Consider the following 115,343-nt stretch of genomic DNA (forward strand, 5'->3'; position numbering starts at 1 on the left):
AGCCGATACCCATACCAGCACTAAATAACATAGCAAACCATGTCATATAACTATAATCAGGTTCGTCATCATCTTTACCTAGACGAATAGAACCGTATTTCGAAACAATTAAAAAGATAGACACACCTAAAATAATAGAAACGGAAATAATATAAAACCAGCCAAACTTACTAACTAATGCAGTTTGAATTGCGGTTGTTACATTTCCTAAACTACCTTTTCCAATAATAGATTCGGGAATAATCCCCCAAATTGTAAATGCAATACATAATGTTAATGAAACGATGAATGTTTTTGTCAGTTTCCTCATCAAATCCCCCTTCGTAGGTTTCGCTTTTGTAAATAACATAAATTCCGATATGTAAAATCGGATAGAAAACTATAATTTTGCGGTGATTTTCTTACTTTCACCTTCACCAATTCGAATTCTTATGGACAGCCTTACCTTTCGTATAACCTTTTTACTCTGCAAGAGCTACAAGTTAGAAATACTGGTGTCAAATTGTGTGAGAAAAACGCGGATAGGAATGTATTTTCCTAAAAAAGGATGTGTTACATATGTAAAAAAGGGCAAATTTCTTCCTTGCAACCCTTTCGTTTTGTAACAATTATGCGGTTTTTTTGCTAGTATATAGCACGTGTTTATAGCTTCACAAACAAAATGTTTATGTTTATATAACTATATTACCCATAAAACGGTAAAATACTCAAGGAATGTAATCGTTTAGTAAACATCATGTAACATTCCTGTAATATTTTTATTTACGTCGAAAAAAACATGTTGTATTAAATATTTTGAATATAACTAGAAACCTATGAGTCATATAGAATGAAAAACGCTTTCCTATATTTTTTGTTATATTACAGGATATTAACGACTTATTACGAATGGTTTGTAATTGTGTGTTTTCCCCAAATCCGAAAAAATCTGTTGCTATAATGAGGACACGAAAACAAACGCAATGGAGGCTATCATGAAAAAATTAATTGGTATAGCAACAGCAGCAGTTTTTGGTCTTGGGATTTTCACATCATCTGCTAATGCAGAAACTGTTGTAACAACAGACGTACTAAACGTACGCGAAAACCCTACTACGGAATCAAAAGTTGTCGGTAAATTACTAAACGGTAATAAAATAGATGTACAAAATACAGAGAACGGATGGTCAAAAGTTACTTTAAACGGTAAAGACGCATTCGTAAGTGCAGAGTTCACAAAAAGCATCTACTACGTAACAGCTAACGTATTAAACGTACGTGCTGAAGCGAACACAAACTCAGAGGTTCTTGGAAAGTTGAAGAAAGACGATGTAATCGAAACAACGAACCAAGTACAAAATGAGTGGTTACAATTTGAATATAACGGGAAAACAGCTTATGTTCATGTTCCTTTCTTAACAGGTACAGCACCTGTAATTGAGAAACAAGAAACAACTGCTCCTGCTAAAGCTGAAGCACCAGCTAAGGCTCAAGCACCTGCAGCACAAGCAAAACCAGCTACTAAGCCTGCTGTAAAAGCTGCTGAAACTAACACACCTTCTGGTGGTCGTGAGTTAACAGTTGTAGCTACAGCATATACAGCTCACCCGAGCGAAAACGGTGGCACATATGGCGGCCGTGTATTAACTGCAATGGGTCATGATTTAACTGCGAATCCAAACATGAAAATGATCGCTGTTGATCCGAAAGTAATCCCATTAGGATCTAAAGTATGGGTAGAAGGTTACGGAGAAGCTATCGCTGGAGATACTGGTGGTGCAATTAAAGGTAACCGTATCGATATCTTACTTGGATCAGATAGCGCTGCTCAAAAATGGGGACGCAAAACTGTTAAAGTGAAAATTTTAAAATAACCAATGACTGCTAAATTACAAGCCGGTTCTCTTTATTGAGAGCTGGCTTTTATTTATTTATAATACATATAAGGAGGCTACGCCCATGAATGTACAAGCAAAAGTAGACTGGATTGGTACGCCAAAACCGTACATATATAAAGATGAAGTGACATATAACGCTACTTCTATTGATTTTTCACTCGCTGGCGATGATAACCGCTATAAGTTAATTGTGCTCAAGTCTGAAAACAATACACATTACAAAATTGTGCAATATGGAATAAAACCAGGCTCTCAAAAGCCATTTCCTATCGACATTCCATTTGAACAAAACATGTTACCAATTATAGAGCAAATATTACATGATCCATATGTACAAGCGATACTAAAGGAAACACACTCATAATTGTAAAAAAATATATCAACGATTTTTCAATTATATCTATCATAAATCGCAATATATCAACGATTTTTCGATTATATCTATCATAACTTACGATATATCAACGGTTCGACACGAAATATCGATTTAGCTACAAAAAAGAAGCTGTTCAAATATTGAACAGCTTCTCTCATATTAACGAGTTGGACCAGATACATCTTCTGATTTCAACGTATTATTTGCACCAAGAGAATGATACAACATCTTTCCATTTCCATTCACAGTTATAATATGTTCGTTATTAAAACTTTTGAACTTCACAGATCCATCACCGTAACGAATATGGTACTCTTCATATGTCGTTACTTTATATTTCGTAGCACTTTGACGCTCTACATTACGAACTTCCATCGTTAATAAGTCTTCTGTAATTCCTTTTTTGTGTAAATACTGTATATAATCACGGTCTTCCTTATACGATTTTCCGCTCTTATCATAATTATTTTCAATTAAACTAAAATCATTTAATGAAATTGCACGTACGTTATCATAAATATGATTTCTTACAAATTCGCCCACTGCTGAACTTGATGTTTCTTTCGGGAATTTTAAGTAATATGTGCTTTGGTCTCCAATTTTAACACTTTCAGATTTCATCACACCAAGATCAGTAGTTTTCTCTAAATGTACTTCTACTGTTTCATCTGTTGGTACAGGACCAAGTTTATAACTTCCATAATTTAATTTTCCACGTTTTTTCCCATTCACAAATACAGTTGCATCACTTTCATCAGAAGAAATGCTTACATACTTGCCTTCAAGCGATAAATCCACTTTCACCTTCTCGCTCTGTTCATCCGCTAAATCTACTTCTTTCTCTGTTTCTAATTCAGTAAGTTCTGTCTTCGCCGTTGCCTTTACAACATATGTACCTGGGAAGTATGGCCCCAACTCTTTCGAAGTTTTATCACTAGAAAGCTCTGCTTCTTTTTTGTCATTCACATATATTTCTGCATTTTTTGCAGTTGTACTAACGCTCATATAATAAGATTTCATGCTGAACTTATACTTTGGATATAAGAACCACTCTTTTCCCTCTTCTACTATTTCCCCGTCCTTAAATGAAGATTTATCTTTTGTTAACTTTTGATCTACTGTCTCTTTCTGTAAATAAGACAGTAATTGTTTGTTGTAAGAAGGATTCTCTTTTAAATAACGCATGTACGCTTTAAGATCCTCTGTCTTAATCTTTAAGCTTGAATCATTTGCTTTTACAAACTCATCAATTGCATTAATATCTTTCTTTTGGAATGCTTCAATCATTACATTTACTTGCTTTTCTTTTGAAAACTTATATGCTCCAAATTTATATGCCCCAAATAATAATGCAGCAATAATGGCAAAACCAATGATTAAAAATAAATTTTTCTTACTTTTCACTGGTTTTGTCTCGCTTTGTAATTCTGTATATGAAGCAGCAGTGTTATCAACGATTACTTCTACTTTACTCCCACACTCAGGACAAAAGTTCAAATGGTCTGCAACATTCTTTTTACATGTTCCACAAAACTTCAACGTGCTCTCCTCCTATTTTTTAGCTAATTTCATTCCAGCAAATGCCGCTACATATGTCACAATAAAACTAAACAAAATTAAATATGTAAATGAATTTTGCATAGATAGTACTGTTCCGCTTGTTCCAAATAAACTTGTTACAGTTCCTGAAACATTAATTTGGAACTTAGAAATCATATTCATTACAATCATCATAATTGTGTAAGAACCACTGCATACCGCTAATGTAATATATATATTGGCAGTCGGTAATTTAGCTAACTTTCTTCCCGCTCTAAACATAAAGAACAATGGAATAATAAGCAGTAATAAACCGTAATGGAATACGTTATTCACTTTATCAAATTCTGCAAGGCTTCCCTCATTTGCTCCTTTTGAAATCAATATCTCTCTAAGCTCTACGCCATTTACAGAGACGCCTGATATAAATGAAAACGATAGTGTGCTCTCATATGCATTTGATTTCTTACCAATTCTAGTAAATTCCTTACTAAGTGCTGGACTTGATACTTCTAACGGCGCAAAATGAGCCATACTCCATAATTGAGGTGTTAACTCTAATGCTAATAATGTACTTTCAGATTTTAAAGTTGTTATTTCTTTTAATGGTTCAATACCGTCTTCCTTACTTACTAACGCCATAATACAAACCGCTACTGCTGTTACTAAAAGTCCTTTTATCATAGCCGAAACACCGTAATAAACAGACGCTCCATATGGCATTAACTCTTGAAATGCTGCTGCCATATTATTTTTGCTTGTATGAGCAATAAATCCTAATAAGGTAAATAATGTCCCACATACAAAACCACTCAATAAACTCTTCATCGCTGAATAGCCAACCGTAATCTTACCTGCTTCTGAGAATGGGATTGCAAAAGATTGTGATGCTATAAAACTTATAATGAATAAAAAGACTCCATAAATAATACCAACTGTTGCTGCCATAAAGATTTGATCTTTAATCGTTTTCGCAACATGCTGTTTCCCTAACCAAATTCCTGTACCAGCGAAAATAATAAATGGAATGATTAATAATAATGTAAATGGAGTATGCCAAGATAAAGAAAATATCAATCCACTATCATCGTTAGCTGTAAAACCAAGTAAATGGTAACTTAACATCGTAGAAGTTGCACTCGAATAAAAACTTGGCAACATTTCTAATTCTTTCGCAAATTTGCTAAACATCTCACTTAACATAGAGGCAAATAATAAACTACCAATCCAACCAGCAATTAACATGAGAATACTTGCAACAGCCCCACCAATAAAACCTTTTTGTAAAACGGCTTTATCTGCTTTAAATTCAAATTTAGGAGCACCATCCATTGTAGGCAATTTTACAGTTTGTTCTTTTTTCTTCACAACAGATAAAGAATACCCACACTTTTGACAATATAAATTTTTTTGAGCATTTCCACTGCCACAACCTCTGCAGTATTTTGCAGTATCTTTTTCTAATGTTACTGCATCTATAGCTCCTGCAATCTCCATACTACCTTCATTTGGGCAATAATTTACTTCTTCACCATGTTGTTTTCCACATGTGCGACAATACATTTAATTCACTCCCCACTTTGCTTAATTCCACAAACTGGACAGTAAGTAGAGTTTTTATCGATATGCTCATTACATGAAATACAATTTACCGTTTCACCTTCATTTTCTACTGCTAACATCGGGTTAGGCTTTCCACACGAACCACAAAACTTATCATTTATTGATAAAGGTCCACCACATTCACATGTAGCTTTTTCCCCTTGTTGTTTTTGCAATTCAACAATGCGCTTTCTTGCTTGATAAATAGCTACATCAAATTCTTGAACTGGAGCAATCATTTCTTTTAAGCTCGCTTCATTTACTCCACTTCCTCTTAATTGAACATACACTTGCTGTCCAACCTCTAATAGAACCTCTGCTTTTTTCTGCATTTGCACTTGCATTCCCTTTTTCAATTGAGCAATTTCTTGTGCAACTTGCAACTTCATTTTCCCTTGTTCTATTCCTTCTTGTAACTTATTCATTCCACTACCTAACTTCGTCTGTAAATCTGACAAATCATTTCTCCTCCTATACATATATATTCATATATGAAATTAACATTTTATATATTACCATGATTTTCAAGTTATGTAATCCAAATTTCATTTTTTCTGTTTTGAGCATTTTTTGTTTATAATGGTAAAGGAAAGAAATATGTGTACGGAGGAATATTATGCTGCAACACTCAATTACGAAAGATGAAATTATGATGATTGCGAATGAGTTCGTTCAAGGACTAGATCCACAGCAAACAGCTGATCAGGAACATGTCGCTACAGCTCGGCACCTATATCGTAGTGGTGTTGTCTACAACGTTGACTTTGATGGTTATACACTATCAGGAACTGTAGATGCGGAAGGCAACGTATATAGCGTTCATATTCCGATTCGTAATGTCGCTGAAAGTTATTGTGATTGCTTCGCACCAACACAATGTGAGCATATGCTCGCTGTATTACTATCTGCAGCGTCTAGTTTCGGGCAAGTAGGAGATGTATTAACTTTATTTAAAAATAATACGAAACCTTCCCTTCCTCCTATTCGAACTGCAAGACAAGTATTGCAATCATCAGCTTTTGAAGAAACGGATTATAAAAGTTGGGAATCATATTTTGAAAAAGAATATGAATCATTTAAAAAAGAACAAGCTCGCCTTACTTATAAACAAATGTATTTTCTTATGAGTATCTTTACAGATTTCTATACGAAGCTTGAGCGGAAAGCTCCGCGCGTCATCGCCATACATGAATTATTCAGGTTACATGCAGCACTTTACTGCTTTCAAAAATTATTAGAAGAAATCCAGGCATTCGAAGCAAACAAAACGTATTCTTATCACCAACCTGTTAATGTCGTTCGCCTATTTGTAGACAAAGTGGAATCCATCGTTCGGGACTTACAATCAGAAGCGATTCCTTCAGAGTCTGAAATAATTTTGCAAGAAACAGCTCGTCTTGTTCATGAAGTATTCTTCTCTACCAACGCTTATACACAAGAGCGATTTTTCATTTATCGCCACATATGGAGTGAACTTTTAAACAATAAAGAGAAAATACAAGAGGAAGAAAAACGAATCGATACGAAAATCAATCCACTATCTAAAGCATTAGCGTCTTCTCACCTTCTCTTTTTAAATGAAGATGATCTACTAGCGATGGACTTACTAAAAAAACAGCCTGCTTCTGTTGTGAGTCTATACTTCTATTGGTTAGAAGAACTATTAAGTGCCATGCAGTGGGATCGTGCAAAAAACTGGCTTTCCTTTACGTATAAACAAGTAAAGAAAACGCTCCAAGATCACGAAAATACGATTTTTATAAAAGATATCGTTCGGCTATTTGTAATCATGTATGAAACATACGCAACACATACAAATGAACAAGCTGGTTTTGAAATGATTTTACAAGAACTATTACCGTATAGTTTCACAAACTATGAACAGTACGTACTCGCGAAAAAACAGTATCACACATGGGCAGAGCTTCATCTCTTATATGGGTTTGAAGCAATTGAACTGTTAAAAGAACCACTGAAAGATATTGAGAAAGAAGCACCAGAAGCAGCACTTCCTCTTTATCATCTTGCTGCTGTAGAGGCAATTGAAGAACGAAATCGTAAATCATATAGACGCGCAGTTCGTTACTTAAAGAAATTACGTACATTATATAAACGATTAAAACGCACCGATGAATGGGATGCTTTCATTATTCACATCGCCAATCTCCATTCACGTCTGCGTGCACTACAAGAGGAATTACGGAAAGGAAAATTAATCGATGATCAATCAAACTGAAGTAACAATTAGGCTCCAGCATGTTAGTCAAGGTTGGTTCCTTTGGGGAGAAGATGACAGCGGTACTCCATTATCCGTAACAAGTTGGAAACGAAATGCATTCACATGGCACTCCACTTCTTTCTACGGTACGTTTCTAAAAGAAGCAACCTTCGAAGGAAAACAAGGTGTGCTACTAACAAATGCACAAGCCTTTGAATACATTGCAAACAAACCGATGAATTCCTTTGCACATATTCAACTGAACGGCCCTATTACAGCACTTACAAAAGATGCAAATGAATTATGGGATGCCTTTACGAGTGGTAGCTTCGTACCAGATATGGAGCACTGGCCCAAACAACCATCTTGGAAAGTTCAAAATACGCCAATTGAAGATGACACATTAGCATCTCTTTTCTCAGCAGCAGTTAATGAAAGCATATTACAAGATAATCGCTCAAATGACGGCTGGGAAGATGCTAAAAGACTATATGAACATTACGACTTTACGAAAAGACAATTGGAAACAGCACTACATGAAGAAGATTGGCTTCGAAAAATTGGTTATATTGAAGATGATCTTCCGTTTACAATCGGACTAAGACTGCAAGAACCACAAGAAGAATTTGAAATGTGGAAACTTGAAACAATCGTGACACCAAAGCGCGGGGCGCATCGCATATATGTATATGAAAACATCGATTCCTTACCGAAAAGATGGCACGATTACGAAGAACGGATTACAGAAACACAAGAAGGTTTTAGTAAGCTCATACCGTGGTTAAAAGAAGGAGATACATTCCGAAATGAGCTCTTTGAAACAGAAGCTTGGAACTTCTTAACAGAAGCAAGCAATGAATTACTTGCAGCGGGCATTACAATTTTACTACCATCATGGTGGCAAAATTTAAAAGCAACAAAACCGAAATTACGTGTCCAGCTGAAGCAAAATACAGTACAAACACAATCGTTCTTCGGTATGAATACGCTCGTTAATTTTGACTGGCGAATTTCGACGAACGGCATTGATTTATCAGAAAGCGAATTTTTTGAACTCGTTGAACAAAACAAACGTCTATTTAATATAAACGGTCAATGGATGCGACTAGATCCAGCCTTTATCGAAGAAGTAAGGAAACTCATGAATCGTGCCGATAAATACGGATTAGAGATGAAAGATGTTTTGCAGCAACATTTATCAAATACGGCTGAAACAGAAATTGTAGAAGATGATAGTCCGTTTACTGATATTGAAATCGAACTAGATGGATATTATGAGGAACTATTCCAAAAGCTTCTTCATATTGGAGATATTCCAAAAGTAGATGTCCCTACTTCACTAAACGCAACACTTCGTCCGTATCAACAACACGGCATTGAATGGTTATTATATTTACGAAAGCTTGGATTTGGAGCATTGCTAGCTGACGATATGGGACTCGGGAAAAGTATTCAAACAATCTCTTACTTACTATATATAAAAGAAAACAATCTCAAAACAGGCCCTGCATTAATCGTAGCGCCGACATCTGTTCTTGGAAATTGGCAAAAAGAATTTGAGCGTTTCGCACCGAATTTACGTGTTCAATTACATTACGGAAGTAATAGAGATAAAGGCAATTCATTTGAAGATTTCCTTCAATCGGCAGATGTTGTATTAACATCTTATGCATTGGCTCAGCTCGATGAGGAAGAACTAACTTCATTATGCTGGGATGCTGTTATTTTGGATGAAGCACAAAATATTAAGAACCCACATACGAAACAGTCGAAAGCAGTACGAAACTTACAAGCAAATCACAAAATCGCTTTAACTGGTACGCCGATGGAAAATCGCCTCGCTGAACTTTGGTCCATTTTCGACTTTATTAATCATGGATATCTCGGAAGCTTAGGGCAATTCCAACGTCGCTTCGTCACACCGATTGAAAAAGATCGTGATGAAGGAAAAATCCAGCAAGTTCAACGGTTTATCTCACCATTTTTACTGCGCCGAACAAAGAAAGATCAAACAGTCGCATTAAATTTACCAGATAAACAAGAACAAAAAGCTTACTGTCCTCTTACTGGTGAACAAGCTTCCTTATATGAACAACTTGTTCAAGATACACTGCAAAATGTCGAAGGATTAAGTGGAATCGAAAGACGCGGCTTTATATTACTTATGCTGAACAAGCTAAAACAAATTTGTAATCATCCAGCTCTTTATTTAAAAGAAGAAGAGCCACAAAATGTCGTTGAACGCTCTATGAAAACAAAAACGTTAATGGAGCTCATCGAAAATATAAAAGATCAAAATGAAAGTTGCCTCATCTTCACTCAATATATCGGCATGGGGAACATGCTAAAACGTGTGCTAGAAGAAAAATTCGGCCAGCGTGTCCTCTTCTTAAACGGTAGTGTACCGAAAAAAGATCGCGACAAGATGATTGAGGAGTTCCAAAACGGAACGTATGACATTTTCATCTTATCCTTAAAAGCTGGCGGAACAGGATTAAACTTAACCGCTGCCAACCATGTCATTCACTACGATCGTTGGTGGAATCCGGCTGTGGAAAATCAAGCAACAGACCGCGCATATCGCATTGGTCAAAAACGATTTGTTCATGTTCACAAACTCATTACAACAGGAACATTAGAAGAAAAAATTGATGAAATGCTAGAAAGAAAACAATCTCTAAACAATGCGGTCATCACAAGCGATAGTTGGATGACTGAACTATCAACAGACGAACTAAAAGAATTACTTGGTGTATAAAGTGAAACTTGAATCAGGCCAGTTAAGTGGAGTTTTACTACCCGCAAAAAAAGCGCTAATCTCATTTGAGATTAGCGCTTTTTTCTATTCCAAAACCAATTACTTATTATAATCCCCGTTAATCCGCCGCACGTATCAAGCAATGAATCTTGCCACATTGGTGTACGGTCTCCCGTATACCATTGGTGAATTTCATCAAATGTTGCATAACCCGCAACGAAAAGAAGGGCATATATAAAACATCTTTTCCTCGAATGACCTGATCGATGAAAAGCGTAATAAATCAATGAACCTAGCATAAAGAACACCATAAAATGAGCACCTTTACGAAGGAAAAACTCAATAAATCCGCCTACACCTTTATTCGCAATACTAACAGGGGTTCCTCCACCATAATCAATAGATACCCATGAAAAATGCTCTTTCACAAATTCAACATTTACATATTGTTCAATATCTGAACGCATATCCTGCTTTTTATATGGTTGTGCCGAAGAATAGAAAATCAGCCCCATCCATAGTAATACAGGAATCCAAAATAACCATTTACGATTCATTATCCAGAATTCTCCTCTCTTAATCTTTTAAGGGTACCAAAAAAAAGAAAAAATTTCACGCCAAAACATGACATTTATACCCTATTTATAAAGTGAAAGGAGGTGATACACATGGCAATTGAAACAATCGTAATGGATTTAACTTTACGTCTTGTCTTAAACAACGGATTAGATAAGAACGGAAAAACAGTTTTCAAGAGCAAACAATTTAAACGTGTTAAAACAAATGCGAGCTTAGATCAAGTACACAACGTAGCTCATGCTCTAGCTTCCTTACAAGCATCACCACTTCACGCTGTACAACTTGTAAGCACATCAGATCTTTCTAAACTATAAAGTAAAACTCGGATCAGTGGGGATTTTATTCATCCCCGCTGATTATTAGCTCGCAATTTAACCGGCAGACCCAAATCCCGTAAATAGCGGGATAAACACAAAGGAGGGAATAACACATGCAAGTACTAGAGTTGATTTTCGCGAAAGAAGATGGAAAAACAGTCGTTTTTTCTATCGATACGCCCATCACACCAATCGATGCACAAGTCGTAAATCAAGTAATGGATACAATCCTTGCCTCATCTGTATTTTCATCCATTGATGAAAATACAAGAAAAAAGGGAGCTCGCCTTATAGAAAAAAATGTATCTGAAGTTCAAATTACTTTATAAAATAAAAAAGACGAATCTGCATCATTTTGCAGATTCGTCTTTTTTCTTCGGCATTTCAATCGGGATAAAAATCTTTGAAAAACCGACGCATACATACTTATAATGTTCTTCCCCTATATCAAACTCAGTCGTATATGTTGAGAAGAATATATAATCATTTCGCTTCGTATAATGATCAATTAATAACCCAACTTGTGGCTCAACATACTTTTTCGCTAACTTTTTACCGGCCGATGCCAAGTCGCCAAGGAGACCCTCTTCATTCTCTTTTTGAACTTCATCTAGCTTCTTACTCACATCATTACGCTTCATAAACTGCTTCGCTGCCCATTCTGTATATTCGCCCTTACTCGGATTACTGTTTGCTAAATATACTAGGAGAACGACAACTAAAGCCATAATAATATACTTTTTCTTCATACTATATCACCGCCTACTCTTTTCTATTTTCATATATATGTACAAGCGATGCAAATTAGAAAGACTATCACCTATTGATTGTAAACGAATAGACAAAATTTACAATACAAAACAAAATATTAACACTTAATTTACTTATTTTGTATATAATTATATTCGAAATATTAATTTCATAAGGGAGGACTTAAAATCATGAATGATGAAAATAACATTATTATTTCTAGTTCTACTATGATGCTTGTTCCATACAATCACCCTTATTATCGTACAAAACTTATCGACAGTAGCGGAAATGATCTTCGTTCCTGCCAAACCGCATTACAACTCATCAAAAAATCTTGCTTAACCCATATTCACTCTACTTATCAAGGCAGGCGCAATGCAGTCCAAACAAATTTTAGATTCAAACAAAACGTTCCAATTCCAATTAATCATCGGGAATACATTTGTGCTTTTCCAACAGAATCTCCTTCATCTCCAAGCTGTATATGGCTATTTTATAACCACATACATGATATAGAATTTTGCCCAAAGATTAAAAAGACTAAAATACACTTTTCAAATGGCACTACTACAACAATATCTATCAGTCCCCATAAATTGCAGCAACAATTATTAAAAGCTGGATACATACTATCTCGTATGAACATGCAAGATTCACTACACTTTAAAAACCCCTTGTTACATTTACTACATTAAACTAATAAGTAGAATGGAAAGCAATATCTCTTGCCTTCCATTCTTATATTAATATTTATCCTCTTACACTATCTCGCATTTTCTCAAGTGCTTGCCGATACATCCATCTTACTTGATAATATGTCATTTCCGTCTCTAAAGCGATTTCTCCCATCGTCTTCCCTACAAAAAAACGTTCAAAAATAATATACTTCTCCTTCTCATCTAACACGCTCATAAAATCCTTTACTCTTATTTCAACATCCTCAAAATGAAAGATATCCTCATACTCTCCTACACATACACACTTCTCCTGCACTGCGAACTCTTTCTTCAATCTCTCTAATATATAACCTCGCACCGTTACAACTGCATATGCAGGGAAATACCCCTTCTTTGCATCAAACCTTTCATACGCATGCCAAAGACCAATTAAACCACATTGATAATACTCTTCATAATCTTTACGAATACCTAATTTCTTTATTTGATTTACAATCATCCCTTCATACAAAACAACTGCTTCTTTAAAAGTCGCTGGCTTCACACAGTACCCGTTTCTAAAAGGTATACCTTTCTAGTATTCCGCGGTACCTTCACAATATAAAAATAAAGAAAAGATTTCACTGTGAGTAATTTCAAATACTACCGACGGAATTTGAAATTACAATAGATAGTATTTGAAATTTTGTTGGTGGTATTTGAAATAGGGGTAAAAATAAAAAAGGTGACTCCCTTGAAGAGTCACCTTTTTCTAAAAGAATAAATTATGCACCAAATTTTGGAGCTAGACCACTTAAACTAGTAAATCCAACTGAAAGAATAAAGAAAATAACAATTAAAATCGTTGCTTGTTTTTTACTTAGTCCAGCCGTAATATGTAATCCTAATCCCATTACAACTAATGCCCAAATATTGAAAACTTCGAATGATGAAGCAGCACCATGAGCAACTGTACCTGGCTCAAATAAAGTTGCTAAACTTGTATAAGAAGTTTCAATATCTCCACCAAGAATCATTCTAATAATAAAGTTCACAATTGCACCTAAAATTGAAATCGTATATGTGTAGACATAAATAGATAATAATTTCATGTATGAAGTATCATTACTCATAAACATCATAATCACTTTATAAATAGCTGCCGCAATGAAGAACCAAATCGCAGTACCAAATAGCCCTCCAACAATACCTGCTCCTATTCCGAAGTAACCAACAACTTTAGCCGTTTCAGCATCAGGCACCTCACTCATTACATCAGGATGATTCATTACTTGATACATGCTAATCCCTGCAATTACAGCTGTTAATATAATGAAAAGGAAAAATGCCCCCCAAACCGGACTTTTCGTCTTCATTCTCTCAAACTGCTCACCTGGAGAAGTAATCATTCCTAATAATGATGGCTTCTTCGCACCTACATCTTGCGTATTAATATTTGCTTCCATTATAACGCCTCCTTCTATTTATATAACCCGTTCTAACGGGCGGTTCACTTCCTCATATAGAGGCTACGAACCGCCCACTAGAACGGTAATTTGTAGTTCTACTACACTATTAATTACTCATAACGCAATGCTTCAATTGGATCTAATTTCGCAGCTTTATTTGCTGGAATTAATCCGAAAATAATACCGAGTGTCATCGAGAACAGTACGCCTCCAACGACAACTTCCCATGAAACGAGTGGCGGCCATTTTGCGAATGTAGAAACGATATATGCTCCGCCATACCCAAGACCAATTCCGATTAAACCACCTAGAAGTGTTAACATAACGGCTTCAATTAAAAACTGTAATAAAATTTTACTACGTGTTGCTCCAAGTGCTTTACGTATCCCAATTTCGCGTGTACGCTCCGTTACAGATACAAGCATAATATTCATAACACCAATACCACCAACGACTAATGAAATACCCGCGATACCACCAATGATCATCGTCATAATGTTAGTAACTTTAGAAACACCTTCTTGGAATTCTTTTAAATTCACCAATTCATATTTACCTGGAATATCGCTTGGTTTACGACTATTTAATACATCAACAGCTTTTTTCCCTGCCGTTTCTAAATTATCTACGTTTTTAGATTGAATGGCAATACTTTGAATTTCATCCGTTCCGTATAAAATAGGCCATAAAGTAAGAGGAATTAACATTTCCTCAGCCTCGAACCCCATAAATTCATTATCTGATTTATAGACACCAATAATTTGCATCGGTTGTCCTTTCATTTCAATAATTTTCCCTACTGGATTTTCATCTTTAAATAACGTCTCTTCTGATTTCGTACTAATCATAACAACGTTATTTCCTTGTGAAATATCAGATTCATTTAATGAACGACCTTTAACCACTTTCACTTTATTTACTTCAAAATATTCACTATCAAGTCCAATAACATTAATCATTGATTTTTTATCATTAATATCCATTGTTTCCATCGTATTATTCGTCGTAATAACATGAGAAACATCTTTAACTTGCTTTACTTCCATAATATCTTCTTCTGTTAATTTCGGTACTTGATGCCCCCCCATACTGAACTCATCATTAATATCCGGTTTAAATTGAATTGGCATAAGATTATTACCAGAACCAGCGATTTTCGACTTCAGCATCGCTTCCCCGCCTTGCCCAATTGCAACGACAGTAATAATCGAACCTACCCCAATAATAATACCGAGCATCGTAAGAGCTGAACGCAGTTTATGAGCTAAAATAGAAGACAGGGCAATTTTTATACTATCTAGTAAACTCATACCGCACACCTTCTATCTTCTGTAACTTTCCCGTCTCGCAGTACAATTCGGCGGGAAGAATACGCTGCTACTTCCTCTTCATGCGTAACCATAACAATTGTCGTACCTTCTGCATTAAGCTTCGTGAAAATATTCATAACTTGCTCACCAGACTTCGTATCAAGTGCACCAGTCGGTTCATCGGCCATAATGAACGTTGGATTATTCGCAATCGCTCTTGCAATCGCTACACGCTGCTTCTGTCCACCTGATAACTCATTTGGTAAATGATGCACGCGATCTGCCAATCCAACTTTACCTAACGCCTCCAAAGCACGCTTGCGACGCTCCGCTTTCTTCACGCCACCATATACGAGCGGAAGCTCAACATTTTCCACTGCGGAAAGACGAGGTAGTAAATTGAAATGCTGGAATACAAAGCCAATATATTCATTACGAATTAAAGCAAGCTTTGACTCGTCTGCTGTTAAGATATTCACGTCATTCAGCATATATTCGCCTTCTGTTGGACGATCTAAACAACCGATAATATTCATAAGCGTCGTCTTACCAGAACCAGACGGTCCCATAATCGAAACGAACTCACCGCTCTGAATTGTTAAACTAATACCATGCAAAATCGGCACCGCCAATTTTCCTTGATAATACGTTTTAGCAATATTATTTAACGTAATCATTTCTCTTTCACTTCCATTCCGTCATACACATCGTCGGAAGGATTTTTAACCACCTTTTGCCCCACTGTTACGCCTTCTACAACCTCTGTCCAATCTCCATCAGTAGAACCTTTTTTCACATTTTGTTTACGAAGCTTCCCTTTATCCTCAACATAAACAAATGCATCATCGCCTTTTGCTACAATGCTCTTACTTGGGACAGCAATCATCTTCTTATTCTCTAAGTTTACTTGCAGAGAAACGTGATAACCTGGAGATAAACCATCTTGACTATCAAGGCTAGCTTTATATGTATACTGAGACATATTTTGAGTTGCTTCACCCATGCCGCCAGCTTGCGCCATCTCTGCACTTGTTGGGAACTCACTTACCTCTGTAATCTTACCTGTCCACTTCTTCTTATTATTTGCTTTTGCAGTTACAGTGAATGTTTGATCCTTTTGGATTTGTGACTTTTGAAGCTCAGTTAACGTACCTTGAACTTGGAATGGATCTTTAGAAGCTACTTGTAAAAACGCTTTTCCTTGACCACCTAACGCTTGAGATGAACTTTGTGCCGCATCTTTATCTAACTTTTGAACAACACCAGCAAAATTGCTATAAATCGTAAGTTCTTTCTGCTTCTTACTTAACTCTTCTTTCTGCAACTTTCCTTTTTCTTTCTCAAGGTCAATTGTTTTTTGTCCTATCTCTAACTCGTTTACTTGCTCGTCCATCGGATCTGTTACTTCTTTCCCAGCTCCGCTATCTTTCGCCTTCTTAATTTCTTTCTTCAACGAATCAATCTTCTTTTTCCCTTGATCATAACGCATATCCGCCATCTTCTGATCAAGCTCAGCTTGCTTCATTTGAAGGTTAATCTCTTCATTATCATAAGAGAATAACTTCGTGCCTTTCTCTACCTCTTGCCCTTCTTTTACCTCAATATCTTTCACTTTCCCTTTGGCCGGATCTGCATAGAAGCTTTCAATATTACCAGGCTTCACCTGACCAGAAATTAACTTCGTATTATTCAGCTTACGCTCTGTCACTTTCTCAAAACTTACAGCATCAGCATTTGTTGATGCACCCTTCTTCTTACCTTGCATAACAAAAATATTAATTGCCGCTACAATAACAATTAGTGCAATAACCCCAATAATAATCCATTTCTTCTTCTTGTTTGGAGTACGAACCGTATTTGGTAACATATTACCGCTCCTTTTTTATAACTTAATAGTTTAATATAAAAATTGTATAAAACTTTCTGAAAATAAACTGTATATTATTACAATATTTTTACAAAGTTTTACACATCCATTTATATTGTAACAAAAATTCCAATGATTAGAAATATGACATTATATCTTTTAAGATAGATTTAAGGAAAGAAAAAAGAGCAATTTTAATTGAATGGAAGCCATTCTTTATTAACAAACTTCTTGCCAAAATGAATCATTAAAATCATTTTCCTAATTGCACCATCGCTATTTTGTCATATATATTTGACATTTCGTCTATTCAATTATAAAATGTCACATATAAATGACATTTCGGTACACGAGGTCTACAACCATCAATGGGAGGGTTATATTTGAATAACGTTAAACAATATCGAAAATCTGAAGGGCTATCGCAACTAGAGTTAGCTAAAAAAGTTAACGTGGCGAGACAGACAATAAATTTAATTGAAAACAATAAATATAATCCCTCTTTAGCCTTATGTATCGAATTAGCAAAAGCACTAAAAACAGATTTAAATAGTCTATTTTGGGAGGGAGATTAAATGATGAAAATTGAATGGAAAGAAAGAGTTTATAATAGTTTTGTTGGAACACTAAGTGAGAGAGATGAATACCAAAAACAAGAAATCAATAAAGAGTTATCTGTAGCTGGAATTGGTTTGTGGTGGTTAAATATGTTGGTAATGCTTATTATGTTACTTGTTGATACTATGAATCACACAATATCTATAGGGACAATATTCATTTTTCTATCTAATATGATTTATGCTAATTACTTAGCCTTTAAATTCAAGAAAAAAGGTTTAAGTGATACTGAATGTACAACAAAAGAAGAATATTTACAACACAAGAAAAAATTAAGAAAAGCTGGCTTAAAAGCAGGTGTGCTTTGGGGCTTTCAAATGTTTGTTTTTATGAATTATATCCTTCCCTATGTAGGTTCAGAGGAAATCTCTATTTCTTTATTTAAGGTTGTAATTTTCATCTGTGGCGGCGGATTTTTCGGTCTAACTATGTACGTAATTGGTTTATTAAACCTAAAAAAATTATATTAATTAACAAAAATCATTTATATATTAAACTGCAATTTTACATACTGTTTGTTTCTTCTAATATAAAAGCTATCCAATCACACACAATTGGATAGCTTTTCAAACAAAATATTACGCTACTTTAGGATCTTTTCTCTCATGTCCACGTTGAACAATAAATAAGAAGATTGTTGATAAAACCGCACCTGTTAGTAGTAAGATGAAACAACCATCCCAGCCAGAACTATCAACAATAACACCAATTGCTGCGTTAGCTACAAGACTTCCGCCTACATAACCGAATAGACCACACATACCAACTGTCGTACCTACTGCAAATTTCGGTACTAATTCCATCGCACTTAAACCGATTAAGAACTGTGGTACATAAATTAAACAACCGATAATAGAAACTGCAATACTTACAACAAGTACGCTAGTTGCTTGCCAATATATAAACGTACCAATAACAACTCCAACCATACTAATAATACATAATGGCATACGTTTTCCTTTAAATAATTTATCACTTAAAAAACCAACGATTAAGGAACTTGGAATTGCCATACCTTCAAAGATTGCATATGCCGCATGCGCTTCTGCTTTTGAAAATCCTTTAACTGTCGTTAAATAAAGTGGAACCCAGTTAATAACACCAAAACGAATTAAATAAACAAAAGCATTCGCAATACATAAGAACCATACAAATTTATTTTTCACTACATACTTCATTAAAATTTCTTTTGGTGACATCTTGTTAGCATTATCTGCTTTTTCAAGATTTTCATAGTCATTACGATACTCATCAATTGGAGGAAGACCTTCAGATTCTGGTGTATCCTTCGCATTGATCCAAACAAGAACTGCAATTACCATTGCGATAATCGCAGGGAAAATAAATACGCCGCCTTGCCAATGATTTTCACCGAAAATACCTACGCCAATTCCGACAAGTGGTGGTACAAGCATTCCACCAACGTTATGTGAAATATTCCAAAGACCTGTTTTCGTACCACGTTCTTTCTTCGAGAACCATTTCGTCATAACAATACTACAAGGTGGTGCTCCCATACCTTGTACAATACCGTTAACAACAAGTAATGTAACAATCATCCCAAATGATGATGCAAAGCCGAAACAAATATTTACAAGCCCTGATAAGAATAAACCGACTGCGATAAAGCGCTGGGCGAAAGCTTTATCCGATAAATTCCCCATAAAGAACTTACTAAATCCATAAACAATTGCCATTACTGAACCTAGTAGACCAATTTCAGCTGTACTAAAACCATATTCTTGTACTAAATACGTACTTGATAACGTAAAGTTACTACGAACTAAATAATAAGCAGCATATCCAACTGAAATCCCGATTAACACACGAATACGTAGTAATCGATATACACGATCGATCATATCCGCTGGCAATCTTTCAATTGCAGGTGCTGGCTTGAGCCATTTAAACATATATTTTCGTCTCCTTTTCTCACTTCAGAGAGAGACGCTGTCTATTCCATATCTCGATTATTCCGCTATTTGATATATTTTGGTTCGTCCTTCTAACCGGCTGTCCTTCTATTTCTTTCTCATTCTTCGCAAACATCGTTGGTACGCCAAACGACACCTTTTCTAAAATATGCCCCGCTTCTTCTGATAAACAATAATCAATAAATAAATCCGCAATAATACCACTCGGTGCACGTTTTAGTTTCGAAATCGCATTAACAGATAACCCTGTTTGCTCAGGTTCGTTACTTAAAATCGGAAAACCTTGTTTTTGAAGCATTCTCTGATCTCCCATAAAGTTGATGCCTATCATATATTCACCGCTCGCAACAAGTTCTGCTGGGATGTAACCATTCACTGTTACTTCTCCAACTTGTTCCGCCAGATTCTTCACATATTCCTTCGCTTCCTCTTCACCTAACGTATCAATAAGTGATTGGAAAAACGTATATGCTGTACCTGAAACATTTGGATCGGGCATGACAATCTTTCCCTTATATACTGGATTCAATAAATCTTTCCATCTTAACGGATACGAGAGACCGAGCGGCGCTATTTCCTCGTTCCACCGCTCTTTATTAATCGCAATTGCCAGCTTCTCCACTTCATAACCGTACCAATAACCATCTTTATCTTTAACAGTTTTTGAAATACGATTTGCATGTTGGCTTATCACAGGAATAGAAAGATTTTTTTGCTTCATCATTTGATGCGCATCTACTGTACCGCCAATAATAATATCCGCCTTCGGATTTCCAGCTTCTTCTTCCACTCTACGAAGAAGTTCTTCTGTTGAAAGACGAATAAATTCATACGTACATCCGCGCGGCTTACAAAATGATGAAAGTAACGCTTCACCAACTTCCTCACGAGCCGCTACATACGCAACAATATGACGATCATCCAAAATAGGGAGACCATTTTTACTATATTTAATAGAGGTTGTATCTCGAGAGCAACTAGACATCGCTCCTCCAATTACTAGCAAAAAGAAGAAAAAGGCTATCTTTCTCATGACGCATTCTCCTTTACGAATAACTCTGCTAGAGAGCTTTTCATATACATGACATTTCCGTTATTATCACCGAGATATTGCACAACAAAGTACGATGGATACACAGAAATCGTAAGAATATCTTCACGATCATTCTTTACACGCTTACCTGTTTTATAAGCTGTAATATAAGCAATCGGTTCATTCTGCGATTGTAATAACTTCTGAATTTCTCCGTAATCTGTAATTTGCTTTGCGTACCGAATAGAATCAAGTATGTGCGTAAGATTGATAGTACGTACCACATCACCTTGACGTACTACGACATCCTTTGCTGAAGCAAAGAAATCACTAATACGCTCTGGCGTGTAATACAGGCTTAATAAATACGTTTGAAGTGCTGAAATCATCGGATCCATGCCATTCTTTCCGTATACATTTTCCCCATACTGGAACAAGTCACCTACTGCAAAAGTACGCTTATGTCCATTCAAGTACGTTACTTCTCCAGTAAATACTTGTTCTTGGCTCTTAACGCCCTCAGGCTCTATTCGAATTCGGTCAAAGAATGAAACAATCGTATGCAAACGAACTTCATCCGTTACAACAATTTCTCCCCACTTTTCATGTCTTACTTTCACTTCAATTGGAAGAGATTCATTCACCCTTTGTAAAACGGCTTGTTTATCATTTACAATGTTGATTCGATTATAGATTTGCTTCTCCATAACATAAAACAAAACAAGAGAAACAATCATACAAATGACAAACATAAGAATTTGAAATGATAGCCTTTTCATTTCTGCCTACCTCCAAGATAAAAAAACGTTGTTTCGAAAATACCGCATAATTGTTTCATAAATGTATCATTTAACCGCTTTCAAGTTTTTTATGTCTTCCATCCTTCTCGGAAGCAAAAATGTAATGAATATTATAGTACCTATTTCTTCACTACTCTCAATCCGCATGCTTCCGCCCTGCTTACTCATAATCTCCTGACAAATATACAAACCATAACCATTCCCGTAACTAGAAGGAAGTGCCTTTCCTTTCGGAGACTCATTCCACTCCGCAAGCACCACTTCATCTATACCGATCCCATCATCATGAACAAAGACCTTCGCCTCATGCTCATTTACAATTACATTCATACGAATGTGCGAAGCATCACTATACTTAATTGCATTATCAAGCACATTTAAGAAAATTTGCTTCGTCTTATCAAAATCCGCAACAACATGTACATCCGTTAACTCATTTATCACTTCAATTTCAAACTGATTTAGGCGAGGTTTCACAATTGAAACTGCTTCCTCTGCCAATTCCTTTATGTTCACAACTGTAGGTGACACTTCAAACGTACTCGTTCCATATTTCGAGGACTTAAGCAATTCCTCTACAAGTGATAATAAACGCTCACTTTCCACAGCCACATAACGGAGACTTTCCTGTACATCTTCTTTCGATTGTAACTTCGGAATTAAATCAACATAACCGATAATTGCCGTTAGCGGTGTTTTTAGCTCATGCGTAATGCGGTCTAGGAAATCTTTCTGCTTCTCTTTCTCCTCCTGCAATTGCTTAATATGCAGCTCAATTCCATCGGCCATCGCGTTAAAAGATGCTGAAAGCTGGGCGATTTCCACGTACTCATTTAACTCAATCTTACTCTTATAATCACCATTCGCGAGCCTCTGTGCCATTTGTCTCAACTGATCAATTGGTTTATGAAGAGACTTCGCTAAACGAATCGCAAAGAAAATACCGGTAGCTACTAAACAAAGAGACGTCATTAAGAACGTCCAGCTCACATTTGTTAAAACTTCCTTCTCACCCGTTAACTCATTTATAAAACGAATACTTCCAATGACATCGTTTCCATAATAAACCGGGCTTGAAAACAAAAGAATGGGAGCGGGATCCGCCTCCTCGAAAACATAAGACTTCTTCCCCTTCAAGGAACTCTCAATGTCGATGTTACGGTGAAGCAATGCTCCTTTTTGTGTATCTGCAACAACATCGCCATTCTTCCCAATCATCTGCACACGGACATCCATACGCTTCGCTAAATACGACGCAATTAAAAGTGAATTCGGACCAAGCGTATCCACTTCTGCTTCCTTCTCTAAATAATTCATCGTATAAATTTGTGCTTCTACACTTAACTTTTCTAAAGAATCTGCTGCGTTATGATACATATTCTTTTCTAACGTAATATAAACAACTGCATATAAAAGAACAAAAATCGGAATTAACAGCCCAACTATTCCGAACACCATATTTCGCTTTAAAGACATACCATCACCACTTAACAATCCAGTTTATAGCCAACGCCATAAATTGTCTTAATATATTCTCCGCTCGTCCCAAGCTTCTTGCGAAGTCTCTGCACCATAATATCAACCGCTCTCGTATTTCCGATATACTCAAATCCCCATACTTTCTCAAGCAACTCATCCCTCATAAACACACGCTGCGGATTTGAAACAAATAACTGACATAAATTAAACTCTCGGTACGTTAACTGAATCTCTTGTCCACTCACATGTACCTTTCTTTCCTTAGGACAAATCACGATCTCTCCAGCCTCAATTACTTCATGACTTACAGCGGTCTCCGTCTTCTTTACACGCCGCGCCATATTCTTAACCCGAAGAATAAGCTCCGCATAATTAAACGGCTTCGTCACATAATCATCAGCACCAAGCTGCAAGCCAAGCAACTTATCATTCATCTGACTCTTTGCCGTTAACATCAGCACCGGAATATCCCTATCCCTCTCACGGAACAAACGAAGCAACTCATACCCATCCGTATCCGGAAGCATAACATCCAAAATCAATACATCCGGCCCTTCATTCCATCGCTCTAAAGCTTCTCTCCCATCAGCCGCTGCCAATACTTCATAACCTTCCATTTCCAACTGCATCCGAATCAAATTACGAATACTCGATTCATCATCAACCACAAGTATTTTCATCATTCTCCTCCTTCCACCACGTATTATAGTACAGTTTAGTATAGCAAAAATCCTATAAAAAAAGAGAGGGTATTGTCGAACATATTTTGTCGACGATACCCTCTCCCCTTTTATTATTTAGCTACAAAATAATCCGTTACATATTGTGCCCAAACTTCATGACCTTTAGCAGTTGGGAAACCAAACTCTTCTTTTAAATATGGTAGGATAGCCTTTGTTGATGCATCAGGCCATGCTCCCCAATGATCAATATATGTATAATTATTTTGCGTTGCAAATTGTTTTAATGCTTCAATCGCTTTCGGATAATTTTTCGCACCATACACTGGATTTGATGGTTGAATCATAATTGTAGCACCCTTTGCACTAGTAAAAAGTGCTTGAACGAACTTCTGTGTATTTGCGACAGAGTTTCCATTACCAGTTTTACCGTTATCAGTAATAAATGGTGGCTCAAATAAAATCACATCTGGATTCTCTTTCGCAATCTCTTTATCACGCTTATTCGCGATTAACTCTTCTGTGCTTTCACCCTTATATTCCTTTACAGTCACATTCCATAAACCTTTACCGTAAGCATTTTCTAAATTAGCCGTTAACTTAGCTGCCCAAGCACCTTTTTCAGATGAAGAAGCTTCATCACCAACAATAATAAGGTTTACTGCCTTTTTATCCTGGGCAGCTTTCTTTAACTTCTCTTTCACTGCATCTGGCAAGTTCTTCGCATATGCTTCGTTAAAAGATGACTTCGCATCTTGTTTTTTCTCTTCTTTTTTCTCTTCTTTCTTTGCTCCGCTATCTTTCACTTCAGCCTTTGTTTTCGTTACTTCACTCGTTTGTCCTGTTGCATTTGCAATCTTCTTATTCCAGTACAATTTACCGCTCACAATCGAAGCAACAAACAATACAAAAACAACAAGGACAAGTACTGCTTTCTTATTCATCGATTCACCTCATCTATTAATCTCACAATATATAATACTAATATAAATCCAAGCAAAAATAAACCCAACTCCTTCCAAAGGAGTTGGGTTATTACATATTATTTAGTCACTTCAAGATGTGCTCTTAACTTATTCGTTATATCTTGTTTCGCTGCATCCGGAACATAGTAATACCAAATACCATCAGCGGCTTTGTGGCCGTCGCCTGGGATTTGGATTTCTTCACTGTTTTGCATACAATCTTTATAGTTCTTTTGAATATCAAACATTTGGTCTTGTGTTAAACTTGTTTTAACGTTTTTCTCAATTGCTTTTAATACATCACCGTAACTTGCCAGAGAAGATACGCTTGCACCCTTCTTAATTACAGCCTGAATAACTTGACGTTGGCGCATTTGACGGCCAAAGTCACCGCGTGGATCCGCATAACGCATACGAGAATATACTAAAGCTTTTTTCCCATCTAAATGTAAATCCCCTTTTGGATAATCAAAACCGTCCATTTTAAAGCTCATATCGTTATTAATATCCACACCACCAACAGCATCTACAATATCCCTGAATCCTTCCATATTTACCTCAATATAATGATCAACTGGAATATCGAGGAAATTCTCGACTGTTTTCACTGCCATATCGATTCCGCCGAATGCATAGGCATGATTTATTTTATCTTTCTTGCCCTTTCCAACAATTTCTGTATAAGAATCACGCGGAATACTAATAATTTTCATTGAATTAGATTTAGGATTTAATGTAAATAACATTAGAGAATCTGAGCGACCTTGATCTTCCCCACGTTGATCGACACCCATTAATAAAATTGAAATAGGTTTTCTATCAGCAATATCTACCTTTCCATCCCTTTTATCTGATTTTTCACGGTCCAATGGTTTATGCACTGCATTTAATGTATTAGATACATTTGAATAAACAGTATATGCATAGATCCCTGTGCCAACTAGGATAACGCCTATAATACTTAAAGCCCAAAGAAATATTTTTTTCTTCAAGATATTCGCCTCTTCCTTTAAATGTATTTCCTATTTAATATAGTACTTAATGAGTTAAACCATCCACTAGTTTTTGATATTCTTCAATAATTTTTCTATTCATAATATTACTAGTAAACTTTTCTTCATATATATTCCTGCCCCGTTTTCCCATTTCTTTCAATTCTATTTTATCAAGGTTTAATAATATATCTACTAAATCATTGGGTTTTTCTAAATCAAATATGTATCCATTAACTTCTTGGTTAATCAATTCCGGTAATGCCCCCCTATTACTTACTATAACAGGTTTTCTATTTTTCATTGCTTCAATCGCAACCAAACCAAAACCCTCCCAACGTGAAGGCATTATAACCGCATCCATATCAGAATAATAACTATCTAATAATTTATTGTCGATCCAGCCTAAATTTATAACATTTTGAGGAAATTGAAATTCAGCCTGACTTACAACAGGTTCACCAATAATATATAATTTAATCTTTGGTAAATTATTATTTTTAAAAATATCTATTAAAATATCTAGACCTTTTTGCTTATCGAATCTTCCAACAAAGAGTAAATTTATACAATCTTTTTCTATTTCTAATGATACCCTTTTATCATTACTCCTATCAGAAATCCCATTATATATAATTGTAGATTTATTTTTAGGCAAATGATATTTAAGTGAGTTTGTGTACTCATCTAGAGAAATATTAACTATAGTATCGGTTTTAAGAGCTAACACTCTCTCTATTAAGGAGTATACTCTTTTTTTTAGCTGAGAGGTGTCCATTAAAAATGACCAGCCATGCGAACAATAAACAATTTTCACATTTTTTCTCTTAATAAAATAAAGTAATCTAACATATAGGCCCGCAAATGAACTATGCACGTGAATAATATCTGGTTTTATCAAATTTATATACGCATTAATTTCCTTTATAGCTTTTATTATATATTTTGGGCTCCTTTTATAAGAATAGCCGTATATATTCTCAGAATTAATATTCTTCAATTCCCCCGAGTGTAAATCCCCATAGAGTAAAAAAACGTCATCAATGTTTTCACACTGTTCTTGATATTCTATTACCTCCTGAAGATATGTAGCAATTCCTCCCTTTACATATTCAGCTATATGTAAAACTTTCATTTAATCCACTCCTAAAATTATTAAATCTAGAAGCTACTTTAAAACCCTTTCTTGTACACCCTCCATATAAAAGTTAGCAATATATAATTTATATACAAAGAATAGTAGTTTCAAACTAAACTTAGCTTCATTCTTTATAATACGCTTAAAAACAAAATTACAATTTTTAACTAAAAATTGTATACAATATTTTTTATACTTTGGAACAGTATCTCTAGCTTTTAATGGCTCTAAATATTTAAAGTTGCCAAAGAAGTTAATTATTTCGGGATGTTTTTCTAATAATATAGGCATATTATATTGGGCTAAATTTTTTATTCGTTTACAATATACTTTTAAACTTATCCTCTCATCAAAGTGATGTACATCCCCATCCTGCTCTATTAAACTAATCTCATAATCATTTTTAAATAATCTATAACCAAACTCGATATCTTCCGATCCCCAATACTTAAAATCTTCATCAAATCCTTGCGATTCTCTTAAATTTTCCATACGGATACTTAAATTAGCCGTAGTTACATATACAAATTCCAACTTTGTTGTATTTTCTCCATATCTTAATCTAATATTTTCTCTTTGTTCTCTAAATTGATCAAATGAATTATTAGATTTACTAGGGAAATAAATTGCCCCTATTCCTAATCCCTTCTTATTACTCATATGAAATTCAACATGTCTATTAATAAATTGATTGGTAATAGGTACACAATCTGAATCCAACATTATAACTAATTCATTTGAACTATTTTCAATTGCCTTATTTCTAGTCTTACTTCGACCGCTATTTTTATTATTGACAAATAATTTTATATTTTCGTAGTTATCAACAAACCCCTGAATTACACTAACACTTTCATCAGTAGATGCATCGTCAACTAAAATAATCTCATACTTATTTTTATCATAATCTTGCTCAATTAAAGAATTAAGCACTTGTCCAATTATACTCTCAGAATTAAAAACCGGTATCACAATACTTACAGATAACATTTAAGATATTCCACTCCTTTTGAAACTATACTAAGGCATACCATTTAAATGAGGTTTGTTATTTTGGTAATTCCAATCTATAAAAGCAAAGAATAACCAAATCTCATACTTAATTTCTAAATTTATAAAACTAAATACTGATATAAGAACAAAAATTAAGCAAAATCTCAGCATTTTATCATTTTTTGTTATTTGATTAGCCACTTTAGAAGAATAGAAGAAGTACAGTAAAGCTCCTATTCCCCCCTGTACTAACCAGTTAAAAAAGCTAGATTTAATAGCTAATCCTTTGGTTGTACCCGTTAATCTTTGCAATTCATCTAAATTAGGTGAAACATTAAATAGTGTAACAAATATCTCTCTTAATAATTCAATTATCCCCTGAATACTCTCTACTAATAAAACAATATAAACACCTGTACCCACACCAAAAGGGTTTGTAACAAATACTTTTATTGCTACCATAAATAAACCTAGTCTTGTAGAAACTGATGTATATTTCTCAATATCACTCATAAGAGAAGAATAAAAATCATCCTTTAAAATCATAAAAACTAAAGCGGTACAGCATAGTAACAAGAAGCTGAAAATAATATTTTTTACACTAATTCTAAATATATTAATAAAGTTAAATGCAAAAAAGATTAGACTTACTACAAAAACGATAAAAAAGCCTTTTGAACCAGTGAGGAATACATAAGCAAGTAATGAAATTATTATAGTTATCGTATACAATCTAACTTTAAAATTATTAAAAAGTTTTTTCGCTAAATATAAAGTAAGAATACTATATATAAGATAAATTGTTCCAGTCCAACTACTCTCCACTGTTAATAATCTAATTCTATAGTAGGGCTCATCTGATGAATGAAGCCACATCCACGCACTTGGCATACTAAAATACTCTAAGGCCATAATAATATTTAATATCATTAAATTAACAAAAAATGCTCTAAAAATAACCTTAGTCTTAATTATCGAAAACAACAAATAACAATGCCTATAAAAAAGAAATATTATTATGAAATACATTTGCCCTTTTACAAATTTCAAGAAAATGTCTTCATTTAAGTATACATATACCCCTTTTAAAGAGTATATAAAAACATATATAAGCCCAACACAAAATACATAGATAATATACATAAACAAATATTTTTGCAGTTTAGTTATATTTATTTTCTTACACTTAATATTTAATATTTCTCCTATAATAAAGAAAGGCAATAATAAAAAGATAGGGGAGCGACCTATCTCCCCTATCTTATTAACTAAGAAAAAATCCTGATACGTTACTAAAAATAATAGTAATGTTAGATATATAAAACTAAAAAATCTTAAGATCAACATAATCCCAGCCTTTTAAATAGAACTTATTTACACAACTTCTCAATGAATTCAGTGACCCTCTTACAATTTTCATCAGTGTATTTATTAAAATCTTGTAATTTTTTATATTCGTTATTCCTATTAAAATATTCTTGACTCAAAGCAAGTTTTAATAGTTCATCCCAATTATTAACTTTTGGATATTCAGAAAGTAAATCATCGTAATCATAATAAAAATCTTTAAAGTTTCTTTTATATTCATGATAATCAAAAGGCGCAAAAATTATATCCCTTTTTGTTAAATAAAAATCAAAGAATACACTCGAATAATCCGTTATTAAAATATCAGTAAATGTTAATAGTGGATATGGATCAGCCTCTTCGTAGACAACTATATTATCATATCCTATTAATTTATCTTTTATAATACCCAGTTCTATAAAATGTGGTTTGATAATTAATATGCTATTCTCCTGCCGCAATCGTTGATTAACCTTAAATGCATCAAACCCATAATCATCCAATAAATTGACTATATTTTTGTTAGTTCCATGTCTATGTGTAGGCAACCAACTAATCACTTTTTCATAATTGGATAATTCATGTAAAAAAACTTTATTATTTGTATACTTCTCGTTAAGTAACTCTGGATGTAATAATATATCATTTCTAGGTTGTCCTAAAGGTATAACCTTACTCTTTTCTAACTTAAATGCCGTACTAAAATTATTAATTAAACATTCCGCAGATACGACTATATAATCCGTTCGCATATAAAATAAATATGGAAAAATGAAATAAAATATTGATTTTAATCCATTTTTCAGAGGCGAATTCAATTCTGCATCTCTATCAAACCCTAATTTTTTCAATGGTGTTCCATGCCATAACTGAATTATTTCTTTTCCACCATGTAATGGTGGGAACATATCATTAATTTGATGTGATAAAATTAAATATTTAGCTCGTAATAAAATATATAGCCCCTTAAACGTATACAGATACAAAAAATTATTAGCATTCTTTTCCTTGCATAATTCCTTGTTTTTAGTCAACCAATAATATTGAAATTTAGGTTTATTTTGGTCAAGGTACAAGAATAGATATTTAGGATTATCTGCAAAATGCTTCCCTAGGGATCCGCCTATTACAACTAAATCCTTCTTTTTTGGAAAAATCATTGATAATAAATATATAGGAGATAGTAATATATATACTAACGTCAGTAGTTTAGTTTGCATGTTATACCCCAATTCTTTTACTTTTGTGATTTTTAAGTATTATTTTTCTAACTCCATAATACCTAATTGATAATATAACTAGCTGTGTTACTATTAAAATGCTTGCAACTACATAAATATTTCCTAACTGTATTAATAATAATAGTAATACAATATGAACTATTGATCCGGCTAATACACTATAATTGGGGTATGTAGAATTCCCAAATGCCGCCAATAATGGATAACCAATCAGCATGCTAGGAATAGAAATAAAACAACTTACTAACATAATATTAAATAATGTTACACTAACCTGATAATTTGCTCCGAAAATAACACCAATAGCTTGCTCACTAATTATGAAGGCCACTAAGCATCCTACAATACCTAGAATCATTACAATTTTAAATATTTTATTAAATAATTTTAAATCCCTAGTTTTTGCCATAAAAGGATAAATAGCATCCACTACTGTCGATATGATAATAGAAATAACATTAATTAATTTTTCTGCAATTGCATAATAACCAGCAGCTGTTTTCCCTAAAAAGATCCCTATCAAAAATGTATTTGTTGTCGTATAAAGACTTACTGATGCCCTTGATACAAAGAATTGAGCACTATCTTTCAATGCCAATATCAATTCATCTTTTTGGGGTAATTGAAGACGCATATTAAACTTCCTTAGTGCCACAGATATACCTAATACCCCCGAAATTATAAAGCCTATTGAATTTAGAATTGGAACAATATATAAATCCTCTGAATCCTTAACAAGGATAAAAGTACACAAAGTAAAAATTAATTTTGAAATAACATTTAATAAAGTAGAGTACTGCATTACCTCTAAACCTTGGAATAACCATAGCGGAAATAGTGCATTACCAATTACAATACCAAAGTTATATAGATAAACATACCAGTATTCACTAAAACTATGGTTTAACATTACTATGCTGACCAATATAACAAAAGAAATTATAACCAATATTAGCTTTATAATTAAAACCGAATTAAATATTTGCTTTAACTTCTCTGGATTTTCTCTGTTTATAGATACCTGTCTTGTTGCGGATAAATTAAAACCAAAATCCGTAAGAATAACAAAATATTGTATAAGAGACTGAGCAAATACAATTAGGCCAAAACCCTCTGGTTGTAGTACTCTACTTAAGTAAGGAAGACTAATTAATGGCAAAAGTAAATTAGCCATTTGCATTAAGAATAAGAAAATAAAATTCTTAGTTAATTTATTTTTCATATTTTACCATACTCTCGCATTATTAATTTATAGATTGTAATTCTACTTTGATTTTTGTAGTCGATACCCCTTCAGTCCTTGGTAAATACACAACTTCACAGTATTCTTTTAAAAAATCAAATTCGCCCTTCCAATCATCACCCATAACAAATGTATCTATATTATGATTCATTACATCTATTTTTTTCTGCTCCCAATTCTCTTCTGGTATTACTTCATCTACATATTTAATTGATTCCAGCATTAATCTTCTTTTATCATATGAGAAATAAGATTTCTTACCTTTTAACTCATTAAACTGATCTGTAGATATCGCTACAATTAGGTAATCCCCTAGCGCTTTTGCTCTTCTAAGTATATTTATATGCCCATAGTGCAATAAATCAAAGGTACCATAGGTAATCACTTTTCTTTTCATCTTTTAAACAAAACTCCTTTATTCCATAATTTTAAAAACTTGTTCTTACTAAAATAGCAATCTTTTAAAATGCATCTTTTGAACCTAATAAAACCTTTACAGTTCTTAACAAAATCTTAACATCAAAAATAAAATTTCTGTTTATAATATAATATAAGTCTAGTTCAACCATTTGTTTAAAACTTAAATTACTTCTTCCACTTACCTGCCATAAACCTGTACATCCAGGTGTTACCATAAGTCGTTGTTTATCATAAACAGTGTATTCTTTAACCTCTCGTAATAAAGGTGGTCTTGGGCCAACAAGGCTCATCTCTCCCTTTAATACATTAATAAGTTGCGGAAGCTCATCTATACTGGTTTTTCTTATAAATCCACCTATTTTTGTAATTCTTGGATCTTCTTTCATTTTAAACATTGCACCAGAGACTTCATTTTGACTTAATAAGTCTTTTAATTTTTCTTCTGCATTAACTACCATAGATCTAAATTTATACATCTGGAATTCTTGCCCGTCTTTACCTACTCTAACCTGTTTAAATATTATAGGGCCTTTAGGATCCTCAATCTTCATGATTATTGCTACAATACAAAAAATTGGAGCTAATATTATCAATCCTATAAGTGAACCAATAATATCCATAAATCTTTTAATTATTAAATATCCTCTTTTAGAATTTACTTGATCTGGATTGATTTCTTGAAATTTTTCTTCCACCAGATTTCCATTATATATTTTTGCCGAATCCAAGTCTCTTCACCTCGCCCTTATATATGTACATTCTCTTTCTTTATAATTTCATTCATATATTTAATTAATTCTATTTTTAATTCTTCATTTTGTAGTGCCATTTCAATCGTCGTCTTAATAAATCCAAACTTCTCCCCAACATCGTAACGCGTACCCTCAAAGTCATAAGCAAATACACGTTGAACTTCATTTAATCGTTGAATTGCATCTGTTAACTGAATTTCCCCACCAGCACCTGTCTGTTGATTTTCAAGAAACATAAAGATTTCTGGCGTTAATACGTAACGTCCCATAATCGCTAAATTTGACGGTGCAGTTCCTTGAGTTGGCTTCTCTACAAATTGACGTACTTGATAACGGCGATCGCTTTGTTCAATCGGATCGATAATACCATAACGATGTGTTTCTTTTTCTGGCACTGTTTGTACACCAATAACCGACGACTGTATACCTTCATATTGATCCATTAATTGACGCAAACATGGCGTTTCTGCTTGAACAATATCATCACCAAGTAATACTGCAAATGGTTCATTTCCAATAAACTTACGTGCACACCATACTGCGTGTCCCAGTCCTTTTGGTTCCTTTTGTCTTATGTAATGAATATTAATTTTTGAAGAAGCTTGTACTTTTTCTAGCATCTCATACTTCCCTTTTTCTAGTAAGCTTTGCTCTAATTCAAAGGAATGATCAAAATGATCTTCAATAGCACGTTTACCTTTTCCAGTAACAATAATAATATCTTCAATTCCTGATTCTATCGCTTCTTCTACTATGTATTGAATTGTCGGTTTATCAACGATAGGTAACATTTCTTTCGGCATTGCTTTCGTTGCTGGTAAAAACCTTGTCCCCAGTCCAGCAGCTGGAATAATTGCTTTCCTTACTTTTTTCAAATCTAGTACCCCCAAAAATAAATTATTATATCTATATGTAACAATAACAAAAACCCTACCTATAAAGTCATAGTTATAACTCCATAGGTAGAGTTTCTATTACAAATAAATTATGGGCATCTAACCCACCCTCACGTCATACTCCCGACGACAAGCGTCTAAGGTAGGTTCGAAATAAAAATTTCTACCCACAGCACGACCGAGTGCCCCCATTGATAACGGTTAGGAGACATCACCAATTTTTATTTAAAAAATACCGAACAATTTTTTACGACGAATGTGTTCTGGATCTTCTTTGTAAATTGCCTTCCCGCTAATTAATAAGTACGGATTTTCTTTCAAATCACTCATAACATTCATTCCGAATTCTTTCTCAATTAGTTCATAGCTTTCCGCTAAATGAAATCCTCTTGACGTTGTGTTATGTGCATCTGAAGCGACCATATGTGTTAAATTATGTTCTACAAGCTGTAGTGAGAATTTTTTAATTTTCTTGCCAAATTTCCCAAGCAAACTACCTGCTGTCACTTGTGTTAATACACCTTTATTTACAAGGTTATATAGCTTATCTGGCCGCTCGATTAACTCGGCATTACGTTCTGGATGAACAATAATTGGAATCATTCCCTTTACACGTAATTCGTATAATAATTGTTCGGCATAACGAGGTACATGATTCGATGGAAATTCAATGAATATATATTTATTTGTTTCATTTAAAGTAACGATTTTACCAGCTTCATAGTCTTCTAATAAATCGCCATATAACCTGACCTCTTGCCCAGGTAAAATAGTAAGTGGAATATTATGTTGTTGTAGTTCATCATTTAATTGTTTTACGTGATGAATAATTGAGGTACGTTCATTTACATATTTTCCATTTTGATGGTGCGGCGTTGCGACAATTGTATGTATTCCTTCTGAAACAGCTTTTTGTGCCATCGCTAAACTATCTGTTACTGTCTGTGCACCGTCATCAATACCAGGTAAAATGTGACAATGTAAATCTATCATTTGTTTCATCCTCCCTCTCTCCTATAAAGATCTTTTTTCCTTTGAATATGAGATATATCTCATATTCAAAGGAAAAAAGGAGATATGTTTTTACCATATCTCACTTTAAAATTAGTTTGCACCGTAGTAGTAGTATAGGCCTTGTTCACGTTCACGGTCGTTTAGAACGACGCCTAACAATTTACCTTTTGCAGACTCCAATAATCCTTTTGCTTTTACCGCTGTTTCTTTCTCTGTTGATTCACTACGAACAACAAGAATAGAAGCATCACATACATTTGCCATAATTTGTGCGTCGGTAACAGCTAAAATTGGTGGCATATCAAAAATAACTAGATCATACATGCTGTATGCTTGTCCAAGAAGCTCTTTCATTGATTTCGAACCTAACAATTCGGCCGGATTTGGTGGGATTGGGCCACAAGCTAAAAAGTGCAGATTGTCTACAGATGTCGTTTGTACACACTTCTCTAAACGTTCACTATGTGTTAATACGTTCGTTAATCCGAAAATATTATCTACTTGGAACATTTGATGCATTGCTGGTTTACGCATATCCGCATCAATTAATAATACTTTTTTTCCTTGTTGAGCAAACACAACTGCCATATTCGCTGTCGTTGTCGTTTTTCCTTCACTTGGGTTTGCAGACGTGACCATTAATGAATGTAAATTCGTATCAATAGCTGCAAATTCAATATTCGTTCGAATATTACGATATTGTTCTGAAATTGGTGATTTCGGTTGTTGATGAGCAATTAATTGACGGCGTTGACGATGATTCTTTTTCTTTTTAAATAAATTAAGAGCCAATTGTTTGTCCCCTCACTTTTCTTGATGATGGAGCGTGTGATTTCACGTTCATTGTTTCTTCATCCATACGAGCTACAATTCCTAATACCGGTAAGCCAAGTAAGTTTTCTACATCTTCTTCTTTTTTCACCGTGTTATCTAAGTATTCTAGTAAGAATGCAAGACCAACTGAAGCCATTAAACCAACAACGAAAGCAATTGCTACATTAAGCATAGGAGCTGGTTTAATCGGAGATTGATTTTCTGCAACTTCTGCTTTAGATAATACTGTTACGTTATCAACGCTCATAATTTTCGCAACTTCACCTTTGAACACATCTGCAGTCGCATTCGCAATATCACGAGCTATTTTAGGGTCTTTATCCTCAGCTGTTACAGAGATTACTTGCGAATCCTTTTCATTCGCAACATTAACTTTTTTCGTTAACTCTTGCGCTGTCATATTTAAATTTAATTTTTCATTCACTTGTTCTAAGATTACTGGACTTTTAATAATAACCTTATATGTATTCGTTAATTGAATATTTGATTGAATTTCCCCCAACTGAATTGCTGCACCCTCTTGCTTCTTCTGGTTAACAAGAATTTGCGTCGAAGATTGATAGATTGGTGTCATAAAGAAAAAGCTAATGATAGCACTTGCAATAGCTGTACCAAATGCGATTACGAGGATTATTGCTAAACGTTTTTTTAAGATATGAAATAACTCTTTTAGACTAATTGTTTCTTCCATAGGTTCCTCCAACTTTCTAAAATTTACACATAGGAAAAATTATAACATATAAATCTTACATTTTTTATTTTTAATAATTCAGTTCTATATTTGTTCACAAGAAACAAGTTTAATCTTACAAAATAATCTTAAATATGACAACACATTCCAATGATTTCCCAAAAATTTTATCATATCATGCTTTTTACACTGTATAACTTGATAAATAATTTTCAGAAAACAAAAAAAGCCAACAAAAATTTTGTTGGCTTTTTATATTTTAGTAATAACCATACTGCTCTTTTTCTTCTCTTTTATCGTTTAAAACGACTCCAAGTAGTTTGCCTGATGCTTTATCTAATATTTGTTTCGCTTTTACGATTTTATCTTTTTCCGTCTTTTCACTTCGTACAACGAGTACGATTCCATCACATTTATTCGCTAGTATTTGCGCATCCGTAACCGCAAGGACAGGTGGTGTGTCAATTAATATAATATCAAACATGTTATATGCTTCTAGCAACGCCTCGTCCATTGCCCGGCTCCCTAATAGTTCTGCTGGGTTTGGCGGGATTGGACCTGCTGCCATTAAGTATACGTTCTCTATATCTGTTTTTTGAATGCATTGCATAAGTTTTGCTTGTCCTGATAATAAGTTCGTTAACCCATTTGAACTATGAATGGCAAATAAGTTTTGTATCGTTGGCTTACGCAAGTCAGCTCCAATTAATAAAACTTTCTTTCCTTGTTGTCCGAAAACAACTGCTAAGTTTGCGATTGTTGTTGTTTTCCCATCACCTGGATCGGCTGAAGTAACAATAATAGAACGAACATGATTATCTACAGATGTAAACTCAATGTTTGTACGAATGTTGCGGTATTGTTCTGTAATACGCGATTTAGGCTCTTTATGTGTAATTAATTGTCGTAATGGTTTTCTTTTCTTTCTCCCGAACATATTCATAATCTCCTTTTGTGAAATGCGACATTTCCCTTTTCTCTCTTTTATGCTCGATTTCATACGTCTAATTAATATTTTTGCTGATTTCCCCATATCTCATCATAATCAATAACATTCTACTTTGTCTTACTTAAGTACCTTAACAATATGACAATGCCTTTATTTCTTTATTACCTTTATCACTTATCCTGTTTTCTAAATAAATAATAAAGTAAGTATATGGTAATTACCATCTATTTACAAGATATTTTCTGATTAGTTTGTATATTATCTTTTCATCGTTATATAGCAGTAAACAAAAAATCCCCTTGTCTTTTTCACAAGGAGATTTTTTAGTACTATCTATTCTTTTTTATCACCAATTGCAAATGTAATTTCTGCCTCACATGCAACTTCACCATCTACTGTTGCAATTGCTTTTCCTTTTCCAATTGGACCGCGTACGCGTGTCATTTCTACTTCTAGACGAAGCTGATCACCTGGGCGTACTTGTTTTTTGAAACGGCAATTGTCGATACCTGCAAAGAAAGCAAGTCTTCCGCGGTTTTCTTCTTTCTTTAATACTGCAACTGCTCCGACTTGTGCTAATGCTTCTACAATAAGTACACCAGGCATAACTGCATAGTCAGGGAAGTGTCCGTTAAAAAATTCTTCGTTTGCGGATACATTTTTAATCCCAACCGCTCTTTTGCCTTCATCTACTTCTAATATTTTATCAACAAGTAAAAATGGATAGCGGTGAGGAATGATTTCTTTAATTTGTTCTATATTTAGCATGTAACAATCGCCCCTTTTGTAATATTGGTCTTACCACTTGGACATATTGCTATTATCCCATTTTGTTTATTGTTTGTCATTACAAAGTAACATTTTATATTTAGCACAACTTCCTAAAAAAAATGCACACACTCTATTCCATTAAAATAGTTGCACATTTTTGCAACTGACACGGAGGTGGAAAAGAGTGTATGCCCAAATTAGGGAAAGGCAATATGTATTGAAACATTATTTGCCTTAATGTCGTATTCGACTCATTATATTATAAACGTTTTCAATTAAGGAAATATTAAATTTAACCATATATATGAATATTTTACCTGTTTCCTTCATATTTCTCTATTTTCCTTCCATTTTCGCAAAAAAACAAAATAAAAAAATATAAAAACAAAAAAAAGAACTAAGGCGTCAGCCTTAGTTCTTTCAAATTATCTCAAAGCACGCTTTGGTAATCTGTCGATATTCTCTAACATAATACCTGTACCAACCGCAACGCAGTGCATTGGGTTTTCAGCAATTAATACTGGTACTTTTAGTTCTTCTGCTAGAAGCATGTCGATACCGTGTAGTAAAGCTCCACCGCCTGTTAGAATAACACCGCGGTCGATGATATCTGCAGATAATTCTGGTGGTGTGCGCTCTAATACGCCTTTTGCAGCTTGTACAATAACAGCTGCATTTTCTTTTAATGCTTCTGTAATTTCTTCAGAGCATACTGTAATTGTACGTGGTAAGCCTGTTACCATGTCACGTCCGCGAATTTCAAGTTCTTCGCTACGTGCACCTGGGAATACTGTACCAACTTTAATTTTAATATCTTCTGAAGTACGTTCTCCGATTAATAGCTTATACTTACGTTTAATATAGTTTAAGATCTCCATATCAAACTTATCGCCAGCCATTTTGATAGAGGAAGAGGTAACAATATCACCCATAGATAGTACAGCGATATCTGTTGTACCTCCACCAATATCAACAACCATGTTACCGCTTGGTTGGAAGATTTCCATACCAGCACCCACTGCGGCTACTTTTGGTTCTTCTTCTAAAAATACTGTTTTACCACCTGAACGTTCAGCAGCTTCACGAATTGCTTTTTGTTCTACCGATGTAATATTTGTTGGACAACAAATTAAAATACGAGGTTTTGAAAAGAAGCTCTTTACGTCCAATTTGTTAATGAAATACTTTAACATTGCTTCTGTAATTTCGAAATCTGCGATTACACCATCTTTAAGTGGACGAATTGCTACAATATTACCAGGCGTACGTCCCACCATACTTCTCGCTTCTTCACCTACTGCTAATACTTTACCACTATTACGATCAATCGCCACAACAGATGGCTCATTTAATACAATACCCTTACCTTTAACATGAATTAATACGTTAGCCGTACCTAGGTCAATTCCGATATCTCGCGCAAACATTCCCGTTTTTTCCTCCTCGATATTCAAAATCAGGTTACACCCGAATTCTTTTCACCTAATTTCTGATTTTATCATAAATTTAACAGAAACGTAATATTCGCAAAAAGAATTCTTCTGAAAAATATTACCGAATGTGAACGGAATGTTTGCTACTGTAACATTATTGACGTACAGGCTTCTCTACATCTTCTTTTCTATACTTTTGTTTTGTTGCTTCTCCCCCTCTTAAATGACGAATAGACTTATGATAATCAAGAATTTCTTTCACTTCATTTGCGAGCTCTGGATTAATTTCTGGTAGACGTTCTGTTAAATCTTTATGGACTGTACTCTTTGATACCCCAAATTCCTTTGCAATGACACGCACTGTCTTTCTTGTCTCCACGATATACTTACCAATCTTGATAGTTCTCTCTTTGATGTAATCGTGCACACCACTCGCCTCCCTAATTTGGATGTGAGAAGGGTGAAATGAGCCTCGCTGCATACGACTAAGAAGTAAGTGTGAGTGCTGTTTGTAAGCGTTAAACATTCTTGGATTTATAATGAAATAATTCACGATTTCTCACCTCAAACACTCTCTTTGCTTTGGTTTATACCATTGTATTGCCCGCACTACTGATATATGCTACATGTTCACTATTTTTGCGGACTAAGTTAAGAAAAATTACGTTTTTTTGTGAGAAATACGTTAAAACTGACTATTATAGCGAAAAAAAATGACACCTTGTATAAAAGGTGTCATTCTTCTCGTTCCAATTCTTCTTCTAACAATTGATGGTGGGGAACCTCTTTCTTACCGGCAATGTAATAATATAAAGTGAATAAAACAAACAATAAAATAATAGCAGTCGACAGAACAAACAAAAATGACACAGTATCCCCTCCCTTTTGTAATATATATTCGAGAATCTCGTCATTTTTCCTTGTTATTGCAACTTTTTTCTCGAAATTGAGTATTTTTATATAGAAATAAAAAAATCAGCTCTCCTAGTGAGAACTGATTTTTTCACTTTCTTATTCTTGTGAAGAAGAATCGTTAGATGATTCTGTAGAACCATTTGTTGATTTTTCTTCTTTCTTCGGTTCTTCTTTTTTGTCACTAGTTGAACCGCTTGTTGACTTCTCTTCTTTTTGAGATTTGTCTTCTGTTTTACTTTCTGGTTTCGTGCTCGTTGACTTCTCTTCTTTTTGAGATTTGTCATCAGCTTTTTTACCAGAAGCATTCGTAGCCTTTGCAGCACCTGCATCAGCTTTAATTTCTGCTACTGATTTATTTAAGTAACGTTCAGGGTTCACAGCCACATTATCTTTACGTACTTCAAAGTGAACGTGAGAGCCTGCCTCTTTATTCATTGCACTTAGACCGGATGTTCCTAATACTTCACCTTGTGCAACTCTTGCACCTTTTTCTACTTTCACACTGCCTAAGCTTTGATAAGATACCGCTACACCATTTCCACTATCAACTGTTACAACATAACCAAGAAGTGAATCTTTTTCAGCTTTCGTTACTGTACCACTTAAAGCAGCAGCAACATTGAATTCTTTTCCATTCTTCGCAGCAATGTCAATTCCTTTGTTTGGGGAATATGTGTTGTTATAAAAAACAAGTGCTTTTTCTTGTTCCGCCTCAGTTGCTGCATCTTCATAGAATTTCTTCTGTACGACTACTTCCGCATTCGCGGCAGCTGGCATTTTCACTACTTCTGAAGATTTCGTTACTGGTACTGCTGGATCTTCCGATTGTGTATACGGTGTTGCTTGATCATGGTTCGGAGTCTTCTTCGGATTAGCTCCTTGGAACCATAGCGCAACCATTAAGATTACCGCTGCACAAGCAATGTATAGTGCCGGAAACACCCATCTTTTTTGAAATAAATGTACTACCTTTTGCGACTTTTTATTATTTCTTCCTCGCATTCCATCATCACCTCAGCAATCATTTTGAACAATATTCACGCATCCTATACAACGTATAACTAATTACTTTTCGACAAAATCTGTAAAAATATGTATGAGAATTGCAAAATTTCCGAGGAAATGATAGAAAAAAGAAAAAACTGAGCACTTTTGGCTCAGTTTTTAGTCTAATTGTTTCTTTTTGTACACAATAATACAAAGAATGATAAGGCATATAGTCCAAATTGTATTGTTTAAAATATGTTCTTGAATCGCAATAAACCCTTCTCCCTTTATAACTTTTTGCAATGCCTCCATAACATGATTTGTCGGAAGAAGATTAACTACTTTTATAATAAATTCATTCTTAACCATTTCTTGTAGCATCGGCCCCATTATGAATATTATAAAAATCGGAAGCCCCAATATAGATGTTTGTGCTATATTTTGGGATAGTAAGCCAACTATAGTACCTAAAACGACACATAACAATGTTCCTATTAAAATAATAATAACTAGCATACCAATATTTCCTTTAAAAGTATCTAAAATCACTAAACTAATAAAACTAGATGCTAGTACAAAAAATACAGTTAATACACTTTTCCCTAAAATAACTTCTATTGGACTTGCTGGAGACAACATCAATACTCGTAACGTGTGTTTTTCCTTCTCCTCTGCAATAATAATTGCTTGCACATAACTTCCCACCATGGTAATCGTCATTACAATAATAAAACCTGCAAAGAACTCTTTTATAGAATCCATATTACTATAGAATACAGCAAGTAGAATAGGCAATAGCGCCATTAATATAACTTGTGAGTTTTTACCTGCATCATTTATTTCTTTTCTTACAATAGCCGAAAACCGTTTCATTGAAAATGTCATTATAATCCCCTCCCAGTAACTTCAATAAAGATATCGCCTAAAGTTGGTTCGTGTGAATGAATGGATAGTAATTCTCCTTTGTTCATCCATTCTGAAATACGTTTTGCGCCTAATTCATCTTTTTGCACTACTTCTTTTTGCTTATCTTTTAATACGACCTCTATTTGATCCTTAGCGTATTGTAAGCGCAGGTTCTCTGGCGTATCCAGCGCTACAATTTCTCCGCCACACAGGAAGGCAACGCGGTTACAAAGCGTTTCTGCTTCGTCCATGTTGTGAGTCGTTAAGAAAATCGTCGTTCCTTCTTTATTTAAGTCTTTTAAGATTTTATGAATGTTTTGTACGTTTACTGGATCAAGTGCAGATGTTGGTTCGTCTAAGAAGAGGATATCTGGTTTATGAAGGATTGCTCTTGCTAGTGTGACGCGTTGCTTCATTCCCTTTGATAATTTTTTTACTGGTGTTTTTTTATCATCTAATAAATTCACTTGTGCTAGTACTTCATCGATTCGTTCTTTTTTGCAATCGTATAAGTCACAAAATAATAATAAGTTATCATAAATGCTAAGTCTTTCATATAAGCCGCTGTTATCTGTTAAAATACCAATTCGTTTGTAATCGATGCTACTTGGTCCTGTAATATCTTTCCCTAATACTCTTACCGTTCCAACACTATGAAGCAATTGAGAAGTTAAAATTTTTACTGTTGTCGTCTTACCAGATCCACTCGGTCCGAGGAATCCGAATATCTCTCCTTGCTTCACCTCAATATTTACATTTCCAAGTGCCGTTTTTCCGTCGAAACTTTTCATTACATCTTTCATTTCAATTGCCAATGTCATTTCTTCATCTCCTTTGTTTTTCTTCTTTATAGATGAAAGTCGCTTTAGCGCTTTTCGTTTGTTTGTTTCGCTTTTCTTGACTCAATCATATGAAAAACAAAGGGTAGGCGCATTAAAATACCGGTAAAAGGAGTATTTTTACCGGTGAATGAATCGCATGTTGAGCTTATTGGAGCACTTTTATAGTCCAATAACACCTTTTAATTCATCCATGCGTCCTTTTGAAAGTGGAATTGAACTTTTTCTTTCGTCATCCAAAATTAAACTGAAACTGTTACGAGTCCATGTAATCACTTCTCGTACTCTTTGTAAATTTACAAGGTAAGAGCGATGACATCTAAAGAAACCAAAACCTGTTAATCTCGCTTCTAGTTCACTTAATGTTAATGCACATACGAAATCGCCTTCACGAACGTGAATATGCGTTACTCCGTTTTGCGTTTCAATGAAATGGATTTCCATCGGATCAAGTAAAATGATTTTATCGTTTACTTTCGCAGGTATTCTTTCTAACTTCATTTGCGGAATCATTTGAATGACTTTTTCTTCACCGACTTCTTCCACTTCCTCTTGCTCAATTTCTATCTTTTTCACACCATCGTTGTTTAATATGTATACGTCCTCTGTTAACGAAAGGGCATCTGATAGAAATGATGACGTAATAAAGATTGCCTTTCCTTGCTCTTTCATTTTCATAATCGCTTTTCGAATAATAACCGTACTCTCTATATCGACATTTTGCTCCGGTTCTTCCAAAATGATTAAATCCGGATTATGAATCATCATTCGTCCAATATGAAGACGACGCTTCTCTGAAAATGATAGTTTTTCTATTTTAACGTTTAACTTATCTAAGAGACCGACATATTGTACAACTTCTTCCGTACTCATATTCGATTCATAAAGCCCCATAAAAAAATTAAAGTATTCCTTCACCTTCAAACGATCATATGCCTCGTCTTTCAAAAAACAAAAACCGATGCGGGAATAATTTTTCTTTCCAATTGCTTCCCCTTCAAACAGTACGTTGCCAGTTGAAGCTTCTTCTTCACCAATAATAATACGGTGTAACACTTTAGCTGTATGATTATTGCATTGCAAAACAATACATTGTCCTTTTTCAACCTTTAGCTCAATTTCCGGTAACTGGTTCGCCTTCCCTAACTGTTTCAACTCCAGTAGCGCCATTTCGTCTCCCCCAAATGTCTTTTTATCCTATTATATCAAACAATTAATGGAAAATTATTCTATTTTACATAAAAAAATAGGCGCCAGAGTTCTGACACCTATTTCTTCACCATCAGTTTTCCTTCATAATCATTCATCGTCTTTATTTCAACGCCTTTATAGTAATGAGCGACGATATCTGTATATTTCTTTCCTTCCGCTGCCATGCCGTTCGCCCCGTATTGACTCATACCAACACCGTGACCGAACCCTTTCGTCGTAACGATGATTTTATCTCCTTGTTGTTTCCACGTGAAATCAGAAGAACGTAAATCTAACTTTTCACGAACTTCTTTTCCTGTTAATGTTTTTCCTTGAAAAGCTACATCCTTTACGCGCTTTCCTTCCGTAAGGTCTTTAATATTTCCAACCTTCCCGTCTGCTAGCACTTTCACACCGAGACGTTTTTGAAAATCAGCTACTGTAAATGTTTGCTCGCTCGTAAACTTTGGAGAGGCTTGATCCCACGGACTATCTACACTTTTCAAGTACGGATAATCATTTCCCCAATAGTCAGCTGCATTTTCTGTTCGGCCATTACTCGTTGAAAAGAAGGATGCTGAAATTGGTTTTCCATCATACGTTAAAACTTGTCCTGCTGTTTTCGAAACGGCTTCTTCGATTTTCTTCAAATTATTTTCGTAGTTATTGCCCCATTGCTTCTTCAATTCATCTTTGCCTTTGTACACTTGATCTTTCACCGTATCTGTCACGTCCGCATTATTTTTCTTTCCTCCGCTTAGCATACGTTGTACTACAAATGTTCTCGCTGCTAATGCCTGTGCCTTTAGTGCCTCTATTTCAAAACTGGCATTCATCTCAGAAGCTACTACACCTGTCACATACTCCTCCACTGGTAATGTTTCTACCTTCTTCTGTTTTTCGCGATATACAGCAACTTGAACAGCTGTATCTGCTTTTCCTGGAGCTGGTATGCTTTCTATCGCTGGAGGAGTTTTAGAGGCCGTTTCTTCCCCTACTTTTGCTTTCGCAAATGGAATAACAAGGGCTGCAGGTACAATGATAACGAGCGCTATTAAGAGCGCTACTGTAATAAAAAGTGGCTTTGAAAATTTCATCCTATTTTCCCCCAATATAAAAGCTTTACTCCATTCATTCTTATGGAACAACTCTTTTTTTTAGAACATACTTAAGGGGAAGAGTATAAAACAGAAATTTTCTAAATATTTTTACTGGTACGTGCATAAGTATAGAATTTATTGACTATAACAGTAATAACCCAAAAAAATAGCCCCTATGTCAAAAGACATAGAGACTATTTCAATTAAGCGTGAAGATCAGAAACTTCTTGTTCTTTCACTTCTTCTACTTTTTCGTTTACACGTTCAATAGTTGCACCTAATGCAGCTAATTTCTTATGGAAGTTTACATAGCCACGGTCAAGATGTTTTAACTCAGTTACACGAGTATAACCTTCTGATACTAAACCAGCTAAGATTAATGCAGCTGCAGCACGTAAGTCAGTTGCTGCTACTTCAGCACCTTGTAAACTGTTTGGACCGTTCATAATAACAGAACGACCTTCAATTTTAATATCAGCATTCATACGACGGAATTCTTCAACGTGCATAAAGCGGTTTTCGAATACCGTTTCTGTAATCATGCTTGTTCCATCAGCTTGTAGTAATAATGCCATCATTTGTGATTGCATGTCTGTTGGGAAACCTGGGTGAGGCATAGTTTTAATATCAACCGCTTTTAACTTATCTGGGCCGATAACACGTACACCTTCGTTTTCCTCAATGATTTTAACACCCATTTCTTCCATTTTCGCTGTAATTGAGCGTAAATGTTCAGGTACAGCATTTTCAATTAAGATGTCTCCACCAGTAATTGCTGCTGCAACCATGAATGTTCCCGCTTCAATACGGTCAGGAATAATAGAGTGGTTTGCACCATATAATTTATCAACGCCTTCGATACGAATCGTTCCAGTTCCAGCTCCGCGTACTTTCGCGCCCATCGCATTTAAGAAGTTAGCTAAGTCAACGATTTCTGGTTCTTTCGCTGCGTTTTCAAGAATTGTTGTCCCTTTTGCTAATGTAGCTGCAGACATAATGTTTTCTGTCGCGCCTACGCTTGGGAAGTCTAAGTAGATTTTAGCTCCTTTTAGTTCTCCCTCAACATATGCCTCAACAAAACCGTTACCAACCTGTACTTTAGCTCCCATTGCTTCGAAGCCTTTTAAATGTTGGTCAATTGGACGTGAACCAATTGCACATCCACCAGGAAGTGCAATACGAGCACGACCATTACGTGCTAATAATGGTCCCATTACTTGAACAGATGCACGCATTTTACGTACATATTCAAATGGTGCTTCAATGTTTAGTTCTTTAGAAGAATCGATTGTTACTTGATTATTTTCAAATACGACTTCAGCATTTAAATGACGTAATACCTCATTAATTGTGTATACATCAGACAAAACTGGTACTTCAGATAGTACATTCTTTCCATCACTCGCTAATAGGGCTGCAGCGATTATAGGTAATACAGCATTTTTTGCGCCCTCAACACGCACTGTGCCGTTTAACCGCTTTCCGCCACGGACGATGATCTTTTCCAAATTATTCCCCTCCGTGTCCTTTTTTCAGTATCTATTCACTCAATACTCAGAAGTTATGATCGGTGTGCCAACCACAATTGTATCTTTGTTGTCTGTAGAACGTATTGCTATTTGCACATTTATTTTCTCTCTATTTGTTGAAAGAGCGTCATCCCACTTTTTATTGTATGCGGAGACTGACACAAATGCTCTTTCTTCTACTTGTTCGATCGCTCTTGCTGAAAGATCTTTCAAAACCTGATTGGTTTTATTTTGCAAAACACCTTCAATCTTATCATTCAGTACACCTTGAACACAAGTGTAAATTATAGGTTTTTCACTAAAAATTTTATTCATGTTTTGAACATACTTCGGGTCCCATTTCGCCCCACTTACTTCAAAGATAATGAAAGTGTTTTCTTTAGTATTTTCTTTACTCCAAGTTACTACTACTCGTTCTTCATAAGAAGAAAGCTTTTTATAGGATGTAGCTTTATATCCATCTGGAGATTGCTCTACTTCCCACTTTTGAATATTTGCCTTTTCCTTCACATCGTTTAACAACTTTTGAAACGTATGTATGTTAGAAATTGTTTTTGTTTCTCTCGCTAACCATGACCATTTTTCTACTTTAGCATCATTTTTCTCTAAAGCCTTGATCATGCTCTCCATTTTCTGTTCATCGCTTATCGGTTTCATCTCTCTATATCCAACCAAAAATAAAACAACACTAAGTGCAACAATAAGAATGGCTTTAAGCTTCAATTTCATCCCCTCCTATCCCCATTGTTAACGGAGATTTGAGGTTCTATACACTTACTTTACTAAATACGTTAAACTCTTCGAATAGCCTAAATAATCAAGGAAAAAGTTACTTACAGATGTCCCAATTGCAATTGTAATTAAGATGAGTAATACTCGCGTCTGCAGCACTTTTCCGGACTTCATTAAACGCTCAATGTGAATGCCTTGTAAGGCCCACCACGTAATGGTAATAAACAATAAATGCGAAACAATGGCAATCAGTGCTTGTTGCCCTAAAAGTTGTGCCAAAAAATCGACCCCTTTTTACTCAGCTACTACTTATGAAAGAATATAAAAACGATACCATAATAAGTAGGAGCTACACTTTTTCAAATGCACATAGACATCTTACATTTTACATCGTGATTTTCTTTCCAAAAACGTATATCTACATTACAAGTTAACACAAAATAAAAAGCGCAGAGTACTGACTCCACACCTTTTATTTTCACTATTGTACCACGTTCCCTAAGAAGAAGAAATCTTTCATTAATGGAAAATATTCATAAAAGAAATTGTACCCAATCATCGGCATAATCCCTAGTATTACAATCGAAATTGCACAAAGACTCATAACAACCTTTATATTTAACGGTAACCGTATCCTCTCTTCTGTCTCTCCTGTGCGGAAAAACATTTGTTGTAAAATACGGAAATAATATACGAATGAAACAACTGTCGTACCCATCATAATCGAAGCTAGTACGTAATGTGCTGGCTCTACATGAAGCGCGCCTAAAAAGATGTTAATCTTTCCAATGAATCCAGCCGTTCCTGGTATCCCAGCCAGCGATAAAATAAAGATTGTCATCATAATCGCTGCAAATGGTGACCTTTTATATAAACCTGTGAAAATCGTTATATTTTCCTCATCATTTTGTAAGATTAAGCCGTGGATGATAGCAAATGCACCTATATTCATAAGCATGTATGCCAGCATATAAAACCACATGCTATCCATCGTAAATGGTGATAATGCCACAAGTGGAACGAGTAAATACCCTGCATGAGCAATGCCCGAATAAGCAAATAAACGCTTTATATTGTATTGTTTTAACGCGACTACATTCCCAACAATCATCGTAATACTTGCTAACACCGCGATATATATACTCATATGCCCATATAAAGATTGCATATCTCCTTGTATTAATACACTTGCAAAAACCATAAGGAACAAACGAATAATGAGCAGGAACCCAGCAATTTTAGAAATCGTTCCAAGAAAAGCAGTAACTGGTGTAGCCGCTCCTTCATACACATCAGGTGCCCACATATGAAACGGCACTGTGGCAATTTTAAATGAGAGACCAACTAGCAATAAAAGAAATGCGAGAGCTAACAATAACTGAATACCACTAGCGAGTTCCCCAGTGAGTACCTTTTGCATATCTACAATGTTAGTTGAACCTGTAATACCGTATAAATAACTCATTCCGAAGAGCGTAATCGCCGTTCCAATTCCTCCGCTAATGACGTATTTCATTGCCGCTTCATTTGATGCACGGCTCTTTTTTCGTATTCCTACTAAAATATAAGAAGAAAGTGAAAGTAACTCCAAACCAACGAAAAGGGTAATGAAATCAACACTAGAAGCCATGAACATTGCACCAAGAAGTGCCATTAAAAATAAGTAATAATATTCACCCTTATCTTCAATTGGATTCTTCTTATCATCGCTCATTGCGGTGCATAAAATGAGAGCTGAGGCACCTAATAGCAATGTTTTAAACCCTTTTGAAAATCCATCTAACACAAACGATCCGTTTAAAATATCTCCAGCTGGTTCGCTATATAGCGTAATTAATGACACGATTGCTAATACGATAGCAGCAATCGCACCAAGAGCTACATATCTATGATTCAGCTTAAAAAACAAATCACATATGGAAAGGAGGATGGCGGCGCCGAGAATAATAAATTCTGGCACCATTAGATGCCACGATAAGCTAAGTAACGTATTCATATCCATCCTACTTCACCCCCAATGTTTTCAATGTATTTTGAAGCGGATCCCCTAGTAACTCTGGCATAACTCCAATTGCAATAATACAAAAGATAAGTAGTAAAACAGGGACATACTCCCATCCGTGTATATCAGATTTTGCTTCCCACTCTTTCTTTCCAAATGTCACTTGAAGTGTCGCCCTTAATACGTATACAGCGGTTAAAATGATGCCAATCACACCGACTGCAGCAATGACGGGCTCTCTTTGAAATAAACCGAGAAAGGCAAGAAATTCACTAACAAACCCAGACATCCCTGGTAATCCAAGCGAGGCCATTCCTCCTGCTAAAAAGAATCCGCTAAGTATCGGTACACTTTTCGCAAGTCCGCCTAGCACCGTAATATCCGAAGTTCCAAATCGTTGTTCTATAACACCCAGTAGGAAGAAGAGCAAGGCTGCAATTAAACCATGTGATACAACTTGGAATAACGCTCCTTGTGTACCAGGTGCATTAAGTGACGCAAATCCCATTAACACAATTCCCATATGCGAAATACTAGAGTAAGCCAGTACTTTCCTAAAGTCCGTTTGGATGAGCGCTAAAAAGGCACCGTATAATAAATTAATTACGCCTAATATCGCAATTAGTGTTGCAACATCGTGAAAATATTCCGGGAATAGCCCTTTCCCGAAGCGAATAATACCGTACGCTCCAATCTTCAGCAAAACACCCGCATGAAGCATAACTACAGCTGGATGCGCTTCTATGTGTACATTGACCATCCAGCGGTGCAACGGAAAAACAGGTAGTTTAATTGCAAAAGCAATCATTATGGCAATAAATACACTAAGCTGCAAACTACTTGGTATGACGAGTGCTCCCTCTGCACTTACGCTTCTTAATATCTCTTTCAGCTCCACAATATTTGTTGTACCTGTTTTCGCGAACAAAATTGAGAAAACAATGAGCAAAATAGCTGAGCCAATACCGTTATATATTAAATAACTATACGCAGCCTTTTCACTCGACAATTTTCCCCACTTTCCAATTAATAAGAACATTGGTGGCAACGTAATTTCAAAGAAGATAAAAAACAACATTAAGTTTTGAGCAGCAAAGACGCCGAGCATTCCTATTTCTAGCATGAGTAACAGCATATAAAATGCTTTTAAATTTCTTTTAATAGAAAAGGCTGCAATTGCTGCAAGCGTTGCTAGAAGAGCCGTCAGTACCATCATGACAAGCGACAAACCATCAATACCAAGCTCGTAATAAATAGAAAACCACCTTTTATCCACCGCTGTAAAATCGCCGAACTTAATCCATTTCACCTTTTCATCAAATAGTGACAAATTCTTTCCAGAAGCATATGTACAAGCGAGGACGATAGCAATTCCAAATGGAAGTGCCGTCCCAAATAAGCCAAGCGCCCGCACTGTACGCAATTCCTTTTTCGGTGTTAATACAAGCAATAAAATTCCTAAAAGCGGGGAAAAAATGAAGAACGTTAACAACAAATCATTCATCGTAAATCCCCTCCCGTATAGAGCAAAATAATGACGAGTACAGCGAGCGAAACCGCCGTTACAGTACCGTACACTTGTACATTCCCGTTTTGAAGTTTCGATCCAAGATTACTTGTGCCTTTAACTACACTTGAAATTAAAACTGCAATTCCTTCGACTACATACACTTCAAATAAGCGAAGCACATGAGCGATTCCTTTCGTAATAGGGATCACCGTCATGTTGTATAGTTCATCCACATAATATTTTTCTTTCAAAAGATTATAAAGAGATGTTTCCGTACCCCCAGCCCAATCTCTAGAAATTGATTTCTTGCCATATATGAAATATGCAAGAGCGATTCCCGCAAATGAAACGAGTGTCGCAACAATCATAATCCAAACTGGTCCATGCGCTTCTTCAACCTTAAACCCTACATCTTTCGTCAACCAATCTCCGAGAAACGTCCCAAACCATGGTGTATTTATATATCCTGCCACTACCGCAAGAACGCCGAGAACAATCATTGGATACGTCATAACGCGAGGCGATTCATGCACTTCTTCCTTCGTCTTCGTTTCTCCAGTAAAGACAAGAAAGTATAGGCGGAACATATAAAATGCTGTTAAAAACGCCGCAATTACCGCTAAAGTAAATAAAACGTAATTGCCATTCATCCACGTCGCCGCTAAAATTTCATCTTTGCTGAAAAAACCGGAAAGCAGCGGAACACCGCTAATGGCAAGGGTACCTATTAAAAATAGCGTACCAGTTACTTTCATCTTCTTCTGTAAACCGCCCATTTTATTAATGTTTTGCGTATGCACAGCATGAATTACACTTCCTGCCGCCAAAAATAATAGTGCTTTAAAAAAAGCGTGTGTCGTTAAATGGAATATACCAGCTACATAACCGGCAGAACCTAACGCGAGCATCATATACCCGAGCTGGCTAACTGTAGAATAAGCAAGCACCCTCTTTATATCTGTTTGCACAAGACCAATAGAGGCCGCAAAGATTGCAGTGAAAGCTCCAACGATTGCCACTGTCTGCATCGCCACTGTACTTGCTGAAAATAGAGGGAACATCGTCGCTACTAAATATACGCCAGCCGCGACCATCGTCGCCGCGTGAATAAGTGCCGAAACGGGTGTTGGCCCCTCCATTGCATCTGGCAACCACGTATGAAGCGGGAACTGACCTGATTTCCCCATCGCCCCGATAAAAATTAATATCGCTGTTATTGTAATCATGTAAGGAGGTAAATCCCCTGTATAAATCGCCCTAAATATTGCGTCATATTCAAAACTACCTGCGTACCAAAAAATTAAAATCATCCCGATAAATAAACCAACATCCCCAATACGGGTCATAATAAAAGCCTTTTTTGCAGCAGCCTTTGCTTCTTCTTTAAAGAAATAAAAACCGATAAGTAAAAATGAACCAAGACCAACTAATTCCCAAAATATATAAAGTTGTAATAAATTCGTTGATATAACAAGCCCTAACATCGCAAATGTAAAGAGTCCTAAATATGCGTAAAAGGTTGGTAATCGTTCATCACCTTTCATATAACCTTTCGAATACACATGTACAAGTAGACTCACAAGCGTCACGATAAATAACATTAAAGCTCCTAATGCAGTCACTTCAAAGCCAAATGATATATCCACATCTCCAGCTCTAAGCCACACCCACTTATGCTTCACGCTTGCTTCTGAAAATCTTTCTATTAACACAAGTACCGCAAGTATAAAGGAGAGAAAGACGAAAAAAATACTAAGTACGCTGCTTCCTTCTCTAATTTTCTTCCCGAATATAATAAGTAACAAAAACGAAACGAGTGGGAAAAGCGGTATGAGCCATGCATAATCGATCATTGTTTCCTTCCCCCTTTTTCGGTCACAATGCTATCCTTTAAGCGTATCCATTTCATCCACCTGAACTGTCGTACGATTACGATATAAAGCAATTAAAATGGCGAGTCCTACCGCCGCTTCCGCTGCCGCTACAGCCATCGTAAACAGTGAGAAAATTTGACCTGTTAAATTCGGAAATAAGCCTAATTTACTAAACGCCACTAAGTTTAAATTGGCAGCATTCAGCATTAATTCGATACAAACTAATACGATTACTGTATTCCGCTTTGTTAAAGCTCCAAATAGACCGATGCAAAACAAAATAATCGCAAGTGTTAAATATGCAGAAGCTGGAACGCTACTCATTGGAATCCTCCTCTTTCTCATCCTTTTTCGCAAGTACAATCGCGCCAACGAGTGCTACAAGTAAAATAACTGAAGTTAGTTCAAATGGGATAATATATTTTGAATAGAGAAGCGTACCGATTTGAAGTGTGTTGTTTTCATGGAGAGGTAAACTTCCTTGTGTGCTTTCATTTGCAAAATCAACATTATTAACAGCGAAATACATAACCGCTCCAAATGCTACAACTGCAAAGAAGATAATCCATTTTCGAAGAGTAAGACGCGATTCATTTTCCGCGTTATGTTTCGTTAACATAATGCCGAAAATCATAATAATTGTGATTGCACCAGAGTAAAGTAAAATTTGTGCAACGCCTATAAATTCAGCTGATAAAAGAAAATACAAACCTGCAATGCTGAGAAATGTCAGAACGAGAGCTAGCATCATGTGCATAACTTTCGTTAAGTTCAACATAAGAACACCGCCGATAATTGCAGACAAGGATAGTATAAAGAATGCTACAAACTCGCCATTCATGCCTTGTTCTCCTTCCTGACGTTTTCGTCGTTTTCGTCAAGCCACTGCAAATTTTTAAATAAGTCATCACGTGAATATTCCGCGAGTTCAAAGTTATTTGTCATGACAATTGCCTCTGTCGGACAAACTTCTGTACATAAATCACAAAGAATACAAATTTCAAAATTAATATCATACGTGTCGATAATTTTTCCTTTTTTCGTAGGATCCGGATGTTTCTTTCCTGTTAACTGAATACAGTCTGTCGGACAAATGTTAGAGCACTGATTACAAACAATACATTTCTCCGGATAAAATTTTTGAATTCCACGAAAACGGTCTGGCAACGGCAACGGTTGATTTGGATAATCATACGTTACCTTCTTCTTGCTCAAATTACTTAATGTATATTTTAATCCTTTAAATAGTCCTTTCATCTCTTACTGGCACCCCCCTCATAGATTAGAAGAATAACTCCTTAATCAATGCCGTTAAGAAAATATTTGCAAGTGCAATCGGCAATAATACTTTCCAGCCAAACTCCATTAACTGGTCACCTCTTATACGCGGGAACGTAACGCGGAACCAAATTAATAGAAAGACTACACTGCTAAATTTCAAAGCAAACCATACGGCACCTGGGATAAATCCAAGAAACATGACTGGATTCCATCCGCCTAAAAAGAGCACTGTAATTAACGATGCCATCCCGAAGAAATATACGTACTCTGAAAGCATGAAAAACGCCCAGCGAAAACCTGAGTATTCCGTATGATATCCAGAAACAAGTTCTGACTCCGCTTCTGGCAAATCGAATGGCGTTCTATTTAACTCTGCAACTGCTGCGATTAAGAAAACGACGAAGCCAATTGGCTGTACGAAAATGTACCAAACCTTCTCCTGCGCCGCTACAATCTCATTTAAATTCAGACTACCAGCTAGCAAAACGATACCAATTACACTCATTACGAGCGGAATCTCATAAGAAATCATTTGCGCCGCCGCACGCATCCCTCCTAAAAGGGAATATTTATTATTCGATGCCCATCCTCCAGTTACAACACCTATCGTCGTAATACCGGAAACAGCAATATAATAAAGTAGCCCGACTCCAATATCTGCAAATTGAAATTTATCAGTGAACGGGATAACTGCAAGCACCATAAATGCTGGTGCAAATGCAATGACAGGCGCTAATATAAACAGCGGTTTATCTGCTGCTTTTGGAATACTATCTTCTTTCAATAATAGTTTTAAAACATCAGCTACCGTTTGCAGTAAACCGAATCGGCCTCCAACCTGGTTTGGTCCAATCCGCCCTTGCATAAACCCCATCACTTTCCGTTCTGCCAAAATTCCATATGTAACGAAGCCAAGGACTGCAAATAGCAGAAGTACCGCTAATCCGAAAAAAATGAAGAAATTCTTCCAGCTTGAAGGTGATTGTAAGAGCGTCTCAATCATTAGCCATCAACCTCCCCAAGTACAATATCAACTCCACCTAAAATCGTAATTAAATTAGCGATGTTTTCACCTTTCAATAACTTCGGTAAAATTTGCAAGTTATAAAAAGATGGCCTACGAAACTTCAAACGGTACGGCTCTTTCTTTCCGTCACTAGCGATATAACACCCAATCTCTCCGCGCGGCGATTCGATACGTACGAACGCTTCTCCCTTAGGTGCCTTAATAATTTTCGGTACTTTTGCCAGCACAGCTCCATCTTTCGGGAACTGCTGAACCGCCTGCTCAACAATCTTTAAAGACTCCTCGATTTCTTGCATTCGGCAAACGTAGCGATCCCAAGCATCTCCCACGCTTCCAACAGGAATATCAAAATCAAAACGATCATAAATCGAATACGGCTCATCTTTGCGAAGATCCCAGTTTACTCCAGTGCACCGCAAATTTGCTCCGCTTAAAGAATACGAGATCGCTTCTTCCGCGCTATATATACCAACGCCTTTCACACGATTTAAGAAAATCTCATTACCGCTAACAAGATCATGATAACCTGCCAGTTGCTCTCTCATATACGGAACAAACTCTTCCACCTTTTCAATCCAACCATCTGGCGCATCCCACTTCACACCGCCAACTCTCATATAGTTAAAAGTAAGCCGTGCCCCGCATAATTCATTTAATAAATTTATAATCATCTCTCGTTCACGAAACGCGTACAAAAACGGGCTGACCGCTCCTATATCAAGAAGATTCGTCCCCCACCAAACGAGATGGCTCGCAATTCTTCCTAGCTCCATCGCAAGTACTCGCAAGTATTCGGCACGCTCTGGAATTTCAAGCCCCATCATCGTCTCTACAGCATGGCAAATGACGTAATTATTCGTCATAGCTGATAAATAGTCCATTCGATCTGTATAAGGGATAATTTGCGTATACTGTAAGCTCTCAGCGATCTTTTCGGTCCCGCGATGCAAATACCCAATAACAGGTGTAGCTTCTTTAATAAGTTCCCCGTCAATCTTAATTACGAGCCTGAACACACCATGTGTACTCGGATGCTGAGGTCCTACATTCAAAAGCATCTCTTCCGTACGGATCATAGCTACACCTCCACATCATACGGTTCATAGTCTTTTCTAAGCGGATAGCCTACCCAATCCTCTGGCATTAAAATACGCGTTAAATTCGGATGCCCTTTAAATACAATGCCGAGCAAATCGTATGCTTCTCGCTCCGGCCAGTCGGCCCCTTTCCAAAGCGCTGTCACAGATTCGACTTGCGGCGCTTCCCGGTCTATCTTTACCTTCACCGCTACCGATTGTTTCTTACTATATGAAAACAAATGAACATACACTTCCATATGTGTCACAAAATCCGTCGCATGTAGCTCTGACATATAATCAAAAGCAAGTCCCTCATGGAATCGCAGTAACTCCATCACTTCATAATACTTTTCGGGATCCACCACAAGAGTTGGCACATCCTTTGACAGTTTATTAATGTAGGAATCTACTAATGCACCCTCTCCTAACTTCTCCCTAATAGCCTCAACATACTGATTTAAATACGGCTGATTTACGGACGGTTCTTCCTGCTTCGGCTCATCCTCTTTCTTACCTTCAGCCCCCTTTGTCTTCGCTCTTGCAGCCGCTGCTGCTTTCGCTTTTGCCGCTACAATTGCCTTTGCCTTTTCATCTCCCGAATCCCCATCACCTTGCGAGGCTTTCTGCTTCGCCAATGCTGCCGCTTTTGCCTTGGCCGCTGCCACCGCCTTCGCCTTGGCCTTCGCTTTTTCTTCTTCCATTACTTCTTCTATTCCTTCTCTTTTCTGCTTCGCTAACGCTGCCGCTTTTGCTTTTGCAGCTGCTGCTGCCTTCGCCTTGGCTTTCGCTTTTTCTTCTTCCGTTACTTCTTCTGTTCCTTCTCTTTTTTGCTTCGCTAACGCTGCCGCTTTTGCTTTTGCAGCTGCTGCTGCCTTCGCCTTGGCTTTCGCTTTTTCTTCTTCCGTTACTTCTTCTGTTCCTTCTCTTTTCTGCTTCGCTAACGCTGCCGCTTTTGCTTTTGCAGCTGCTGCTGCCTTCGCCTTGGCTTTCGCTTTTTCTTCTTCCGTTACTTCTTCTGTTCCTTCTCTTTTTTGCTTCGCTAACGCTGCCGCTTTTGCTTTTGCAGCAGCTGCTGCACGCCGTTTTGCTTCTTCTATAGTAATATCATCGTTTTTTGGTAGCGCTTTCTCTTTTTCTTGATCTTCTTCCTCAAGCTTACTTATTTCCGCCTCGTGTTTCGCTACAAGGCGTTTTCTCGCTTCTTCTTTTGCACGCCTAGCTGCTTCTTTTTTCAACTCCTCTAAATCTTTATTTGGATTACTCATTTATTCGTCACCTGCTTCCCGGTCTTTGCTTCGTAACGAATTTTTTCTTTTAATTTATTAATTCCATAAATTAAAGCAGCTGGATTTGGGGGACAACCAGGAATATACACATCAACTGGTACGATTTGGTCTACACCTTTCACAACAGCATATGAATTTACATACGGACCACCTGCTGTCGCACAAGATCCCATCGCAATAACCCATTTCGGTTCGGGCATTTGATCATATAAGCGCCGAACAATAGGAGCCATCTTCTTCGTTACCGTTCCCGATACAATCATGACGTCCGATTGCCTTGGTGAAGTTCGAAAAAATGACCCAAATCGATCTAAATCATAATGTGATGAGCCTACCCCCATCATTTCAATTGCACAGCACGCCAGTCCGAATGTCATCGGCCATAAAGAGTTGCTCCTCGCCCATCCTTTCAACTGTTCCAATGTAGAAAAAAAGATATTTCGTTCTAATTCTGCTCGCTCATTTGGATGTAATTCCTCAAAATTTATAACCATTGTAACACCTTCTTTTTCCAAGCATACGCTAATCCAACTAGCAACATTACAACAAAGATGAGCATTTCAATTAATGCAAATAAACCTAGCTTGTCATACGCAACAGCCCAAGGATATAAAAATAAAGTTTCTACATCAAAGATCACAAACAATAAAGCGAAAATATAATAACGCGCATGAAACCGAATATTTGCATCATGAAAAGGCTCAATTCCACTCTCATACGTCGTCGCCTTTGCTGCACTTGGTTTATTTGGGCGCAGCATCCTTCCTAATGTAAGAGCCACTACCGGCAGCAATATACCTAATAGCAAGAAAATCAAAACGATCATATAACTATTTTCATATACACTTGCCATTGTGAAACCCTCCCCCCTAAATTAAGAACAAGTTCACATAGTAAACAATATGTCCTAGTTGCAGTAATTATTATTTTTAAATTTTTCTAAATAACGCAACTATTCTAATCATTATAGCAAACTTCAAATTCCTATGTCGATATGTTGGGAGGCAGAAACAAGAATTATTAAAATCTATCTTTACAACTTGCTATAATTGTGCAAAATAAATATAAAACTTATATATGCTTTTCAAGAAACCGTAGGTGATATAAATGAAAAAACAAACACATGTAAGTATTCTTATAAGCATTGTATTGCTGTCCATAACGATTCACTACGTAGCGATGCCTTTTCTATATGAATACTCATTTCCTTTTCAGCTATTAATCGGAATGAGTACCCTATTAATTGATATTATCGCTTGTAGTTATATACTTTATTTTTCAAACATGAAAGAAGGGCTATCTCGTTTATTTTGGATCATATTATCTGTTGGAGCTCTCTCTTATTTTATCGGTGATATAGTCGTTGCCTATCAGCGTTTAATTGTAAAAGACTTCTATACGTTCGTTGATCCATCTGACTTTTTTTACTTACTTTTTTTAGTTAGTTTTACGTTTGCCTTTCTATACGAAATCATTTATAACCGAGATTTATTAGAAAAACTTTTTATGCTATGTGATATTTGTATTATCGTTACAGCCCAATTTACTTTAAGTTACTACTTACTTATTGAACGAACTATTCACATCTTTACAACATCCTATATCGACATATTTGTTCAACTTACCTATCCAATGGCTGATTTACTCTTTCTCTTAATAGGAATCAACCTTTTATTCAAACCACTATCCTTATTACCTAAAAAGGTCGGTGCACTTCTTGGCAGTGCTTTAATTTTATATGCTACTACAGATGCGATTTATGCTTATATAAAATACTTCATACCAGAGTATTCTATGTTTACAGTTACTCCTTTCTATCAAGTAACCTTAGTGTTAGTAGCAATCGCCTGTATTCTCCATACAAAAGAGCCTGAAAAACAAGAACAAGTACTACTAACACCTAAAATTGGTGAATCAATCCGATTATCATTACCGTATATTTCGGTAGTAATGCTTATTGTTTTTATATTAGTTGAATACGTTTTTGCGCCTATTATAGTAATCGGACTTATAATAACTTTCTCTTTCGTTCTCATACGTCATAGCTTAGTTCGAAAACAAAATAAAATATTATTGTTTGCTCAAATGCAATTCAACTCAGAACTCGAGAAACAAATTAAACTACGTACAGAAGATTTAGTAGAACAGAAAAATGAACTCTATCATAATCAACAAATGTTTAAATCTTTATACGAGCATCATCCAGATCCAATCTTCACATTAGATTTGTACGGTAATTTTCTCAAAGTAAATAACGCTGGCACTACTTTACTCGGTTATCAAACGAATGAATTATTAAACCAGCCTTACTATTCACTCATATACGAAGAAGATTTAGAAGAAATGATTAACGCCTTTCATCGCGTGAAAAAGGGGTATTCTATCTCTTTAGAAATACGGGCTTACCATAAAAGCAGAGATATTTACTACTTGCACGTTACCGCCGTACCGATCTTTTTAAAGGAGAAAATTTCTGGGGTTTATTTAATGATTAAAGATATTACAGAAAGCAAACAACAACAAGAACAAATTAATTTCCTAGCATACCATGATACTTTAACAGAGCTTGCAAATCGACGTGCATTTCATCAACATTTAGAACAGGCAATTGCGCGAGCAAAAATATCGAAAAAGCCTTTTGCTGTTATGTTTCTCGACCTAGACCGTTTTAAAGTTATTAATGATACCCTCGGTCATCGAGTAGGAGACCTATTGCTCATCGCAGTAGCAAAAAGGCTCGAAAGAATAGCAACATCAAATATGAAACTCGCGCGGCTAGCTGGGGATGAGTTCACAATCCTTATCGAGAATTACAAAAAAAAGCCAGATGTCCAAAAAATAGCTGATAGGATTGTAACGGCCATGAATGAGCCATTTGAAATCGAAAATCAACATTTACAAATCTCACCGAGCATCGGAATTGCAATATATCCTGAAGCAGGTGAAGATGCGCTATCCATTTTGCAGCATGCTGATATGGCCATGTACGAAGCAAAGAATAAAGGAAAAAACGGTAGCTCTCTTTACACGAAAGAACTATATAAAAAAATGGAACGAAAAGCTCGAATTGAAAAAGATTTGCCAATCGCTTTAGTAAACAAAGAATTTTATCTCGTTTATCAACCACAAATTGATACGACAACAAATAAAATTATCGGCGCTGAAGCTTTAATACGTTGGAAACACCCACTATTAGGTGACATTTCACCATGTGAGTTTATTCCAATTGTAGAAGAGACGCCACAAGTAGTCCCACTTGGACATTGGGTATTACAAGAAGCTTGTCTCCAATTAAAAATATGGCATACCTTTGGCTACCAAAATTTAAAAATAAGTGTTAATCTATCCGCAAAAGAGTTCCGGCAAGATCAATTAATTGAAAGCATTTCACAAATATTAAACGACGTGCAAGTCGATCCAAAATATGTAACACTTGAGTTAACAGAAAGAATTGCAATGGTTGACGAGAAAGAAACGTTATTAAGACTGAAGCAATTAAAAGAATACGGTATCCAAACTTCCATTGATGACTTCGGTACTGGATACTCTTCTCTTGCTTATTTATCAATTTTTCCAATCGACACATTAAAAGTACCGAGAGAATTTACACAATTAGCTGATCATCGTCCTGAAGAACGAGCCATCGTTTCTACAATACTTTCCCTCGCGAATACTTTAAATCTTTCAGTCGTCGCCGAAGGAATTGAAACCGAAAAACAACTTAAGTTTCTGCAAAAACATAACTGTAAATATATGCAAGGTTACTATTTCAGTAAACCACTTACTAGCAATCAGTTTATAAAGTTTCTACAAAAAACCCCCAGTATGAACAAATAATTCATACCGGGGGTTTTTTAGTGCTAAATATTTTTCTCATAATATTCTTCTGCAATCTCTTCGTAAAAAGCTGCAGATGTCGTATAGAAATATGGAATTAACCATAAGAATCCAATCCCTAACGTAATACAACTTAATATAAACCAGCCAATAAAACTTAAACATAAAATGAAATACTCCATCTTATGTCCATCCATCATACGACGACTTTCTGTAATAGCTTGGTTCAGTGAATACTCAGGATGATCGTTTATAATAAAGTATGTCATCGCATAAGAAAATGATTTAATAATACCTGGAATAATGAACAATAACGTCCATAAGAAAAGATAAAGATTTACTAATAAATATAATAAAAATGATTTTAGAAATCTCTTTCCCTCTGAAAACCAAATGAATACATTACCAATACTAGCTTGCTTTTCACGAAGGATATTTAAACCAAGGTAATATCCACCTAAAGTTAACGGTCCAGTAACAAAAAATGTAAGAATATTCGTTGAAAGTGAACCATTTATTTTTTGCCAACCGAAAATCAAAGAAAATCCCCAATCAACACTAAAACTAAAAGCCGTGATAAGAATTGAAATGAGTAGTGTAGCTCCAACAGCTAATCCCCATTTTCCTTCTAATGAATCTAGTGCTTCTCCTTTTAAATCACTAATCATGCGTAGCCTCGCCTCCTATACACAATAATTCTATTAGTATAGCATGTTCCTATTGAAATTCACCTTTTGAAATATAGCGATAAAAGTGTGCTGTCGTCGTACTCATATACGGACTAAGCCAAAGAAATCCTATTCCAAAAGTAAGAAGCGCTAAAATAGCCCATCCTATGAAGCTCAGCCATAAAAGAAACAAATCTAACTTATGACCCTTCATAAGATTCTTACTTTCCTTTATCGCCTGCGAAACACTATATTCTGGATTTTCAATCATCACATAGTACGTCAGTGCATAAGAAAAATACATCACAATCATACCAACGATTGAAATAGCTAGTAGTACACAGATAGCAATAGCAAACGACGCATTTCCTTCTTCACCAAAAAATGCAAATAAGGCTACTAACAATATCGGAATCCATGTACCTGTATATAATAAAATTGCAAGCATTGCCCATATTGTTTTCATCATTCTTTTAAAGCCACGAAATCCTTCGAATAAGTAATCTACTTTAGCATCTTCTCGTTTACTAATCTGTAAAAATACATTTGTATAACCGTATGATGTAATCCCATAGGATGCACTACTCAAAATTATCATAATGCAATAAAAAATCCCGAATGTAACACTTGCTCCATTTGATATTGTTTGCCCTTCAAGTGAACCTACTAAACCAGCAAATAAGAGAAATATAATAATTCCTGGAATTAATAGTATAAGCATTGCAGCCATCGAAACAACATAACTTAAAATAAAATATAAAATTGTTGATCCAACACCTAGTCCCCATTTTCCCTTTAAAGAGTACAATGCTTCTCGCTTCATTTCACCAATCATTGATTCATCCCCTTTATGAAATATAAATTGTTGTACACTTCTACTTATACAAGCATCAATATAATTATACCAGTTTTGTAAAATTATCCATAAAATACACAAAAAAATCCGTAAAGGCAAAGCCCTTACGGATTTTTTTACTTCATATCGGAAACGTTCAAACGGTTCACAGCACGTTGTAATGCCATTTCTGCACGTTTAAAGTCAACATGTGCTTGTTTATCTTGCAGACGTTGCTCAGCGCGACGCTTCGCTTCATTTGCACGATGGATATCGATATGGTTTGCTTCTTCAGCAGATGATGATAATACAGTCACTTTATCTGGACGAACTTCGATAAAGCCACCGCTTACTGCTACATAATCAGTGTGTCCACCATTTTTCAGACGAACTGCACTAATTTTTAATGGTGCAACAGTTGGAATGTGACCTGGTAAAATCCCCATTTCCCCACTCTCTGCTTTTACACTTACCATTTCTACTTCTTTTTCGTAAACCGGTCCATCAGGAGTTACAATACTGACTGGAAATGTCTTCATACTTCGTCCCTCCTAAGGCCTTACGCCATCATTTTCTTCGCGTTTTCAATAACTTCTTCAATGCCACCTACTAAGCGGAATGCATCTTCTGGAAGGTCATCATATTTTCCTTCTAGAATTTCTTTGAAACCACTAACTGTATTCTTTACAGGTACGTAAGAACCTTTTTGACCTGTAAACTGCTCAGCTACGTGGAAGTTTTGAGATAAGAAGAATTGAATACGACGAGCACGATGTACAACTAACTTATCTTCTTCAGATAACTCATCCATACCTAAGATAGCGATGATATCTTGAAGTTCTTTATAACGTTGTAAAGTTTGCTGTACTTGACGAGCTACTTCATAATGTTCTTCTCCTACGATTTCTGGAGAAAGTGCACGAGATGTAGATGCTAATGGATCTACGGCTGGGTAAATACCCATTTGCGTTAAACGACGCTCTAAGTTTGTTGTTGCATCTAAGTGAGCGAACGTTGTAGCTGGTGCTGGGTCAGTATAGTCATCGGCTGGTACATATACCGCTTGGATAGACGTGATAGACCCTTTATTTGTAGATGTAATACGCTCTTGTAATTGACCCATTTCTGTTGCAAGTGTTGGTTGGTAACCTACCGCAGATGGCATACGACCAAGAAGGGCAGATACTTCAGAACCCGCTTGCGTGAAACGGAAGATGTTATCGATGAACAGAAGTACGTCTTGTCCTTGCTCATCACGGAAATGCTCAGCCATTGTTAAACCTGTTAATGCAACACGTTGACGTGCTCCAGGTGGCTCGTTCATTTGTCCAAATACCATCGCAGTTTTCTTGATTACGCCAGAATCGCTCATTTCGTGGTATAAGTCATTACCCTCACGAGTACGCTCACCTACACCAGCGAATACAGAGATACCACCGTGCTCTTGTGCGATGTTGTTAATTAATTCCTGAATTAATACTGTTTTACCTACGCCGGCACCACCGAATAGGCCGATCTTACCACCCTTAATGTAAGGAGCAAGTAAGTCTACTACTTTAATACCAGTTTCAAGAATTTCTACTTTAGTAGATAATTCTTCGAATGCAGGTGCTTGACGGTGAATTGGATCACGATGTACATCTGCAGGAACCTCACCATCTAAGTCAATTGCATCACCTAATACGTTAAATACGCGACCAAGTGTTACATCACCAACTGGTACAGAGATTGGTTTACCAGTATCTTCTACTTCTGTGCCACGAACAAGTCCATCTGTGGAAGACATTGCAACTGTACGAACTGTATCATCACCTAAATGAAGTGCAACTTCAAATGTTAAGTTAATACTTCCGTTTTCGTTGCTTTGTTTTACCGTAAGGGCGTTGTAGATTTCTGGTAGCTTTCCGCCATCAAACTTAACGTCTACAACCGGACCCATGATTTGCGTAACGCGCCCTTTATTCATCGGGTTCCCTCCTAGCTTTCTTTTAATTAGCCAACTTTCTACGAGCAGCTAGCTTTTAATTTTTTATTGGTTTATAGCTTACGCGACTCTTTTGACAGAGCCGCTTCCGCTTTTTATTGAATCTAGTTCCAGCGGTTAGAATGTTCGGTGGCTTCGCTTTTTCCTACGAGGCACAAATCGCCTCTACGTCAAAAGCTCCATCCCCCTCTCATTCTGAACGAACCGCTTCCGCCTTTTAATACTATTCTAACGCTGCTGCTCCACCAACGATTTCCGTAATTTCTTGCGTAATCGCTGCCTGACGCGCACGGTTGAATGAAAGTGTAAGTGAATCGATAACTTCCATTGCGTTGTCTGTAGCACTCTTCATTGCTGTCATACGCGCTGCGTGTTCACTTGCTTTACCGTCTAGTAATGCACCGTACACTAAGCTTTCTGCGTATTGTGGCAATAGTACTTTTAAAATTTCTTCTTCAGAAGGTTCGAATTCATAAGCTGTCGTCGGTTTGTCAGACGCCACATCAGTAAGCGGTAAAATTTTATTTTCCGTTACCTCTTGTGAAATTTTACTTACGTAATGGTTGTAGTAAATGTACAGCTCATCATAAGCACCATCTGCGAACATCGCAATTGCTCGAGAAGCAAGGTCTTTAATATCAGTAAATGATGGATGGTCAGATAATCCAACTACTTCATCAATAATGTTAAAGCCGCGACGTTTTAAATAATCACGTCCTAGTCGTCCAAGCACAATAATAGAATATTGGTTTGAATCCATATTATGACGTTCACGAATTACGTTACTTACTGTACGTAATACGTTACTGTTATAACCACCTGCTAGTCCGCGATCAGATGTAATAACGATGTATCCTGTACGCTTTACAGGACGCGCATTTAGCATTGGATGATTAATCCCTTTGCTTCCTTGCGCAATGCTCGCTACTACTTCTTGAATCTTTTCCATATACGGAACGAAAGATTTAGCATTTTGCTCTGCACGGTTTAACTTAGATGCAGATACCATCTCCATCGCTTTCGTAATTTGACTCGTTTTCTTTGTCGAGTTAATCTTCGCTTTTATATCGCGTAAAGATGCCACAGGTTTTCACCACCTTTTTTCCGGAAGTTGGCACGATTAGTAAGAATCCTCTTCCTAATCTACGTTGCAAGATATTCTTGCTCATGATTGAAGGAAAAGAATAGGTGCACCTACTCTTTTCCTTTACATAACCGTCAGCAATCTCAGAGCCCGAGATGCCTTTTATATATACTATCTAGCTCCAGCGGCTTGAATGCTCGGTGGCTTCACTTCTTCCTACGAGGCAAACACCGCCTCTTCGTCAGAAGCTCCATTCCCCTCACATTCAGAACGAGCCGCTTCCGCTTTTATTATTCAGAAGCTACAAATACTTTTTTAAATCCATTGATTGCTGCTGCAAATTTGTCGTCATCCGCAAGTTTCTTAGTTGTGCGGATTTCTTCTAATAAGTCAGTCGCATTAGAATCTAACCAAGCATGGAATTCTTCTTCGAAACGAGTGATATCTACTACTGGGATATCATCTAGGAATCCACGTGTTAAAGCGTAAAGAATGATAACTTGTTTCTCTACACGTAATGGTTTGTGTAATCCTTGTTTTAATACCTCAACAGTACGAGCACCACGGTTTAATTTCGCTTGAGTTGCTTTATCAAGGTCAGAACCGAACTGAGCGAACGCTTCTAACTCACGGTAAGATGCAAGGTCAAGACGAAGTGTACCTGATACTTTACTCATTGCTTTAATCTGAGCAGATCCACCTACACGAGATACAGAAGTACCCGCATCGATCGCTGGACGTACGCCAGAGAAGAATAGGTCAGATTGTAAGAAGATTTGTCCATCCGTAATAGAAATTACGTTTGTTGGGATGTATGCTGATACGTCCCCTGCTTGTGTTTCGATGAAAGGTAGTGCAGTTAAAGAACCGCCGCCTTTTGCATCACTTAATTTTGCTGCACGCTCTAATAAGCGAGAATGTAAGTAGAATACATCCCCTGGGTAAGCTTCACGACCTGGAGGACGACGTAATAGTAATGACAGCTCACGGTAAGCCGCTGCTTGTTTTGATAAGTCATCATATACTACTAATACGTGTTTACCATTGTACATGAACTCTTCACCCATTGTTACACCAGCGTAAGGAGCTAGGTATAATAATGGAGCTGGTTGAGAAGCAGATGCAGTTACAACGATTGTGTACTCTAATGCACCGTGCTTACGTAGTGTTTCTACTACGTTACGTACAGTTGATTCTTTTTGTCCAATTGCTACATAGATACAAATCATATCTTCATCTTTTTGGTTAATGATTGTATCAAGTGCAACTGCTGTTTTACCAGTTTGACGGTCACCGATGATTAACTCACGTTGACCACGGCCAATTGGTACAAGAGCGTCGATCGCTTTAATACCTGTTTGAAGTGGTTCATGAACAGATTTACGATCCATTACACCTGGCGCTGGACTTTCGATTGGACGAGTGTTTGTTGTATTGATTGGGCCTAAACCATCAACTGGTTGACCTAATGGGTTTACAACACGACCAATTAGTTCTTTTCCTACTGGTACTTGCATGATGCGACCAGTACGACGAACTTCGTCACCTTCACGGATTTCTGTGTAAGGTCCTAAAATGATAATACCTACGTTGTTTTCCTCTAAATTTTGTGCTAGCCCCATAACGCCGTTAGAGAACTCTACAAGTTCACCAGCCATAACGTTATCAAGACCATGAGCACGTGCGATACCGTCACCAACTTGGATAACTGTACCAACATCACTAACTTCGATTTCAGACTGATAGTTCTCGATTTGTTGCTTTATCAGTGCGCTAATTTCTTCAGCTCTGATGCTCATGTGCTTCACCCCTATCTATTCTTCATTAATTCACGCTGAATACGTGCTAATTTTCCTTGTAAACTTCCATCATAAATGCGATTTCCAATACGTACTTTAATGCCGCCTAGTAAATCTTCATCTACAACATTTTTCACGCGAATTGCATCTTTTCCTGTTCTCTTCGCAAATGCTTCTGCAATGTTAAGCTTCTCTTCTTCTGATAGAAGACGAGTAGAATATACAGTTGCGTCCGCTACGTTACGTTCTTCATTAGCAAGAACAACATATTCATCTGCAATTTCAGGTAAGATATCAATGCGTTTGTTATCAATTAAAATATATAACGTATTTAAAATAGATTCAGAAACAGATCCGAATACGTTTGCAAGAAACGTTTTCTTTTGTTCCTTTGAAATGTTCGGTTGCGTTAAAAAGCTATGTAGTTCTCCGTTCTTTACATAAACGTTTTGTACAAGGCGTAATTCCTCTTCAAACATTTCTAATACGTGTTTTTCTTTAGCAATTTTAAAAAGAGCGACAGCATAACGTTTTGCTACAATCCCATTGCTCATCGCGCTTCTCCTACTTCTTTAATATAATCGCGAATTAACTTCACTTGATCTTCTTCTTTTAATTCTTTTTCAATTACTTTAGAAGCAATTTGAACAGATAAAGAAGCAACTTGTTCTTGTAAAGCAGCAATTGCTTGCTCTTTTTCGCGTTGAATTTCTTGTACAGCAGATGCTTTAATTGATTCTGCTTCTTCTTTCGCAGCAGCAACAATAACATCTTTTTGATCTACAGCTTGCTTTTTCGCTCTTTCGATTAACTCTTGTGCTTCAACACGTGATTGTTTTAACATTTCACGTTGTTCTTCTACTAACTTCTTCGCCTCAGCATTACTTCTTTCTGCAGCGTCGATTTCATTAGTAACATGCTCTTCACGTTCTTTCATAATTCCCATTAAAGGACCCCACGCAAATTTGCGTAGCATTACTAATAGAAGTAAGAAAATGAACAATGTATAAGCAATCGTTCCAAATGGAATGGCAGCACCTAATAATAAAGTTGGCACAAGGATTCACTCCCTTCAAAATATCTAAATTGATCATATGAAAAAAAAAGACATACGTTTCATTCATAAAGCAATGGCGAAGAAAGTTCGGAAAAACACTCTTCGCCATCTATGTAAGGGGAGTCTCCCTTATTTGTTCATTACGATGAAAGCAATAACTACACCGATGATTGGAAGTGCCTCAACTAAAGCAACCCCGATGAACATAATTGTTTGAAGTGCGCCTTTTAGTTCTGGTTGACGAGCAACACCTTCGATTGTACGTGATACGATAAGACCGTTACCAATACCTGCACCTAATGCTGATAAACCAATTGCAATTGCAGCTGCGATTACACCTAAACTCATTTAATTTGTCCTCCTTTGTATTATAAAAAAATAAATTTTTTCTTACTTAAATTATATTAATGGTCATGGCTTACTTTATGAGCCATATAAACCATCGTTAACATTACGAAAATAAATGCCTGGATTGAACCAACGAATACACTGAATCCCATCCACGCTAACATAGGTACAAGTGCACCTAATGCGCCAAGGAATGATGCTCCGCCCAACTTAGCAAGTAATCCTAATAATATCTCACCTGCATAAATGTTACCAAATAAACGAAGACCTAACGTTAATGTGTTAGCAAACTCCTCAATAACCTTTAATGGGAATAAGAATTTCATAGGTTGGAAATAACCTTTTACGTACTCTTTCGTACCCTTCATCTTAATTCCATAATAATGGGTGAGGGTAACTACCATCACGGCTAATGTTAATGTAACTGCTGGATCAGACGTTGGTGATCTCCACCATGCAATATGTTCGCCAGCTTCAGTTGCTGAATACATGAATGGTAAACCAAGGAAGTTCGATACGATGATAAACATGATAAGCGTAACGCCAAGCGTTAAGAAACGTCCACCGGTTTTCCAGTCCATCGTACTATTGATAATCCCTTTCACGAAGTCAAACACCCATTCCATGAAGTTTTGCATCCCGGTTGGGCGAAGAGCTAAGCTGCGAGTTCCGATAACAGCGATTAAGAAAACAATAACTGCTGCTACAGTAACCATCATAACTGATGACAAATCGAACGTTAAACCTAGAAATTCAACTAATTTACCGTGTTCCACTAGTAATTCACCTCTCTTCCCTGCTCTTATACTCTAAATAAAGAAAATCTATGATCATGACAAGGTATCCTGTCAGCAATCCTACACCTAGGCCCCACATCGCGATTAACTCTTGATATTTGGCTGCAAATAAAATTAATAACCCAATCGTGGCGAATCTTGAATATGTACTTACCGCTGTTGCCTTGAACTTCACGTTTTCTCCATTTGTTACGCGATCTAGCAGCTTGTCTGTTCTACGTGCAATGATGCGCAAACTAAGAAAACTGAAAATCGTCCCGATAATCAGTCCAAGAAATACATCCTTGTAAGAGGTAAATCCCCATCCTAGCACTAGAAGCGCAAGCAAGTAGTACATATATTTCTTTTGTCTTTGGACAAGTCCATGTACGTCTATCATCATTGCTCTCCCGAATAGTAATGTCGAATGAGTCGAATCATTGCGTATACCCCTGTTCCTAGTCCGAGTAATAACCCTATAATAAGAAACAACGGAAACGTTCCAACCTTATTATCAATCCACTGCCCACCAAAGATTCCAACAAGAATAGAACCGACTAATTGAGCAAGAATACCTGACATTAAAGCATAAGCTTTTATATGGCTGCGATCGTTTTTTTGCAAGGATTCATCCCTCCAATATGTAACCCTCATTCACGATGTGTTAATAATAACTCATTTTTTTGCATAAATCCTATACAAAACAAAAAGTTTACATTTTCGTCACGGAATAGATGTAATTTTGTCACTGAAAGCCCTACCATCTATCCCCGTTGTTAGCATACAATAGGGTATTAACAGTGTCAACGAGAAATCGTAAAAAATCTAAAAATTTGAGTATTAGGCATTTCCTCCCAAAAATGAAAACGTTCCCCTTCTAAATACTGGTTACATATATGCAATTTCTAACAGTTTTCTCTTTATAATAGAAGGAAATGTTCACAAGTTTGTCACTATTATATTTTCGAGATATAACGCTTTTCTTCCATAATATAGTGTTCCTCAGACGTAAGACTTCTATATTATATGTGAGGTGTATGCAACTTATGTTGTATATACGATGTATATTTATCCTCTCCCCCTCCCCTACTTGCTTACAACAAAAAAGACGAGCTGGGGAATCTCCCCTGCTCGTCAGTTGTCTTACTTCGTTCCGAATAAACGGTCACCAGCATCACCAAGACCTGGTACTACATATCCGTGGTCATTTAATTTCTCATCTAATGCTGCTACATAAATATCAACATCAGGATGTTCTTCTTGTACTACTTTTACCCCTTCTGGAGCTGCAACGATACACATTAATTTAATTTGTTTCGCACCGCGCTTTTTCAGAGAGTTAATTGCTTCAGCCGCAGAACCACCTGTTGCTAGCATCGGATCTAGTACGATAAAGTCACGCTCTTCTACATCCGTTGGAAGTTTCACATAGTATTCTACCGGTTGCAATGTTTTAGGGTCACGGTATAAACCAACGTGTCCTACTTTTGCTGCTGGAATTAATTTCAGAATTCCATCAACCATTCCTAAACCTGCACGTAAAATCGGAATTAAACCAAGTTTTTTACCAGCGATCACTTTTGTTGTCGCTTTGCTTACAGGTGTTTCAATTTCAATGTCCTTAAGTGGAAGGTCGCGAGTAATTTCGAAAGCCATTAAACTTGCTACTTCGTCCACTAATTCACGAAAATCTTTCGTACCTGTATTCTTATCGCGAATATATGTAATCTTATGTTGAATTAACGGGTGATCAAATACATACAGTTTTCCCATGTGAATCTCTCCTTTAGATGATATTCATGCGTTTGCACGCTTTTTTACACTATTTACGATTGTAAAGAAAACGCTACTAATATTCAAGGGCAAATTTGGCAAAATCATGATTTTACGATGAATCTATCTAGTATCTTTACCAATTATGGGAGCTGTATCCTTCATTATATCGCCAAAATTTATTCATCATTTGTATACATACTTTAAAAATAATATATGTCCACAAAAAAGACCGCCAAAACAATTAAGTCTCGGCAGTCTTCTTCAATCTATTATAGATTTGGATACATTGTGAATTTGCTAGTTAACGCTTCTACACGCTTACGTACTTCTTCTAATGCAACTTCATTTTCATGATTTTTTAATGTATAAGCAATAAGTGACGCAATTTCATCCATTTCTTCTAAACCGAAACCACGAGATGTTACAGCTGCTGTACCGATACGTACACCACTTGTTACAAATGGGCTTGCTGTTTCAAATGGAATTGTATTTTTGTTCACTGTAATACCAACTTCATCTAATACGTGCTCTGCTACTTTACCTGTGATTTCTAAGTTACGAACATCAATCAAGATTAAGTGATTGTCTGTTCCGCCAGAAACAAGTGTAAGTCCTTCTTTTTGAAGACCTTCAGCTAAGCGGTTCGCATTGTTAATGATATTTTGTGCATATGTTTTGAAATCATCTTGAAGTGCTTCACCAAATGCAACAGCTTTTGCAGCGATTACGTGCATAAGTGGACCACCTTGAATACCAGGGAAGATTGATTTATCAATTTGTTTTGCAAATTGCTCTTCACATAAAATCATACCACCACGCGGACCACGTAACGTTTTATGTGTTGTCGTTGTAACGAAATGTGCATGTGGTACTGGATTTGGGTGTAAACCAGCAGCTACTAAACCAGCGATATGTGCCATATCAACCATTAAATAAGCGCCCACTTCATCTGCAATCTCACGGAATCGCTTGAAATCGATAACACGAGGGTATGCACTTGCACCTGCAACGATTAATTTTGGTTTATGTTCTTTCGCTTTTGCTAATACATCATCGTAATTAATACGGTGAGAGTCAGCATCCACGCCATATTCTACGAAATTATATTGTACTCCACTGAAGTTAACAGGGCTTCCGTGTGTTAAGTGACCACCATGAGATAAGTTCATACCAAGTACTGTATCGCCTTGCTCTAAAATCGTAAAGTATACTGCCATGTTCGCTTGTGCACCAGAGTGTGGTTGAACATTTACGTGCTCTGCGCCGAAAATTTCTTTCACGCGATCACGTGCGATATCTTCTACTACGTCTACGTGTTCACAGCCACCATAGTAACGTTTTCCAGGATATCCTTCAGCATACTTATTCGTTAAAACAGAACCTTGTGCCTCCATTACTGCTTCACTTACGAAGTTTTCCGAAGCAATTAACTCAATCTTTGAACGCTGTCTTCCTAGTTCTGCCTCAATTGCAGCAAATACCTTTTCATCTTGACGTTTTAAATGATCCACCAAAATCCCCCTTTTCTGAACGAATTACATCGATTCCCAACAGTTTTTTCTTATTTATTCAGAAAAAACGAAAATTCAGGTTGTAATTCTTTCGAACCTTCATGTTTTCAACTACATTCTAACATGACTTTCTATATCATAAAAGAAAAAAAAGACCGAAAATCGGTCTTTTCTTTCTTCTATTATAAAGTCAGACAACATACCTTTTATCTTATGATAAACAGTTACTATATGACTTCCTAATTTCTCATATTTAACGGCAAGTGGTAGTCTCTTCCACTGCCGCATAGACAGCACGCGCTCCACCAATTAGTTTTCCACGTGTTTTGGCCATCGTTACATGCGCACTTCCAATTGCCTTCACACTTGTACGAACCGGAACAGCTACATGCTTTAAATGCATACCGATAAATGTATCACCAATATCCATTCCTGCATCAGCTTTAATAAACTCAACTACTACCGGATCTTTCAAATTGTGATACGCGTATGTCCCCAATGCACCACCTGCTGATCTAACAGGCGTAACTGTTACAATTTCAAATTGATATTTTATCGCTACTTCTCTCTCAACTACTAAAGCACGGTTTAAATGCTCACAACATTGAAACGCTAATTCAATACCTGTTTGCTCTTGAAATTGTTTTAACTCAGAGAAAATCGCCTCTGCTACTTCCATCGTTCCTGATGTTCCAATTCTTTCGCCTAGCACTTCGCTCGTGCTACAACCCACTACAAAAATTTGACCGCTTTGTAATGAAGCTTGTTCTTGGAAATCAGAAAGCGACATTTGTAGCTGTTCTCTTACCTTTACGATTTCTGTCATTACGCCTCTTCCTTTCACAGGTTGGTTCACCAAATTATATTTCACACTACTGATAGTTAGAATCTATTACTTTGTTTCGTATGTTTTAATTTTTCCTACGCGGTTTTCGTGACGACCACCTTCATAGTCAGTTGTTAACCAGATTTTCGCGATATCACGCGCTAGACCAGCACCAATTACACGCTCGCCCATCGCTAGCATGTTAGTGTCATTATGCTCTCTCGTTGCTTTCGCGCTGAAAGTATCATGAACTAACGCACAACGGATACCATTTACTTTGTTTGCTGCGATTGACATACCAATGCCTGTCCCACAAACTAAAATACCACGATCTACTTCACCATTCGCTACCATTTCAGCTGCTGGAAACGCAAAGTCAGGGTAATCAACAGAACCAGCTTCACATTCACAACCTAAATCAATATATTCAATATTTAACTCTTCTAATAAACTTACAAGTTCTTTGCGGATATTCATACCGCCGTGATCAGATGCTATTACTACTTTCATTTTTACCCCTCCAAATTTTCAATCAATTATCTTCATTTCACACTCGCTACCTCACATAGGAAGAAGTGATCTCCAATATCGTATTATACACGAAACATCAACCTACTGAATGTTTTTTCAGTAAAGTTTGTACAAGTTTTTCCATCTCATCTAACGTTTCTTTATAAATAGAAAGCGAGCCTCCAAATGGATCTGAAATGTCCTTGCCTATACCTTCAGTTAATCCATATAACGTATTTAATTTCTTTTCAACGCTCGGATAATGCCCAAGTACAATTTGCTTATGGTTTTCTGTCATCGTTACGACAATATCAGCCCAATCAAGCAAAGTTTCATTTACTTGCTGCGCCGCATGATCAATTAAAATTCCTTTTTCAGCTAAAGCTTCCTTCGCATGTACCGATGCATCGCTCCCAGGATAGGCGAAAACACCAGCAGATTGCACTTCAAACTTATCTCCTCCGTGATGACGAAGCAACGCCTCAGCCATTGGACTACGACATGTATTGCCAGTACAAACAAATAACACTCGTTTCATTCAAACCCACCCCTATATTCGATTTCTTACCATTCATCATAACTTACATTAGAATAGAACAAAAGAAATGTGAATATACAAAAGGCGCATTTCTCTTATATTTTTTCTAAGAAAAATGCGCCTTATCCACATATATGTGAAACCCTATTTCCAAGTGCCTAGAGTATTTTAACATACATGCTGAACATGCAACAAAAATAAGGAATCCATTTCATACGAAACGGATTCCTCTTATATTGCACTTATTTCATTGTAACTTTCATTACTTCTGTTGAACCTTTTGTAGCTGCTACGCCTACAGTTGTCTTAATAGACTCAGCTGCATCTGTGTTTGTAATAACAATTGGAGTAATTGTGCTTTTCGCTTTTTCACGGATTAATTCTAAGTCGAATGAGATTAATTTATCTCCAGCTTTTACAGCTTGGCCTTCAGAAACGTGAGCTTCGAATCCTTCGCCTTCCATTTTTACAGTTTCTAATCCAACGTGGATTAAAATTTCTGTACCGTTTTTCGCTTTAATTCCAATAGCATGTTTTGTGTGGAATAATTGTACGATTTCACCATCAACTGGAGATACAACTACACCTTCAGTAGGATCGATTGCAACACCGTCACCCATCATACGACCAGCAAATACTGGATCTGGTACTTCTTCAATATTTTTCACTGCTCCAGTTAATGGAGCTACGATTGTTTCTTCATTTGTTTTTGAACCAAGACCGAATAATTTTTTAAACATAGGATAGTCCTCCTTATAATTTACCTAAAAGTTTATAGGGCAATCCCTAGTAAAGCTCGGGATACATGTAAGACTTCATACTTCGAATATTATACTGTAAAAACGCTTTCGAAATAAATTACGTCATTACTAATAGACTCTTATTGTAGCGCTTCACAAAATTCCAGTCAATTCTGATTGTCTGAATAACAATTAGAAGTTAACTTCTATTTATATTTTCTCTTTTTTTGCCCAACTTGTCTAGAGGTCTTTACTACATTTTATTTTTTGTTGTTAATTTGTAAAATTTAATTCAAACTTTTTTCAAAATCCACTTGACTAAAGTAAGTAACTATTTTATTATTACTTACGTAAGGTAAGTTAATAACTTTTAGGAGGTTTTTAAAAATGATGGATTTCGGTCTACTTATTATTCGTCTTATTATAGGAATTACATTCATGGGTCATGGTGCTCAAAAATTATTTGGTTGGTTCGGCGGTTACGGTTTAAAAGGAACAGGTGGCTGGATGGAGTCAATCGGTTTACGTCCTGGTGTATTTATGGCATTTATGGCTGGCGCAACTGAATTACTAGGTGGTTTCTTATTTGCATCAGGTATTTTCATTGTAGTTGGTTCATTATTTATCGTTGGAACAATGTTAATGGCTATCTTCACTGTTCACGGAAAAAATGGTTACTGGGTAACACAAAACGGATATGAATATAACTTAATGTTAATCGCTGTCGCTGTTGGTGTAGCTTTAATCGGACCTGGGGCATACGTTTTACTTTAATTTTTATCTCAAATTTGAGATTCTTGAAAAAAGAACTTACTTCATTACAATTGAAGTAAGTTCTTTTTATGAAACAAAATATTATTTCCAGCAGGATTTTCTCATCGTTATCTTGTAAACAAACAATAAGTATTCATATTTAGAAAGGGGATTACAAGCATGTTATCCATTAATCCAAATGAACAAACTGAAAAAGATAATTACAAATTACTTACTGGAAGTATCATCCCTCGTCCTGTCGCATTCGTTACTTCTGTAACAAAAGAAGGCGTACTAAACGGAGCACCATATAGTTATTTCAATATTGTCGCTGCTAATCCACCACTTATCTCAGTATCTGTACAACGAAAAGCCGGAGAAAGAAAGGACACTTCCCGAAACGCAATTGAAAAAGGAGAATTTGTCGTACATATTTCTGACGAATCATATGTAGCAGCAATTAACGAAACAGCAGCTAACCTCCCGCCAAATGAAAGTGAAATTGAACTAGCAAAACTAACCCCAATCGAAAGTGAAGTCATCTCTGTTCCAGGTGTAAAAGAAGCAAATATTCGAATGGAATGCGTATTAGAACGTGCAATTCCACTTGGCGGAACGGAAGACTCACCAGCTTGTGATCTACTAATTGGACGCGTCGTTCGTTTCCACGTTGCCGAACATCTATATGAAAAAGGGCGCATTCACGCCGAAGGACTCAAACCAATAAGCCGCCTAGCAGGACACAACTATGCAAAATTAGGAGAACAATTTGAATTGGTTAGGCCAGTTTAAAAGTGGAAGTGGCCCGTTTAGCTCTGACCAGCTAAGGTTCTCTCGCACAAAAGGTGCTTTTTACCTTTCGTGCGGGAGGTTCTTAGATGCGAAGAGCTGGCCACTGGAACTGGATAATATCTAAAAGCGGAAGCGGCTCGTTCAGAATCGCAGGGCATTGGAGCTCTCGACCTTGAAGCGCTTTTTGCTTCATGCGAGAGAGCGAAATGACCGGAGATTCTAGCCGCTGAAGCTGGATAATATCTAAAAGTGGAAGTGGCCCATTTAGCTCTGACCAGCTAAGGTTCTCTCGCACAAAAGGTGCTTTTTACCTTTCGTGCGGGAGGTTCTTAGATGCGAAGAGCTGGCCACTGGAACTGGATAATATCTAAAAGCGGAAGCGGCTCGCTCAGAATGAGAGGGGGATGGAGCTTCTGACGTAGAGGCGCTTTTTGCCTCGCAGGAAGACGCGAAGCCACCGACCATTCTAGCCGCTGGAGCTGGATATCATCTAAAAGCGGAAGCGGCTCGCTCAGAATGAGAGGGGGATGGAGCTTCTGACGTAGAGGCGCTTTTTGCCTCGCAGGAAGACGCGAAGCCACCGACCATTCTAGCCGTTGGAACTGGATATATTTAAAAGCAAGGCGGCTAGATGCCTCCCATCACTCAAATATAAAATCCCCTGCTTTTTAGCAGGGGATTTTCTCATTGTAATTCTTCCTTCTTTTCCTCTAAAGTAGGCATTTTCTCTTTTTTCGGCTTCCCTAGCTTAATTACGAAGAAGTATAGGGAAAGCAATGTAATAAGAAAAACAATTAAAAACGGGTACGGAGAGTAAAAGGCACGCGCCGCCTCAGTCTTTCCCGCAACAAATTTCAATGACTCAATATCTAAAAACTCAGCAAACATTTGTACACCGAGCATACTAAACCAAAAAACAAAAAAACTAATAATAATACCAAAAACTTGCTTCAATCTCGTCATTCATCTCATCCTTTCTATATCTGTAATTTTTAGCGCAATAAATATAGTACAAACAAAATATTCACAGAAAGGAACTATCTCACCATTCACGAATTAACTTAATCCAACCTAACATCGAAATTTGCAAAATAATACCCCAAATTATAAGTTTTCTTAGCCATCGAGGATAGAAGGTTAAAAATTTAACATACCATTCCAATAGCTTGTTCATAATTCCCTCCTACATAAAATTATATAGGAAAAAGGATATATAATCCAAACCCAACCAAAATGATACCACCTACTATCTCACCATATGTACCGAGCATATCTTTCGCATGTCTCCCAATTAATAAACCCATCCACGCTAATAACATGCTAACAAATCCAAAAAGTAAAATCGTAATAATTGTTTGTGCTCCATAAATACCAAGACTAAGTCCTACTGAGAAACTATCTATACTGACGCCAAATGCAAATACGAATAAACTAATTCCAATAGGGGCTGTTCTAGTCTCTTCATTTTGTAAAATGCTCGAATATACGATATAAAACCCTAGTCCGATTAATAAAATAGCACCCGCAAAATGTGCGATATCTCCATACTTCTCTGATAAAAAACGACCTAGTACCATTCCTATAAACGGCATAATAATATGAAATATCCCTATCGTCATACCAATATACAGGATTTGTCTTAACTTTAGGGGTATCATCCCCATACCAAGACTAACCGAGAACGCATCCATCCCTAAGGCGAATGCCATAATTATTAAAGGTATTAGCTGTTCAAACGTCATTCATGCCCCTCCTTGGACGTGCTACTTCACAATATGCTTATCCAAGGAGAAATATTCTGTTTGCTAATCTTACCTTATCATTCAATAATAATATGATGTCCTGCCGCTTTTGTTAAACGATTCATAATTGCATTCCCTATTCCTTCATTAGGGAATGACTCACTAAAAATAACATCCACTTCACTTGCATCAAATGTTCTAAGTACATCATATAATTTAGTCGCAACACTAGCTAAGTCACTTCTAACACCACAAGATAATATAACATCTGCACTATATACATGCTGATACTCTTCTGTCGTTAATACGCCTACTTTAAATCCTTCTTCCTTTTTCTCATCCACAAGATGCTGAATAAACTCACGTGAACCCTCAACAATACTAAGTGGTGCTTTCGGCGCATAATGTGTGTATTTCATTCCAGGCGATTTCGGTTTTTCCTTCTCATCCTTTAAAGCTGGATCTAAAGAAACCGTACCTATCACCGCTTCTAATTGTTCTTTCGTAATCCCACCTGGACGTAATATTGTTGGAACCGCGCTTGTACAATCAATTACAGTTGATTCAACGCCTACTCCAGTTGCACCACCATCAACAATACCTGCAATCTTCCCATTCAAATCTTCATATACGTGAGAAGCTAATGTTGGACTTGGACGCCCTGAACGATTCGCACTTGGTGCTGCAACAGGTACATTCGCCTCTTCAATAAGAGCAAGTGCAATTGGATGATCAGGCATTCTTACTCCAACCGTATTAAGTCCTGCCGTCACCTTCTCTGAAATCCCTTCTTTTCTCGGCAAAATAATTGTTAATGGTCCTGGCCAAAAATGCGCCATTAACTTCTCTGCAACTGGTGGAATTTCTTTCACAATCCCATCTAACTGAGATTTTGTACCTATGTGGACAATGAGTGGATTATCACTCGGTCTTCCTTTCGCTTCGAAAATTTTCGCGATTGCTTCATCATCCATCGCGTTTGCCCCTAACCCATATACTGTTTCCGTAGGGAAAGCAACCGCCTCATTTTCTCGTAATAATTTTGCTGCTTCTTGTAACTGTGGATAATATTTTTTTCTTTCCACAACATTATCCACAACCCACATATTTGTATGCATTTTTTTCCACGTCCTTTTCTACCCTTAAATACTTGTATATTTTTAGTTTACTATGAGATTTATCCAAAAGACAAACAAGGTTTATCCACAAAATGTGGATAAACCTAATTAATCCGTGGATAACTTTGTGAATAGCTGACAATTTAGTATTATTGCATTCTGCTCTTTTATATTTTTACAAAAATGTTCTAGCTGTTGAATTCCCTCTGGAACCTCATCCTTTTCTATAGTAAAAAAGTCAAAAAACTGAAAGATCGGTACAGATTGTGGATGATTTGTTAGTAAGTACAATTGTTGAACACTTTTTTCTTTCATATACTGCAAAAACATTTCAAAAAAATATAAGAAAGTCTGTTTATCCACATGAGGTGTGAATAAACAAGAACGAATAAGCACATCTTCCCCACTTTGTTCATAACCAATTACAGCTCGTATTTCTTCCGCTTCTTCCAAAATCATAAATTGTGCGTACAACTCATTTATTTTATCATCTTTTTTATTAGCTTGTCCGAAAAAAGAATGTAATCTTTCCACATCTGCTTTCGTAGCAAAATACACTTTCTTCATAATAAATCCCTCCTCATTTTTATATATGAAGAGGGATTTATTAATAGTACTATTTAGAGAATAAAGATGTAAAAGCCTCTACAATAAACAATTTAACTTCTGGCTTTTCTTCTTCCTCTTCTACTTTTACATACTCATTTTGTTTTTCTTGTTTTTTCTCCACAGGTTTCTCCACTTTTTCCACAGTTTTTATTTCTTCTTTACTTACAGGCTGCTCTTCGACTTTTGTTTCATTTTTTACTACTTTCTTTTCAGAAGCTGTTACTTTTTTTACTACTTCCTGCTTTACAGCTTTCGTTTCTTTTACCTTATCTACTTTCTTCTCTTCTTTATCTATTACTTCCTCATCTAGTTGTTTCACCTGCTCCTCTTCAGGAGATTCCGCCTTCACAACGTGCTCTTCTTTTCTTACAGCTGTCCCGCTCGAAAAATCTAAGAAACACATTGGTGGAAATAATACACACCACCAGTTCGCCCCTTCACCTTCTCCAATTGTGATTAATACTGCTTCATATTCTCCTGCTGGATAAATAAAATTCCCATATACCTTTGTAGGAAACTTTACATTCTTACTAAATTTCACTTGAAATGAATCTTTACTTCCTTCTCTTTTTAACGTATTTTCCACCGTTTCCTCGATTTCTGGAATATGACTTTGAATTACTTTGCGTGCCTCTTCAAATGAAGTTAAATCCGCTACCCATCCATCAATTTGTGCTTTTACTTCATCACGCACTTTACGCTTTAATGCCTGGTCTTTATCTGAATCACTATTTGCTAAAATTCTTAATCGAACGGCCTCTTTCGGAATAACTGAAGGCCCTTTCGCATCAGCTTTCATATATCCAAACTGCACAAGTAACTGTGCACCAATTAATAGTATAAGAAGATAAGCAATAACTTGTTTTTTCATTTCCTCCACCGTCCCTTCTACAAACAGTGTGGACAGACTTTCATCTTTCTAAACTATTAAATTCAAAATCTATATGAATTTTTCCACAAAAAAATAGAGTAAGGTGTGAACCTTACTCCATCTCTGCAAATACCATACGATCTTTTCCGTTAATATCGAAAACAACCTCAACATGAGCATGTGGAAAAGCTTGTTGTAACAATCTTTTTACATCCTCACCTTGTCCTACTCCAATTTCAAACGCCACAATCGCTTTCTTCTGCAACACATTCGGCAATTCTTCCATAAAACGGCGATAGAAATCTAATCCGTCTTCACCACCAACAAGTGCTCTCTTCGGCTCATGCTCTTTCACAACAGGAGAAAGACCACGCCAATCCTCTTCCGGTATATATGGAGGATTTGAAACAACAACATCTAGCTTTTGACCCGTTTTATGAAATGGTGACAATAAATCACCGTAATAGAACGTTACTTCTGCACCTAAAGCTTTTGCATTTTCTTTTGCAACTTCAATCGACTCTTGTGCAATATCTACTGTATAAACATGAAGATTTTCATTTTCTAAAGCAAGCGTAATAGAAATCGCTCCACTACCTGTACCTATATCTGCTACATGTAGTTTCTCATCACCAAAATGGCGCTCGATTCTTTCTAATACTCCCACTATAAGCTCTTCTGTTTCCGGTCTTGGTATTAATACTTCTTCATTCACAAAGAAAGACCGTCCATAAAACATTTCATAACCAATCATATATTGAATAGGAATACCTTCTACATGCTTGTGGATAAACTCCGTAAAGCTTTTCTCTTGATCCTCAGTTATTTCTTCACGCATATTCATAAGTAATCCTGTTCTGTTCACCTTTAATACATGACAAAGGACAATTTCTCCCGCATTTTCATCTCGTCCATTTTCCTGTAAAAAAGAAGAAGCCCATTTCAGGGCTTCATAGACACGCATTACTCAGCTGCCTCCATCTTTTGAGCCTGATCTTCCATCACTAAGGCATTGATGAAATCATCTAACTTACCTTGTAAGATTTGATCTAGCTTTTGAATCGTTAAACCGATTCGATGGTCTGTAACACGGTTTTGCGGGAAGTTATACGTACGAATACGCTCTGAACGATCTCCCGTACCAACAGCTTGTTTACGGTTTTGATCATACTCAGCTTGCGCTTCTTGTCTAAACTTATCATAAACACGTGCGCGTAATACTTTCATCGCTTTTTCTTTATTCTTGATCTGTGATTTCTCATCCTGACAAGATACAACTACACCAGTCGGTAAATGCGTTAAACGCACCGCTGACATCGTTGTATTAACGCTCTGTCCACCAGGTCCACTAGAAGCGAATGTATCAACACGAACATCTTTCTCATGAATATCAATTTCTACTTCTTCTGCCTCTGGTAATACAGCTACAGTTGCTGTAGATGTATGAATACGTCCACCAGATTCCGTTTCAGGAACACGTTGTACACGGTGAGCACCATTCTCGAATTTCAGCTTCGCGAAAGCACCTTTACCATTAATCATAAAGATAATCTCTTTATATCCACCTAACTCTGTATAGCTAGCCTCAATAATCTCCGTTTTCCAGCCCTGTACCTCAGCGTAACGGCTATACATACGGTATAAGTCACCAGCAAATAAAGCTGCCTCATCTCCACCAGCAGCTCCACGAACCTCAACGATAACGTTCTTATCATCATTAGGGTCTTTTGGAACAAGTAAAATTTTCAGACGCTCTGATAATGTTTTATCTTGTGATTCTAACTCAGAAACTTCTTCTTTTACCATTTCACGCATTTCTGCGTCTAACTTATCTTCTAACATTGCTTTCGCATCTTTTAATTGCTCACGAACATCCTTATACTCACGATACACCTCTACCGTTTCCTGTATATCAGACTGTTCCTTTGAATATTCACGAAGCTTATTTGAATCACTAATAATCGCTGGATCACTTAACAATTCATTTAACTTCTCATAACGATTTTCTACAGCTTGCAAACGATCTAACACATCATTCACCTCTACATCCTAGTATCTAATACAAATAGTATATGGTACTTACTCAAAAAAACGCAAATTATATTTAAAAGTGGCGGTGGCTCTTTCAGCTCTGACCAGCTAAGGTTCTTTCGACCTAAAGGTGCTTTTTACCTTTCGGGCGGAAGGTTCTTAGATGCGAAGAGCTAGCCACCAGAACTAGATATATTTAAAAGCGTAAGCGGCTCACACCGCTCATTCTCTCTATTTTGAAAAAAACCCGCCTTGCGCAGCGAGTTTTACTTATCTTTGTTTGCAGGTACTGCATGACAATGACGACAACGCGGTTCATACGATTCTGAAGCTCCAACTAAAATAATTGGATCATCAAATGCCGCTGGTTCTCCATCAATTAATCGTTGTGTACGACTTGCTGGAGATCCACATACAGAACATACTGCTTGTAGTTTTGTCACATGTTCAGCAATCGCCATCAGCTGAGGAACTTGTCCAAATGGTAGACCACGGAAATCTTGGTCTAAACCAGCTACAATGACACGATAGCCACGATTTGCCAATACTTGCACCACTTCCACAATGTCCCCATCAAAAAATTGCACCTCATCGATTGCAATAACATCCAGCTCTTCTGTAATATGTTCAAATATATCCTTTGAAGCTGAAACAGGAACTGCTTTTACCTTTAATCCGTTATGTGATACTACATCTTCTTCACTATATCGATTATCAATACATGGTTTAAATACAATTGCATGTTGTTTTGCAAATTGCGTACGGCGCACACGGCGGATTAGCTCTTCTGACTTGCCAGAAAACATACTACCGCAAATCACTTCAATCCAGCCATTTTGATTTATTAAGTACATGAAGCTCTCCTTTCATCTACTTTTCAGTTAAAAGTAGGGTAAAGGTATAATATTTTCGCAAAAAAAACAGACAAGCGAATACATACACTTGCCTGTTTTATGTTTTTATTACTTAAGACCGTATTTCTTATTGAAGCGGTCAACGCGTCCGTCTGCAGTAGCAAACTTCTGACGTCCAGTGTAGAATGGGTGAGAATCAGAACTGATCTCAACTTTTAGTAATGGATAAGTGTTACCATCTTCCCACTCAACAGTTTCGTTAGATCCTTTAGTAGATCCGCTTAAGAATTTGAAGCCTGTGTTTGTGTCCATGAATACAACTTTCTTGTAATCTGGGTGAATTCCTGCTTTCATTCTTTTCATCTCCTTCCGCCCTGAATCATTTTCGAAACAGAGTTTTTCATCTTCAGCTGCATACACAACTATATTGATGAAACACATATGATGAAATTATAACAAGGCTAACTTCATTTTGCAACTACCTGTTTTTGTCTTTTTAATTTTAAAAGCGCAAGCGGCTCGTTCAGAATGGGAGGGGGATGGAGCTTCTGACGTAGAGGCGCTTTTTGCCTCGTAGGAAGACGCGAAGCCACCGACCATTCTAGCCGCTGGAGCTGGATATTAAATTTAAAGTGGAGGTGGCTCGCTCAGCTCTGACCAGCTAAGGTTCTTTCGCCCTAAAGGTGCTTTTTACCTTTCGGGCGGAAGGTTCTTAGATGCGAAGAGCTAGCCACCGGAACTGGATATCATTTAAAAGCAGAAGCGGCTCGTTCAAAATCGCAGGGCATTGGAACTCTCGACCTTGAAGCGCTTTTTGCTTCGAGCGAGAGAGTGAAATGACCGGAGATTCTAGCCGCTGGAGCTCGATATTATCTTAAAAGTGGGGGTGGCTCGCTCAGCTCTGACCAGTTAAGGTTCTCTCCCTTATCTCTCTCTTTAATATCACCTAAACAGCATAAAAAACTCGCTTACTATAAAATAAGCGAGTCCTGATTTTTCCCTTTACTTAGTTGTTACATACCTTTTTGAGTCTGCAACAATGTTTTGTAAAAACTCTTCATTTGTCTTAGTTTGACGAAGCTTACGTAAGAAACTTTCAACGAAGTCTGGTGTATCACGCATTGTTTTACGAATGCCCCATAACTTGTCTAAATGTTCTTTTGGAATTAATAGATCTTCTTTACGTGTACCAGAACGGCGAATATCGATCGCCGGGAAGATACGACGTTCAGCTAATGAACGATCTAAGTGAAGTTCCATATTTCCAGTTCCTTTAAATTCCTCGTAAATAACATCGTCCATACGGGATCCTGTATCAACAAGGGCTGTTGCTAAAATTGTTAAGCTACCGCCTTCTTCAATATTACGCGCAGCTCCAAAGAAACGCTTCGGTCTATGGAAGGCAGCTGGATCGATACCACCTGATAATGTTCTACCACTTGGTGGAATAACGAGGTTGTAAGCTCGAGCTAAACGGGTAATACTATCCATTAAAATGATAACATCTTTCTTGTGCTCTACAAGACGCATCGCACGTTCTAACACAAGCTCAGCTACTTTAATATGATTTTCTGGTACTTCATCAAAAGTAGAACTTACAACATCTCCTTTAACAGAACGTTCAATGTCTGTTACTTCCTCTGGACGCTCATCAATTAAAAGTACAATTAATTCTGCTTCCGGATGATTTGTTGTAACACTATGCGCGATTTCTTTTAATAGACTTGTTTTACCAGCCTTTGGAGGCGCAACAATTAAACCACGTTGTCCAAATCCAACTGGTGCGATTAAATCCATGATGCGTGTCGGTAACTTTTTCGGTTCCGTTTCCAATTTCATTTGGCGATCTGGGTATAATGGTGTTAATGCAGGGAAATGCACACGCTCTTTTGCTGAATCTGGATCATCTCCGTTTACAGCTTCAACTTGTAATAACCCAAAATAGCGTTCATTTTCTTTCGGAGGTCGTACTTTACCAGAAACCTTGTCTCCATTACGTAAATCGAAACGACGAATTTGCGAAGCTGAGATATAAATATCTTCTGAGCTTGGAGAATAGTTGATAGGACGTAGGAATCCAAATCCTTCTGATTGAATAATTTCTAATACGCCTTCCATGAAAAAGAAACCTTCTTTTTCTGCTCGAGCTTTCAAAATGGAAAAAATTAACTCTTTTTTCGTTAACTTGCTATAATACGAAATCTTAAATTCTTTCGCAAGCTCGTATAACTCTTTTAATTTCATGTTTTCTAATGCTGCAATTGACAAATTCATTCAGACACCACACTTTAACGTTATTCTCTTTTTTCATGGGTAAAGGGAAAAAATACGGAAGGCAAATAATTAATAATGAAAGGCAATAAGTTCAAGTAGGGTAATATTCACTATTGTAACCCTTTTATCTAGTTTTAATCAATACGTTGGAACACAAATACAAGAAGCGAAGACAAGAAAATTTGTCTTCGCTTCTTATTTAATTTAGTTCCAGCTCCGATAGTTAGAAAAGTCGACCATTTTAACCTTTCTGAGCGAGCCGCTTGCACTTTTTATTTAATCCAGCTCCGGTGTCTAGAAGGGTCAGTCATTTCACCCCTTCCTGCGAGGCACAAAACGCCTCTTCGTCAGGAGTTCCAATGCCTTCCCCTTCTGAGCAAGCCACCTCCGCTTTTTACTTAATCCAGCTTCAGCAGCTAGAATGGTCGGTGGCTTCACTTCTTCCTGCGAGGCAAAAAGCGCCTCTTCGTCAGAAGCTCCATCCCCCTCCCATTCTGAACAAGCTGCTTACGCTTTTTACTTAATCCAGTTCCAGCGGCTAGAATCTCCGGTCATTTCACTCTCTCACTCGAAGCAAAGAGCGCTTCAAGGTCGAGAGCTCCAATGCCCTGCGATTCTGAACGAGCCGCTTGCACTTTTTATTTAATAACTAAGTTCGGTTTTTTATTTAAGCTATGACGACCATCTACGAAGCGAACTGTGCCTGATTTTGCGCGCATAACAAGGGATTGCGTTGTTCCTACGCTACCTTTAAATTGAACACCGCGTAATAGTTCTCCATCTGTTACGCCTGTTGCTGCAAAGATTGCATCGTCACCTTTTACTAAGTCCTCCATACGAAGGATACGATTAATGTCTTCTATGCCCATTTTTTTACAACGTGCTAATTCAGCTTCGTTTTGTGGCAATAGTTTTCCGTGAATTTCTCCACCTAAACATTTTAAAGCAACTGCTGCTAATACACCTTCAGGTGCTCCACCAGATCCAAATAAAATATCTACACCTGTACGATCAAACGCTGTATTAATCGCTCCAGCTACATCTCCATCATTAATCAATTTAATGCGAGCACCAGCTTTACGAATTTCTTCGATAATTTCTTGATGACGTGGACGATTTAAAACTGTCGCTACAACATCTTCAATATCTTTATTTTTCGCTTTCGCAACTGCACGTAAGTTATCAATAATAGGCGCATCAATATCGACCGCCCCAACTGCTTCCGGGCCAACCGCGATTTTATCCATGTACATGTCAGGGGCATGTAACAAATTACCGTGGTCTGCAATTGCAATAACAGCAAGAGCATTCCAGCCACCAGCTGCTACGATGTTTGTCCCTTCTAAAGGATCAACCGCAACGTCTACACGTGGTCCATATCCTGTACCCAATTTCTCTCCGATATATAGCATTGGTGCTTCATCCATCTCACCTTCACCAATTACAACTGTACCCTTCATCGGAATTGTATCAAATACATCACGCATAGCTGATGTTGCTGCACCGTCTGCCTCATCCTTTTTCCCGCGCCCCATCCAACGCGCTGATGATAAAGCTGCAGCCTCTGTTACACGTACTAACTCCATAGATAAACTTCTTTCCACGATAATCCCTCTCCTTTAAGTCTTTATATTTCTGCCGTATTTTGTGAACCGTGTTTTTCTATAAAGTGTACTTCCGCAAGTAGTGATGCTTCGCTTCCCCCTTGCGGAAGTATCACTTATGCGTTCTTCATTTCTTCAATTTCTTGCTTTGTCATTTGTTCTCGCCAAATGTTTGCTCCAAGCCCTTTAAGCTTGTCCACTATATTCTCATAACCTCGATCAATATGCTCAAGTCCTGTTACTTCTGTAATTCCATCTGCCATTAAACCTGCAATAACAAGTGCCGCTCCTGCTCGTAAATCACTCGCCTTCACTTTTGCACCTTGCAGTAACACAGGACCAGTTACAATTGCCGAACGACCCTCTACTTTAATTTGAGCATTCATACGACGTAATTCATCAATGTGTTTGAAACGGGCACCGTAAATTGTATCTGTTACAACTCCCGTCCCGTGCGCCTTTGTTAAAAGCGTCGTAAACGGCTGTTGTAAATCCGTTGGAAAACCTGGATATACAAGCGTTTTGATATCAACTACTTTTAACTTTCTATTACCGTTCACCGTAATTTGATCATCGTTCGTTTCAACTTGAACACCAGCTTCTCTTAGCTTTGCAGTAACTGATTCTAAATGCTGAGGAATAACATTATCAACCGTTACTTCTCCTCCTGATGCAGCTCCTAGAATCATATACGTACCAGCTTCAATACGATCTGGGATGATAGTATGGTGACAACCATGTAAAGAGTCCACACCATCTATTCGGATTACATCTGTACCAGCACCTTTAATACGTGCCCCCATGCTTGTTAACAATGTAGCTACATCAATAATCTCGGGCTCTTTCGCTGCATTTTCAATAACAGTTCTACCTTTTGCTCGTACAGCTGCTAGCATAATATTAATCGTAGCTCCTACACTAACAACATCTAAATAAATACGTGCCCCGCGTAGCTCATCTGCTCTTAAATAGATGGCACCTTGTTCATTCGTAACATGTGCACCTAGCGCTTCAAACCCTTTAATATGCTGATCAATCGGCCTCGGTCCTAAATGACATCCACCCGGAAGCCCAATAACAGCTTTTTTAAAACGGCCAAGCATTGCACCCATTAAATAATAAGAAGCGCGCAATTTTTTCACTTTTCCATTTGGCAAAGGCATTGCAACCATGTTAGAAGGATCGACTACCATCTCCTCCTCCTGTCCATAAGTTACTTTCCCTCCAATTTCCTCTAGTAAGTCTCCTAACATTTTCACGTCCGAAATATTAGGGACACCACCAATAGTTACTGGAGTATCTGCTAAAATTGTCGCTGGAATTAATGCAACGGCACTGTTCTTTGCACCACTTACTCGAATTGTTCCATTTAAAGCTCTTCCGCCTTCAATTAGCAATTTTTCCATATTGAGCTCCCTTCTTGTGAATGTATTTACTTTCTATCTTTTTATAGAAAGCTCCCCTTAAGAATCTCAATTACTCTTTCCATCCCAAAACTCAATAAATAGGAAACCATTATCTTCATTTCTCCTGTAGCACGAATAGATAAAGATCAACTATTCATCGAATTCACTTTATCAATTTAGATACGTTATCACATTTATTAATAGGACTATGCACATTATTTTCTATTTAAAAACAAAAATGATAAAATCTTTAGACTTGTTCACGCTTTCATTATACAACGAAAGGAAACCGTCTAAAAGACTAGACGGTTTCCAAAACGGAATTTTATTCTTACGCTTTACCGTTAGAACCGAATTCGCGAATTTTACCAATAACAGTTGCTTTGATAGCGTCGCGGCCAGGTCCGATAAATTTACGAGGATCGTAAACTTCTTGGTCTTTGTTTAATACTTCACGAACAGCTTTTGTAAACTCGATTTGGTTCTCAGTGTTTACGTTGATTTTTGAAGTACCTAAAGAGATAGCTTTTTCGATATCAGCAGTTGGGATACCAGTACCACCATGTAATACTAAAGGTACGCCAGTGAAGTCACGAACTTGTTCCATTTCAGCGAATCCTAAGTTAGGCTCACCTTTGTAAGGACCGTGTACAGAACCTAAAGCTGGAGCTAGGCAATCGATACCTGTTGCTTCAACAAGGTGCTTACACTCTGCTGGGTCAGCGTAAATTACGCCTTCAGCGATTACGTCGTCTTCTTGTCCGCCAACTGTTCCAAGCTCAGCTTCAACAGATACGTTACGAGCGTGTGCGTATTCTACTACTTGTTTAGTAGTTTCAACGTTTTCTTCGAATGGGTGGTGAGAAGCGTCGATCATTACAGATGTGAAACCTGCATCGATTGCTTCTTTACATTTTTCGAAGCTTGAACCATGATCAAGGTGAATCGCTACAGGAACAGTGATGTTCATTTCTTCGATTAAAGCTTTAACCATAGCTACAACTGTTTTGAAACCAGTCATATGACGAGCTGCACCCTCAGATACACCTAGGATTACAGGAGATTTTTCTTCTTCCGCAGCAGCTAAGATAGCTTGAGTCCACTCTAAGTTGTTCATGTTGAATTGACCAACTGCGTATTTTCCTTCTAGTGCTTTGTTTAGCATTTCTTTCATAGAAACTAAAGGCATGGTGAATCCTCCTAAAAAACGTTTTTTGTATCCGATAAGTTCTTATCGCTGGTAGTATGACCAGAATAAGGTAAAATATGTATATATACATACCGGACTTTTTTCTACACTCAATAGGATAACAACTTGTACTCAAAAACTCAACCGTATTCACCTGCACAATAGTCCATGTAAACGCTTTTTTCCATATTTTTTATAAAAAATTCATTTTTACGCCTCTACAGCGAGCTCATTTCTCACAGCTTGACGAATTTCATCAATATCAAATGGTTTAGCAAAATGCATTAAAGCACCTAAATCTTTTGCTTCTTGGATCATATCAAGCTCTCCATAAGCAGTCATTAAAATTACTTTAATACTCTCATCAATTTCTTTTACATGCTTTAAAATCTCTATACCATCCATGCCTGGAATTTTCATATCTAACACTACTAAATCTGGATTATCTTTTTTCACGATATCTAAAGCTTGAAATCCATTTGCTGCTTGGAATGTCTGATAACCTTCTTTTTGGAACACTTCATGTAATAACACACGAATCCCATATTGATCATCAACGATTAAAATTTTACCTTCCATAATTCCCAACCTTTCTGTGTAAGTACAAGATTTAAAGCTTCTTATATCTTAACGATTTATTTTCGCTATTCTTTGGCAAATTCCTTCCTATTCTTTCTTATTTTACCGTTTCCTATTTTGTTATGCTACCCTACGATTTCACCTTTCTAAAAAAATAAACTATAATGAAAGCCGGCAAACACGTACGAAGGGAGTAACATTATGTTAAAAATTTTTTCAACTCAATTAAGTGGTTATTTCTCCAGAGTTTCTCAAAAAGAAGAAATGAATATAGAAGATAGCGCTCGTTTACTTGCTCAAGCACTAGTTGGCGATGGTTTCATTTATTTACATGGTACAAATGAAATGGAGGGCGTTGTTGCCGAGGCACTATTCGGTGCTGAACCAATGAAGCAAGCAAAACGCTTATTTGAAAATGGTAAAGAAGCAGAAGTAACCTCTGCGGATCGTGTACTTCTTATTAGCCGTTTTTCAACAGATGAAGCGGTTGTAGAAATTGCAAAAAAACTACAAGAAGAGGGACACTCTATTGTCGGCATTTCTGCTCTTCAAGAAGGTACGGAATCACTCGAACGATATACAGACGTACATATTGATACAAAACTGTTAAAAGGTCTCATTCCAGATGATGAAGGTAATCGCTACGGATTCCCAAGTTTAATAGTAGCTTTATTTGCTTATCACGGAATCAAATTCACAATCGATGAAATGTTAAATGAATATTAAAAAAAGCGCCTTATTTCAGGCGCCTTTTTTATTACTTGCTCTCTTTATTCGTAATAGAAGCTCTTACGAAGTCATGGAACAATGGTTGTGGACGGTTTGGACGAGAAACAAGTTCTGGGTGGAACTGTGCTGCCACGAACCAAGGATGGTCTTTTAATTCAATGATTTCAACTAGACGGCCGTCTGGGCTTGTACCAGAGAATACAAATCCTTCTTTTTCCATATCCGGACGGAACTGGTTGTTGAACTCATAACGATGACGATGACGCTCATATACAACCGGCTCATTATAAGCATTGTAAGCATTGGTTTCTTCAGCAAGCTTACATGGGTATAGACCAAGACGAAGTGTACCACCTAGGTCCTCTACATCTTTTTGTTCTGGTAATAAGTCGATGATTGCATATGGTGTGTCAGGGTTGATTTCAGAAGAGTTAGCACCTTCTAAACCTAATACATTACGTGCGAATTCGATTGATGCAAGTTGCATACCTAAGCAAATTCCTAAGAATGGAACTTTGTTTTCACGAGCATATTGAATCGCAACGATTTTACCTTCTACACCACGATCGCCGAAGCCACCTGGTACAAGGATACCATCTGTATCGCCAACTAATTCTTTTACGTTTTCTGCTGTTACGTGCTCAGCATTTACCCATTTTACTTCTACATCTGTGTCGAATGAGTAACCAGCATGACGAAGTGCTTCTACAACAGAAATATAAGCATCTTGAAGTTCTACATATTTACCAACAAGAGCGATTTTTGTTTTCTTAGAAAGATTACGCACTTTGTTAACTAGCGCAGTCCACTCTGTCATATCTGCAGCTGGATTGTCTAATTTTAAGTGGTCACAAACGATTTGGTCCATGTTTTGTTCTTGAAGAGATAATGGAACCGCATATAAAGTATCTGCATCGCGAGCTTCGATAACTGCTTTTGTATCAATGTCACAGAATAATGCAAGCTTGTCTTTCATATCTTGAGAAACAGGCATTTCTGTACGAACAACGATAATGTTTGGCTGAATACCTAAGCTACGAAGTTCTTTAACACTATGTTGTGTTGGTTTTGTCTTCATTTCACCCGCTGCTTTTAAGTACGGGATTAACGTACAGTGAATGTACATTACATTGTCACGACCGATGTCGCTCTTAATTTGACGGATTGCTTCTAAGAATGGTAGAGACTCGATATCACCAACTGTTCCACCGATTTCTGTAATAACAACATCCGCATTTGTTTCACGGCCAGAACGATATACGCGCTCTTTAATTTCGTTAGTAATGTGAGGAATAACTTGAACTGTTCCTCCTAAATATTCACCGCGACGCTCTTTTTGAAGAACTGAAGAGTAAATTTTACCTGTTGTTACGTTGCTGTATTTGTTTAAGTTAATGTCGATGAAACGCTCATAGTGACCAAGGTCTAAGTCAGTTTCTGCGCCATCATCTGTTACGAATACCTCACCGTGTTGATATGGGCTCATAGTCCCTGGGTCTACGTTAATGTATGGATCAAACTTTTGAATCGTTACGTTTAAACCACGATTTTTTAAAAGTCTTCCAAGAGATGCTGCTGTAATACCTTTTCCTAAAGACGATACTACACCGCCTGTTACAAAAATATACTTAGTCATGAAAAAGCTCCCTTCTATTTTGCTGTTATATAATCACCGTTGCAAAGCGCAACGTATGTAGATAACACTGTATCCATCTTATTGTTAGACTCTTTTTATTTTCTAAACAAAAAACAAAAAAGAAAATTGCTCCCCTCATCACAAAAAGTAATAAGTAGGGAGCAATTTTCTTTTATATTTACACTTTAAAAGTATTATCGTCCTTTTTTAAAGAGCCCAAAAATGATTCTACATGGACGATAATGAAAAGTCAAGAACTACAGTTCTTCCTCTTCTTCTTCTTCAGTTTCATCATACTCAAGTTCTTCTTCAGCGAAGTCGTCGTCATCTTCGTCTAAATCATCAAGATCGTCGTCATCTCCGTCTTCTTCTTCAAGAACTTTGTCCAAATCTTCTACATCGTCTTCTTCTTCAATTACGTCTGCATCGTCGAAGTCATCTTCGTCTTCTTCAATGTAGTCGTCAAAACCGTCTTCTTCAACTTTACGTTTCTTCTTCGGTTTTGGTTGAGGCAAGATTTCTTCATCAATTTGCTCATATGGGTACCAGCTGCGTAGTCCCCAACGATTTTCTCCTAAATTAATGAAACGTCCATCGATGTTTAAGTCTGTATAAAATTGTGCGATTTTCGCATTAACTTGCTCTTGAGATAGTCCCAGCACTTGAGCGATTTCTTGAACCAACTCGTTGAATGTCGTTGCTTGTTTTTTATCCCCTAAAACGCTATGTACAACTTCAATCATTGAACATTCTTTTAGCTCTTCTGGTGAATATTGCTTAAAATCCACTTATGCGGCACTTCCTTTCATCAAATATAACCTTATATATAACGGCCTGCTTAAAAAAATCCATACTATTCATTATAAACAAAAGTCGCACAAATATGCTACAAAAAAAACGGGAAACTTTTATAGGGTAGTAAAATTATAATTTGTCTGTTCCTTATTTCGGAAGCATATGGGCCCCTTGCAATACATACCTAATTTGCATTTCTGTATATTCTTCGAGCGTATACAGTTTTTGCAGCGCCCAGCGTCTAAATCCCCACATCTGTCCTTGTATAAAAATATTATGCGCAAGAAGCTGTATTTCTTTTTTATTTAATGTAAATGTTCCATTTTCCGTACACTGTTCTAAAATATTCTCGAACATTCCTACCATTTGAAACTCCTTTTCTAATACATACGGAAGTGATTCTTTCGGTAAAAAGCGTACCTCTTGATACATTATCAATACTTCCTCCTGTAATTCGTCCATCACTTTAAAGTAATTCGTTATTGCTATCTTTAAACTTTCTATACTCCCTTTTTCTGTACACACTACTTCCTCTAATCTTTCTTTTACATGTTCATATATACTATCACAAACTAAATATAAAACATCATCTTTGGTACGAATGTACTCATAAAGTGTCCCTATACTAAACCCAGCCGCTTTTGCAATCTCTCTCGTTGTTGTACGCGGAAATCCTTTTTGTTTAAACAGTTGCACCGCACCTTTAATCATTTGTTCACGTCTTAACGCAACTAATTTTTCATCTTTCACCGATGCATGCACATTATGTTTAACCATTCCCTTCACCTCTCTATTATTTTTTGGAAGGAAAAAGCGTAGGAAAATACCTACGCTTTCGTTCCTACTTCGTTAACATACGAGAAATTACAAGCCTCTGAATCTCTTGTGTTCCTTCATATATTTGTGTAATCTTTGCATCTCGCATATAACGCTCTACTGGATAATCTTTCGTATAACCGTAACCACCAAATACTTGCACCGCTTCAGTCGTCACCTTCATCGCTGTATCTCCTGCAAATACTTTTGACATCGCTGATTCTTTTCCATACGGAAGCCCTTCTGATTCAAGCCAAGCCGCTTGATATGTTAAGAGGCGTGCCGCTTCTACATCTGTTGCCATATCCGCAAGTTTAAAGCCAATCCCTTGCTGCGCCGCAATTGGTTTTCCAAATTGATGGCGCTCCCTTGCATATTCTACAGAAGCATCTAAAGCCCCTTGTGCAATACCAACAGCTTGCGCCGCAATACCGTTACGACCTCCATCTAATGTTTGCATCGCAACTTTAAACCCTTGCCCCTCTTCTCCAAGTAGATTCTCTACAGGAATACGGCAATCTTCAAACATAATTTCAGTCGTTGGTGAAGAGCGAATCCCTAGCTTGCTCTCCTTCTTCCCAACTGAAAATCCCGGTGTATCACTTTCTACAATAAATGCACTCGTACCGCGCTGCTTCGATTCAGGATCAGTTAGCGCAAAAACAACATAAATATCAGCAATACCGCCATTTGTAATGAAAATTTTTGATCCATTTAAAATATAATGATCGCCATCTCTCTTTGCGATTGTCTTCATTCCACCAGCATCCGATCCAGATCCTGGCTCCGTTAAGCCATATGCACCAATTTTCTTCCCTTCAGCCATCGGTCGTAAAAACTTTTGCTTTTGCTCTTCCGTCCCAAATTTAAAAATTGGCCATCCCGCAAGTGAAGTATGCGCGGACAGTGTTACACCTGTTGAAGCACAAACGCGAGATAATTCTTCAATAGCGATTACGTACGCTAAGTAATCGCTTCCAATTCCGCCGTACTCTTCAGGCCATGGAATACCAGTTAAACCAAGCTCTGCCATTTGATCAAATAACTCTCGATCAAATCTCTCTTCTTCATCACGCTCAGCTGCTGTTGGTGCCACTTCATTTTTAGCAAAATCTCGAACCATTTTTCTTATCATTTCATGTTCTTCTGATAATTTAAAATGCATCTCCGTCTCCCCCTCGCCCTTTTATAAAGCACGGCTAATAACAAGTTTCTGTATTTCACTTGTTCCTTCATATATTTGCGTGATTTTCGCATCACGGAAAAATCGTTCTACTGGATAGTCTTTCGTATAACCGTAACCACCAAATACTTGCACCGCCTCAATCGCGACTTCAACCGCTGTCTTAGAAGCAAATAATTTCGCAATAGATGCTTCTTTACCGCATGGTAATCCTTGTGCCCTAAGAGATGCCGCTCTATATACGAGTAACCTTGCTGCCTCGACACTTGTTGCCATATCTGCAAGCTTGAAGCCAATTCCTTGCTGCGCCGCAATGGGCTTCCCGAATTGCTCCCTTTCTTTTGCATAATCAATTGCACAGCCAAGCGCCGCTTCAGCAATTCCTAACGCCTGCGCACCGATTCCAATTCGCCCAACATCTAAATTCGCCATCGCCACCTTGAATCCTTGTCCTTCTTCCCCAAGTAAATTCTCAGCTGGCACTTTCATATCTTCAAAAGTAAGTTGTACTGTACGAGAACCGAGAAGTCCCATCTTATGTTCATCTTTTCCAATGATTAAACCAGATGTATCTTTCTCTACTATAAATGCAGAAATACCACTTTTTCCTGCCTCTGGATTTGTAGAAGCGAATACAATGTATGTACTTGCTTCACCACCATTTGTAATAAACACTTTCGATCCATTAATAATATAATGATCACCTTTTTTCACAGCTCTTGATTTCAAACTCCCTGCATCTGATCCTGCATTTGGCTCTGTTAAAGCAAATGCACCTAAATATTCCCCTGTTGCAAGTTTAGAAACATATTTTTTCTTCTGTTCTTCTGTTCCGAAATATAAAATCGGATTCATTCCAACTGACGTATGTACAGCTAAAATTACACCAACTGTTGCACTTACCTTTGAGATTTCCTCAATTGCTAGAATGTAAGAAATAAAGTCCATTTCTGCCCCGCCGTATTTTGCAGGCGCTGGAATACCCATTAATCCAAGCTCACCCATCTTTTGCAAAATCTCTTTCGGGAACACCCCTTGTTCCATACTAGGAACAAAGGGGGCTATTTCCTTCTGTGCAAAATCCCGAACCATTTTCCTCATCATTTGCTGCTCTTCATTAAAACGAAAGTTCATATATTCCGCCTCCATTTGCTATATATCCTTTAAATAATTTGGTAAGACCACTATGTTGTAACAAAGGGGGCATTTATTCGTAAACGTAGAATCCACGACCTGTTTTACGCCCTAACCATCCTGCATTCACATACTTACGTAATAATGGACATGGGCGATATTTACTATCTCCTAATCCTTCATGCAACACTTCCATAATGTATAAACACGTATCTAAACCGATAAAATCAGCGAGTGTCAAAGGCCCCATCGGATGGTTCATACCAAGCTTCATGACTTCATCAATTGCTTCTTTCGTCGCTACACCTTCATATAACGTATAAATTGCTTCGTTAATCATCGGTAGTAAAATGCGGTTTGATACAAAACCTGGGAAATCATTCACTTCAACTGGTACTTTCCCAATTTTTTTCGTAATATCTTCAATTGCTTCATATACCGCATCATCGGTAGCCAAACCACGAATAATCTCAACAAGCTTCATAACTGGAACTGGATTCATAAAGTGCATACCGATTACTTTTTCCGGACGCTTCGTTACCGCTGCAATTTCTGTAATTGGCAGAGATGACGTATTCGTCGCTAAAATTGCGTGTTCTGGAGCAATTTCATCTAGATTCGCAAAGATTTTCTTTTTAATATCCATTTTCTCAACAGCTGCTTCAATAATAAGATCCGCTTCTTTCACACAATCTAAATCAAGCGTTACTGTAAGACGATTTAATGTCGCTTCCTTCTCTTCTTCCTTCATGCGTCCTTTTTCTACTTGGCGGGCTAAGTTTTTCGTAATGATAGCCAATCCTCTATCTAATTGCTCTTGCTTTAAATCTTGTACCTTCACGTCATATCCTGCCATTGCACATACTTGTGCAATTCCTGACCCCATTTGCCCTGCACCAATTACAACAATGTTTTGTACACCCATTTTTTCTTCCCCCTTAATTGTTAATAAATTTTATACCCTCGAACTTTAATTAGTGAACTTCAATCATCACTGCGTCCCCTTGACCGCCACCGCTACAAATCGAAGCAATTCCAATTCCGCCGCCGCGCTGCTTAAGTGCATGGATTAGTGTAACGATAATGCGCGCTCCGCTTGCTCCAATTGGATGTCCCATCGCTACCGCGCCGCCATTTACATTCAATTTTTCCGGATCAATTCCTGCGATTTCTGTACTTGCAATTGCTACCGCTGCAAATGCTTCATTAATCTCGAATAAATCGATGTCTTCAATTTTCTTGCCTGTTTTTTCAAGCAATGCGTTAATTGCATAACCTGGCGTTCTTGGGAAATCTTTAGATTCCACTGCAATTGCTGTATGCGCCAAAATTGTCGCTAATGGCTTTCTTCCTTCTTGCTTCGCTCTGTCTTCGCTCATTAATACAAGTGCGGCACCACCATCATTTAGTCCCGGGGCATTACCAGCTGTCACCGTCGCTGTCTTATCAAATACAGGTTTTAACTTTGCTAACTTTTCAATCGTTGTATCTTCACGTGGCGCCTCATCCTTTGCAACGACAATAGGATCGCCTTTTCTTTGCGGAATCGTTACTGGCACGATTTCCTCTTCAAAACGCCCTTCTTTATGCGCTGAAACCGCACGCTGATGGCTACGATATGCCCATTCATCTTGCGCTTCGCGAGAAATTCCATCTTCCTTCGCAACTTCTCCACCATAAACACCCATGTGTGTACCTGAAAATGCGCATGTTAAACCGTCAGCAACGTTTAAATCAACAACTTCGTTGTTACCCATTCTGTATCCCCATCTTGCTCCGCGTAAAATGTAAGGACTGTTACTCATCGACTCCATACCGCCGGCTACAATCAGTGATTGATCGCCAGTACGAATAATCTGATCCGCTAACGTAACCGCACGAAGTCCTGATGCACAAACTTTATTCACTGTTTCCGTCTGCACTTCCCAAGGGATTCCAGCAGCCCTCGCAGCTTGGCGCGATGGAATTTGCCCCTGTCCACCTTGAATAACCGTTCCAAATATAACTTCTTCAACATCACTAGCCGCAACATTTGCTCTTTCCAGCGCTGCTTTAATTGCAATTCCTCCAAGTTCCGTCGCTTTTACATCTTTTAAAGATCCTCCAAATTTTCCAACTGGTGTTCTTGCAGCACTTAAAATAACTGTTTTACTCATGTTTCTTTCCCCCATTTCATTTTTTAACACTGAGCGCTCGCTCGGTATCCCTACGTTGAGAAGAGGTGCAATCATTGCACCTCTTTCTAAAGTTGTATACATTCTTACAAATTACATCGCTTCTTTTTTCTGTCCGATAACAGATCGTTCTAAAATCTCTGTCACATCAAGAGTTTGAACCTTCTCTTCTACCTCTTTCGCTTTCGTTCCATCACTGATCATCGTTAAGCAATATGGACAACCTGTACCGATAATGGATGGCTGTACAGCTAATGCTTGTTCTGTACGAGCAACGTTAATACGTGAACCTGTTGTTTCTTCCATCCACATTAAGCCACCACCTGCGCCACAGCACATTCCCGTTTCACGGTTACGTGCCATTTCTACAAGATTCACTCCAGGAATCGCTTTCAAAATGTCACGTGGCGCTTCATACACTTCGTTGTATCTTCCTAAATAACAGGAATCATGGTACGTAACTGTTTCTTCAATAGCGTGAACAGGCTTTAAGCGCCCTTCTTTCACCCACTGAGCTAACAATTCTGTATGATGATAGACTTCTGCTTGCAAGCCAAAGTCCGGATACTCATTTTTAAATGTGTTATAAGCATGAGGATCAATCGTAACGATTTTCTTCACTCCTGCCTTTTCAAATTCTTCGATATTCTTTGTCGCCATCTCTTGGAATACAAATTCATTTCCAAGGCGGCGTGGTGTATCTCCAGAATTCTTTTCTTTATTACCGAGAATTGCGAATGAAATGCCTGCTTCGTTCATTAACTTCGCAAACGATATCGCAATCTTCTGACTACGATTGTCGTATGATCCCATTGAACCAACCCAGAATAAATACTCGAATTCCTCCCCAGCTTTTGATTTTTCTTTTACAGTTGGAACTGTTACTTCGTCATCACCTTGGCGCCATGTTTCACGCTCTTTACGGTTCAGCCCCCACGGATTTCCTTGACGCTCGATATTTGTCATCGCGCGTTGTGCTTCCGCGTCCATTTTCCCTTCAGTTAAGACGAGATATCGACGTAAATCAATAATTTTATCAACATGCTCATTCATAACTGGGCATTGATCTTCACAGTTACGACACGTTGTACATGCCCAAATCTCTTCTTCTGTAATAACATCTCCGATTAAACTCGGATCGTAAGCGAGCGTTGTAGACGCTGATTCTTGTTGTCCTTTTCCAGCTGCCATCATCGCTAACTGATTTCCTTGTGTATTATTGAAGGCAACTACTGGAACCCACGGTGCTTTTGATGTTACCGCAGCTCCTTTATCAGTTAAATGATCGCGAAGTTTTAAAATTAAGTCCATCGGCGATAACATTTTTCCTGTTCCTGTTGCCGGACACATATTTGTACAACGGCCACACTCTACACAAGCGTATAAGTCAATAAGTTGATTTTGTCTAAAGTCTTCAATTTTACCAACACCAAATGTTTCTTGCGTTTCATCTTCAAAATCAATCTTTTCAAGCTTCCCTGGGTTTGAAAGACGACCGAAGAATACATTAGCTGGTCCTGCAATTAAATGCGCATGTTTTGATTGTGGAACATACACTAAAAACGTTAACAAAATTAGTAAATGCACCCACCAAGAAAAATAGAACACTGAAATGGCTACGGTTTCATTTACCCCGCTAAAAACGTAAGCGATTGCAGAAGCAATTGGTTCACTCCATGAAAGCTCCTCGCCATGCCATATAAGTCCCATACCGTTACCAAGTAGCACAGAAATCATTAAACCACCGATAAAGATAAGAACAAGACCTGATTTGAAGTTACGTTTTAAACGAACAAGCTTTTCTACATAACGTCTATGAAAAGCCCAAAATACTGCAATTAAAATAACAAGTGTGACAATTTCCTGGAAGAATGTAAATGCAGGGTATAGTGGTCCAAGTGGAAGATGTGATCCTGGTGCGAGTCCTTTCCAAACGAAGTCAATTGCTCCAAATTGGACAAGAATAAATCCGTAAAAGAACATAACGTGAATGATGCCGCTTTTCTTATCTTTCAGCAGCTTTTTCTGACCGAAAACATTGACCTTAAGGAGATCCCAACGCTCTTTAAAACGACGGTCAAACTCAATTTTTTTTCCTAATTGTATGTAGGCCATTCTCGTCCGTATAAGATATACAAACAAATATCCTGCATAAGCAATAACAGCAATGGCAGCCAGCCAATTAATAATCAGTAAGCTATTCATTTTTATGCTACCCCTCTCTTTGTAAGCCCTCTTTCTTTTTGAATCTTCAAAAATATATAATTTTCTGAATTATATCCCCTATCCCCATTATATAATGAGTGAGCATTCAGTCAACAGTTTTTTGTTATAGAACAACACATTTTTTCATAAAGCTGTTTATTTCGGTGAAACTATAAAGTGAAACTTTAATCAGTAGGGGCGGTTCTTCCCCCGCTGATTATTAGTTGAACCAATCGGGCTTTTACGGGCAGTTGATTTCCAAACTAACTTCTACTTATTCAACAGTTTTTGAGGTGTGAGGCTTACTGCCCTTTAAAGCGGGATAAAGTGCAACTTTCATCAATGCAACATACTATCCTCTGATGAACTTTATAATAACAACCGTGCTACCCGTATCATTTGTAACACACTGAAGGTGAAAAGAATGCGAAGGAGGGAATTCACTGATGCTCTACTTATCTCTTTTGTTAATATCCGTTGCTCTTTGGATTACAATTGACCTTTCATACGGGAGACTTCTTCATTTAAAACGGGTAAGCTCTCGCACTTTCCCTTTACGTCAAAGTGATTTTCGCCTTTATACATACGGGAAAGATTTATATGACGCTTTATTTACTGACATAAAACAAGCACAGCACCACATTCATATTTTATTCTTCATTGTAAAAACCGATAAAATCAGTCGTGAATTTTTAAAATTGTTGATTGATAAGGCTCAGGAAGGAATTGAAGTACGACTTTTACTTGATCGATTTGGCAGCCATTCTTTATCAAACGAAGCTATTCGCTCCCTGCAAAAACATGGTGTATCTTTTTCATTTTGTCATAAGGTAAAATTTCCTCTTCCTTTCTTTTCTGCCAATCAAAGAAATCATAGAAAAATTACAGTGATTGATGGGAAAACCGGCTATATCGGGGGATTTAATATTGGCGAAGAGTATCTAGGGCATAATGAACACTTAGGATTATGGCGAGACTATCATTTACGTCTTACAGGAGAAGGGGTTCAAGATTTACAAAAGCAATTTTTGCATGATTGGTTTGATGATACGAAACAGAATTTATTGGATGCTTCTCTTTATTTTCCAAAACAACAACCAGGTACCATCCTGCATCAATTTATTCCGACTGATGGTGCTTATTTACAGCATACTTTTTTACATTTAATTAACGGAGCAAAAAAAGAAATCTGTATCGGTACGCCATATTTCATTCCTGGAAAAAAAATTATGAATGCCTTATTAAAAGCAAGAGAAAGAGGGGTTCAAATCACAATTCTTGTTCCAGAAAAAGCTGATCACCCTCTCGTTCGGGAAGCAAAATTCCCGTACTGCCGAAAATTAATACAGGCTGGTTGCAATATTTATGCATTTCAACAAGGGTTTTTTCACGCCAAAATTATTATAGTGGACGATGATATTTGTGATATTGGAACGGCAAACTTTGATATGAGAAGTTTATATATTAATCATGAAATAAACTGCCTGTTATATAATAAACATTTCATTCAAACAGTAAAAAATAAATTTCATGAAGATCTAGAGAATGCATCCGTACTTTCCTATAGCGATGTAAACCCGCCTTCTCTTATCGATAGAGGAAAGGAATGGATTGGAACAATGCTTGCTTTCTTTTTATAGGAAAGACAATGAATAAAAGAGGTGTATCTCATATGATTATACGGTTTGGATATGTCTCACATGCAATGGCACTCTGGGACTGTTCTCCTGCCAAAACAATGACGTTCACAAGCTTTAAGAAACTTAGCAAGCAAGAACGAGAAGACAAACTGTACCATGTTATAAGGCAAAATTTAGAGCACACAATACGTATCCTTCATTACAATATAGCACATGAAATCCCACTATATCGCCTATCGTCTTCCATCGTCCCACTTGCAACACATCCCGAAGTCGAGTTTGACTATATTGGGTTATTCACACCACTTTGGCATAAAATAGGGGCTTTAATTAAAGAACACAATTTACGAATAAGTTTTCATCCAAATCAATTTACGCTATTTACAAGCGACAAGCCACATATTACTACTAACGCTATTACGGATATGACTTACCATTATAAAATATTGGATGCTATAGGCATTGCAGATTCTTCTTACATTAATATTCATGTAGGTGGAGCCTATGGAAATAAAGAAAAGGCAATTGAGCGCTTCCATGAAAACATAAAAAAACTTCCTACACATATAAAAAAACAAATGACTCTTGAAAATGATGATAAAACCTATACAACCGCTGAAACTTTATCAATTTGCCAAAAAGAAAATATTCCATTTGTATTTGATTATCATCATCATATGGCCAACCTTTGCGAGGAACCACTAGAAGAGTTGCTTCCTGCAATTTTTGAAACTTGGTCACATACAAATATCTCTCCTAAAGTTCACATTTCCTCCCCGAGATCGGAAAAAGAATTTAGGGCTCATGCTGAATATATCGATTTAGAGTTTATTAAGCCTTTCTTACACATTGCAAAAAAAAATAATCATAATTTCGATATTATGATTGAAAGTAAACAAAAAGACTTAGCACTATTCCAATTAATAGATGAACTTTCTGCTATAAGAGGAATTAAAAGAATAAGTGGTGCAATGTTACAGTGGTAAATTGTAACTTTGCACCATTTTTTCAAAAAAGTAATTTTTATAGTAAAAAATATTCTATTTTATATGCTATTATTTAAATTAGCATTTTCTCCCCGAGATTCAACTTTATTGAAACGGAGTCATAATATGATTAATCAAAAAAAGTATATACAATCTGTCATAATATACATATTTATATTTGCTCTTTGGATATTCCTTATACCAAGTGAGTCGAATATAAAAGAAATCGGGATTCTTTTCTTATTCTGTTTCGCTGCACTTTTTTCTTGCTATTGCTTATGTAAAGCGATTAGAAAAATGACGCCTGGTGATAAATTATTTTGGATTTTATTATTATGTACTTGTCTATGCGGGTTAGCTATGGAGATAACTTTATTTCTTCCTTCACTTTCTATTCATAAGCAAGTTATATTCTCATATAAAGCATTACCTTTTTTTATCATACAATATGTTTTACTCTTTGTTGGATTTGCTATAAAGTTTATAAAAATTTACTCTATTAAGGGTCTTGCTCAATTTTCATTCGATAGCATATTTATTGTTATTATGAACATTTATTTCACTTTAACTTTTATCTTGGACCTTTCAAGCTTCCGTATGCTAACAAAGGAAACTTGGATTTTAATTGGCTATTTTATTGCACAATCATTAGTAATTTACGCCGTTATTAGTCTATATAGAAGAGAACAATATTCTTCTAGTAGAATCGCATTAATTATCGGTTTCACTATTATACTCGTATACGGTTACATTCATCTGTTTCAATTAAATTTTGGGATGAAAACTTCTCCTGAATTTAATTATTTAATACACACTGCTTCTATTTTATTAATTGGACTTTCTTCCATACTATATATCTTGGATAAACCAATGCAACATGAAACGAAAGCAAAATATTATCGATTCGATTATGTACGTTTTATACTACCTTATTTTAGTATAATTATTACTTTTTCCTTTATTATCATTCAACCTTGGGATGATAAATTTATGTTAATTGGTCTCGTATTATCACTTATTTTGTTATTCTTGCGGCAACTTTACATGTGGAAAGATAATCAAGCACTAATCCTTACATACGAACAGTTGACTACACAACTAGAGGACGAAGTTGAAGAAGGTGCATTTGCATTATCAAAAAGTGAACAACGCTATAAATCTTTATTCGAAGATCATCCCGATGCCGTTTTCTCTTTAAATATGAATGGCATTTTTCAACAATCTAATAAGGCTTGCGAAAGCTTATTTACTGCCTATTATTGCGAAGTGGCAAGCTATTCTCTGGTACACTTCATTGATTCAAAAGACCACGAACTACTAAAGAAGGCTTTACAAATTACAAAGGAAGGTAGGCCACAAACGTTAGAAGTTCGTACAAAAGAACAAGAAGACTATTATTATTATCTTCATATTACACTTATCCCTACTTTTATAAACAAAGAAGTGGTCGGAATGTTTGGGATAGCGCGTGATATTACCACTTTATACGAAAAACAAAAACAAGTAGAGCATTTAGCCTTTCACGATGCACTTACTGGATTACCAAATCGCCGAAAGTTCGAAAAAGATTTAAAAGCCATTTTAAATACAGCTCAAACTAACGCAAATGATGTCGCCGTCATATTCCTTGATTTAGATCGATTTAAAAAAATTAACGATAGACTTGGTCATGACGTCGGAGATTTATTATTAATTGAAGTAGCAAAAAGATTACGCGGTTGCTTGCGTTCAAAAGATATCGTCGCTCGCCAAGGTGGAGATGAGTTTACAATTCTATTACCAGAAATGTACTCAGAAAAAAGTGCAATTTTTATAGCTGAACAGATTTTAACTATTTTAAACAAACCATTCTTCATTCAAGGCGAAGAACTCTCTATTACACCAAGTATCGGAATTGCGATGTACCCTGATTATGGAACTGATGTAAATGAATTAATGAAAAATGCTGATATGGCTATGTACCGTGCGAAAGCAAATGGAAAAAACAGATTTGTTTTCTTCTCAAAAGAAATGAGTATCGCTCAAAATGAAATTCAATTCTTAGAAGGTGAACTTTCAAAAGCATTACAACAAAATGAATTTTTCCTTGAATACCAACCACAAGTAAGCACAAAAACAAAACAAATTATCGGTTTTGAAGCATTAATACGTTGGAAGCATCCAAAACTCGGTATCGTATCTCCTGCCCAATTTATCCCTCTAGCAGAGGAAACTGGTTTTATTATTGAACTTGGCAATTGGATTTTACGTACTGCCTGTTTAGAGGCAAAAAGATGGCATAATCAAGGTTTTTCTCACTTAAAAGTTGGTGTAAATTTATCTGTTGTTCAATTTAACCATGCAGATTTAATCCCAACTATTTCAAAGGTGTTGGAAGAAACAGAACTAAAACCAGAAGCACTAGATATTGAAATTACGGAAAGCATCGCGATTAATCAAAATCAATCTGTAGTTGCAAAACTAGAACAACTTCAAAATCTCGGTATTCAAATTTCAATCGACGACTTTGGAACTGGTTATAGTTCTTTAGCTTATTTAACAAAATATCCAATCAACACATTAAAAATCGCTCGAGAGTTTATTTGTGGAATTACAACTAGCCCTTTAGAAGAAGCAATTGTCTCTTCCATTATTACACTATCAAAAGAACTAAATTTAAAAGTGATTGCAGAAGGTGTAGAAACGGAAGAAGAATGGGAATTTTTACATAAACAAAATTGTGATCACATTCAAGGATTCTTTATTAGCAAACCTGTTTCTAGTAAAGATGTTTGGATGTTACTCCATAAAAAAACAACCGTCTAAGTAAGACGGTTGTTTTTTTAAAACTCAAAAGGCATATCTGAAGCTAATTGTACCTCTTGATCATCATGAGAAATTACTTTGCTTTTCTCTAAAGCTGTATCCGCTAATGAAATACCCCATGTCATTGCTAACGTTAATAGACTACCTATAAGTAGTTTCTTCATATTCCATCACCCACATTTTTTCTTTTAATATATCATGAAAATTTATCCATATATTATGCAATTATGCATATTTAGTTTTTGCGTTATTTTATTTCTTCATTTTTTTCATAAATTTTTCTTTATACGTATGCATTTCTAATATATCAAAAAAGAAATAAGCTTTTTCATAAGCCTCTTCACTCTCTGTCTCATCATAGCCTAGCTTTTCTAAGCATTCACCTTTTTGATAGTATAGTTGCCCAATCAATGCCATACTATTAATTCGACAAGATATTTCAATAGCTTTATTTATTTGATAAAGAGCCTCTTCATATTGATTATCTAAGTATAATGTTTTCGCATAATTATGTCTTACCTTCACATCAAACTCTTTATTTTCAGGTAATGCCTCTAATTGCTTTAATATACCTTCAAATAACTCCATACCTTTCTTAAAATAACCATTTTCAGCATAAATATTTGCAATTGCATTCTCTATATAAAGATTTTGGTACACATCAATCCCAGTTAATTGTTGATTTAACAATTTTTTTAATTCTAAAATACAATATTCATAATCAATTTTCTTCAATACATACGCTGCTACATGATATTGCCATTGAAGAAATTGCTGAAACTCAGGATGATATTCTTCCTTTTTCAACTCATTCCATACTTTATTATAAATTTCTTTATATTTCTTTTGCTTACAAAGCATAATGATTTGATCTTTTAACTGCTTTTTCCTCTCAATATCGGAATAAATGAGTACCTCATAAAAATGAATAATGGGAACTTGTAACTTTGCTGCAATACCTTGCAATATATCCATACTTGGGTATACCGCACCCGATTCAATTCTGCTCACTTCCGATTGATGACATATGTTCTCGGATAACTGTTTTTGTGTTAATCCTCTCAACACTCTAATTTTCTTAATTTCACTTCCTAATTTCTCTGCGTGCATACTTACTCACCATCCCATTATAACAATCTAATTTGTTAAGTTGTCATACCACTACAATAATGTGAATTCGACAATTTTTGATATGAAATAATGCATAATATATATAAAATTCGGCAAATTTTTCATACAATTCATCTCACATACAATAATAGATTAGGAGTGTTATAGATGAATTATAGAAAACTTGCTAGTGCTTTCGTTACATTCGGTCTTCTTTGCCCTTTATCAACAGAAGCTATTCATGCTCAAGAATTAGACAAAAGTGTAGTCAAAGTTGAAATTGCTCAGCCTGGTTTAACAATCGGGAAATTAACACAACCTCAAAATGATACGAAAGAAAATATTGCTAAAAAGTATTTAAAAGGTGAGGTAAATGGGGCGAAAGCTCAACAAGAACAAGTCACTACTGAAAAAAATGTAGATTTCCAACCTACAAATAAAGAAACCAAAGAAAATCAAACCGAAGTTCGCCTTGCACAAACATATAAAAACTATAAAGTATATGGCCAAGATCTCATTGTAAAAGTAGATAAAAATGGAGTAATCACAACTGTTAGTGGTAAAGTTGTTCAAAATTTAAATCAACAACCTAATCTTACTATAACAAATTTTTTGTCGAAAAATGAAGTAAAATCTAAATTACGCGATATAGTTCAAATTCCAAGTGATGCAGTTGAGACAGAATTCTCTAACGAAACCGTTGTTTATAAGAAAAAAGATGGCTATTATACATTCGCAACTGTTATTACATTTACTTATGAAAACAATGAACAAATTATAAACGGCAATGCTATCGTTGATTTAAAAACTGGCGAAGTACTTTTTCAAGAAAAATTCATTAAAAACAAAGAGAATAAGACTATAAATCAAGTAACATCACCTAGATTATCCCCTGCAAGTGAGCAAGGAACTGGGAAAAATGCACTTCAAGAAAACATCTCTTTCAATATTGCCAAAGGAACTGATGGAAAATTTTATTTAGCGGATTTATCACGCGGAAATGGTATTTATATTTATAATGCAAACTACGCTGATTCCCTCGGGGGATATAGTCAAGCTGGTTATCCAGGGACACTAATTTCAAGTAGTACTCCTAGTTTTGCAGATAAAGAAGCCGCGGGCGCTATGAAGAACATGAGTGATATTTACGATTACTTTAAGAAAGAACATAATCTAAAAAGTTACGACAATAAAGATTCAAAAGTTGTTGCTAGTGTACACGGTTTTGATTCTACTGAAGTTAGTGATGGTGTAAAAGAAGACTATGTAAATGCATTTTGGCATCCCGCTTGGAACCAAATGGTATTTGGTGATGGTTTAGACGGAAAACTAACATCCGCTCTTGATGTAACAGCTCATGAATTTGGACATGCTGTATTTAGTGGCACGACGAAAAATAAAGTCGTGAGATATCCAAGTGCTGAAACATCTGCACTAAACGAGGGATTAGCGGATTTCTGGGGTACACAAATCGAATATTACGTAAAGAAAGATAAAGGAAACTGGATTATGGGCGATACATTAGGTGGCCTAACAATTCGTGATATCCCAAGGGAAATTGGTGACGGCGGTCATAAACTATATACAAATTTACAAGATTTCTATAACGATGGTAATAATCAAGAATCACACGTGAATTCTGGTATTATCAGTCACGTATTATATCAATTAGCTGAAGGTAAAACATATAACGGTATTGCTGTCCAAAAACAAGGCAATGAAAAAGTCAGTAAAGTTGTTATGCGTGCATTGCAAAATTATGCAACTTCCGCTGAAGACTTTGAATCACTTCAATCTCACATCGTACAAGCTGCAAAAGATTTATATGGCACTGCCGTATCAAATGAATTTGCAAAGGCATTTGAAGCACACGGTTACAAACCGTTACAAAAAATAAATAAAGTAATAGCGGTACAATAATAAAAAAAGAAGTTTACCAATCATAGGTAAACTTCTTTTCATATCCATCCCTTTTCTTCCGCAATTGTAATTGCTTCAATTCTATTTTTCGCATCAAGCTTCGCTAATACTTCAGAAATATAATTACGTACTGTACCCGGTGAAAGATAAAGTGCCTTCGCAATTTCGTTTGCTGTCTTTCCTTCTTTCGCAAGCAACAATACTTCCTTTTCGCGATCTGACAACGGATTTTGCTCCTGCCATAAGCCAAACATTAAATCTTGGGAGACCTCTCGTTTCCCCTTCATTACATTACGAATTGCTGCAGCTAAATCTTCACTTGGGCTATCCTTTAATAAATAGCCGTGCACACCAGCTTTCATTGCTCTTTCAAAATATCCCGGCCGTGCAAATGTTGTTAAAATCATTACTTTGCATGATGATTTTTCTTTCTTTAACGCTTCAGCAACATCTAATCCACTTTGAATCGGCATTTCAATATCCATGATACTTATATCCGGTTTTAACGATTCAATTAATTTTAGCGCCTCTTCCCCGTTTGCCGCTTGTCCAATTACCTCGATATCATCTTCTAGATCAAGCAGAGCCCCTAACGCACCACGAAGCATCCGCTGATCTTCTGCAATAATAATTCGGATCATGCCCTCACCTCATCTTTTCCTGTTCTAATAACAACTGGAACTTTTACTGTTAACAACGTCCCTGGATTGATTGTACCTAGTTCAACAAATCCATCAATAAGAGCAATTCGTTCTTTCATGCCGCGAATACCATTTCCATCATGATTTTGATCTGTTAAACCGATTCCGTTATCTTCTACTTTCAAAATCAGCTCACCTTGCGATTCTAATACAGAAACTGCGCACCGCGTCGCCTTACTATGTTTTACAACATTTGTAACGGCCTCACGTAAACACATCCCGACAATATTTTGTTCAATTGGTGATAACGAGCTCGATCTTGCTTCTTGCCTCACTTCTAATTTAATATTAGCTGCTTGTAAGATCGCTTTTATTTGCTCTAGCTCTTCTTCTACCGTAATCATACGCATATCAGAAATTAATTCTCTCAGCTGTTTTAAGGCTGTACGAGACGTTTGTGTAATTTCCTTCGCTTCCGCACTTGCACGCTCTGGATTTTTTGCGATTAACTTCTCTACAAGCTGGCTTTTCAAAGTAATAAGAGATAACGTATGCCCTAATGTGTCATGAAGATCTCTTGCAATCCGCTGCCGTTCTTCACGTTTTACTAAGTCTTTAATTTGCTCGTTCGCCTCATCTAATTGATTTCTTAACATCTTTTTCTGATTAAAATTACGCATACCAAATGGCGTAAGAAGCATTAAAATAAACATCGGGACGATATTTACTAAACTTGTTGGTGTTAGTTGATTCATATTTACAAATAAAAATGCTCCAAGCATTATAACTAACGAGCATAACAGCACTCGAAATACTTTCTTATTTGGCGCAAATCCCATCGCACTTGCTGTGAAAAAGCCAAAAAATATCATAAAAGGATTATAAAATAAAGCAAATAAAAAGATGAGTATCATTTGAATGCATGCCCATAAAATAAACGTCTTCTGAACAAAATAAAGCTGACGGTATGTGATAATAAAGAGTATCAACATACCACTCCCTAGCACAAGCTTCCATCCTGATGCTTGTGCTAAGTGATAAATTGGAAATAATAGATAAACAAACCACATGTACGGAAAGAATCCCATATGTTTCGGAAAAATCTCAATCCTCTTCTTCTCTATCATTTATACCGCTTCCTGTCTTTTTCTTATATATATTGATACTACAACAAATATAAGGAAATAACCTCCTAATACCGCGATATTTTCCCATCCAATTGATTTTCCAGCTACAATATCCCACGCACCACTTCCGAAATGGTATGTTGGTGTCCATTCACCAATCGTTCTTAATATTTTGGGGAATACTTCAATCGGCATCCATAACCCGCCAACTATGGCTAAACTCATATTTAAAATATTTGCTAAGCCAGCAGCTGCGTCCGCCTTTTTAATGGAACCTATTACTGTTCCTAACGCTAAAAATGGTGTTACCCCTAACAATAACCATAACCCCGCACCAATCCATTGCCCTACCGTTAACTCAACATGATTAATTAGTATCCCTGCAATAAAGATAACTAATATTGAAAAAGCATTTACTACTGTTTGAGCGATAATTTTTGCTGTTAAATATGCTCCCTCTGGAAGCGGTGTAATTTTTAGAAGATGTGTCCATCCTTGCCCTTTTTCCTGAGAAAGTCTTACACCGAAACTAAAGAGTGCAGTCCCTACAATACTGAAAGTTGCCATCGAAATTAAATAATGTGCTTTCCACGCATCTCCGTTTTGTGGTACTTGAACAACATTTGTGAAAATGTAGTAAAACATAACAGGCATTAATAATGAGAAAAAGATAAATAATTTATTGCGGAATGTACGTAAAATTTCTATTTTGCACTGCATCCATAACGCTCTCATGCGATTTCCTCCTTCTGATTTGCAACGAATTGTTCAAATGCCTCATCAAGACTTCCACGTTCAACTGAAACATCTGTTACAGGTAAACTCCTTTGATAAATGGCTTTTAAAGTTGCATCCGTATCCTCCGTTGTTAAAATGAAGCGTCCTTCGTTTGACTTTACTTCTATTACTTTTGGTAATTCCTTTAGTAATTTTGTAGGAATGCTTTCCTTTGAGTAAAATGTGATTGTTTTTCTCGAAATCGTTGCTTTCATTTCGTCTGGTGTACCATCTGCGATAATCTTTCCGTTCGCAAATAATAAGATACGATTTGCTAAAGCATCTGCTTCTTCTAAATAATGCGTCGTTAAAATAATCGTTTTCCCTTCACTTGCTAACTTTCGAATCGTTTCCCAAAACGTTCTTCGAGACGTAATATCCATTCCGACTGTTGGCTCATCTAAAAATAACAAATCCGGATTTCCCGCAAGTGCAAGCGCAAAGTTTAACCTTCTTTTTTGCCCACCTGATAATTTCTCACATCTTTGCTTTCGCTCTGATTCTAAATTTGATAACTGCAGTAACGTTTCTTTCTCTATAGGATTCGTATAATAACTACGGAATAACTCAATTGCCTCTTCCACCGTAATACTATCAATGACACTTACTTCTTGCAGCATCGCACCGAGGCTATTACGAACATCTCTATGCTTTGGACTCTTTCCAAATATAGAGACCTTACCTTCCGTTGGTTCCTTTAATCCAAGCATCATTGACATCGTCGTTGTTTTCCCCGCACCATTCGGACCAAGCAACGCTACTATTTCCCCTTTATTTACATGAAATGAAACATTATTTACTGCGTTTTTATGTTTAAATGTTTTAGAAACATCATTTACTTCAATAATCTTTTCCATCTCTCCACCCCCGCTGTTTCTTATATTTACATTGTATTCCTTGGAAAACTTAGGAAACAGTATGATGCGTCATGACATCGATATGACAATTGTCATGTATTCTTTATGAGAGGAATCAACCTGCATACCGCAAGCGAGTAGCAGGACGAAAATAAACATGATACAATCGGATAAGATATATATTCGAGGAAGGACAGTGGTTTTCATGATTATTCGTAATGAACAAGATTTAGAAGGCTTACGAAAAATCGGCCGCATCGTTGCGCTTGCACGTGAAGAAATGAAAAAACAAGCGAAGCCAGGTATGACAACGAAAGAGCTTGATTTGATCGGTAAAAAAGTATTAGATGAGCATGGTGCTATTTCTGCACCTGAAAAAGAATATGATTTTCCAGGTGTAACTTGCATTAGTGTAAATGAAGAAGTTGCTCATGGTATTCCAGGAGATCGTGTATTAAAAGAAGGCGACTTAGTAAACGTCGATGTATCTGCTGCACTTGATGGCTATTATGCAGATACAGGCATTTCATTTGTACTTGGAGAAGACGAGGCAAAAGAAAAGCTTTGCCAAGCAGCGGTTGATGCATTTTGGGCAGCAATGAAAAAGGTTAGAGCTGGCTCAAAACAAAATCAAATTGGTCGTGCTGTTTCAAACTTCGCACATAAAAGTGGATACAATGTTATTCAAAACTTAACTGGTCACGGCATTGGTCTTAGCTTACATGAAGCACCAAATCACATTTTAAGTTACTATGACCCAATGGATAATGCGCTTCTAAAAGATGGTCTTGTTATCGCTGTAGAACCGTTCATCTCTATGAAAGCTGATCATATTATTGAACGTGGTGACGATGGTTGGACATTCGTTACACCAGATAAAAGTCTTGTTGCACAA

Annotated in this window: 119 protein-coding genes (2 of these 119 only partly in view); 18 read left to right on the forward strand and 101 right to left on the reverse strand. The window is 36.7% G+C overall.

The window, feature by feature from the left end:
- Positions 1 to 310, reverse strand: partial view of a glycine betaine transporter OpuD gene (opuD, locus tag NST86_RS26870; RefSeq protein ID WP_001229104.1) — the 5' end (the start) only. Its footprint begins 1,205 nt before the window's first position; the window shows 310 of its 1,515 coding nt (coding positions 1–310); its start codon is at positions 308 to 310; the stop codon falls past the left edge of the window.
- Positions 311 to 974: 664 nt separating this feature from the next.
- Here opuD and NST86_RS26875 point away from each other — a divergent pair.
- Both NST86_RS26875 and NST86_RS26880 read left to right on the forward strand, forming a co-directional pair.
- A complete protein-coding gene (locus NST86_RS26875; protein WP_016118910.1) occupies positions 975 to 1,853 on the forward strand; it encodes a cell wall-binding protein EntA in 879 nt (292 codons plus the stop codon).
- Between the two features lie 85 nt (positions 1,854 to 1,938).
- Positions 1,939 to 2,241, forward strand: a complete 303-nt coding sequence (locus NST86_RS26880; protein WP_001102539.1) for a DUF3910 family protein — start codon at positions 1,939 to 1,941, stop codon at positions 2,239 to 2,241.
- A gap of 171 nt (positions 2,242 to 2,412) precedes the next feature.
- On the opposite strand, the gene NST86_RS26885 is transcribed toward NST86_RS26880, so the two are convergent.
- Genes NST86_RS26885 through NST86_RS26895 form a run of 3 tightly spaced genes read right to left on the reverse strand, consistent with a single transcriptional unit; the run spans position 2,413 to position 5,852 of the window.
- Positions 2,413 to 3,792 (reverse strand): zinc ribbon domain-containing protein, encoded by a 1,380-nt coding sequence (locus tag NST86_RS26885; RefSeq protein WP_016123791.1) that lies wholly within the window; start codon positions 3,790 to 3,792, stop codon positions 2,413 to 2,415.
- A gap of 12 nt (positions 3,793 to 3,804) precedes the next feature.
- Complete coding sequence (locus NST86_RS26890) at positions 3,805 to 5,355, reverse strand: zinc ribbon domain-containing protein (protein ID WP_227593291.1); 1,551 nt, start codon at positions 5,353 to 5,355, stop codon at positions 3,805 to 3,807.
- A 5-nt stretch (positions 5,356 to 5,360) separates the two neighbouring features.
- A complete protein-coding gene (locus NST86_RS26895; RefSeq protein WP_001281753.1) occupies positions 5,361 to 5,852 on the reverse strand; it encodes a zinc ribbon domain-containing protein in 492 nt (163 codons plus the stop codon).
- Between the two features lie 158 nt (positions 5,853 to 6,010).
- Between NST86_RS26895 and NST86_RS26900 the strand changes: the two genes are divergently transcribed.
- Both NST86_RS26900 and NST86_RS26905 read left to right on the forward strand, forming a co-directional pair.
- Entirely contained in the window at positions 6,011 to 7,630 is a 1,620-nt protein-coding gene (locus NST86_RS26900) for an SWIM zinc finger family protein (RefSeq protein WP_227593290.1), read from the forward strand.
- Positions 7,614 to 10,370 carry a DEAD/DEAH box helicase gene (locus NST86_RS26905; RefSeq protein ID WP_000610119.1) on the forward strand — a complete coding sequence of 919 codons (2,757 nt, stop codon included), beginning with the start codon at positions 7,614 to 7,616 and terminating at the stop codon, positions 10,368 to 10,370. Before NST86_RS26900 ends, NST86_RS26905 begins: the two co-directional genes overlap by 17 nt.
- Before the next feature lie 71 nt (positions 10,371 to 10,441).
- Here the strand turns inward: NST86_RS26905 and NST86_RS26910 are convergent, their stop codons facing one another.
- Complete coding sequence (locus tag NST86_RS26910) at positions 10,442 to 10,927, reverse strand: VanZ family protein (protein ID WP_001080707.1); 486 nt, start codon at positions 10,925 to 10,927, stop codon at positions 10,442 to 10,444.
- Positions 10,928 to 11,038: 111 nt separating this feature from the next.
- Here NST86_RS26910 and NST86_RS26915 point away from each other — a divergent pair, with 111 nt between their 5' ends.
- Both NST86_RS26915 and NST86_RS26920 read left to right on the forward strand, forming a co-directional pair.
- On the forward strand, positions 11,039 to 11,263 hold the full coding sequence (locus NST86_RS26915; RefSeq protein WP_000963861.1) for a DUF1659 domain-containing protein: 225 nt from the start codon (positions 11,039 to 11,041) through the stop codon (positions 11,261 to 11,263).
- A gap of 116 nt (positions 11,264 to 11,379) precedes the next feature.
- Positions 11,380 to 11,595 carry a DUF2922 domain-containing protein gene (locus NST86_RS26920; RefSeq protein ID WP_001197591.1) on the forward strand — a complete coding sequence of 72 codons (216 nt, stop codon included), beginning with the start codon at positions 11,380 to 11,382 and terminating at the stop codon, positions 11,593 to 11,595.
- Positions 11,596 to 11,616: 21 nt separating this feature from the next.
- Here the strand turns inward: NST86_RS26920 and NST86_RS26925 are convergent, their stop codons facing one another.
- Positions 11,617 to 12,015, reverse strand: coding sequence for a DUF4359 domain-containing protein (locus NST86_RS26925; protein ID WP_000731405.1), 399 nt, complete (start codon positions 12,013 to 12,015; stop codon positions 11,617 to 11,619).
- 192 nt (positions 12,016 to 12,207) lie between these two features.
- On the opposite strand from NST86_RS26925, the gene NST86_RS26930 reads away from it, so the two are divergent.
- On the forward strand, positions 12,208 to 12,714 hold the full coding sequence (locus tag NST86_RS26930; protein ID WP_061139613.1) for a competence protein ComK: 507 nt from the start codon (positions 12,208 to 12,210) through the stop codon (positions 12,712 to 12,714).
- 55 nt (positions 12,715 to 12,769) lie between these two features.
- On the opposite strand, the gene NST86_RS26935 is transcribed toward NST86_RS26930, so the two are convergent.
- From NST86_RS26935 to NST86_RS26955, 5 genes are all read right to left on the reverse strand, one after another.
- Complete coding sequence (locus NST86_RS26935) at positions 12,770 to 13,240, reverse strand: sigma-70 family RNA polymerase sigma factor (RefSeq protein WP_086424217.1); 471 nt, start codon at positions 13,238 to 13,240, stop codon at positions 12,770 to 12,772.
- A 220-nt stretch (positions 13,241 to 13,460) separates the two neighbouring features.
- Positions 13,461 to 14,141 carry a Yip1 family protein gene (locus NST86_RS26940; RefSeq protein WP_086424218.1) on the reverse strand — a complete coding sequence of 227 codons (681 nt, stop codon included), beginning with the start codon at positions 14,139 to 14,141 and terminating at the stop codon, positions 13,461 to 13,463.
- Positions 14,142 to 14,254: 113 nt separating this feature from the next.
- Positions 14,255 to 15,454 carry an ABC transporter permease gene (locus NST86_RS26945; protein WP_098616222.1) on the reverse strand — a complete coding sequence of 400 codons (1,200 nt, stop codon included), beginning with the start codon at positions 15,452 to 15,454 and terminating at the stop codon, positions 14,255 to 14,257.
- A complete protein-coding gene (locus tag NST86_RS26950; RefSeq protein ID WP_340934720.1) occupies positions 15,451 to 16,131 on the reverse strand; it encodes an ABC transporter ATP-binding protein in 681 nt (226 codons plus the stop codon). The genes NST86_RS26945 and NST86_RS26950 overlap by 4 nt, the downstream gene beginning before the upstream one ends.
- Positions 16,128 to 17,321: an efflux RND transporter periplasmic adaptor subunit gene (locus NST86_RS26955; protein WP_000937316.1), complete on the reverse strand. Its 1,194-nt coding sequence runs from the start codon at positions 17,319 to 17,321 to the stop codon at positions 16,128 to 16,130. Before NST86_RS26955 ends, NST86_RS26950 begins: the two co-directional genes overlap by 4 nt.
- 383 nt (positions 17,322 to 17,704) lie before the next feature.
- Here NST86_RS26955 and NST86_RS26960 point away from each other — a divergent pair, with 383 nt between their 5' ends.
- Positions 17,705 to 17,896, forward strand: coding sequence for a helix-turn-helix transcriptional regulator (locus NST86_RS26960; protein ID WP_001067016.1), 192 nt, complete (start codon positions 17,705 to 17,707; stop codon positions 17,894 to 17,896).
- A complete protein-coding gene (locus tag NST86_RS26965; RefSeq protein WP_000975594.1) occupies positions 17,897 to 18,409 on the forward strand; it encodes a DUF3278 domain-containing protein in 513 nt (170 codons plus the stop codon).
- A gap of 108 nt (positions 18,410 to 18,517) precedes the next feature.
- On the opposite strand, the gene NST86_RS26970 is transcribed toward NST86_RS26965, so the two are convergent.
- The 42 genes from NST86_RS26970 to nuoA form a co-directional block, all read right to left on the reverse strand.
- Positions 18,518 to 19,852 carry an MFS transporter gene (locus NST86_RS26970; protein ID WP_000477602.1) on the reverse strand — a complete coding sequence of 445 codons (1,335 nt, stop codon included), beginning with the start codon at positions 19,850 to 19,852 and terminating at the stop codon, positions 18,518 to 18,520.
- A gap of 19 nt (positions 19,853 to 19,871) precedes the next feature.
- A complete protein-coding gene (locus NST86_RS26975) occupies positions 19,872 to 20,906 on the reverse strand; it encodes an ABC transporter substrate-binding protein (RefSeq protein ID WP_001225641.1) in 1,035 nt (344 codons plus the stop codon).
- Positions 20,903 to 21,685 carry a DUF3919 family protein gene (locus NST86_RS26980; RefSeq protein WP_006925814.1) on the reverse strand — a complete coding sequence of 261 codons (783 nt, stop codon included), beginning with the start codon at positions 21,683 to 21,685 and terminating at the stop codon, positions 20,903 to 20,905. Before NST86_RS26980 ends, NST86_RS26975 begins: the two co-directional genes overlap by 4 nt.
- 66 nt (positions 21,686 to 21,751) lie before the next feature.
- The gene (locus NST86_RS26985; RefSeq protein WP_048534531.1) at positions 21,752 to 23,182 is read right to left on the reverse strand and encodes a sensor histidine kinase; all 1,431 of its coding nucleotides are present in this window, start codon (positions 23,180 to 23,182) and stop codon (positions 21,752 to 21,754) included.
- A gap of 11 nt (positions 23,183 to 23,193) precedes the next feature.
- Positions 23,194 to 23,865: a response regulator transcription factor gene (locus NST86_RS26990; protein ID WP_000699556.1), complete on the reverse strand. Its 672-nt coding sequence runs from the start codon at positions 23,863 to 23,865 to the stop codon at positions 23,194 to 23,196.
- A gap of 113 nt (positions 23,866 to 23,978) precedes the next feature.
- Positions 23,979 to 24,809: an SGNH/GDSL hydrolase family protein gene (locus tag NST86_RS26995; protein WP_227593289.1), complete on the reverse strand. Its 831-nt coding sequence runs from the start codon at positions 24,807 to 24,809 to the stop codon at positions 23,979 to 23,981.
- 98 nt (positions 24,810 to 24,907) lie between these two features.
- Positions 24,908 to 25,822: a polyisoprenyl-teichoic acid--peptidoglycan teichoic acid transferase TagU gene (tagU, locus tag NST86_RS27000; protein ID WP_000726750.1), complete on the reverse strand. Its 915-nt coding sequence runs from the start codon at positions 25,820 to 25,822 to the stop codon at positions 24,908 to 24,910.
- A 46-nt stretch (positions 25,823 to 25,868) separates the two neighbouring features.
- The gene (locus tag NST86_RS27005) at positions 25,869 to 26,957 is read right to left on the reverse strand and encodes a glycosyltransferase (protein WP_000865923.1); all 1,089 of its coding nucleotides are present in this window, start codon (positions 26,955 to 26,957) and stop codon (positions 25,869 to 25,871) included.
- Positions 26,958 to 26,990: 33 nt separating this feature from the next.
- Positions 26,991 to 27,950: a glycosyltransferase gene (locus tag NST86_RS27010; RefSeq protein ID WP_000953928.1), complete on the reverse strand. Its 960-nt coding sequence runs from the start codon at positions 27,948 to 27,950 to the stop codon at positions 26,991 to 26,993.
- A 30-nt stretch (positions 27,951 to 27,980) separates the two neighbouring features.
- Positions 27,981 to 29,300: an O-antigen ligase family protein gene (locus NST86_RS27015; protein WP_000906381.1), complete on the reverse strand. Its 1,320-nt coding sequence runs from the start codon at positions 29,298 to 29,300 to the stop codon at positions 27,981 to 27,983.
- Positions 29,301 to 29,323: 23 nt separating this feature from the next.
- The gene (locus NST86_RS27020) at positions 29,324 to 30,520 is read right to left on the reverse strand and encodes a CDP-glycerol glycerophosphotransferase family protein (protein WP_001193615.1); all 1,197 of its coding nucleotides are present in this window, start codon (positions 30,518 to 30,520) and stop codon (positions 29,324 to 29,326) included.
- 1 nt (position 30,521) lies between these two features.
- Positions 30,522 to 31,763 carry a flippase gene (locus NST86_RS27025; protein WP_000791788.1) on the reverse strand — a complete coding sequence of 414 codons (1,242 nt, stop codon included), beginning with the start codon at positions 31,761 to 31,763 and terminating at the stop codon, positions 30,522 to 30,524.
- A 22-nt stretch (positions 31,764 to 31,785) separates the two neighbouring features.
- Positions 31,786 to 32,181 (reverse strand): glycerol-3-phosphate cytidylyltransferase, encoded by a 396-nt coding sequence (gene tagD / locus NST86_RS27030; RefSeq protein WP_000824290.1) that lies wholly within the window; start codon positions 32,179 to 32,181, stop codon positions 31,786 to 31,788.
- A gap of 64 nt (positions 32,182 to 32,245) precedes the next feature.
- The gene (locus NST86_RS27035; protein WP_000376470.1) at positions 32,246 to 32,932 is read right to left on the reverse strand and encodes a sugar transferase; all 687 of its coding nucleotides are present in this window, start codon (positions 32,930 to 32,932) and stop codon (positions 32,246 to 32,248) included.
- 17 nt (positions 32,933 to 32,949) lie between these two features.
- The gene (gene galU, locus NST86_RS27040) at positions 32,950 to 33,831 is read right to left on the reverse strand and encodes a UTP--glucose-1-phosphate uridylyltransferase GalU (RefSeq protein ID WP_000757809.1); all 882 of its coding nucleotides are present in this window, start codon (positions 33,829 to 33,831) and stop codon (positions 32,950 to 32,952) included.
- 246 nt (positions 33,832 to 34,077) lie between these two features.
- The gene (locus NST86_RS27045; protein ID WP_002184075.1) at positions 34,078 to 34,845 is read right to left on the reverse strand and encodes a tyrosine-protein phosphatase; all 768 of its coding nucleotides are present in this window, start codon (positions 34,843 to 34,845) and stop codon (positions 34,078 to 34,080) included.
- Between the two features lie 111 nt (positions 34,846 to 34,956).
- Positions 34,957 to 35,658 carry a CpsD/CapB family tyrosine-protein kinase gene (locus tag NST86_RS27050; RefSeq protein ID WP_001207150.1) on the reverse strand — a complete coding sequence of 234 codons (702 nt, stop codon included), beginning with the start codon at positions 35,656 to 35,658 and terminating at the stop codon, positions 34,957 to 34,959.
- The gene (locus tag NST86_RS27055) at positions 35,648 to 36,391 is read right to left on the reverse strand and encodes a YveK family protein (protein ID WP_000393117.1); all 744 of its coding nucleotides are present in this window, start codon (positions 36,389 to 36,391) and stop codon (positions 35,648 to 35,650) included. Before NST86_RS27055 ends, NST86_RS27050 begins: the two co-directional genes overlap by 11 nt.
- 259 nt (positions 36,392 to 36,650) lie before the next feature.
- Positions 36,651 to 37,328: a CpsD/CapB family tyrosine-protein kinase gene (locus tag NST86_RS27060; protein WP_000467945.1), complete on the reverse strand. Its 678-nt coding sequence runs from the start codon at positions 37,326 to 37,328 to the stop codon at positions 36,651 to 36,653.
- A 345-nt stretch (positions 37,329 to 37,673) separates the two neighbouring features.
- Complete coding sequence (gene fabZ / locus NST86_RS27065; RefSeq protein WP_000931959.1) at positions 37,674 to 38,108, reverse strand: 3-hydroxyacyl-ACP dehydratase FabZ; 435 nt, start codon at positions 38,106 to 38,108, stop codon at positions 37,674 to 37,676.
- A 428-nt stretch (positions 38,109 to 38,536) separates the two neighbouring features.
- A complete protein-coding gene (locus tag NST86_RS27070; protein WP_000457978.1) occupies positions 38,537 to 39,538 on the reverse strand; it encodes a rod shape-determining protein in 1,002 nt (333 codons plus the stop codon).
- 160 nt (positions 39,539 to 39,698) lie between these two features.
- Positions 39,699 to 39,971, reverse strand: coding sequence for a sporulation transcriptional regulator SpoIIID (gene spoIIID / locus NST86_RS27075; RefSeq protein WP_000544012.1), 273 nt, complete (start codon positions 39,969 to 39,971; stop codon positions 39,699 to 39,701).
- 308 nt (positions 39,972 to 40,279) lie between these two features.
- Positions 40,280 to 40,414, reverse strand: a complete 135-nt coding sequence (locus tag NST86_RS27080) for a hypothetical protein (protein WP_000008903.1) — start codon at positions 40,412 to 40,414, stop codon at positions 40,280 to 40,282.
- Positions 40,415 to 40,555: 141 nt separating this feature from the next.
- A complete protein-coding gene (locus NST86_RS27085) occupies positions 40,556 to 41,461 on the reverse strand; it encodes a M23 family metallopeptidase (RefSeq protein WP_098616143.1) in 906 nt (301 codons plus the stop codon).
- Between the two features lie 162 nt (positions 41,462 to 41,623).
- Entirely contained in the window at positions 41,624 to 42,331 is a 708-nt protein-coding gene (locus NST86_RS27090) for an ABC transporter permease (protein ID WP_137074370.1), read from the reverse strand.
- Positions 42,331 to 43,173, reverse strand: a complete 843-nt coding sequence (locus NST86_RS27095) for an ABC transporter ATP-binding protein (protein ID WP_000170822.1) — start codon at positions 43,171 to 43,173, stop codon at positions 42,331 to 42,333. Before NST86_RS27095 ends, NST86_RS27090 begins: the two co-directional genes overlap by 1 nt.
- Positions 43,174 to 43,353: 180 nt before the next feature.
- A complete protein-coding gene (locus NST86_RS27100) occupies positions 43,354 to 44,361 on the reverse strand; it encodes a LytTR family transcriptional regulator DNA-binding domain-containing protein (RefSeq protein WP_001185917.1) in 1,008 nt (335 codons plus the stop codon).
- A 98-nt stretch (positions 44,362 to 44,459) separates the two neighbouring features.
- A complete protein-coding gene (gene spoIID / locus NST86_RS27105; RefSeq protein WP_000672648.1) occupies positions 44,460 to 45,479 on the reverse strand; it encodes a stage II sporulation protein D in 1,020 nt (339 codons plus the stop codon).
- 206 nt (positions 45,480 to 45,685) lie between these two features.
- Positions 45,686 to 46,990: a UDP-N-acetylglucosamine 1-carboxyvinyltransferase gene (gene murA, locus NST86_RS27110; RefSeq protein ID WP_000411274.1), complete on the reverse strand. Its 1,305-nt coding sequence runs from the start codon at positions 46,988 to 46,990 to the stop codon at positions 45,686 to 45,688.
- 39 nt (positions 46,991 to 47,029) lie between these two features.
- The gene (locus NST86_RS27115) at positions 47,030 to 47,734 is read right to left on the reverse strand and encodes a YwmB family TATA-box binding protein (protein ID WP_000767916.1); all 705 of its coding nucleotides are present in this window, start codon (positions 47,732 to 47,734) and stop codon (positions 47,030 to 47,032) included.
- 51 nt (positions 47,735 to 47,785) lie between these two features.
- Positions 47,786 to 48,022 (reverse strand): DUF1146 family protein, encoded by a 237-nt coding sequence (locus tag NST86_RS27120; protein WP_000057889.1) that lies wholly within the window; start codon positions 48,020 to 48,022, stop codon positions 47,786 to 47,788.
- 202 nt (positions 48,023 to 48,224) lie between these two features.
- Positions 48,225 to 49,739, reverse strand: coding sequence for an NADH-quinone oxidoreductase subunit NuoN (gene nuoN / locus NST86_RS27125; RefSeq protein ID WP_033668383.1), 1,515 nt, complete (start codon positions 49,737 to 49,739; stop codon positions 48,225 to 48,227).
- A 7-nt stretch (positions 49,740 to 49,746) separates the two neighbouring features.
- Positions 49,747 to 51,249, reverse strand: coding sequence for an NADH-quinone oxidoreductase subunit M (locus NST86_RS27130; protein WP_227593288.1), 1,503 nt, complete (start codon positions 51,247 to 51,249; stop codon positions 49,747 to 49,749).
- Positions 51,246 to 53,108: an NADH-quinone oxidoreductase subunit L gene (gene nuoL, locus NST86_RS27135; RefSeq protein ID WP_000568225.1), complete on the reverse strand. Its 1,863-nt coding sequence runs from the start codon at positions 53,106 to 53,108 to the stop codon at positions 51,246 to 51,248. The genes NST86_RS27130 and nuoL overlap by 4 nt, the downstream gene beginning before the upstream one ends.
- A gap of 30 nt (positions 53,109 to 53,138) precedes the next feature.
- Positions 53,139 to 53,453: an NADH-quinone oxidoreductase subunit NuoK gene (gene nuoK / locus NST86_RS27140; RefSeq protein ID WP_000100079.1), complete on the reverse strand. Its 315-nt coding sequence runs from the start codon at positions 53,451 to 53,453 to the stop codon at positions 53,139 to 53,141.
- Positions 53,446 to 53,970, reverse strand: coding sequence for an NADH-quinone oxidoreductase subunit J (locus NST86_RS27145; protein ID WP_001012814.1), 525 nt, complete (start codon positions 53,968 to 53,970; stop codon positions 53,446 to 53,448). Before NST86_RS27145 ends, nuoK begins: the two co-directional genes overlap by 8 nt.
- The gene (gene nuoI / locus NST86_RS27150) at positions 53,967 to 54,386 is read right to left on the reverse strand and encodes an NADH-quinone oxidoreductase subunit NuoI (protein ID WP_000677191.1); all 420 of its coding nucleotides are present in this window, start codon (positions 54,384 to 54,386) and stop codon (positions 53,967 to 53,969) included. Before nuoI ends, NST86_RS27145 begins: the two co-directional genes overlap by 4 nt.
- 25 nt (positions 54,387 to 54,411) lie before the next feature.
- On the reverse strand, positions 54,412 to 55,413 hold the full coding sequence (nuoH, locus tag NST86_RS27155; RefSeq protein ID WP_000573419.1) for an NADH-quinone oxidoreductase subunit NuoH: 1,002 nt from the start codon (positions 55,411 to 55,413) through the stop codon (positions 54,412 to 54,414).
- Entirely contained in the window at positions 55,413 to 56,513 is a 1,101-nt protein-coding gene (gene nuoD / locus NST86_RS27160; protein ID WP_000621464.1) for an NADH-quinone oxidoreductase subunit NuoD, read from the reverse strand. The genes nuoH and nuoD overlap by 1 nt, the downstream gene beginning before the upstream one ends.
- Before the next feature lie 2 nt (positions 56,514 to 56,515).
- A complete protein-coding gene (locus tag NST86_RS27165) occupies positions 56,516 to 57,781 on the reverse strand; it encodes an NADH-quinone oxidoreductase subunit C (protein WP_074625561.1) in 1,266 nt (421 codons plus the stop codon).
- Entirely contained in the window at positions 57,778 to 58,296 is a 519-nt protein-coding gene (gene nuoB, locus NST86_RS27170) for an NADH-quinone oxidoreductase subunit NuoB (protein ID WP_000236331.1), read from the reverse strand. Before nuoB ends, NST86_RS27165 begins: the two co-directional genes overlap by 4 nt.
- Positions 58,287 to 58,655: an NADH-quinone oxidoreductase subunit NuoA gene (nuoA, locus tag NST86_RS27175; protein WP_000179273.1), complete on the reverse strand. Its 369-nt coding sequence runs from the start codon at positions 58,653 to 58,655 to the stop codon at positions 58,287 to 58,289. Before nuoA ends, nuoB begins: the two co-directional genes overlap by 10 nt.
- A 254-nt stretch (positions 58,656 to 58,909) precedes the next feature.
- Between nuoA and NST86_RS27180 the strand changes: the two genes are divergently transcribed.
- Positions 58,910 to 61,639: an EAL domain-containing protein gene (locus NST86_RS27180; RefSeq protein ID WP_000744993.1), complete on the forward strand. Its 2,730-nt coding sequence runs from the start codon at positions 58,910 to 58,912 to the stop codon at positions 61,637 to 61,639.
- A 23-nt stretch (positions 61,640 to 61,662) separates the two neighbouring features.
- On the opposite strand, the gene NST86_RS27185 is transcribed toward NST86_RS27180, so the two are convergent.
- The 19 genes from NST86_RS27185 to NST86_RS27275 all read right to left on the reverse strand — a co-directional run bounded on the left by NST86_RS27185 (position 61,663) and on the right by NST86_RS27275 (position 76,091).
- Positions 61,663 to 62,307: a DUF975 family protein gene (locus tag NST86_RS27185; RefSeq protein WP_137025936.1), complete on the reverse strand. Its 645-nt coding sequence runs from the start codon at positions 62,305 to 62,307 to the stop codon at positions 61,663 to 61,665.
- Between the two features lie 49 nt (positions 62,308 to 62,356).
- Entirely contained in the window at positions 62,357 to 63,244 is an 888-nt protein-coding gene (locus tag NST86_RS27190; protein ID WP_137025938.1) for a DUF975 family protein, read from the reverse strand.
- A 35-nt stretch (positions 63,245 to 63,279) separates the two neighbouring features.
- Positions 63,280 to 63,681 (reverse strand): F0F1 ATP synthase subunit epsilon, encoded by a 402-nt coding sequence (atpC, locus tag NST86_RS27195; RefSeq protein ID WP_000847211.1) that lies wholly within the window; start codon positions 63,679 to 63,681, stop codon positions 63,280 to 63,282.
- A 20-nt stretch (positions 63,682 to 63,701) separates the two neighbouring features.
- Positions 63,702 to 65,108, reverse strand: coding sequence for a F0F1 ATP synthase subunit beta (gene atpD, locus NST86_RS27200; protein ID WP_001032593.1), 1,407 nt, complete (start codon positions 65,106 to 65,108; stop codon positions 63,702 to 63,704).
- A 241-nt stretch (positions 65,109 to 65,349) separates the two neighbouring features.
- A complete protein-coding gene (gene atpG, locus NST86_RS27205) occupies positions 65,350 to 66,210 on the reverse strand; it encodes a F0F1 ATP synthase subunit gamma (RefSeq protein WP_000157696.1) in 861 nt (286 codons plus the stop codon).
- A 290-nt stretch (positions 66,211 to 66,500) separates the two neighbouring features.
- Positions 66,501 to 68,009, reverse strand: a complete 1,509-nt coding sequence (atpA, locus tag NST86_RS27210) for a F0F1 ATP synthase subunit alpha (RefSeq protein ID WP_000027518.1) — start codon at positions 68,007 to 68,009, stop codon at positions 66,501 to 66,503.
- 11 nt (positions 68,010 to 68,020) lie between these two features.
- Positions 68,021 to 68,563, reverse strand: coding sequence for a F0F1 ATP synthase subunit delta (gene atpH, locus NST86_RS27215; RefSeq protein WP_000064683.1), 543 nt, complete (start codon positions 68,561 to 68,563; stop codon positions 68,021 to 68,023).
- Entirely contained in the window at positions 68,560 to 69,066 is a 507-nt protein-coding gene (gene atpF, locus NST86_RS27220; RefSeq protein WP_001142618.1) for a F0F1 ATP synthase subunit B, read from the reverse strand. The genes atpH and atpF overlap by 4 nt, the downstream gene beginning before the upstream one ends.
- Before the next feature lie 129 nt (positions 69,067 to 69,195).
- The gene (atpE, locus tag NST86_RS27225; RefSeq protein ID WP_000052064.1) at positions 69,196 to 69,414 is read right to left on the reverse strand and encodes a F0F1 ATP synthase subunit C; all 219 of its coding nucleotides are present in this window, start codon (positions 69,412 to 69,414) and stop codon (positions 69,196 to 69,198) included.
- A 56-nt stretch (positions 69,415 to 69,470) separates the two neighbouring features.
- Positions 69,471 to 70,190, reverse strand: a complete 720-nt coding sequence (atpB, locus tag NST86_RS27230) for a F0F1 ATP synthase subunit A (protein WP_000399870.1) — start codon at positions 70,188 to 70,190, stop codon at positions 69,471 to 69,473.
- A 7-nt stretch (positions 70,191 to 70,197) separates the two neighbouring features.
- Positions 70,198 to 70,590 carry an ATP synthase subunit I gene (locus NST86_RS27235; RefSeq protein ID WP_000567600.1) on the reverse strand — a complete coding sequence of 131 codons (393 nt, stop codon included), beginning with the start codon at positions 70,588 to 70,590 and terminating at the stop codon, positions 70,198 to 70,200.
- Positions 70,590 to 70,814: an AtpZ/AtpI family protein gene (locus tag NST86_RS27240; RefSeq protein WP_001171223.1), complete on the reverse strand. Its 225-nt coding sequence runs from the start codon at positions 70,812 to 70,814 to the stop codon at positions 70,590 to 70,592. Before NST86_RS27240 ends, NST86_RS27235 begins: the two co-directional genes overlap by 1 nt.
- A 26-nt stretch (positions 70,815 to 70,840) precedes the next feature.
- Entirely contained in the window at positions 70,841 to 70,954 is a 114-nt protein-coding gene (locus NST86_RS27245) for a DUF4024 domain-containing protein (RefSeq protein WP_000232962.1), read from the reverse strand.
- A gap of 379 nt (positions 70,955 to 71,333) precedes the next feature.
- Entirely contained in the window at positions 71,334 to 71,963 is a 630-nt protein-coding gene (gene upp, locus NST86_RS27250; protein WP_000517539.1) for a uracil phosphoribosyltransferase, read from the reverse strand.
- 272 nt (positions 71,964 to 72,235) lie between these two features.
- Positions 72,236 to 73,477, reverse strand: coding sequence for a serine hydroxymethyltransferase (gene glyA, locus NST86_RS27255; protein ID WP_000349809.1), 1,242 nt, complete (start codon positions 73,475 to 73,477; stop codon positions 72,236 to 72,238).
- A 253-nt stretch (positions 73,478 to 73,730) separates the two neighbouring features.
- A complete protein-coding gene (locus NST86_RS27260; RefSeq protein ID WP_000136376.1) occupies positions 73,731 to 74,303 on the reverse strand; it encodes a TIGR01440 family protein in 573 nt (190 codons plus the stop codon).
- Positions 74,304 to 74,369: 66 nt separating this feature from the next.
- Positions 74,370 to 74,813 carry a ribose 5-phosphate isomerase B gene (gene rpiB, locus NST86_RS27265; protein WP_000869542.1) on the reverse strand — a complete coding sequence of 148 codons (444 nt, stop codon included), beginning with the start codon at positions 74,811 to 74,813 and terminating at the stop codon, positions 74,370 to 74,372.
- A gap of 97 nt (positions 74,814 to 74,910) precedes the next feature.
- The gene (locus NST86_RS27270; RefSeq protein WP_000832369.1) at positions 74,911 to 75,351 is read right to left on the reverse strand and encodes a low molecular weight protein arginine phosphatase; all 441 of its coding nucleotides are present in this window, start codon (positions 75,349 to 75,351) and stop codon (positions 74,911 to 74,913) included.
- Positions 75,352 to 75,593: 242 nt separating this feature from the next.
- Positions 75,594 to 76,091 (reverse strand): PTS sugar transporter subunit IIA, encoded by a 498-nt coding sequence (locus tag NST86_RS27275; RefSeq protein WP_000473665.1) that lies wholly within the window; start codon positions 76,089 to 76,091, stop codon positions 75,594 to 75,596.
- A 387-nt stretch (positions 76,092 to 76,478) separates the two neighbouring features.
- Between NST86_RS27275 and NST86_RS27280 the strand changes: the two genes are divergently transcribed.
- Both NST86_RS27280 and NST86_RS27285 read left to right on the forward strand, forming a co-directional pair.
- The gene (locus NST86_RS27280; protein ID WP_000968616.1) at positions 76,479 to 76,865 is read left to right on the forward strand and encodes a DoxX family protein; all 387 of its coding nucleotides are present in this window, start codon (positions 76,479 to 76,481) and stop codon (positions 76,863 to 76,865) included.
- A gap of 159 nt (positions 76,866 to 77,024) precedes the next feature.
- Positions 77,025 to 77,636, forward strand: a complete 612-nt coding sequence (locus NST86_RS27285; protein WP_000949055.1) for a flavin reductase family protein — start codon at positions 77,025 to 77,027, stop codon at positions 77,634 to 77,636.
- Positions 77,637 to 78,320: 684 nt separating this feature from the next.
- Here the strand turns inward: NST86_RS27285 and NST86_RS27290 are convergent.
- The 15 genes from NST86_RS27290 to spo0F all read right to left on the reverse strand — a co-directional run bounded on the left by NST86_RS27290 (position 78,321) and on the right by spo0F (position 91,913).
- A complete protein-coding gene (locus tag NST86_RS27290; protein WP_000197472.1) occupies positions 78,321 to 78,599 on the reverse strand; it encodes a DUF3935 domain-containing protein in 279 nt (92 codons plus the stop codon).
- Between the two features lie 79 nt (positions 78,600 to 78,678).
- Positions 78,679 to 78,810 carry a hypothetical protein gene (locus NST86_RS27295; RefSeq protein WP_256461002.1) on the reverse strand — a complete coding sequence of 44 codons (132 nt, stop codon included), beginning with the start codon at positions 78,808 to 78,810 and terminating at the stop codon, positions 78,679 to 78,681.
- Between the two features lie 19 nt (positions 78,811 to 78,829).
- Positions 78,830 to 79,378: a manganese efflux pump MntP gene (locus NST86_RS27300; protein ID WP_000142463.1), complete on the reverse strand. Its 549-nt coding sequence runs from the start codon at positions 79,376 to 79,378 to the stop codon at positions 78,830 to 78,832.
- 77 nt (positions 79,379 to 79,455) lie between these two features.
- Positions 79,456 to 80,496 (reverse strand): L-threonylcarbamoyladenylate synthase, encoded by a 1,041-nt coding sequence (locus NST86_RS27305; protein WP_000557351.1) that lies wholly within the window; start codon positions 80,494 to 80,496, stop codon positions 79,456 to 79,458.
- Between the two features lie 108 nt (positions 80,497 to 80,604).
- Positions 80,605 to 81,063 carry a mechanosensitive ion channel protein gene (locus NST86_RS27310; RefSeq protein ID WP_000758437.1) on the reverse strand — a complete coding sequence of 153 codons (459 nt, stop codon included), beginning with the start codon at positions 81,061 to 81,063 and terminating at the stop codon, positions 80,605 to 80,607.
- A 49-nt stretch (positions 81,064 to 81,112) separates the two neighbouring features.
- Complete coding sequence (spoIIR, locus tag NST86_RS27315) at positions 81,113 to 81,976, reverse strand: stage II sporulation protein R (RefSeq protein WP_061664293.1); 864 nt, start codon at positions 81,974 to 81,976, stop codon at positions 81,113 to 81,115.
- A gap of 112 nt (positions 81,977 to 82,088) precedes the next feature.
- Entirely contained in the window at positions 82,089 to 82,940 is an 852-nt protein-coding gene (prmC, locus tag NST86_RS27320) for a peptide chain release factor N(5)-glutamine methyltransferase (protein WP_074625565.1), read from the reverse strand.
- Entirely contained in the window at positions 82,940 to 84,007 is a 1,068-nt protein-coding gene (prfA, locus tag NST86_RS27325; RefSeq protein ID WP_000887064.1) for a peptide chain release factor 1, read from the reverse strand. The genes prmC and prfA overlap by 1 nt, the downstream gene beginning before the upstream one ends.
- 266 nt (positions 84,008 to 84,273) lie before the next feature.
- Complete coding sequence (locus NST86_RS27330) at positions 84,274 to 84,861, reverse strand: thymidine kinase (protein ID WP_000280859.1); 588 nt, start codon at positions 84,859 to 84,861, stop codon at positions 84,274 to 84,276.
- A gap of 108 nt (positions 84,862 to 84,969) precedes the next feature.
- Positions 84,970 to 85,215, reverse strand: coding sequence for a type B 50S ribosomal protein L31 (locus NST86_RS27335; protein WP_000643433.1), 246 nt, complete (start codon positions 85,213 to 85,215; stop codon positions 84,970 to 84,972).
- A 648-nt stretch (positions 85,216 to 85,863) separates the two neighbouring features.
- Positions 85,864 to 87,135 carry a transcription termination factor Rho gene (gene rho / locus NST86_RS27340; protein ID WP_001053903.1) on the reverse strand — a complete coding sequence of 424 codons (1,272 nt, stop codon included), beginning with the start codon at positions 87,133 to 87,135 and terminating at the stop codon, positions 85,864 to 85,866.
- Between the two features lie 638 nt (positions 87,136 to 87,773).
- Positions 87,774 to 88,739 (reverse strand): class II fructose-bisphosphatase, encoded by a 966-nt coding sequence (gene glpX, locus NST86_RS27345; RefSeq protein ID WP_000442340.1) that lies wholly within the window; start codon positions 88,737 to 88,739, stop codon positions 87,774 to 87,776.
- Between the two features lie 116 nt (positions 88,740 to 88,855).
- Positions 88,856 to 90,145, reverse strand: coding sequence for a UDP-N-acetylglucosamine 1-carboxyvinyltransferase (murA, locus tag NST86_RS27350; RefSeq protein WP_000413254.1), 1,290 nt, complete (start codon positions 90,143 to 90,145; stop codon positions 88,856 to 88,858).
- 331 nt (positions 90,146 to 90,476) lie between these two features.
- On the reverse strand, positions 90,477 to 91,334 hold the full coding sequence (locus tag NST86_RS27355) for a class II fructose-bisphosphate aldolase (RefSeq protein ID WP_001131855.1): 858 nt from the start codon (positions 91,332 to 91,334) through the stop codon (positions 90,477 to 90,479).
- 210 nt (positions 91,335 to 91,544) lie between these two features.
- Positions 91,545 to 91,913, reverse strand: a complete 369-nt coding sequence (gene spo0F / locus NST86_RS27360) for a sporulation initiation phosphotransferase Spo0F (RefSeq protein WP_000398594.1) — start codon at positions 91,911 to 91,913, stop codon at positions 91,545 to 91,547.
- A gap of 201 nt (positions 91,914 to 92,114) precedes the next feature.
- Here spo0F and NST86_RS27365 point away from each other — a divergent pair, with 201 nt between their 5' ends.
- A complete protein-coding gene (locus NST86_RS27365) occupies positions 92,115 to 92,639 on the forward strand; it encodes a DUF2529 domain-containing protein (protein ID WP_000912402.1) in 525 nt (174 codons plus the stop codon).
- A 31-nt stretch (positions 92,640 to 92,670) separates the two neighbouring features.
- Here the strand turns inward: NST86_RS27365 and pyrG are convergent, their stop codons facing one another.
- From pyrG to NST86_RS27405, 8 genes are all read right to left on the reverse strand, one after another.
- Positions 92,671 to 94,278: a CTP synthase gene (gene pyrG / locus NST86_RS27370; protein WP_000170460.1), complete on the reverse strand. Its 1,608-nt coding sequence runs from the start codon at positions 94,276 to 94,278 to the stop codon at positions 92,671 to 92,673.
- Between the two features lie 257 nt (positions 94,279 to 94,535).
- Positions 94,536 to 95,066: a DNA-directed RNA polymerase subunit delta gene (rpoE, locus tag NST86_RS27375; protein WP_000346277.1), complete on the reverse strand. Its 531-nt coding sequence runs from the start codon at positions 95,064 to 95,066 to the stop codon at positions 94,536 to 94,538.
- A 154-nt stretch (positions 95,067 to 95,220) separates the two neighbouring features.
- Positions 95,221 to 95,850 carry a TetR/AcrR family transcriptional regulator gene (locus NST86_RS27380; RefSeq protein ID WP_000238599.1) on the reverse strand — a complete coding sequence of 210 codons (630 nt, stop codon included), beginning with the start codon at positions 95,848 to 95,850 and terminating at the stop codon, positions 95,221 to 95,223.
- 64 nt (positions 95,851 to 95,914) lie between these two features.
- Positions 95,915 to 97,054: an acyl-CoA dehydrogenase AcdA gene (gene acdA / locus NST86_RS27385; RefSeq protein WP_000545543.1), complete on the reverse strand. Its 1,140-nt coding sequence runs from the start codon at positions 97,052 to 97,054 to the stop codon at positions 95,915 to 95,917.
- Between the two features lie 21 nt (positions 97,055 to 97,075).
- Positions 97,076 to 98,206 carry an acyl-CoA dehydrogenase gene (locus tag NST86_RS27390; protein ID WP_001011181.1) on the reverse strand — a complete coding sequence of 377 codons (1,131 nt, stop codon included), beginning with the start codon at positions 98,204 to 98,206 and terminating at the stop codon, positions 97,076 to 97,078.
- 73 nt (positions 98,207 to 98,279) lie between these two features.
- Positions 98,280 to 99,131 carry a 3-hydroxybutyryl-CoA dehydrogenase gene (locus tag NST86_RS27395; protein ID WP_000538874.1) on the reverse strand — a complete coding sequence of 284 codons (852 nt, stop codon included), beginning with the start codon at positions 99,129 to 99,131 and terminating at the stop codon, positions 98,280 to 98,282.
- Between the two features lie 49 nt (positions 99,132 to 99,180).
- Positions 99,181 to 100,464: an acetyl-CoA C-acetyltransferase gene (locus NST86_RS27400; protein WP_002005994.1), complete on the reverse strand. Its 1,284-nt coding sequence runs from the start codon at positions 100,462 to 100,464 to the stop codon at positions 99,181 to 99,183.
- A gap of 9 nt (positions 100,465 to 100,473) precedes the next feature.
- Complete coding sequence (locus tag NST86_RS27405) at positions 100,474 to 102,585, reverse strand: heterodisulfide reductase-related iron-sulfur binding cluster (RefSeq protein ID WP_001086779.1); 2,112 nt, start codon at positions 102,583 to 102,585, stop codon at positions 100,474 to 100,476.
- 446 nt (positions 102,586 to 103,031) lie between these two features.
- Here NST86_RS27405 and cls point away from each other — a divergent pair, with 446 nt between their 5' ends.
- The 3 genes from cls (at position 103,032) to NST86_RS27420 (ending at position 108,016) form a co-directional block, all read left to right on the forward strand.
- Positions 103,032 to 104,225: a cardiolipin synthase gene (gene cls, locus NST86_RS27410; RefSeq protein WP_016118947.1), complete on the forward strand. Its 1,194-nt coding sequence runs from the start codon at positions 103,032 to 103,034 to the stop codon at positions 104,223 to 104,225.
- A 32-nt stretch (positions 104,226 to 104,257) separates the two neighbouring features.
- A complete protein-coding gene (gene uvsE / locus NST86_RS27415) occupies positions 104,258 to 105,211 on the forward strand; it encodes a UV DNA damage repair endonuclease UvsE (protein ID WP_016118948.1) in 954 nt (317 codons plus the stop codon).
- Positions 105,212 to 105,337: 126 nt separating this feature from the next.
- On the forward strand, positions 105,338 to 108,016 hold the full coding sequence (locus tag NST86_RS27420) for a DUF4084 domain-containing protein (RefSeq protein ID WP_340934751.1): 2,679 nt from the start codon (positions 105,338 to 105,340) through the stop codon (positions 108,014 to 108,016).
- A gap of 17 nt (positions 108,017 to 108,033) precedes the next feature.
- Here NST86_RS27420 and NST86_RS27425 read toward each other — a convergent pair whose 3' ends face one another.
- Positions 108,034 to 108,180 (reverse strand): quorum-sensing peptide PapR, encoded by a 147-nt coding sequence (locus tag NST86_RS27425; RefSeq protein ID WP_016118950.1) that lies wholly within the window; start codon positions 108,178 to 108,180, stop codon positions 108,034 to 108,036.
- An 88-nt stretch (positions 108,181 to 108,268) separates the two neighbouring features.
- Entirely contained in the window at positions 108,269 to 109,126 is an 858-nt protein-coding gene (locus NST86_RS27430) for a helix-turn-helix domain-containing protein (protein WP_000542906.1), read from the reverse strand.
- Between the two features lie 168 nt (positions 109,127 to 109,294).
- On the opposite strand from NST86_RS27430, the gene NST86_RS27435 reads away from it, so the two are divergent.
- Complete coding sequence (locus NST86_RS27435; protein ID WP_001109514.1) at positions 109,295 to 111,046, forward strand: M4 family metallopeptidase; 1,752 nt, start codon at positions 109,295 to 109,297, stop codon at positions 111,044 to 111,046.
- 38 nt (positions 111,047 to 111,084) lie between these two features.
- On the opposite strand, the gene NST86_RS27440 is transcribed toward NST86_RS27435, so the two are convergent.
- Genes NST86_RS27440 through NST86_RS27455 form a run of 4 tightly spaced genes read right to left on the reverse strand, consistent with a single transcriptional unit; the run spans position 111,085 to position 114,448 of the window.
- Positions 111,085 to 111,687, reverse strand: a complete 603-nt coding sequence (locus tag NST86_RS27440; protein ID WP_000619244.1) for a response regulator transcription factor — start codon at positions 111,685 to 111,687, stop codon at positions 111,085 to 111,087.
- Positions 111,684 to 112,814, reverse strand: coding sequence for a sensor histidine kinase (locus NST86_RS27445; RefSeq protein WP_137026007.1), 1,131 nt, complete (start codon positions 112,812 to 112,814; stop codon positions 111,684 to 111,686). Before NST86_RS27445 ends, NST86_RS27440 begins: the two co-directional genes overlap by 4 nt.
- Positions 112,815 to 113,549, reverse strand: coding sequence for an ABC transporter permease (locus NST86_RS27450; RefSeq protein ID WP_001202427.1), 735 nt, complete (start codon positions 113,547 to 113,549; stop codon positions 112,815 to 112,817).
- Positions 113,546 to 114,448: an ABC transporter ATP-binding protein gene (locus NST86_RS27455; protein ID WP_000411113.1), complete on the reverse strand. Its 903-nt coding sequence runs from the start codon at positions 114,446 to 114,448 to the stop codon at positions 113,546 to 113,548. The genes NST86_RS27450 and NST86_RS27455 overlap by 4 nt, the downstream gene beginning before the upstream one ends.
- Before the next feature lie 157 nt (positions 114,449 to 114,605).
- Here NST86_RS27455 and map point away from each other — a divergent pair, with 157 nt between their 5' ends.
- Positions 114,606 to 115,343: the 5' portion of a type I methionyl aminopeptidase gene (map, locus tag NST86_RS27460; RefSeq protein ID WP_003313889.1), read on the forward strand. Its footprint extends 57 nt past the window's final position; only the first 738 of its 795 coding nucleotides appear in the window; it begins with the start codon at positions 114,606 to 114,608; its stop codon lies beyond the right edge, outside the window.

Origin of the sequence: Bacillus sp. FSL L8-0199, assembly GCF_038005705.1 — a bacterium.
Taxonomy (GTDB): domain Bacteria; phylum Bacillota; class Bacilli; order Bacillales; family Bacillaceae_G; genus Bacillus_A; species Bacillus_A cereus.

Bases quoted from the DNA above. Each gene is read 5' to 3' on its own strand.
- NST86_RS27020 (WP_001193615.1), bottom strand. From the start codon at position 30,520: ATGCAAACTAAACTACTGACGTTAGTATATATATTACTATCTCCTATA.
- NST86_RS27395 (WP_000538874.1), bottom strand. From the start codon at position 99,131: ATGGGTGTACAAAACATTGTTGTAATTGGTGCAGGGCAAATGGGGTCA.
- NST86_RS27445 (WP_137026007.1), bottom strand. From the start codon at position 112,814: ATGATAGAGAAGAAGAGGATTGAGATTTTTCCGAAACATATGGGATTC.
- NST86_RS26910 (WP_001080707.1), bottom strand. From the start codon at position 10,927: ATGAATCGTAAATGGTTATTTTGGATTCCTGTATTACTATGGATGGGG.
- prmC (WP_074625565.1), bottom strand. From the start codon at position 82,940: ATGCGTGTCTATGAAGCCCTGAAATGGGCTTCTTCTTTTTTACAGGAA.
- tagD (WP_000824290.1), bottom strand. From the start codon at position 32,181: ATGAAAAGAAAAGTGATTACCTATGGTACCTTTGATTTATTGCACTAT.
- NST86_RS27355 (WP_001131855.1), bottom strand. From the start codon at position 91,334: ATGCCTTTAGTTTCTATGAAAGAAATGCTAAACAAAGCACTAGAAGGA.
- NST86_RS27290 (WP_000197472.1), bottom strand. From the start codon at position 78,599: ATGACGAGATTGAAGCAAGTTTTTGGTATTATTATTAGTTTTTTTGTT.
- NST86_RS27455 (WP_000411113.1), bottom strand. From the start codon at position 114,448: ATGGAAAAGATTATTGAAGTAAATGATGTTTCTAAAACATTTAAACAT.
- NST86_RS26945 (WP_098616222.1), bottom strand. From the start codon at position 15,454: ATGAGTTTACTAGATAGTATAAAAATTGCCCTGTCTTCTATTTTAGCT.
- NST86_RS27260 (WP_000136376.1), bottom strand. From the start codon at position 74,303: ATGACAGAAATCGTAAAGGTAAGAGAACAGCTACAAATGTCGCTTTCT.
- NST86_RS26905 (WP_000610119.1), top strand. From the start codon at position 7,614: ATGATCAATCAAACTGAAGTAACAATTAGGCTCCAGCATGTTAGTCAA.
- NST86_RS27425 (WP_016118950.1), bottom strand. From the start codon at position 108,180: ATGAAGAAACTACTTATAGGTAGTCTATTAACGTTAGCAATGACATGG.
- NST86_RS27245 (WP_000232962.1), bottom strand. From the start codon at position 70,954: ATGGTAGGGCTTTCAGTGACAAAATTACATCTATTCCGTGACGAAAAT.
- NST86_RS27090 (WP_137074370.1), bottom strand. From the start codon at position 42,331: ATGACATTTTCAATGAAACGGTTTTCGGCTATTGTAAGAAAAGAAATA.
- atpC (WP_000847211.1), bottom strand. From the start codon at position 63,681: ATGAAGACATTTCCAGTCAGTATTGTAACTCCTGATGGACCGGTTTAC.
- nuoK (WP_000100079.1), bottom strand. From the start codon at position 53,453: ATGAGTAGCGTTCCAGCTTCTGCATATTTAACACTTGCGATTATTTTG.
- nuoD (WP_000621464.1), bottom strand. From the start codon at position 56,513: ATGATCCGTACGGAAGAGATGCTTTTGAATGTAGGACCTCAGCATCCG.
- NST86_RS27335 (WP_000643433.1), bottom strand. From the start codon at position 85,215: ATGAAAGCAGGAATTCACCCAGATTACAAGAAAGTTGTATTCATGGAC.
- fabZ (WP_000931959.1), bottom strand. From the start codon at position 38,108: ATGCTAAATATAGAACAAATTAAAGAAATCATTCCTCACCGCTATCCA.
- NST86_RS27060 (WP_000467945.1), bottom strand. From the start codon at position 37,328: ATGTTCGGGAGAAAGAAAAGAAAACCATTACGACAATTAATTACACAT.
- NST86_RS27095 (WP_000170822.1), bottom strand. From the start codon at position 43,173: ATGACATTGGCAATTGAAATGAAAGATGTAATGAAAAGTTTCGACGGA.
- NST86_RS27280 (WP_000968616.1), top strand. From the start codon at position 76,479: ATGATGGATTTCGGTCTACTTATTATTCGTCTTATTATAGGAATTACA.
- NST86_RS27045 (WP_002184075.1), bottom strand. From the start codon at position 34,845: ATGATAGATTTACATTGTCACATTTTACCTGGTATTGATGACGGTGCA.
- NST86_RS27285 (WP_000949055.1), top strand. From the start codon at position 77,025: ATGTTATCCATTAATCCAAATGAACAAACTGAAAAAGATAATTACAAA.
- NST86_RS27420 (WP_340934751.1), top strand. From the start codon at position 105,338: ATGATTAATCAAAAAAAGTATATACAATCTGTCATAATATACATATTT.
- acdA (WP_000545543.1), bottom strand. From the start codon at position 97,054: ATGCATTTTAAATTATCAGAAGAACATGAAATGATAAGAAAAATGGTT.
- NST86_RS26975 (WP_001225641.1), bottom strand. From the start codon at position 20,906: ATGAGAAAGATAGCCTTTTTCTTCTTTTTGCTAGTAATTGGAGGAGCG.
- NST86_RS27055 (WP_000393117.1), bottom strand. From the start codon at position 36,391: ATGGAAGAAACAATTAGTCTAAAAGAGTTATTTCATATCTTAAAAAAA.
- NST86_RS27100 (WP_001185917.1), bottom strand. From the start codon at position 44,361: ATGGCGCTACTGGAGTTGAAACAGTTAGGGAAGGCGAACCAGTTACCG.
- nuoI (WP_000677191.1), bottom strand. From the start codon at position 54,386: ATGAAAGGACTATTTAAAGGATTAAAATATACATTAAGTAATTTGAGC.
- NST86_RS27430 (WP_000542906.1), bottom strand. From the start codon at position 109,126: ATGCACGCAGAGAAATTAGGAAGTGAAATTAAGAAAATTAGAGTGTTG.
- spoIID (WP_000672648.1), bottom strand. From the start codon at position 45,479: ATGAAATTTTCAAAGCCACTTTTTATTACAGTAGCGCTCTTAATAGCG.
- NST86_RS26985 (WP_048534531.1), bottom strand. From the start codon at position 23,182: ATGTCTTTAAAGCGAAATATGGTGTTCGGAATAGTTGGGCTGTTAATT.
- NST86_RS26875 (WP_016118910.1), top strand. From the start codon at position 975: ATGAAAAAATTAATTGGTATAGCAACAGCAGCAGTTTTTGGTCTTGGG.
- pyrG (WP_000170460.1), bottom strand. From the start codon at position 94,278: ATGACTAAGTATATTTTTGTAACAGGCGGTGTAGTATCGTCTTTAGGA.
- NST86_RS26920 (WP_001197591.1), top strand. From the start codon at position 11,380: ATGCAAGTACTAGAGTTGATTTTCGCGAAAGAAGATGGAAAAACAGTC.
- NST86_RS26915 (WP_000963861.1), top strand. From the start codon at position 11,039: ATGGCAATTGAAACAATCGTAATGGATTTAACTTTACGTCTTGTCTTA.
- NST86_RS27305 (WP_000557351.1), bottom strand. From the start codon at position 80,496: ATGCATACAAATATGTGGGTTGTGGATAATGTTGTGGAAAGAAAAAAA.
- upp (WP_000517539.1), bottom strand. From the start codon at position 71,963: ATGGGAAAACTGTATGTATTTGATCACCCGTTAATTCAACATAAGATT.
- NST86_RS27275 (WP_000473665.1), bottom strand. From the start codon at position 76,091: ATGTTTAAAAAATTATTCGGTCTTGGTTCAAAAACAAATGAAGAAACA.
- NST86_RS27295 (WP_256461002.1), bottom strand. From the start codon at position 78,810: ATGAACAAGCTATTGGAATGGTATGTTAAATTTTTAACCTTCTATCCT.
- NST86_RS27185 (WP_137025936.1), bottom strand. From the start codon at position 62,307: ATGATTAGTGATTTAAAAGGAGAAGCACTAGATTCATTAGAAGGAAAA.
- spoIIR (WP_061664293.1), bottom strand. From the start codon at position 81,976: ATGAAAAAACAAGTTATTGCTTATCTTCTTATACTATTAATTGGTGCA.
- NST86_RS27235 (WP_000567600.1), bottom strand. From the start codon at position 70,590: ATGATAGACGTACATGGACTTGTCCAAAGACAAAAGAAATATATGTAC.
- NST86_RS26965 (WP_000975594.1), top strand. From the start codon at position 17,897: ATGATGAAAATTGAATGGAAAGAAAGAGTTTATAATAGTTTTGTTGGA.
- NST86_RS27010 (WP_000953928.1), bottom strand. From the start codon at position 27,950: ATGTTATCTGTAAGTATTGTGATACCGGTTTTTAATTCTGAGAGTATA.
- spo0F (WP_000398594.1), bottom strand. From the start codon at position 91,913: ATGGAAGGTAAAATTTTAATCGTTGATGATCAATATGGGATTCGTGTG.
- uvsE (WP_016118948.1), top strand. From the start codon at position 104,258: ATGATTATACGGTTTGGATATGTCTCACATGCAATGGCACTCTGGGAC.
- atpA (WP_000027518.1), bottom strand. From the start codon at position 68,009: ATGAGCATCAGAGCTGAAGAAATTAGCGCACTGATAAAGCAACAAATC.
- NST86_RS27130 (WP_227593288.1), bottom strand. From the start codon at position 51,249: ATGAATGATTTGTTGTTAACGTTCTTCATTTTTTCCCCGCTTTTAGGA.
- rho (WP_001053903.1), bottom strand. From the start codon at position 87,135: ATGAATTTGTCAATTGCAGCATTAGAAAACATGAAATTAAAAGAGTTA.
- NST86_RS27450 (WP_001202427.1), bottom strand. From the start codon at position 113,549: ATGAGAGCGTTATGGATGCAGTGCAAAATAGAAATTTTACGTACATTC.
- NST86_RS26950 (WP_340934720.1), bottom strand. From the start codon at position 16,131: ATGATTACGTTAAATAATATTGCTAAAACGTATTATCAAGGAAAATTG.
- atpD (WP_001032593.1), bottom strand. From the start codon at position 65,108: ATGAATAAAGGGCGCGTTACGCAAATCATGGGTCCGGTTGTAGACGTT.
- NST86_RS27165 (WP_074625561.1), bottom strand. From the start codon at position 57,781: ATGAGTAATCCAAATAAAGATTTAGAGGAGTTGAAAAAAGAAGCAGCT.
- NST86_RS27015 (WP_000906381.1), bottom strand. From the start codon at position 29,300: ATGTTGATCTTAAGATTTTTTAGTTTTATATATCTAACATTACTATTA.
- NST86_RS26900 (WP_227593290.1), top strand. From the start codon at position 6,011: ATGCTGCAACACTCAATTACGAAAGATGAAATTATGATGATTGCGAAT.
- NST86_RS27145 (WP_001012814.1), bottom strand. From the start codon at position 53,970: ATGAATGGCGAGTTTGTAGCATTCTTTATACTATCCTTGTCTGCAATT.
- NST86_RS27365 (WP_000912402.1), top strand. From the start codon at position 92,115: ATGTTAAAAATTTTTTCAACTCAATTAAGTGGTTATTTCTCCAGAGTT.
- cls (WP_016118947.1), top strand. From the start codon at position 103,032: ATGCTCTACTTATCTCTTTTGTTAATATCCGTTGCTCTTTGGATTACA.
- NST86_RS27440 (WP_000619244.1), bottom strand. From the start codon at position 111,687: ATGATCCGAATTATTATTGCAGAAGATCAGCGGATGCTTCGTGGTGCG.
- NST86_RS26940 (WP_086424218.1), bottom strand. From the start codon at position 14,141: ATGGAAGCAAATATTAATACGCAAGATGTAGGTGCGAAGAAGCCATCA.
- NST86_RS27180 (WP_000744993.1), top strand. From the start codon at position 58,910: ATGAAAAAACAAACACATGTAAGTATTCTTATAAGCATTGTATTGCTG.
- NST86_RS26995 (WP_227593289.1), bottom strand. From the start codon at position 24,809: ATGAATAAGAAAGCAGTACTTGTCCTTGTTGTTTTTGTATTGTTTGTT.
- NST86_RS26930 (WP_061139613.1), top strand. From the start codon at position 12,208: ATGAATGATGAAAATAACATTATTATTTCTAGTTCTACTATGATGCTT.
- NST86_RS26980 (WP_006925814.1), bottom strand. From the start codon at position 21,685: ATGAAAAGGCTATCATTTCAAATTCTTATGTTTGTCATTTGTATGATT.
- NST86_RS27405 (WP_001086779.1), bottom strand. From the start codon at position 102,585: ATGAATAGCTTACTGATTATTAATTGGCTGGCTGCCATTGCTGTTATT.
- NST86_RS27025 (WP_000791788.1), bottom strand. From the start codon at position 31,763: ATGAAAAATAAATTAACTAAGAATTTTATTTTCTTATTCTTAATGCAA.
- nuoN (WP_033668383.1), bottom strand. From the start codon at position 49,739: ATGAATACGTTACTTAGCTTATCGTGGCATCTAATGGTGCCAGAATTT.
- atpH (WP_000064683.1), bottom strand. From the start codon at position 68,563: ATGAGCAATGGGATTGTAGCAAAACGTTATGCTGTCGCTCTTTTTAAA.
- nuoA (WP_000179273.1), bottom strand. From the start codon at position 58,655: ATGGCAAGTGTATATGAAAATAGTTATATGATCGTTTTGATTTTCTTG.
- NST86_RS26890 (WP_227593291.1), bottom strand. From the start codon at position 5,355: ATGTATTGTCGCACATGTGGAAAACAACATGGTGAAGAAGTAAATTAT.
- NST86_RS27005 (WP_000865923.1), bottom strand. From the start codon at position 26,957: ATGAAAGTTTTACATATAGCTGAATATGTAAAGGGAGGAATTGCTACA.
- NST86_RS26970 (WP_000477602.1), bottom strand. From the start codon at position 19,852: ATGTTTAAATGGCTCAAGCCAGCACCTGCAATTGAAAGATTGCCAGCG.
- nuoL (WP_000568225.1), bottom strand. From the start codon at position 53,108: ATGATCGATTATGCATGGCTCATACCGCTTTTCCCACTCGTTTCGTTT.
- murA (WP_000413254.1), bottom strand. From the start codon at position 90,145: ATGGAAAAATTGCTAATTGAAGGCGGAAGAGCTTTAAATGGAACAATT.
- atpE (WP_000052064.1), bottom strand. From the start codon at position 69,414: ATGAGTTTAGGTGTAATCGCAGCTGCAATTGCAATTGGTTTATCAGCA.
- NST86_RS27310 (WP_000758437.1), bottom strand. From the start codon at position 81,063: ATGAAGAAAGTGTATTTTGCTACGAAAGCAGATGTGGAAAGATTACAT.
- NST86_RS27400 (WP_002005994.1), bottom strand. From the start codon at position 100,464: ATGTATACAACTTTAGAAAGAGGTGCAATGATTGCACCTCTTCTCAAC.
- NST86_RS27270 (WP_000832369.1), bottom strand. From the start codon at position 75,351: ATGAAACGAGTGTTATTTGTTTGTACTGGCAATACATGTCGTAGTCCA.
- NST86_RS27300 (WP_000142463.1), bottom strand. From the start codon at position 79,378: ATGACGTTTGAACAGCTAATACCTTTAATAATTATGGCATTCGCCTTA.
- nuoB (WP_000236331.1), bottom strand. From the start codon at position 58,296: ATGGTTATAAATTTTGAGGAATTACATCCAAATGAGCGAGCAGAATTA.
- NST86_RS27390 (WP_001011181.1), bottom strand. From the start codon at position 98,206: ATGAACTTTCGTTTTAATGAAGAGCAGCAAATGATGAGGAAAATGGTT.
- NST86_RS27380 (WP_000238599.1), bottom strand. From the start codon at position 95,850: ATGGTTAAACATAATGTGCATGCATCGGTGAAAGATGAAAAATTAGTT.
- NST86_RS27085 (WP_098616143.1), bottom strand. From the start codon at position 41,461: ATGCGAGGAAGAAATAATAAAAAGTCGCAAAAGGTAGTACATTTATTT.
- nuoH (WP_000573419.1), bottom strand. From the start codon at position 55,413: ATGATTGAGACGCTCTTACAATCACCTTCAAGCTGGAAGAATTTCTTC.
- NST86_RS26880 (WP_001102539.1), top strand. From the start codon at position 1,939: ATGAATGTACAAGCAAAAGTAGACTGGATTGGTACGCCAAAACCGTAC.
- NST86_RS27070 (WP_000457978.1), bottom strand. From the start codon at position 39,538: ATGTTTGCGCGAGATATCGGAATTGACCTAGGTACGGCTAACGTATTA.
- NST86_RS27435 (WP_001109514.1), top strand. From the start codon at position 109,295: ATGAATTATAGAAAACTTGCTAGTGCTTTCGTTACATTCGGTCTTCTT.
- NST86_RS26955 (WP_000937316.1), bottom strand. From the start codon at position 17,321: ATGTTACCAAATACGGTTCGTACTCCAAACAAGAAGAAGAAATGGATT.
- NST86_RS26990 (WP_000699556.1), bottom strand. From the start codon at position 23,865: ATGAAAATACTTGTGGTTGATGATGAATCGAGTATTCGTAATTTGATT.
- rpiB (WP_000869542.1), bottom strand. From the start codon at position 74,813: ATGAAAGTAGTAATAGCATCTGATCACGGCGGTATGAATATCCGCAAA.
- NST86_RS26925 (WP_000731405.1), bottom strand. From the start codon at position 12,015: ATGAAGAAAAAGTATATTATTATGGCTTTAGTTGTCGTTCTCCTAGTA.
- NST86_RS27330 (WP_000280859.1), bottom strand. From the start codon at position 84,861: ATGTACTTAATAAATCAAAATGGCTGGATTGAAGTGATTTGCGGTAGT.